Here is an 84003-nt window from a genome sequence, read left to right as displayed (position 1 = left end):
GCCTGATGAACTTAAGGTTCAGCGAAACCGAATCGGCCTTTGATTACATGCTAACAACGAGAGAATATCTTAATGAACACGGCAAACCTGTAGCGTTCTGCAGCGATAAGCATTCGATTTTTCGAGTGAATCAGGAAAAGCAAAAACAAGTCGGTCAAACTCAATATGCCCGAGCCTTAAAAGAGTTATGCATCGAACTGATATGTGCGAATAGCTCTCAAGCTAAAGGTCGTGTGGAGCGAGTAAACTTGACGCTTCAAGACCGACTCGTCAAAGAGATGCGCTTGCAGGGAATCAACTCCATCGAAGAAGCGAATGCTTGGCTTCCCTACTTCATTGCTGATTTCAATCGACGCTTTGCTAAGCCGGCAATGTATCCGAAAAACATGCATCGAAAAGTGCGCGAAACCCAGCAGGAACTCGATGATATTTTCAGTTGGCAGGAAATACGTAAGCTCTCTAAATCGTTGACATTTCAATATGACAAAGTGGCTTATCTCATTGAACCAACTGAAGAAAACAATCGCTTAGTACACGAGCATGTCAAAGTCTTAGACTATCCCAAAGTTGCCGTTTAAAGGCGGCCTTCGAATGAAAGCCGCGGAGTGAATTCCTTCTAAAGAAAGTAATTTAATTGTTTTTCTGTGTTGTCTTTGTTTTTGACAAGCCTTCCCAAATAGCCTTGAACTGAGTTTGAGTTACTGCCTGAGAGGTTTTCATGTTAGAAAGCTCACTCTCAAGTTTTTTTAGCCGATTGTCATGCTTATCGATGTCATCAATTGTGACTTTTATCGTTGATATATCTTGAGTAAACCCCTTGGTGTCAGCATGGTGTAGATTCAATGTATTATTGTGTTTAGTATCTAAATCTGAATAAAGCGTCCACCCGCCAGCTGCTATGGCTAAACCACCCGCAACAACACTTGTAACAAGCCATTTAATATGATGTTGTTTCGCTAACTCGATGTCATTTTTCATTGTAGTAACATCGGAAACTAACTGGTTTTTTACAACTGTAACTTCATCCTCAAGTTGCTTGTGTTTTTCATCATATTCTTGTTTTAAAGTAGAAGCATATTCAATGACACTAGCAACTACATCTTCTTCTTTTACCGCTTGTCCTTCCGTTGCAGTTGAGTCGTTTTGTTCTATTACTGATCCGATACTTGAATCGGAAGATGCTCCCCCAATACCAAATGCCCTTTGAAGGAAAGAATCATTCGTTCGCATCAGCAAGCTTCCTGAAGTTACACTCCGATAGCTGTTCTTGACCTTCCTCTAGGAATGCGTTTAAAACTTGTGCACTTAATGTTTCATGAGGAACATTATTAATGTCTCGACTCAAAAGTACGCCATCTATCCTCTGACCATCATTCAAAAGCATCTGAAGAGCTTCGAAAATTAGGATGTCGTTACATGCAAGGTTCGCATATCGTTTTCTTTTGTTAGTTCTTAGTGCAAACTCTACGACATCATGTTCCCGGGGAATGTTCTTCATTTCATGAATTAAAGTAATTGGGTCTTCTGCAGGGATAAGATAATCCCCAACCATCCCCAACCTTTTTATTGACAGTGATGGCTGTGAATTTATGTAGTCTGTAATTGTTTTCGAAATTTGCTTGTATATTGAAAATATTTGGTCATATCGATGCAAGTTGAAATGACTTTCCAAACGGACAAAAAAATCTAAACGATCGAGCTTTATTTCACACAAAAAAATCCCTGACTGCGACTTAAATGTCATCAAAGGAATACCATTTGTTTTAATTCCTTCAGGTAACGGCTGAATTGTCGGCATTACATCAAATTCAGGAATAATATTAGAAAGCTCCCAAAAATACTTATCTGGTCGCTCAATGTCTTGGTTAAAGAAAAATGCCGTTCTAAAGCCGATAGTGTTTGGTGTACTTGCCATAAAGTTTTCCTTAGCAAATAGTGATATCACTCATATTTTATCAATTGCATAGGAGTTAAGTCTATGAATTTTTTGGGTATTACTACAGAGAAGGCCGAACCCATCGCAAGGGTTCGACTATTTTGTCGACTTCTTGATTTTGGTGGACGTCGATGAAAACGAATTGGAAGCCTGTCGAGGTCAAACGACTTACCAAATGTATTGGCTCCCTGCCCGCTGTGTAAATCGTGATTAGTGTGGGGTCGAGTTTAATCCTTTATGCGCCAACATTACGCGAAGCTTTTAGAACCAATACGCTTTCTCGAACGTCTTGCAGTCCTTTGATGAGTAACAATCTGGTATTTCAGATTCATCCCCATCAGCGCAAACATCACAAGTGAATAAGACTATAACTTGGGTTAGTTGTACCCAAGCACCCTATACTTCTATATGGTTTTGGCGATTTACTACGGATAGTGAATTACCAATATAAGCTATTCATCCTAGAGTGACTTGCCTTAAAAACAAAAAGGTTTAACTGTTTTCAGTTTCAAACAATGTTTTTGCCAATCCTGTGGCGACATGACTATCACGATGCGTAGTTTTGTTTTTCCAGTTCGAATTGTCATTCAAGAAATAGTTGTTATGGAACGCGAATAGAGCACGTTCTACCATTGAAGGAGTATTCTCTCCGAACTCTTCCATTGCCTTCTTTCTAAATGCGGTCACTAACTGCTCATTGGTGTATGCTTTTTCGAGTTGCTGCGTTGTTGTAAATCCAAGGGCACCGGAAATCTTGGAATCTACGATCATTAAAGGGAACGCACTGTCGTGGCTCCAAAAATAAGCATGCTTAGTTGCGAACGATTTGCCAATTCCGTCGAGCTTACAGAACTCATCTATGCACTTGATATTGCCATCGACTGCGAGTTGGACCCCAAGCATGTACTGTTCAAATGCTCTTACATCATCTTCTAGCACTTGTCGCGGGGCATCTTTCCCTTTCATTGGTACATAAAACAACCTTCCAGATGGACCACCCCAGCAATAAATGAGATCAACGATTCTAAGTATCGTTGATTTGTCGAATTGCTTTTTACTGATCATGGAAAAAATTTCGTCCATACAGGCATTTAAGTCACCATTGAAATGCATGTATTTTCTAGAGTTAACGTTGGAATAAGTTGTCTTTTTTCCTACGGTCTCATACCAGGTCGTGTACCAGAATTGATAATCGATTTCGGGAAACTTCACTGTCACTTTCCTTTTTTGGGTTACTGGTTTTGTCTGCGCCCGTAGTAACTAGTTTTACTCGGTTCTCGATACCATAGAGTTAAAAAAGCCGAACCCCATCGCCAAGGGTTCGGCTTTTTAGTTGGCTTCTCACTGATCATGGAAACGTGTGTAGTAACATTTTCGAAGCCGTCTAGGTCAATAGACGTGCCTAAGGTATCGGTTCAGCGCACGTTGTGTAAATCATCATTAGTGCAGGTCTGAACTAGATCGAAAGGTTTAAGCGCTTATTAGATTCTACTTACATATTGTTTAGACACACTATACATAACTCGTCTCTCCTGCCGCTTTTATCTGGCCCTCAACACTAACGAACTAAGTATCTACCATGCAGCAAAAGGCTTAAGAATTAACTGCAAACTTTACTCATCAATAGTTCACCCCATTCAGCATCTCACTTTCAATCCTACAACGTTACAGTGTAATACGTAAGTAAAATTGCGTTTATATCTCCAATGTAGGCCAGTGATCATTTTTTGAAAAAAGTTGCGCTCATTCCATCTAAATCTCACGTTGAAAAACACCGTTTACTCATTCTCTTTTTCTGTTTTAAGTACGGTTTCAGATTTGGTTCGGTTTTAGTCCGCAAGTACTCACTGTTTTCATAAGTACCATTTTATAAGTCTAAATTTTCTGCCAATCAAAGTGACGCCGTCTCTTTTATGTTTTTGCAGAATATTTCACTATTGGATATGGCCATTGAATTCGCCACTGTAATTAAATTACAGAACGAGGTGGGGGTGTTTTATTGCTTGAATGATTATCCTGAGTTAAGCACTTGTATTTAAAGGGTTATGTTTAATTTGCTGTGCTTGCGCAGTGTTTTTGCCTGCATTTTAAAAGTGACAGTTAATGGTAGTTAGTAAAATTTTACTAACTTATTATGGCAGGTGTTTCTACTCCACTTTTGTACTGCTTGGTTACGTGGTAACGTTGAATTTGTTTAAGGTAGTGTGGTGAAAAGATGGGGAGCTGTTTGATTTAGCGATATATGTGAGGGGCGTAAAAAAAGCAGGGTCTGTGCCCTGCTCTTTGTAATTTCTTAGTCTTGTTTCTTCGCGGCGTATTCTGATCGAATTTGCTGGGCTACGATCTTAATCGCTTCTGCGGTACTGGTACCCTTCTGCATTAATTCTTGAATACGTTCTACAGCTTGTTGCTGTTCTTGATGAGACAGAGGTGGTAAATCGTCAAACATAAAAAAGCTCCTCAATATGAGGAGCTGACTATAACGGCTCGCTTAGTAGGTCGCAAGGAAATTAATCGAAGCACCCATTGCGTTTTCATTGGTATATTGCGCTGCAATATCAAGTTCGATTAAGTTCAAAGGTGACAAACCAATACCCGCCGTGATCGTTCCCTCGTCATCTGAACGTGCAAGGTTTTTCATGTATCCCCCACGCAGTGCTAGCTGACGAAGTACGTCAATTTCAAAGCCGGCTCGAACCATTTGCGTGTTGTCATCAAAGGTAGAGAACTTCTTCTCTTCATTCAAATCGTAGTCAACGCTGAAGCTGAAGTAATCTGCGACATATCCGGCACCTACTGTGTAGACTGGTCGCATGCTGTATTCGTAGGATTGAATGGTATCGCCGTTGTAGGTGAAAGATTTTGTTTTCACGTCGCGACCGATTAAGTTTTTCGCTGAAATACCTAAACGGTAAGGACCAAAGAACCACAATGCACCCGCATCAAGGTTAAACATGGTTTCTGCGGTTTCATTTTCACGCAAATCTTTGGTATCGAACGCAGCAAAGCTTGTTGCGTAAGAGTAAGTGTAGATGCGCTGTAGTTTTGGTGTAATACCAAACGACAAATGCTGATTCATGAAGTTGGTGTATTTAGCGAGGGAGATCCCCGCTTCTGCCACACCAATAGAGACGCCGCGCACGTAGCTATCATTTAACGGGTCACCACTTGCCGTGTCGATAGTCGGTTCAACGAAAGATTCGGTATATAGTTTTCCGTAAGCTGTTGCAGATAAGAATTTATTCGGAATACCAACGGCGACGACACCACCAAGGTCAAAATCCATCTTTTGTCCGTTAATCGCGTCTAAGGAGTTTACGATTTCTGTTGGATCGGTCAGCTTACCTATGCGTTCGATTTCGTCGATTAAACCGTCTTGATCGTTATAGTTAACGCCAAAACTTGGCACGATCATACCTGCATCATCATTACGACGGTAGATTGCCGTCAATGCCGGGTTAAAGAATGGTGCAGTTAGGTAAGAGGCTGATACGGTTCCTACTCCACCCATTGCGTCACTACGAGCTTCGATTGCGTAAGTGCCAGCAAAAGCAGCGCTAGAGCATAACGCTGCTGTGATGGTCGTGGTTAAAATTTTGAATTGTGTCTTCATACTACACTTGTGATTTCGTTCGTCCTGAACTTATATCGGCACAAGTGTAATTTCTTTAGCTATTCTTCGAGAGAAACATCATAAGTTCGGCTAATAGTTTGAGCCTGCTCAACAATAATGTCACCTTGCCAACGCCGACTGTTAATGCTTACAGCTAACACATATCGGTCATTAGGGATTCCATCTAATTCGAGAGAATTTGGGTAATTAGATTCATATGTCTTTTTCCATACTTGGTCATATTGACCTTCGACATAATCATAAAGGCCGACTTCTAGCTGTGGTAGCGGACAATGTGGGTTCCGTAGCGCGCTCTTCTCTACCTTCCAGTTCTCTTTTGAAGTCCAACGAACATATTGTGTCGAGTTTGAATCGCCTAAAATCACCCATGTACGGTAAGTACGTTTGTCTTTTGTCGTCACTGATAAGTGATATAAGCCCGCATCCAACTTGCCGGTTAGATTGTAGCGTTTTAAAAAGCTGCGTTCATTTGCCAGTTCTGCGCCTTCCGGTTGCTCTTCAAAATTGAATGAGCTGTCTGCAGAGATCGTACTGTCGACCCAACGGCGGAAAGAGATGTCTTCAATATCCGTTGTTGCACGCAGTTTAACGACGAGTCGATAAGTATCTCTGCCTGGGCTTTGGATGGTTTGTCGAATAACGTTAATACCGCTTATCCAATCAGGAAGCGTGACACCTGTTAATGATTTGCCGCAGTCTCTAGAAAGTGATTGTGCTAATAAATCATTGAGGTGCGGTGTGAGTTCTTTGTTTGGTTCACTTTGCCATAGTTCGACAAGGGAATTGAACATGCCGCCAAGGTCATCTTCGAGCAGATGCTGGTGAGCTTGTGTCAGTGGTGTATTAGTTTGAAACCAGTCCGTAGCTTGGACTGGTTTCACTAATAGCAATGAGAGAACTACAGGAAGTAGTGTTTTCATTCTTTGCCGTTACGCTTTCATCTTGTAACCAACGCCACGTAGCGTTTCGATTTCTAGACCCGGTAGCTTTTGACGTAACTGAAGTACGTGAGTATCTACAGTACGCGTTGTTGGGAAATGGTTGTAACCCCAAACGTGATCTAATAATTCATCACGTGTAAATACGCGACCTAAGTTAGATGCCAAGAACAGCAGTAGATCGAACTCGGTACGAGTCAGTGTGATCATTTCACCTTGGAATACGACTTCGCGAGTTGCGCGGTCGATCTCAAGGTCTTTGGTCATCACTTTGTCTGCATTACCCTGTTCCGCTGAATCTGGTGCGCGAAGTTGTGCTCGGATACGCGCAAACAGTTCCGCTTCTGCAAATGGTTTTGTTAAGTAATCGTTCGCACCAGAATCTAAACCCGCAACTTTATCTTTTACAGTAACCAGTGCAGTAAGAAGGATTACAGGGATATCTTTAATTTTTTTCCATTCAGGAAGAGATTGTACTGAGTCGCCGTCTGGTAGTTGGCGGTCCAGAATGACTAAGTCAGCCTTTTTCCATTGTGGCTCAACGTCTGAAATACGCTCCACATGTAAACACTCATATCCTGCTTGTTCCAGGCTTACTAACAGGCCGTCAGCCAAGTTTTTATCGTCCTCAACGAGAAGCAGTGTCTGTTTCACAAGGTATCTCCAATATAAAGGTTGTAGGTGGTCCCATTAGGGACATTTTTCCGCCCATGCGGCCTACCATTGATTCAACTATTGTTAATCCAAGCCCTAGTCCGCTCTTACTTACGAACGGCTTTCTTAGGTTTGCCCAATCTTTTGCAGTTAAACTGCCGGCATCTATGACTTGGATAATGATTTTATCCGCACTGGTTTCTACACATAGTTCGACCGGTGCTTTACCGTACTTCAATGCGTTTCGTAGCAAGTTATCGATACAGGTTCCGAGCCAATACACGTTAACTTTAGCAGCTACATCTTCGTTTATTTTGAAAAGTACAGCGTTATCAAATTCTTCTTCAATCTTATATTCTAGCCATTCTGCAACAGAAGGAACCCAGTCTGTTGCAAGCATTTGGTTATCAGATTGCAAATAATCTTTACTTGCCTCTGCTAACTGGCGTAATCGGCGCGTATCTTCGCATAATCGACGAAATTCGTCGTAAACGGTTTCTGGAAGATGTTCGAACTCACGACGGAAACCTTCAACGGTTAAAGACAAAGACGCAATCGGCGTTCTTAGTTCGTGAGTAAGAATTTGCAGTACCAACATGCGACTGCGCATTTCTTCTCGTTTGCTGTTCCAGCGGTACACTGCCCAGCCGATCACCAATAAGATGTTGGCAATCACAAGAATGATCATGCTGATCCGCAACACTTGCGAGTGATCTTCTACATCCCAACAAATGTTACCGCGTTTCACAAAGCAGCTTCGGCTTTCTGATGCGAGCCCGTAAGACAGACCAGCATTCGCAACGTTTTCTTGCCAAACATTTTTAGAGAAAACGAAGTAGTGATCACCGCGGCGTAGCCAAAGCTCCTTTCCTTCAATGAACATGCTCGCACCAGCGATGAGTGCGTTTATTGCATCATCATCCATGCTTTGCAAGCTTTCTAGCAGTTCATCGCCATCATCGTTAGTGCGCTCTTTAATGTGCATGTACTGTGCAAGCTTAGGGCGCAGTTCTGGATATTTCTCAGCGTAACGAGCTGCGTAAGTGCCGCCTCCTGGGTGAATCAACCCACTACGAGAAAACCAACGTGGTGTGAGTTGCGTTCCTTTACATAAGGCTCGAGTAAACACCAAAGGTTCCGTAATTAAAGGACTTAACGGCAGTTTTCCGCGACATGTGTTCGCCAAGCGATACAGCTGTTGAATGTCTTTTAGCGGATAATCGGCCGTTTGTGGCAACATTGAGTCCGGTGAAAGCAATTTGGTTGGGTAGTTCGATTGCAGTATGCGTATATCATACGATTTAAGAGCCACTTCATAATTAAATAGCTCTGTAAACGTATCTATTCGTTCTGGTAATGAATCTGCAAATGCGCTTGCCGAGAAAAGTGGCAGCATTAAGGCAGAACGGAGCAAAAACTGTTTAATCAAACTGTTACCGGTACTTGTTACATTAGCCAGAACTATACATCAATCTAAAAACAAATGACATTAGGCAGCTTAAGGATTTGCAGTACTATAACATTGAAAGCCCACAAAAAAAGGCCAGCGAATGCTGGCCTTGATGAGTTTTAAAGCAAATACTTCCTTTCGAAGCAGATGCTGATGTCCCCTACGCTTACAGTGCTTTAGAGATTGCTTCTACGCTCTCTTTCGCATCACCGAACAACATCGATGTATTCTCTTTAAAGAACAGTGGGTTTTGAACGCCTGCGTAACCTGTATTCATTGAACGCTTGAATACGATGACATTTTGCGCATTCCAAACTTCTAATACTGGCATACCAGCAATCGGGCTGTTTGGATCTTCTAGTGCCGCTGGGTTTACTGTGTCGTTTGCGCCGATGACCAGAACCGTATCTGTTGCTGGGAAGTCGTCGTTGATTTCGTCCATTTCTAGTACGATGTCATACGGTACTTTCGCTTCAGCCAATAGAACGTTCATGTGACCAGGTAGACGGCCAGCTACTGGGTGAATACCAAAGCGAACTTCAATGCCTTGAGCTCGTAGCTTGTCTGTGATCTCATGTACTGGGTATTGAGCTTGTGCCACTGCCATCCCGTATCCTGGGGTGATGATTACGGACTTCGAGTTTTTCAGCATTTCAGCAACTTCTTCAGCTGATGTTTCGCGATGTTCCCCCTGTTCTTCGTCACTTGAAATCACTACTTCTTGACCGAAGCCGCCTGCAATTACGCTTACAAACGAGCGGTTCATTGCTTTACACATGATGTAAGAAAGGATGGCACCTGAAGAACCAACCAGCGCACCAGTCACGATCAATAGATCGTTTGCTAGCATGAAGCCTGCTGCCGCAGCCGCCCAACCGGAGTATGAGTTCAGCATTGAAACAACAACCGGCATATCTGCACCACCTATTGATGCCACTAAGTGGTAACCGAATGCAAAAGCAATCAGTGTCATCAAGATCAGTGCGAACATGCTGCCGTCTGCTTTTACGAAGTAAATCATAAGCAGTGTTGAAACAACGATCGCAGCGAGGTTCATCTTGTGTTTGTGAGGTAGGTTAAGTGGTGAAGAAGAAATGATCCCACGAAGCTTACCAAACGCTACGATAGAACCAGTAAAGGTTACCGCACCGATGAACACACCAAGGAATACTTCTACAAGGTGGATAACGTGCTCTGCGTGAATACCAGCAAGATCTGTTGATACTGGTGCTGGTGGCTCTAGGTAGCTGTTGTAACCAACAAGTACCGCGGCCATACCCACGAAGCTATGTAGAATCGCAACCAATTCTGGCATTTCTGTCATTTCTACTTTCTTCGCGTAGTGGATACCAATACCACCACCGATCACCATCGCGATGATGACCCATGCAAAGCCTTCGGCACTTGGGCTGAAAATTGTCGCAATAAGCGCAATTGCCATACCAGCAATACCGTAGTAGTTACCATTTCGTGCTGATTCTTGTTTAGAAAGTCCCGCGAGACTTAAGATGAAAAATAGCGCAGCAATAATGTATGCCGCTTGTACTAATCCTGCAGACATTGGTAACTCCTATTATTTGTCTTTGCGGAACATTTCAAGCATACGTTTGGTCACGGTAAAGCCACCAAAGATGTTTATGCTTGCAATGAGAACAGCAATGAATGATAGGAAGGTAACTACACCATTACCTTGACCAATTTGCAGTAGCGCACCCACTACGATGATGCCGGAAATCGCGTTTGTTACCGACATAAGTGGTGTATGCAGTGCGTGAGTCACGTTCCAAACTACGTAGTAACCTACCACACACGCCAATACGAAAACGGTGAAGTGTGATAGGAATGCAGCCGGAGCGACTGATGCAACCCAGCCAAACGCACCCAAACCAATAACCAGTGGTGCGAATTTCTTAACTGGTGAAGTTGGCTCTTCAACTTTCGGCTCTTTTTTGACCGGTTCTTGGGTTTTTGCTTGTGGTTGAGCAGAAACTTGAATCGGTGGTGCTGGCCAAGTGATTTCGCCTTCTTTCACGACGGTCACACCACGTAACACAACGTCTTCAAAGTCGATATCGATGTTGCCATCTTTCTCTTTGCACAACAGTTTTAGAAGGTTTACAAGGTTGGTTGCGTAGAGCTGAGAAGATTGCGTTGGCAGACGGCCTACCATGTCAGTGTAACCAACGATTTTTACGCCATTGGCTGTCGTGATGACTTTGTCTTTTTCTGTATATTCACAGTTACCGCCATTGGCAGCCGCCAGATCAACGATCACGCTGCCCGCTTTCATGCTGTCGACCATTTCTTTGGTGATCAACGTCGGTGCTGGGCGGCCAGGAATTAGCGCCGTAGTGATGATGATATCAACATCTTTGGCTTGCTCAGCGTATAGCTCAGCCGCTTTCTTGTTGAACTCATCAGACATTTCTTTAGCGTAACCGTCACCTGAGCCTGAGTCTTCTTTGAAATCTACCGTCAGGAACTCAGCGCCCATCGATTCGACTTGTTCTTTCACTTCAGGACGAACGTCGAAAGAACGAACGATTGCACCAAGGCTACCAGCCGCACCGATTGCTGCTAGTCCTGCGACACCTGCACCTGCAACTAACACTTTAGCCGGTGGTACTTTACCAGCGGCAGTAATTTGGCCAGTGAAGAAACGACCGAATTCATGAGCAGCTTCAACCACTGCTCGGTAACCGGCGATGTTAGCCATAGAAGAGAGTGCGTCTAATGCTTGCGCACGTGAGATACGAGGAACGGAGTCCATTGCGAGAACGTTGATGTTCTTGCTTGAGAGCTGTTCCATTAACTCCGCGTTTTGCGCTGGCCAGATAAAGCTAACCAATGTTGCGCCATCTTGTAACAACGCGATCTCATCGATGCCATTTTCTTCATCAACATGAGGCGCATTCACTTTAAGAATTAAGCCTGATTGCCATACTTCGTCGCTAGATACAATTGTCGCCCCTGCTGCTTCATAAGCCGCATTGTCGAAACTGGCTAGCACCCCCGCTTGTGATTCGATTGCGACATCGAACCCCAACTTAATTAACTGCTCAACCGATTTAGGTGATGCAGCTACTCGCGATTCACCCGCGAGTATTTCTCTAGGTACACCGATTTGCAAAACGCATACTCCTTGTATACATATCAATAATTAGTCCCAAAACAGAGCGTTGCTCTACTCTAATTCTTTTTTATTTCTATCTGTTTACTACGCAAGAAAACGCAAACGAATGATGGTGTTTTGGGTCACCCATTTGCACAGTCAAATCTTGACTAACAGCCCTGTTATTCTTCTGTTTTTAACGAACGTCCATCATGACTTCAAGTATTTTGTAATAAAAATACTAAATTTCATTACATATAACGCTAAGTAATGAATAATTCTCTACTTCGCACTGAAAAATAACAACGATTAGCGCCACTAGACAGAGGTCTAACCAGATGAATGTTAAGTGGTTAATTTAACAGGTAATTAAGCCATAAAAAGAAAGAGAGCCATCAGCATATACACTAATGGCTCTCTTGGAGATGATTCGAATCAAGTTGCAGTGAGTTCTTAATTGAAGATTTTTTCACCCATTTGGTCGATGAACATCTGCGCTTTTTTCAGCATCAGCTCGTTGGCGTCTTGTTCTGACCCTATCAAGTCGGAACGAATAAAGCGGTGGGTTTTCACTTCTCCATCGAACTCTTTCTCAATCCGTCCTGCAATGCGGTACTGACCACCTTCTGAAATACTCTCTTGGTAAATCAAAAAGCCTTTATATTCGACGGGGTCTACGGTTTTAACTGCGGCAGTTTTATCACCACCACCAAACAAGCGCGAAAAGAATCCCACAATTCCTCCTTGGGCATGCCTTATCTATTTAAGACTGATTAAGACACTCATTACTTAATGTTGACGTTGAGAATTGGCTTCTCAAACCAATCCAGTTCTTTGTCTTCATCATAACTGGTATGCGAGAAAATTACAGGTACATCATTGTTACGATTCGTGCGTCGATCTTCTTGCACCATTGCTGCTGCATTTTCTACCGCGATATAGACACTATCTTTAAACTGCGTCAGTTTACGCTCAGGTAGAGCAGACAGAAAATCGATATCATGGCGGATATAAACTGGTTTTAATTGGATCAGCGCCAAGCAAGCGATGTCAGCTAACTGTTCATGATCAAACTGATCGACGTATCGCTCTGAAGAGAGTTCTTGCCCTACGAGGGTCTCCATATAATTGTGTACATCTGAACTGATTTGCATCGATTTTTCTCCTTTGCTCAACACTACGAAATTATAGCAGTCACAACTATCGTGCAACTTGTTGATTGGTCTTAATTTAATCAACCTCTCTCTTTTTGTAATCATCGACTGTAAAACACTTGGAAAATTCGCAAATACACGTATTCTTGTTAGTTTTGAAAGCGTCAGAATATATACTGCCCACACACGGTATTAATTGAATGCTTAATGTAACTCTTTAGATATACTCAACTATTTGCAGGTGATTTGTAGTAGATGGCTTCATCTTTAATGACCTCTCCAGGCTTTCGGTTTCTATTTCCAATAATACTGTTGGGTATGATCAGCTTGGGTATGGATAGCATCATTCAGATGACTCAGTCTAACTGGGGCATTGCTTCGAATTTGCCATATATTTTGTTGGGCTGTGCGCTGTTAATGTGTTACTCATTCAAGCAAGGTCGCGAGTCTATGGTTTGCATTGCCATGCTACTTGCCTACTTCGTAATCCAACATCGCCTACAAGTTCCGCTTCAAACGGGAACTGCGCTTTTAGAGCTCACCATTTTAGCGAGTCTTTTACCCGTCTCTTTCCTAGCGGTGTTTCTGTTCAATAAAGAAGGTTTCGATTCCAAAGCCACGTTAGCCTACATTTTTGTGCTGGTTATGTTTGTCTTTTGGTCCTATGTGACGCTGACCTATTACGTAGAAGGTGGATTCGATGAGTGGACCAATGGCATCTTGTTTATTGTTCCCAAGGTTTCCAAACTTCCTCTAGTACTTGTGCTCTATTGCGTTGGTATTGTGTGCTTCCTTGGCATTTTGGTGCTGAAGAAGAATAAGATCATTCATGCGATGACTTACTCTGCGATGGTGTTAGCCTCGGCGACGTTTATCTTCTTCGACGTCCAATATATCTCTAGCACCATGTTTACACTAACGGGCCTATTGATCATCATTTACTCCACATCGGCGAGCCATCAACTGGCTTTTACTGATAGCTTAACGCTCATTCCTAGCCGTCGTGCGTTGGATCTGGACCTTAAGCATATGGGACGTAAGTTCACCATTGCGATGCTGGATGTTGATCATTTTAAGAAGTTTAATGACACCTACGGCCACGACACCGGTGATGATGTGTTAAAGATGGTGGCTTCGCGCCTAATGAAGACACAAGGTGGAGCAAAGGTGTATCGTTTTGGTGGTGAAGAGTTCACCATTGTCTTTAAAGGTAAGTACACCGAAGACTGCGAAGCTCATGTGGAAGAAGTTCGCGAATTGATTGCTGAATATGAAATGATTCTACGCGATCAAGACAGTCGACCAGATGACAACAAACAAGGCCGCAAAAAGCGCGGAAGTGCTGATTCAAAGAAAAAGACCGTATCTGTCACTGCGAGTTTTGGGGTTGCAGACAGCCGTAGTGCACGAAACCCAACTGACGTGATTAAACTTGCTGATGACGCCCTGTATAAAGCCAAAAAAGCGGGCCGAAACTGTGTGAAGTTCTGCCACGCTTAATTGTCCTATTTTCTGCTTACAAGAGTCGTTGAAATCTGAAAAGCGTTAAACTTGGTTGAAGAACATGACCAAACTACCCCCTTTAAACGCACTGCCATAGTTGAGACTCATCCCTACACCTATGTTCACCACAAATGGGATTTTAATCGGTGGTGTCATAAGCCAACCCATACTCGCTTCGTAGTAGTGATCCGTGTTTAACGGTTTCTTGGTATCGCCACCTATATCAACTCGGTTGAAGCTGGTATAAAACGACTGAACCATGTTTTGCCATATCGCTAGACGGTGAAAGACCTTTACGCCATTAACCCAATACCAGCCTTCAGGGTTAATTACGTTGTCACCTTTTCCGAGGTTGACACCAACGCCGTTAAAGTAATGTGGTGAAGACCAAAAGTACCATTGACCAAAATGACCATAAGGGCTGTATTTTAGTGTCGCATTAACCTCGCCGACCATTGCTAACGCGTTGGTATTGACATAAATACCATCAATTTGGTCACGATAATCCTCCAACGTATCACTACGATAAGCGTAATCATTTTGGTAGTACATGATGTGCGTTCCCGCCGCTGCGCCCAACGTAATATTGCGATTTAAATAAGCCTCTTGCTCAACTTCTAAGTAGCCACCCAAAACAAGCTCATCAAGGTCGTCAGGAGTGTCGGCATTTAACGCGGACACTTTTTGTTGAGAAGAAAGCAGGTAGCCTCGCCCGTTCACTTTTGTCTGGTATGGGGAATAACAGTAATTGCTCGCCGGAATACTGAATGGCAACGACAATACGGAGATTTTCTTCCGAAGGTCGACGGATTCGTTATCACCTAAAGAATCATCATCGAAATTGAGGTATTCGTTAGGGTCAAAGTTTGAGAAGCCAAAGGTGAACACATCACTGTCTGAAAGGACAATGCTGGAGGCGAAGTTATAATCGAACTCTTTTTGCAGCTGCTTTTCAACGGTGCTGGAATAAGATGAAGTAGAAGCGAAACACATCGCCAAACAAGCCAACTTACGCATAACTTTTATAGGTTTGTTATTGTCGTTCCATGACTTGGTTTATGTGCTTATGTTCCTATTAAGCAAAATGGGGCGCGATTTTGGCTCGCCGAGTGAGGAAATGCAATGGTTTTCTTTGCCATTGCGGAATTACTCCTGATTAAAGAACAAAACAAGGCTTCCGCCTTTTAGTGCACTGCCGTAATTGACGGACAGGCCGAGACCTATGTTATCAATCCATTCGCTTTTAAATGGTGGTGTCATTAACCAACCAAAGCTTGCTTCATAGTAGTGTGAGGTATTCATCGGTTTACTCGTATCACCGCCAACATCAACTCGATTGAAACTGGTGTATACAGACTGGACGGTTCTGCCCACTTTGGTGATGTCGTAAAACAATTTGACGCCGTTCACCCAATACCAGCCTTCTGGGTTTCCTATATCGCCATTATTTCCTTCGCCCCAACCCATTCCATAAAAGTAATGTGGCGACGACCAAACGTACCATTTCCCCCAATTTTCATTTTCGAGGTACTTGAGTTCTGCGTTTACCTCTCCGACCAACGCCCAAGCATCGGTATTGAGGTAAACTCCCTCTATATAAGGCTTAAGGTTATCGAGCGCGTCACTACGGTAAGAATACTCGTTGCGGTAATACATCAGGTGAGCTCCGGCGGCGCCACTCAATGATAGATATTCTGTGAGTTGGTTTTGTTGTTCAATTTCGGTGTAAGACCCTAAGATAAGCTCTTTGTTTCGATCGGGCACTTTGTCTTCATTGACGGTCACATCTTGGTCGATACCTAACGCATATAATCGACCTTTGAGATTATATTTAACTGGGGCAGTTTTATCTTCAGAAAGAGATAAGTGATAAGGGAGTGTGGACAGCGCAACCTGTTTTCTCAGGTCGACAGAGTCTTGGGTACCAATATCTTCATTATCAATATTAAGATATTTATTGGGGTCGAAATCATGAAAGCCTAAGGTAAAGACATCACTGTCAGAGAGCACAATGCCAATCGCGAAGTTGCGCTCAAACTCTTTTTGTAGCGTTTGCTGTACGGGATTTGCGTGACAAAAATTAGAAATAAGTGACATTGTCACAGCGATGATTTTGCAATTAAACTTCTGAATCAACTAGCATTTACCACAGTGTATGTATTTCTTCCTAGAGACTTTGACGAATAAAGCGCTCTATCTGCCGTTGCGTACAATTCTGCTATATTATCTTTACCTGTGGGTTGAAAGGCAAAGACCCCTTGTGACACTGTCACTCTATTTGCAATGCTAGAATATGCATGTGGATAGTCGAGGAAGTACATAGCCTCTTGCACGCGTTCGGCTTCCCTTTCTGCAGTTTTCGCATCCGTGCTATTGAGAAGAATGACAAATTCTTCCCCACCATAACGCCCGACATACTCTCCAGAACGACAGAACGTTGCTTTGAGTTGATTTGCAATCGCTTGCAGACAGCGATCCCCTTCTATGTGCCCATAGTTGTCATTGAACGGCTTAAAGAAATCAACGTCGAGTAAGATGAGGGCCATTGGCATATGATGACGGCCATGCCAAGCAATCATGGTTTCAAACTTTTGATCGATATAGCGGCGGTTATACAACTTCGTCAGACCATCTTCATTGGCTTGCTGTTGTAATCTTGAGTTCATCTCTTCTAGTTGTGCGGTTGCCTGTTTCAGCTCTCGTCTCATGTGAGCAATACGTTGCATTGCCATCAACTTAGAATTAAGAACAAGCTTGTCGACAGGTTTGATGAGGTAATCATCCCCGCCGGCCTCAATAGCTTTGGCGATCATTTCTGGTTCCTCATGGCTACTGAGGAAGATGATTGGGATCCAGTCCGGGAACGTTTCTCTGATATGAAGTGATACTTCAAAGCCATTCATGTCTGGCATAGCGATATCTAGCAGAACCAGTTCTGGGTCGAAGCTTTCATAAGTATTTAATGCTTCTAGACCACTTCCAACGGCTTTAACAATATGACCTTGTTGTTTCAAACGGATAGCCAACTGCATTCGATCCAGCTGAACGTCATCAACCAGTAGAATGCGCATCGATGTCCCTGTCGGTTGCATAGCGCGTCCCATTCTTTTGTAAGTCTTTATTAAACATATATCATACTCACGAGATTGTTGCATTACGCCACTCATTTAGTGCTATATTTTTTTGTTAAGTGGTCACGGAATCAAATGCTTCTTATGGTAGCTATTTGATGCATTTGGTATTAATATTCCCGCCTTTTGTAACGAGAGACACACCATGTCAGAAGCAACTAACAACGAAAGCAAAAAAATCGATCTAGAAACTATTTCTCCTGAACTACGTAAAGTTATCGAATTTGACGAAGTTCCAGAGCAAATGTTCGAGATGGTTACCTCTATCCATGAAGTGTCTGAAGAAGCTGTTCGTGCGTCTTGGGACGAAATGCCTGCAAGTGCACAAAACATTCTGGACAACTTTGAGCAATTCCACGCTCTAGTAACGGTTGGCCAAGCATTCGCTGGTCTAAACGTAATGGAAGAATTCCCAACGCTTAATCTGCCTGAAAACATGACAGATGAAGACAAAGAAGACTACCGTTCTCAACTTCTTGACAATGTTCTTCACAACTGCGTGAAAGACATGGTTAAGCAACTTAAGAAAGCGCGTCGCGATCCTCTTCTTAAGCGTGAATTTAAAGAAGTATTTGTGAAGTAATTCTTCCCATTTACTTCAGTTAAGTTAAAGGCCGCAATTGCGGCCTTTTTTATTTCGTATAATCTGGTTACGTGCTAGTGATGCGCCAACGAGATATCTCTCTGCGTTACACTGACCCCTTTTACTTGTGCGTACACCATGTCACCGACTTTTAAATTCAAATCATCCAACGCCCAAGGCGTAATGGTCGCCCATAAGTGGCAGTCAGTATCTAACTTCAGCGATACCGTAATACTTTGTTTGTCTTCGCCAGCATTGAATTCTTCAATGGATGCAACGGTCGCTGACAGTACATTACGAATAGACGTCGCAACTGGTTTTTCCAAAGCTATAGAGACATCATTGGCACGCACTTGCAGGCGAATTGACGTATCTGGCTCACCATCGACCTTTTGAACCCACAAACAAGCCTTTGGTGCGAGCTTTACGCACGTTAACGCGTATTTGTCATGATGGGTCGCAATTTTGCCCTCAAACAAGCTACTGTGATCGGAAAATGACTGCCATGGACGCATCGCATGAGATGCCCACACTTCTTCAAGCTTACCTGACGTCATGATTCGTCCCTTGTCGAGAATCGAAAGGTGTTGGGCCAAGCGTAGGATTTCTTGCAAGCTATGCGTAACGTACACGATCGGAATGTTGACCTGCTCAGACAACTCTTCTAAAAATGGCATGACTTCTCGCTTACGTGGCATATCTAAGGAAGCCAAAGGTTCATCCATCAAAAGCAGATTAGGCTTAGAAAGTAGTGCTCGCGCAATGGCCACACGTTGCTTTTCACCGCCCGACAAAGAAACTGGGAAGCGTTTTAACAGTGGTTTAATAGCAAGTAATTCTGTGACCTTATCGAAATACTCTTCATCTTTTTCTACAACACCATAGAGCAAGTTTCCTTTTACTGAATAATGCGGAAACAAGCGAGAATCTTGAAATACATAACCAATTTTGCGCTTATGCGTCGGTAGATTAATACCCGCATCACTATCGAAAAGGATGTGCTCGCCAATCGCCACTTTGCCTTGCTGTGGTGTAACTAATCCACTAATAACGTTAATTAGAGTCGTTTTTCCGGCGCCGGAACGACCAAATAGCGCACTTATTCCGTTACGCGGTAACGAAAGATTAATGTCAAAGTTGGTTTCACCAAGTGATTGTTTAAATTGAATTTCTATACTCATCGCTTGGCCCCCAGACGCGCTGCGGCTTTACGATTTAACCATTCTGAGATCATTAACGTCGACAGAGCTAAGGCAATAGAAATGATGCACAAGCGCGCGGCCTCCATTTCAGCTCCAGGCGTTTCTATAAAGTTGTACATAGCTAGTGGGATGGTTTGCGTTTCCCCTGGTATGTTCGAAACGAAGCTGATAGTGGCACCGAACTCTCCTAAACTGCGTGCAAACGAGAGCATGGTACCAGTGATGATTCCAGGAATAGTTAACGGAAGCGTAATTGTGACAAAGACTTTTAACGGCGACGCTCCGAGGGTTGACGCTGCGTGTTCTAATTTGGGGTCGACCGTATCTAAACTCAATCGGACCGAACGGACCATTAATGGTAAGGCCACGACGATACAGGCGATGACGGCCCCCTTCCAGTTGAAACTGAATATTAAACCAAAGTGTTCATATAGCCACCCACCCAAGTATCCTTGACGACCGAGAGAGATCAGTAGCAAGTAACCAATAACCACAGGAGGTAATACGAGTGGAAGATGAATCAAGCTATCTAATATGGACTTACCGATAAACTCTTTTCTAGACAGTAACCAAGCGAGAGCAACGCCTATTGGAATCAGCCAAACGACAGCATACGCGCCAACTTTTAGGCTTAACATTAAGGCTTGGTATTCAAGTTCTGACACTCTGATCCCTTTTATTGAAAACCGTAATGGGCAAAGACTTGTTTTGCTTCATCCGACTTCAAGTACTGGAAGAATTGTTTTGATTGTATTGAGTCTTTCACAATCGCGGCTGGGTAAACGATGTCTGCGTGGGTATCGCTTGCAAATTCTCCAACTATTTTCACCTTTGTTGTCAATTGTGCATCCGTTTTGTAGACCACTCCCAAAGGGGCTTCCGCTCGCTCTACTAACGCAAGTGCAAGACGAACGTTCTTTGCTGGAGCAATTTGACGTTCTAGTACTTTCCACACACCGAGGTTAGTTAAAGACTCTCTTGCATACATTCCGGCAGGAACGGACACTGGATTGCCTAGAGCAAGTCGGTTGCCGTCCAGTGCCTTATTCCAAGCATCAGCATCAGAGAAATCAAATGTTGCAATACTGCTATTTTGCGGCGCAATGACAACGAGGGAATTTTGCACTAAATTAGTGACATTGTCACTCTTTACGACTTTTGATTTTACTAGGTAATTCATCCATTTAGTGTTTGCAGAGATAAACACATCGGCCGGTGCGCCATTTAGAATTTGGCGAGCAATGGATGATGAACCACCGTATACAGGTGTGACTGATACATCGTATTTTTGCTCGAATTTTTGAGCAATATCATCAATCGCATTAGTCATTGACGACGCTGCATAAATTTTTAAGTTAGTTGCCGCGTTTGCTGCTGATGAAACGCTCAATATTGCCACTAGGCAAGCATGAATTTTCCATGCTTTCATAAAAACACTCCGGTGCTAGACAGGCAGAAGATGAATGAGTGGAAAGCAATCTCCACTTTTATTTATGCTTCAGACAGTTAAAAACTGGTTTTATTTGAACAGAAAGTCAAGATTCATATGTTGTTCTATCGCATCTGCAATTCGATTAATGCCCTGTTCTTTGAGCTGTTCAAAGTCTTGTTGTTTGATTTGAGTGCCGTTTACCCATTCTGAAACAAGGCTCAAGACATCTGCCTCATCGAAGAACCCGTGTAGGTAGGTTCCCATGATTTGGCCACATTCACTAAGCGCGCCTTCTGCTTCGCCAGAATTTAACTTGATAGGTTGAGCGCCCTGCACTTCACTTCTTCCCACATGGATTTCATAACCTTTCACATTAGCTTTTTTACCGTTAAGAGAAAGCTCTGCTCGTGTGTTTGTAAGCTGTTTGCTATCGGTTAGAGTTGTGGTGATGTCTAACAAACCAAGGCCTTCACTACGACCAGGCCGGCCCTCTACGCCATTTGGGTCATCAATTACGTTGCCAAGCATCTGGTAGCCGCCACAGATGCCAATGACTTTGCCGCCCAAGCGAATGTGGCGTTGAATGTCTTTGTCCCACCCTTGGCTACGTAGATAATCCAAATCGTCTCGGACTGATTTAGTACCCGGCAAGATAACGAGATCGGCTTTATCGATCTTCTCACCTTTGCCAACGTAGCGAAGGTTAATGTCTGGATTTAGACGCAACACATCAAAATCAGTATGGTTACTAATGCGCGTTAAAACTGGTACCACAACATTGAGTTTCACTTGTGAAGACAGCTCTTGCTGCGCCGTAATGGCATCTTCTGCTTCGAGGTTTAATCCGTGAAGATACGGCAATACACCGAGCACAGGCTTGCCCGTTTTCTCTTCTAGCCAATCAAGACCAGATTCAAGCAAGCTGATGTCGCCACGGAAGCGATTAATTACGAAACCTTTAACGCGCGCTTGTTCAGATTCGGATAGCAACGCTAGTGTCCCGTAAAGATGGGCAAACACGCCACCGCGATCGATATCTGCAATAATAATGACGGGAACGTCTGCTTCCTCGGCAAATCCCATGTTGGCGATATCATTTTCTCTTAAGTTGATTTCTGCTGGACTGCCAGCGCCTTCAATCATTACGGATTCGAATTCTTCGATCAGTTTAGAGAAAGAGTCTAATACCGTGCCCATTGCGACTTTTTTGTAATCGTGAAAGCCGACAGCGTCCATATTGGACAATGCTTTACCTTGTAAGATAATTTGAGCGCCCGTATCACTGTTTGGCTTAATCAACACAGGGTTCATATGAACGGTAGGCTCGACGTTGCAGGCTTGCGCTTGAACGGCTTGAGCACGTCCAATCTCACCGCCATCTTTCGTTACTGCGCTGTTTAAAGCCATGTTCTGCGGCTTAAACGGGGCAACTTTTATCCCTCTACGAGCTAATACACGGCATAAACCTGCCACAAGGACGCTTTTTCCGGCATCTGAAGTTGTACCTTGAACCATTAATGAAGGGATTGGTGATTTCATGAACGTTTATTAAGAGAAAAAAGAAGGTGAACAATCATAACGTTATCTCAGCATAGGACTCAAGAAAATGAATCGAATATGAATGTTCGAATCAGTAATGGTTCAAATAAGGTTTGTTTTAATAGCACCATCAAAACGAACACTTTAATAGAGAAACCAAATTATGAAAAACACTGTTATCGCTACTATCGCTGCACTTGCTATCGCTCCTACTGTTGCAATGGCTAAAGACCACAACCACGGTCAATCAAGCATTCAATTTAATGGTCCTGTAACGATTGAAAAAGTCGATGCATTGATTAAAGACTCAAGCATGTTCACTGAGAAAGACGTGGTCGTAGAAGGCAACCTACTTCGTCAAACACGCTCAGACCAGTTTATCTTTAGCGATGGCTCTGGCGAGATCATGGTTGAGTTGGACGACGACATCCGTCTAGCGACACCAATTGACCAGACTACAAAAGTTCGTCTATTTGGTGAATTTGAAGGCGGTAGTAAGCCAGAGATCGAAGTTGAACACTTAGTGGTGATGTAAGCACTGCTCTCTTGCCGCTTAATTGGGCGTCATCACTATGATCATAAGCACTCTGTCCTAGTGTTTAAGGTGACGGGAAACACCTGAAATGATATTTTGTAAATATTGGTCTGCATTTTGCAGACCTTTTTTTCGTTCGTATTATTTTTCTTGCCCGGAGACACCCATGCTAGGTAAAGCTCTAAAGGTTGCTGCCTTTGGTTTGTGCGCTGTTTTGCCACTTTCTGCTCACGCAAACAATTTCAACTACAACACAATGGAATTCCGCATGGGTACCAGCCCAGGTACGTTTGGTGGGGAAGTCACAACCTACTTTACTGAAAATACGCATTTTATTGGACGTGCTGATAGTGAATTCAGTGGTGATTGGGATGTTGCAGGCGGTATTGGCTTCAATGGTCCTGCAGGCCAATTTGCTGATATTTATGGTCAAATGTTGGTTCACAACATCAAACAAGACAATGGCGACGGTGATGAGTGGAAAACAGAAGTAAACATCGGCACTCGAGTCTGGTTTATGCAGAACATTGAACTACATGGTCGTATTGGCCAACTGATTGACAACGATGACTCTAAGACTATCTATAACCTAGGTGCACGCTTTCACTCTACGCAACAACTGTCGTTGGGTGCGGATTTAAAAAATAACGGTACTTACGGCCAACAGCTTGTTTTATCAGCACGCTTTGCCTACTAAGTTGTTCGATATTAAAGTTCAGTAACATATTGATATTATGTAAAAAAACCTCTCGAATGAGAGGCTTTTTTTTGCTTACTACGTGAAGCAGAGATTTACTTGCCGCTTGGCTTGTTTTGAACATACTTCTTAGATACGTCTACAACAGCAACGTCGCGGAAGAAGCTTCGACCAAGTAGGATTGGGAAATTCATGTGGCCTCGCTCAGCCAGTGTGAATTCCGTTTTCTCTTTTAGGTCACCAACTTGAATGTAAGCTACAACAACAGCGCGCTTATCTACTTCTTCTGAAGAGGATTGACGAACTTTTGCCCAACGTTCAACAGGTAACTTGAACTCTTTGCTCGCTTTACCATTAATATCGATTTTGAACTTAACCCAGTCTTTACCATCTCGTTCAAACGGCACTATTTCTGTCGCGCTGATTGATGATGTGGTTGCACCGGTATCGACGCGACCTTTAAATGTTTGGTCAATGTCTGGTACATAAACCCACTCTTCCGAACCAAGGATCAACATGCCATCAGGTGTTTTCTTTGCCTGCGGTGGTTTTGCCGGTTTAGGATCGGGTTTCTTCTCGAGCTTAGTTTCCGGTTTTTGTTCCGGCTTCACCTCGGGTTTTGGGTCTACTTCTGGTTTTACATCCGGTTTTTCTACCGGCTGCTCCACGACTGGTTTTTCTGGCTCAACAGGCTCAGTGGTCGTCGGTGTCGACGTACAAGCAATAAGACCGCCGCTCATCATTAGCGGCAGAATCAGTTTCCAGTTCTTCATTAACTCTCCCAATTAACGTTGAGATATTTTTTGGATCGCGTCAGCAACGTAAGGAATATGAGTTTCGGTTAAACCCGCGATGTTGATACGACCATCACCGACACCATAAATGCCATAATCTTCACGCAGTTGCGCCATTTGGTTTTCACTAAAGCCTAGCACAGTAAACATGCCTTTGTGACTCTCAATGAAATCAAATTGATCTGTATTATGGTTGTTTCTCAATTCGTTACACAAAGTTTGACGAAGATTCAACAAGCGCTGCTGCATTTCGTTCAATTCTTGTTTCCAAACGGAAGTGAGGCTTGCATCTTGAAGAATAGTTTTTACTAATGCTGCGCCGTGATCTGGCGGCATAGTGTATGTTGAACGTGCTAGCGTAAGCAGTTTACCTTTCGCATTCGCCACATCTTTTGCATTCTTGCCGATCACAATCGCTGCACCGGTACGTTCACGGTACAAACCAAAGTTTTTAGAACAAGAAGTCGTGATCAGCATTTCTTCAACGTTGTCAGCCATAAAGCGAAGACCTTTTGCGTCTTCTTCTAAGCCGTCACCAAAACCTTGGTAAGCAATATCTACGAATGGCGTAAAACCATTTTTTTGAGAAAGCTCAGTGATTGTCTGCCACGCTGAAAAATCAATATCTGCACCCGTTGGGTTGTGGCAACAACCATGCAGAAGTACTACATCAGAAGGACCAGCTTTAGAAAGGTCTTCGAGCATTTTTGCTGTATCGACTTGCTTGGTTTCTGGAGAGAAGTAATGGTAGAACTTAACTTTCAGCCCAGCCGCTTCCATCACTGGTTTGTGATTTACGTAGCTAGGGTTTGAAATCCAAACCGTCGTATCTGGTTGTGCGACCTTCATTAGGTCACCCAGCATACGCAATGCACCACTTGCTCCAGGCGTTTGAATAGCAGCAACGCGATCTGTGGCTGATGTTCCCGTTAGAAGGAGGTCGATCATGCTTTGGTTGAATTCTTCACAGCCTGCAAGACCAACATAAGACTTAGTCTTTTGGTTCTCAACGACCACTTCTTGTGCCATTTGAATGGCTTTCATGATTGGTGTTTCGCCAGCGCTGTTTTTGTATACGCCAATACCAAGGTCAACCTTGTTAGGGCGTTCATCGCCGCGGTATGCGACGGAAAGAGATAAAATAGGATCTAATACAGGAGTTGGTAGATTAGAAAGCATGAAAGTCATAACCCTTTGAAATTCAAGTATCGAACCTCACGGTAACACTTTCGTTAAAAATGGCGAAAGGATTTTTAACGGATTTCATCAATTAGAGGACAAAATACTGGGAACGAACGCGTTTTATGATCTCAATCGGTTATAAAAAGAACGATTCACTCATCCGAGTTTGAGTCAAGTTTACCATTCTTTCTAAATTCACGTGGGGTCATGCTCGACCAGGCTTTAAAACGGGTACTGAAGTTCGCACTAGTAGGATACCCCACGATTTCGCCAATGTGTTGAATTGACCATTCTGTCGAACGCAACAATCGAGCTGCATATTCCATCCGCATGCGTGTGAGATGTGCTATCGGACTTCTTCCAAATTGTTGCTGAGTTAAACGATGAAGGTGCGGCTCAGAACAAGGATATAACGCTGCGAGTTGTTCAACTGTCCAATCTTTATGAAGTTGCCGTTGCACTAGATCGAACACACGTCGTAGTTTTAATTGATTACGCGAAAGGGAATCTGAGTGTGGCATATTTAGCATAAGCTCTAATTGAGCAACACTGTGAGCTCCTACCTCACCTCCGTAGTCAATAGGCAAGTTGATACTGCGCAGTAGCGTTTGAATGCAGGAATACAGCACTTCTGGTGCAGGGGTCAGTTGGTATTCGATCTCTTCATTAACCATTGGCCATTCTTTATCTTGTGAAAGGAAAACCCAAGCGATTTGCCATGTTTCATCTTCCATCCCAAATCCATTTTCCGTTCCAGCTGGAACAATTACTAATGACCCCGGTTCTAACTCATATCGACATGCCCCGCTCTCTAGCCAACCTCTTCCACGGACGGTGTATAACAACATGTGCTTTTTTTGGTTTTTGCGATAAACGGAAAAAAAATCTCGGCAAGTAGCGATTCCACATTGGACAATACCGCGTTCTTCAAGCGCAAGTACACGGGTATGATCGATGAATTCTTGATAGGTTTTATCTGAAATGGTGTAGCGTTCTTGTTTTTCTTCCATGATTCATCGACTCACTAAGGTACTTTCGTCTCGAAGTTAGAGTAACTCCCACAGAGACTGGATAGTTTCGCAAAACTATTGGATGTCTTTGAAAAATACACCGCTAAATCATGTGGATAAACTACTCGCATTATTCTTAGAGGAGAAATGCGATGCTCTTAACACGTCAATACATAGACAAAGCATTTTGGAAAAAACTGGTTGCGATTGGCGTTCCTGTCTCGCTCCAATCTATGCTGTTTTCGTTGCTCGGAGCCGTGGATATCTTCATGGTTAGTCAACTTGGTGAGTCCGCTACCGCTGCGGTGGGTGTCGGTAACCGAATCTTTTTCTTTAACCTTGCTGTGGTGTTTGGTTTGTGTGGGGCTGTAACGGTTTTAGCCTCTCAATATTATGGTTCGGGGAACCTTGCCGGAATAAGACGAACACTCGCTCAATCTTGGTTTATTTCGTTGGTCGTGACCTTGCCGTTTATCTTGTTGTATGTGGTTTACGACAAAGAGATTGTCTCTTTTATGGCGGACGACCCCGAGTATGTTGGGTACGCGAGGGAATACTTGGTGGTAACTGGATTGAGTTTGATTGGCACGGCTGTCGTTGTTCCCATTGAATCGGTGTTGAGATCAGTCGGTGAAGCTAAGATGCCGACTTACGTCAGTATTGCTGCTATTGTTGTAAACATCTTCCTCAATGCAGTTTTGATCTTTGGTTTACTTGGTTTTCCACAATGGGGCGTGTTTGGCGCGGCTGTGGGGACTTTGATTTCTCGATTCTTTCAAACGGCGATTCTGGTTTATTTCTTCTGTCGTCGATACGCGTATCTGCTCCCTACCCGTGCAGATTGGCGTGAAGGTACAATAAAGAAGTATCGGAACAAATATTTCAAAGTCTCTATGCCAATGCTGATCCACGATGCGTTGTGGACCGGCGGCCTGATTATCTACAGCATCATTTACGGTCAATTAGGCGTAACCGAACTGGCAATTATCTCTTTCCTATCGCCGATTGAAGGCGTATTGATTTCAACCTTTATGGGATTCGCTGTTGCCGCGTCTGTGTTGCTTGGGAATGACATTGGCGCTCAGCAATATGACCGTGTTGAGAAGACCGCTTGGTGGTATGTCTTAACCAGCGCCGTGCTCGCAACTGTGTTGTTTTTTGCTGTGTGGGTTAGCTCGCCTTTAATATTGAATTTACTGGAAATGAGCCCGCTCACAGACACACAAATGGCGCTGAATGTATGTTTAGTACTTGCGCTAGGCATGATACTGCGTGTGTTTAACATGGTTGGTATTGGGGGCGTATTAAAGAGTGGTGCTGATATTCGCTATAGCATTTTCATCGACACGTTTGGTCAATGGGCGATTGGTATTCCGCTTACCTACTACACTGGAATGGTGTTAGGTTTACCACTGCATTGGGTGCTGATGTCTCTACTGGTCGAAGAATTGGTAAAAGGCATTCTAACAACTCACCGAATTCAGTCTAAGCGATGGATTAACAACATGGTTGATGATGATTCAACTGTGACAGCGTAACTGAAGTATTGTGCTATAGTAAGATCACAACAGCGCGACTCATCTATCGAGCAAAGCTTTAAAAGAACTCACACCAAAAGGGCACATCCGAATTATACGAATGTGCCCTTTTCATATTTAGCTTTCTTGTGTTTCAACGCTTAAAAAAGCTCAGTGAATCGGTGGATAATTTGATTCGAGCTGCCTCGCCATTCTAGATTGAGGTCTCGTTTATCTTGCTCGTATTTGCCATCGATTAATGTGTCGATGTACTGAGTCACTTCGCGCTGTGCATCGTCTAGTTCTTCAAGCGTGTAACCTGTCCAAATCCAAATATCTTTGCCTGGGCACTCTTCTCTTACGCGTTTTACAAGCTTAAGAATGTGCGGCACGTTCGCTGGATGCAAAGGATCACCACCAGACAGAGATAAACCACGGCGTTTGATGCGTGTGTCGTTTAGGTCTGCAATGATTTTGTCTTCCGCTTCTTGCGTGAAAAACACACCAGAGTCCAAGCGTTGCGTCGACTGGTTATAACAGCCGCGGCACTGGTGTACACAGCCAGACACAAATAGCGTGCAGCGTGTACCTGGTCCGTTAACAACGTCAATTGGATAATATTGGTGGTAGTTCATAATCGTGCCTTGTTTTGCTGGCTAGAAAAGAAAATCAACCCACGACAGGTTGATTTTCATTATTGGGTTTGAGCTTAAGTGAACCTTACAGGTGCTTAACTCGACGCTTCACTTCTTCTTGCTTACCGAAGTTAAACGGACGTGCATCTGGGCTGCCTAAGTAGCCACAAACACGACGTGTTACTGACACTTTGGTTGAGTCATGGTTGCCACAGCTTGGGCAAGTGAAGCCTTTACTTGTACAGTCAAACTCACCGTTGTAACCACACTCGTAACACTCATCAATTGGTGTGTTCGTACCGTAGTAAGGTACGCGGGTGTAACTGTAATCCCATACGTTTTCTAGCGCTTCAACGTTACGTTGCATGTTCGGGAACTCGCCGTAACAGATAAAGCCGCCGCTTGAGATTTCTGGGTAAGGCATCTCAAAGTCGATCTTGTCGTATGGGTTTACTGTTTTTTCAACATCTAGGTGGAAGCTGTTAGTGTAGTAACCCTTGTCCGTTACACCTTTGATTACGCCAAACTCTTTCGCATCGATACGGCAGAAACGGCTACATAGGTTTTCACTTGGCGTTGCGTATAGGCTGAAACCGTAACCGGTATCTTCTGCCCAGCCGTTTACTGTGTCTTTCAAGTGCTTAATGATAGCTACTGCTTTTTCGCGTAGAACAGCGTCGTCGTAAACGTGCGCTTCTGTACCGAATAGCGCGTTGATTGTCTCGTGTACACCGATGTAACCAAGAGAAATCGACGCACGACCGTTCTTGAAGATATCTGCGATTGAGTCGTCCGCTTTCAGACGGACACCACATGCGCCTTCCATGTAAAGGATCGGAGCAACACGTGCTTTCACGTTTTCTAGACGAGAAATACGTGTTTCTAGTGCTTTACGAGCAAGACGTAGGCGATCGTTTAGAAGCTCGTAAAACTTCGCTTCACTGCCGTTTGCACGGATAGCGATACGAGGAAGGTTCAAACTTACTACGCCAAGGTTGTTACGACCTTCGTGAATCAGCTCGCCGTTTTCTTCGTAAGTACCAAGGAAGCTACGACAACCCATTGGCGTTTTGAATGAACCCGTTACTTCTACTACTTTGTCGTAGTTAAGGATGTCTGGGTACATACGCTTGGACGCACACTCAAGCGCAAGTTGCTTGATGTCGTAGTTTGGATCTTCTGATTTGTGGTTCAAGCCATCTTTGATGCCGAATACCAGTTTAGGGAATACCGCTGTTTTACGGTTCTTACCTAGACCTGCAATACGGTTCTTCAGAATAGACTTCTGGATCAGGCGTGATGCCCAACTTGTACCAAGACCAAAACCGAACGTAACGAATGGGGTTTGCCCGTTCGCCGTGTGTAGCGTGTTTACTTCGTATTCTAGAGATTGGAACGCGTCGTAACACTCTTTCTCAGTGCGTGATTTTGCGAACTCTTCTGGCTCAGCAATGTTCCACTCTTTTGCGATCTCTAGGTGTTTCTCGTAGCTTGTCATTACGTACGGTTCTAGTACTTCATCAATACGGTTGATGGTTGTACCACCGTATATGTGGCTCGCTACTTGAGCAATGATCTGTGCCGTTACTGCTGTTGCAGTCGAAATTGATTTAGGAGTATCAATCTCAGCGTTACCCATTTTAAAGCCGTGCGTTAGCATGCCTTTAAGATCGATAAGCATACAGTTAAACATTGGGAAGAACGGAGCGTAATCCAAATCGTGGTAGTGAATATCACCTACTTCGTGCGCTTGAACCACATCGCGTGGAAGGATGTGTGTCTTCGCGTAGTGTTTCGCTACGATACCAGCCAACAAGTCACGTTGAGTCGGAATCACTTTACCGTCTTTGTTCGCGTTCTCGTTGATTAGATCTAGGTTGCTTTCTTCAATTAGACCTTCGATTTCGCGAGTTAGTGCACTTTGCTTCTCACGAGCGATGTCGCGATCGTGGCGGTATTCAATGTAAGAACGAGCTAGGGCTTTGTAAGGACCTTGCATGAGTTCATTTTCGACTAAGTCTTGAATCTCATGAATGTGAACTTCATCGTGATCCTGAAGCTGTAACTCAACTGCCAGAGCAACATTTAGTGCATAAATGGCGACATCTTTGTCTTTGTTTTCCGCTGCAGCTTCTACTGCTGCTTGAATACGATCCCTGTTGAACGGAGCTCTTGAGCCGTCACGCTTGATTACGATTGGTTTCACTTTTTCTCCTTACCCCAAAATACTCACAGACTTATCCACAAATACACTATATGGGGTTATTTCTTATTCTGATGACACAATATATTGTGGCGTATTTAACGAGAAGCACCAATTGAAAACATTGATTTTGATCAATAAAAAATGGGTAGCGAACAAGAACAAATCGATCTTATTGGCGTTGATCTCAGTTGCGAAGAAAACTGTGAAAATTGCAAAATTGGAGCGAAATCCACTTGCTTTTTTTAGAGGTCTTATAGGATAAAGGATGGAAAGGAATGCGCTAAAAGATAGGAGTGCGATAGACCAAAATGCGATCACTTTTTGTTACGACGATATTACTTTTTAGTTCTTTTTCATTTGCTCAAAATTCCGTCAACTTAACCAGCTGGAATATAGAATGGTTATCTATAAGTGGTGGTAAAGTTTCGAGAACACCACAAGATTTTGAAAAACTGGCCCACTATGTGGATAACACACAAGTTGATATTCTCGCTTTTCAAGAAGTCGAAAGTGCAGCTGCAATCCAAAAAACGGTTGGTAATGACTTCACTATTTATTTGTCTGATCGTGCGAGCACTTCTAATCGACATCTTCAGTTCAACGATACCAACCAGTACACAGGTTTCGCGGTACGCAATGGCGTAAACGTATTGGACAAGCCTGACTTTTCTATCACACGAGGCAACAGCAAGCTCCGCTTCGCCAGCTACCTTGTTTTGAATCCTAACCAAGACAACGAAACTCACCTACTCTCTGTACATCTAAAAGCGGGTTGTAGTGGCGCGTATCGCAATAACCGCGATTGTAAGATAGTGAAACAGCAAGGACAGGCACTAGCAAAGTGGATAAAAGCGCGCGAGGACAACAAACAACACTATGTGGTGCTTGGCGACTTTAACCACAATTTGGGTTATCGAGGAGATTGGTTATGGGACGTGCTATCGGACAATACCGATGCTAAGTTAGTGACCAAAAATACCAAAGCGGAATGTAAGGTGCGTTCTAATCGTAATCCGAATAAAACCCACCAATTCCGCTCGGTGATAGACCACATTATTGTGAGTGGTGATTTAAAGGCGTCGTCTGGTGTTCAAACCGTTTTCAAAACACAAGATGTACTCGACTACAAACTGAGTGACCATTGCCCGGTGTCTACGACGCTCTCTTTTTAATGACGAACCACTCTTTTAGCGGTGAATGACCCAACCAACATTGCCGCTATAAAGAGCAGAACTTGTATGTTGCCAGTGAAAAGGCTGGCAACCGCAGGACCAGGACACACACCCAGTAAGCCCCAACCAATACCAAACAGTGCTGCACCACCAACTAGCTTTTTGTCTATCGTTTTAGAAGTTGGACATAAAATCTCATCACCAAACACAGATTCGCTTCTTGGCTTTATTAATAAAAGATAAGCAGGAACGAACACCGCAAGTGCTCCGCCCATAACGAAGACTAAGCTTGGGTCCCATGCGCCGGTAATATCTAGGAAACCGGTCACTTTTGCCGGATCAGCCATACCGGAAATCACCATACCCATACCGAAAAGCGCACCAGAAAATGCGACAATGGAAATTTGTTTAACATTTTTCATTACGTCAGTTTTCATAACGACACTATTCCTCACGATACTAGCAAGACGGTTAGCATGGCTGTCGCCATAAAAGTACAAGTCGCGACAACAGAACGGACAGAGAAACGCCCCATTCCGCAAATACCATGACCACTCGTACAACCATTACCGATACGGGTACCGACCCCAACAAGTAAACCTGCAACGACAACTAAGATAAGAGAACTGCTGTACTCAGTTGGTACATGCCCGCCAAGGGCATAAACAGCAATCACACCGCCCAATGCCATCGCAATTAAGAAGACAATTCGCCAAACGCGGTCTGCATTCTCAATCGCGCCATTTAAGATCCCGCTGATTCCCGCTGTCTTACCTGTGAATAGCATCAATATTACCGCTGATGCGCCAACCGTGACGCCGCCTAAAAGCGACATCCAAGGAACTTCAAACATAACAACCACCAATATAAAGTCTGAATTATTGCTTACAGAAAACTTGGTTAAACGCTTCGATCAGCGGAGCGACTCTCCCATCAGAAATCGAATAAAATACCTGCTGAGATACCTTACGAGCTTTGATGATGTCGTGTTTTCTCAATACGGTGAGGTGTTGTGAAAAGGCTGATTGGCTTAATGTTGAGCCTTCAAACAGTTCACCGACTCCTTTTTCGCCTTCAATCAGCTTGCACATCACGATTAAGCGCTCTGGATGAGCCATAATTTTAAGTAGCTCACTCGCTTCAGTCGCGCTTTGTAGCATACTGTCGCCCATTCTTATGTCCCTTCATCAATACGTTAAGTTTTATTAGATATTACTAATTAATATTATTAAGTCAATGCTAATGTAGCCAAATTAACATTAGACACAGCTAATTCATTTAAGTAAGGTGTAGGCGTTTTCGATCATTCAGTAGGAGAAATCCATGAGCAAAATCGTGATTATTGGTGGTGTTGCTGGCGGTGCATCTGCAGCAGCTCGCGCTCGTCGTCTTAGTGAAGACGCAGAAATCATTATGTTTGAACGCGGTCCATTTGTGTCATTTGCAAACTGTGGCTTGCCGTACCACATTGGTGGCGATATTCAAGAACGCAGCAAATTGCTTCTTCAAACACCTGAGAGCTTCTTAGCGCGTTTCAATGTTGATGTTCGTGTGATGAACGAAGTGGTTTCTATTAACCGCCAAGACAAAACGGTTACGGTTAACAACCTGCTTGATGGCTCTGAATACCAAGAGAGCTACGACTTTCTTCTACTCAGCCCTGGTGCAGGTCCAGTAGTGCCGCCTATTCCGGGTATTGATAACCCGTTAACGCACTCGCTGCGCAATATTCCAGATATGGATCGCATCATTAAGACGATCGAAACCAACAAAGTGGAACATGCTACAGTCGTTGGTGGTGGTTTTATCGGTTTGGAAATGATGGAAGCCTTCCACCAGCTTGGCGTAAAAACCACATTGGTTGAAATGGCGGATCAAGTGATGACGCCCGTTGACCGAGAAATGGCTGGTTTTGCTCATGCAGAAATTCGTGAGAAAGGCATCGACCTGCGCTTAGGCGTTGCTCTATCTTCTGTTGAATATATTGCGAACCAATCTGTCGCTAACAACGAAGCGGGTGAAGATGACACACACCAACACCTTCAAGGAAAGCTGACACTGTCTCTAAACAATGGTGACCAACTTGATACCGATATCCTAATCATGGCGATCGGTGTTCGCCCTGAGACAAAACTTGCACAAGAAGCCGGTCTTCAAATTGGTGCGCTAGGCGGTATTTACACCAACGAGTATATGCAGAGCAGCGATCCTTCTATTTATGCCGTTGGTGATGCGGTTGAAGAGAAAGACTTTGTCACTGGCGAACAAACACTTGTTCCGTTGGCAGGTCCGGCAAACCGTCAAGGTCGTATGGCAGCAGACAACATGCTTGGCCGCCAAGAAACTTATCAAGGTACACAAGGCACGGCGATCTGTAAGATCTTTGATTTAGCCGTTGCTTCTACTGGTAAAAACGAGAAGCAGCTTAAACGTGAAAACATCGCTTATGAAAAAGTGTATGTCCACACAGCTAGCCACGCGAGTTACTACCCTGGCGCAGAAACTGTGTCGTTCAAAATGCTGTTTGATCCATTAACCGGAAAGATTTTAGGTGCGCAAGCAGTAGGTAAAGACGGCGTTGATAAACGTATCGACGTAATGGCAGTTGCGCAGCGTGCTGGTATGACGGTAGAACAGCTGCAACACCTTGAGCTAACTTACGCGCCACCTTATGGCTCAGCGAAAGATGTGATTAACCAAGCGGCGTTCGTTGCGAACAACATCATTAAAGGTGACGCAACAGCGATTCATTTTGATGAGATTGACAACTTGTCAGAAAACCAGGTGCTGCTTGATGTTCGTAATCCGGGAGAATTGGAATCTGTAGGCTTCATTAAAGGCGCGATTAATATTCCTGTCGACCAGCTTCGCCAACGTATGAATGAACTGCCGAAAGACAAAGAGATCGTGATTTATTGTCAGGTCGGTTTGCGCGGTAACGTCGCTTATCGTCAACTGGTCAACTCAGGGTTTAAAGCACGTAACCTACTTGGCGGTTACCGTACTTATAAGTTCGCACAAGCTTAATCGCTGATTCTAAAAATCTAAGGTTTAGGGCTGAAAATGAAAAAGGGGCACGTAATGTGCCCCTTTCTACATCTCGGATTCGACTAATTGAATAATCTTGGTCGCTTTTTCGAAGTGATCGAGTTGATGAGTTTGAATCCACCAAGTCGCCGCTTCCATCAATAACTCAGGATTGTCATTCTTATTGGCGAAAAAGGCATAAAAGGACACACCAACATTGTCGCCTTTCTGCTCTATTTTCTTCTTACACACCTGAATGATTTTGTCTCTTAACGCGATGTTCATTGCCTTTCCCTTTCTCTTCGCAATAGCAAAATTAACCCAAAACAAGAATAACTGTATTTATATACAGTTATTCTTGGTAAGGCAAATAAACATAATCATCTAGATGAATATTCTCGCGCGAAGACCTAATACCCAAGTGCTGCTTTTGTTCGAAAATGCTGGGTCTTTGATGTATTGAATATCAGGGGTAATTTGAATGTAGTCGTTTAACTGCATGTTGTAGTAAAGCTCGGCAGTGAACTGTTCAGAGTCATCGACACCATAGGCTTGCTCTAGGTTATCGTTAACATGACTCCAGTTAACCGCGAAGCCGAGGTTGTTGGTTGGTTTACCTAAACCAAAGTAACCAATCCCCACCGTTAGGGAGCGATCATAAAGCGCCACATCACCTTCCGAAAAGCCACCACGAACAAATGGCATTAATTGCTCTGTAGCAAAGTAGCTTGCTGAAAAGTTAATACCCTGTCCGCTGTCTTTATTCGTTAGGTTATGTTGCGTGTCGCCATCTAAATGCCAAGCCGTTAGGTGAACATTATCGGTATAGATTTGGTCTTGTGACGCCGTCCAACCTAGCTCGAACGTGGTAAACAATTTATGATCGTTGAATAAGGTATCGAAGCCATCAAATGGCTCATCTGAACGCCCTTTACCATCTGCGACACCTGCAACCATATAGAAGTTATCAGTCAGCATGTGTCCCACGGCTAAGCCGAGAATCCCATCATCCGGTAGACCAATCGAGCCTCCACCAGTGCTGAATGCAAGGTTAGTAAATCCGGTCCAAGGGCTTGCCAATGCATAGGCATCAACGTAGTCAGTCGTATCTAGGAAACCCACCATGAAGGAAGTTTTGCCATCATTCAGTTTTTGTTTCCAGTATAGGTTGGTTAGACGAGCTCCTTGATCGCTGTATGCTGGACCAATCATGCCTGCATAACCAAGCCCATTTCCGATAAAGCTGAACTCTTTTGGTGACAAATCGTTGTAAGCATGGCGATGTTCGACTTTCCAAACCAGACCGCCTGTATTGCCAGAATCAAGACCGATCAGATCCCAGCTACCATAAAAGCGAGCAACACCAGCACTTGCCGTATCTTCACCACCACTTTGAGGGGTTGAGGCCGTTAGTCCAAGGAATTGATAATCCAGACCGAAAGTAACATTGTGTTCTTCAGCTAATGACTCACGCCATGAGCGTTTTTCTCGAGCATTTTCTGCAATAGTATTGTCTACCGTATCAGGGCTACCAAAGTTCGCCGCGTTTACCGATGACGCCATTACAAGTGAAAGAGCGATAAAACTAAGCTTGGGAACAGTTACTTTCATGTCTGGGTTCTCATTAAATTGATTTCTAGAAAGAGATTTTAATGATTCAGAGTTTTGAAAATTGCCATTAAGCGACAGCTCACTGCTTTATGTCATTTCGATAATAGACTCTTATTGGTAAGGTCGGATAGAAACCTCGTCCATTTGGTAGATAGTTTCTACGTTCGCAGCACCATCAGAGTATGAAACGTCTGCTTTGGTCTTTTTCACGTGCAGATCCCCTTTCACCCAAATTGGTTCGTAAAGAGAAGTCAGTTTCAAACCTTTCGGGTAATCAACCAACACAATCTGGTTTGCTGGAGGTGGTGGTGTATGGATACATGCGCCCATGGTTGGAACAAGGAAGAATTTTGTGACAACGTCATTGTTAAATTCTACTGGCGTTACAAAGCCTGGAATTTCATAAGTATCTTCGGTAAGTGTTGCGTTTGGCATTGATGCCAACATACGACGATGTTCAGTAATTTCGTTTCGCTTTTTGAACAACCATTCAATGTCTAAGTCGTCAGCTTTTAAACTGTCCTCTAACTCTTTCATGGTTTGCTTCTGTTGCTCATTAAGATTTTGAGAATCGCGGTATCTTGCAAGAGAACCAAGTTCGAAAAGCTGTTGATCGGTAAGTTTTACAAATGGGTCTTCAATTTGAGGAACATTGACTGGCAATAATTGCTGCCAACTAAGTTGGTCGGCGGATACATTTGATGAAGCCAGCAAAACTAAGCCAGCTAATAGGTACTTCTTCATACGTTCCCTTGAATCGTTCTTTGTCTTTTAGAGAAAATTTGGGGACAGCCTTCGTCCCCAAATAGTCGAAAGAGTTTACTACAAGGTGTTCTTGTGGATCTTGCCGTCTTTCATAATTATTTTGAATTTATCTTGGTAATCGTTAAGAACTGTGATGTCTTGCAAAGGATTTCCATCCACCAGCACCACATCGGCATAAGCCCCCGGCTCTACAACTCCGAGCTTTCCGTATTTATATGGATTCATACCACCCGACCAACTAAGCACTTCTGCTGCGTTCGATGTGCCCATCTTCATGATTTGATAAGGGGTAAATCCGACTTTCTCCATCCAAACCATGTTGTCTGCTTGGCGCGTATTGTAAGACGGGCCAAACATATCGCCGCCCGTTACAATCAACAAGTCGTATTTACGCGCCCACTCAAACATCTGTTTCGCGCCTTCGTTTACTTTGGTCGCTTTGGCTTTTTGATCGGGACTGAAGAAGGTGATCTTTTCTGGTTCTGCAAAGGCTTCAAGAGACATCACTGCTTGAGCAGATAGCGCTACGCCCTTCTCTTTCATTCGTTTGATAGTTTCCTCAGAGATAAGGAAATTATGTTCGATAACTTTCACGCCAGCATCAATGGCGCGATTAACCGAACGGTCATGATAAGCGTGGGCCATGACATAAGTGCCATAGTCTTCCGCTACGCCCACAATCGCTTCCATTTCTTCTTTGGAGAATTGCGTCATATGGATTGGGTCAAACTCACTTGCGACGCCGCCGCCAGCCATGATCTTGATTTGAGTTGCCCCCGAGCGAAGGTTCTGACGCGCAGCACGACGAGCCTCTGTTTCACCATCAACGATATAGCCAAAGCCGTGGCGTTCGAGATCGTCAACGCGTCCTGGTACATCATTGAAGCTGCCGGTATCTGCGTGGCCGCCTGTTTGACTCAAGAAACCGCCTGCTGGGAAGAGTCTTGGGCCTTCTAGCAAACCATTGTTGATGGCTTTTGCCATACCAAGAATATTACAGCCTGCGTCACGAGCCGTCGTAAAGCCTTGGTCGAGGTACTGCATCATGGAAACGTGAGCACGTGCACCCATCGCCATTTGGTCGTAACCATCTCGACCTACCAACATGCCTTCCTGAATACACATGTGTGAGTGCATGTCGATCAAGCCAGGAATCATGGTTAAGCCTTCGCCATTAATCGTTGTGGTTTGCTTGTCGGTTTTTATCGGTTTAGCCGAAATCTCTTTGATTAAGTTATCGACAACCAATACGTTCTGGTTTTGCAGTAGCTTTTCATCCGTGCCATTGAAAACATCGACGTTGGTAAACAGCGTTGAGGCTGCATTGGCATTGAGGGCAAACGCACAAGATAGCGCAACTAAAGAAAGGTTCTTCTTAGAAATTGTCATTATTACACCTATGTTTTTGGATAGTTGGGGTCCATTTCCTATAACCTCCCTGTTTAAACAGCGGCGTTATGAGGGCATCTATTTCAGTGATCACCAAAAACAACTGATCAGATAAAAATACATATGAAACAGACGACTTACGTTAAAAACATAGAAGTCATGATGATGATTTTCAAGGTGGTTTAATTGCCTTTACACGACAACATGCGGATATTGTTATAGAAATGTGAGTTGAGACGAAAACCTCCGATTATTCAGAGGTTTTATGTGTAACTCATTATGACAAGGATTGGCGGTACGCTTTAGGTGTGACTTTCATCATTCGCTTAAACGCACGGGTGAAATGAGCAGAATCGGAGTAGCCTGTTTTGAGCGCAATATGGGTGATACTCAGGTCTCGGTCCGCTAAAAGCTCTAGCGTTTGTTTCAGCACCAAACCTTCGATCACTTCTCTATACGTCGTATCCTCATTTGCTAGCCGCCTTTGTATGGTGCGAGCATTCATGTCAATCAACTCGCCAGCAAACTGGATAGAGATCTTACCCATCGAGAGATAAGGCGTGAGCGCCCTTGCTAAGGCATCGCTGAACTTATCATCCTCACCACGAAAACTTGTATTTGGCGCCGTTTGAGATGGTGTGAAAGCAATCGGATGGTTAATCCATTCATTAGGAATTGAGATTGCAGTAACCGGTCTACCTGTAAAGAACTGCGCACTCTTCATACCCGGCAACAGATTGAAAGGTTCGGCTTCTACATCTTGAATTCCGACTTCTGCCAATCGCCATTGGGCGCCAACTAGCTTTTTGAGCAACTCATTCATGAACATCGCGGAGAACATTTCTGCGTAACGGAACCAGTCCCTTTCTGCGTTCTGTTTTTCTCTCACTAGCCACCATTTCCCGCCGCGCGATTGAACAGAAATACTGACGTTATCAGAGATTTGTTTAAGCAGTTGGGATACCTCTTCTAGCGCTGCTTTTAGCGAGTGAATTTGAGTAATTTGATTCGCAAATCTAGGCACATAGATGTCGTGACAAAGCGTCCAAGTAAGCAAGGCAAACTTCTCTGGTGATGCACGTTCCCCCAACGTTTGGAAGACGGCTTTTAGCGCGCTCTCGGGAACAAACGCGTCAAGGGGTTGGTTAGACAAGATATCCTGTGGCATTCGGGCGGATTCAAGTAATGAGTGAATATCTCCATCAAGCTCATTTAACATCGTGGCAAAAAGCTTTACTTCTTCCGAGTGAACCAAAGGAATATCTGTATTGGGCATGCAAGCTATCATCTTAAAATACCAAGGATTATTCTAGTTTATGCACAAACTTCCGAGCTGTCATTAATAGCAATCTAAGAGCCATTCCATATTGAGAGAGAACTCACCTGCAGGCATTTGATACTCGTTCATATCAACTCTGGCGCTGATTCGGACTTCTTTACTAGAATCTAATTGCTCAAGGTTTAGCTCAATGCCTTGCCGCCAGTAGTCAAGAGTACCGACAAAACGTTCCGGTGTTTCCACTTTAAAGTGAATACGTTCCGGACTGATGGTCTCTGCGCCCATATCTATATTGAAATAGGACAAACGAAAATAGAGACGCTTATCTCGGTTATTCGCAAGTAGTTTGAGCGTTAATGAATCACTGCCAAATCTTCGACCGAAATGAATTTCGCCACGCTCTTTAATCACTTCAATGCCACAAGACTCATCGATATGTTTATGAAAATGAACTTGCGCTGCACGAGAAAGCGAGCTCACGCTTAATAGCGCGATTGCTAATAATGAAATTAGAAATTGTTTCATAAGAAAACAAGCCCTATTAAAGGGCTTTCATTAATTTATTATTAATCACACTCAATGACCCAATTAGTGACTAATGTATATTGGTCAGCATCCAAATTGCTTTCATCGACATTAATTCGAGCGGACAAGTCAACTAGGTTATTATTTCGAATGTCATCACGGGAATATTCTATGCCTGACTCCCAATCTTTAGCATTCATATTTGTTTGATGGACGCCACCGGATTTAAACCACACATCTTCTTTATCAATATGGTTACCGAGTTCATGCTCTTTTAATGGCTCAAGGCTGAGTTCAATCTTTCCGTCGTCTTCGTTATTAATCAACTTAACTTGAGCTTTTGAATCGTTGTATTGCTCACCAAAAGCAAGATCAGCGTTCGCTACGGTAACATCTATGCCGCATTGCTCTTGAACAGTCGCACTAAACGTGACGTCGTCACTTGTTGCTTCATCCTTATCTCCTGGTGGTTTCGCGTGAGCGCTCGTTGCCGCAATAAGTGCTGCTAGCAACGCAATGCGGACTGGTCGTTTCTTGAGTTTCATGTTTACTCCGAAAAAGTGGTTTGAGTTTGCTTCATTCTCTTGAGCCTTTGTGTTTCTGCTTGAATTTGCAGAAGCTTCAGCTCGTGCTCTGCCTGAGCGAGTTCTTCCTGCCGTTTTCTCTCTCGCAACTCGAATTCATAAAGACGAGTACAATCGACTCGTTCCTCACCACCGAATTGAAAAGTCAGTGACGCGTATACGCCCGCCTCATCTTGGTTTTGCTGGTAATAGTTGTTGTAGTAGTTATCACTGTCTTCTTGACCCGTTGCGCCATACGTACCGACCTGAAAGGTTTTACCGGTTGAGACGGCTTGCTCACAGGTTGCGCCTTCAGACGTTCTGATTCTGTCTGTACCCGATGGGTTAGAAACACTGGGAATAGGATTTGCGATAACACCAAAACTCAGCAGTAACAAAGGCAAGCCACAAAACAGGACATGCTTGCTAGCAATCGTGTTCATGCTTTAATACCTTTTTAACCGGATGTTAGAACACACTTCGTAGCTATTTGGTGTGTTATTCACCATTCGAGTACAAATTTTCTTTTTGCTTATTTGGCCCGCAGGTGTTTTGACTCGTACGTTTAATGACACTTCTTGTTGAGGATCGAGTGTTATTTTACTGTTGAACGTCTTATCATCGATTCTGAGATAATAATCCGCTTTTTTGTTGTACTTATTCTTTAAAAGAAATTGAACTTCCGTCATATCGGTATATGCGGTGTACTCTCTCTCTTTCCAAATGTGTAAATTTGCCGATGCACTGCCAGAGATTAGCATCGTTAATATAATCACCTTTCGTATCATGGCTTATTACCTTGAGAAGAAATCAGACGGTGATTTTATTTTGTGCAGTTTTTAATCCTTACCATTTTACGCCAAGGAAGAAACTAACTAAGTAACTGGATGCTTATTGCCAGAATTAAGGCTATCCCGCACAGAATGTGATGATTTTCACGCTTTCTTAATCAGCAATCGTTTTCTAGGAATTTTTCCTAGTCGATCTAAGCCCTCCTCTCATGTGGTTCAAAAGAGGACTCTCTACAATCGCCGACAGCTAAAAGAAAGCGAGCACGCAAGTGCATCACACTAATACAAGAGAGTTCACGATGTTAAGATTCCTTGAACAAGTCCGAAAGCCTACCCTCGACCTTCCTGTCGAAGCACGTAGAAAAATGTGGTTTAAGCCATTTATCCAATCTTACCTTGTGGTATTCATTGGCTACTTGACCATGTACCTGATCCGTAAAAACTTCAACGTCGCGCAAAATGACATGATCTCAACTTACGGTTTGTCGATGACAGATCTAGGTTTGATTGGTCTGGGTTTCTCGATTACTTACGGCATCGGTAAGACCGTAGTCTCCTACTACGCCGATGGTAAGAACACCAAGCAATTCCTCCCTTTTATGCTTATCCTTTCTGGTCTGGCGATGCTTGGTTTCAGCTTCAGCATGGGTGGCGGTAGCGCGAGCTTGTTCATGATGGTCGCATTCTATGCACTGAGTGGTTTCTTCCAAAGTACTGGTGGTCCTTCTAGTTACTCGACCATCACTAAGTGGACGCCGCGTAACAAGCGTGGTTCTTATCTAGGTCTTTGGAACATGTCTCACAACGTAGGTGGTGCGGGTGCCGCAGGTGTAGCTCTGTTTGGTGCAAACTACTTGTTCGACGGTCACGTAATCGGCATGTTCGTGTTCCCTTCTATCATTGCGATCATCGTTGGTTTCATTGGCATGCGCTTTGGTAACGACTCTCCAGAAGCATATGGTCTAGGTAAAGTTGAAGAGCTATTTGATGAAGCAGTCAGCGAAGAAGACGAAGCGGCTGAAGAAAATCAAATGACCAAGAAAGAAATCTTTGTTGAGTACGTACTGAAAAACAAAGTTATCTGGCTACTTTGCTTTGCAAACATCTTCCTTTACATCGTGCGTATCGGCATCGACCAATGGTCAACGGTCTACGCTTACCAAGAACTCGGTCTATCAAAAGAAACAGCAATCTCTGGCTTTACCCTATTCGAAGTGGGTGCGCTTGTGGGGACTCTGATGTGGGGTTACCTGTCTGACCTTGCGAACGGTCGCCGTGCGCTAGTGGCTTGTGTTTCTTTGGGTTTGATCATCGTATCACTTGAGTTCTACCAACACGCAACGAGCGAGTTCATGTACCTAGCGTCGCTATTTGTTCTAGGCTTCCTAGTGTTTGGTCCTCAACTGCTTATCGGTGTTGCTGCGGTTGGCTTTGTTCCTAAAAAAGCAATCAGTGTTGCAGATGGCGTAAAAGGCACATTCGCTTACCTAATTGGTGACAGTTTCGCGAAACTGGGTCTGGGTATGATTGCAGACGGCACGCCAATCTTTGGTCTAACGGGTTGGAAAGGCACGTTTGCTGCCCTAGATACCTCCGCAATGATTTGTATTGTTTTGCTGGCTTTCGTTGCTATCGCGGAAGAGAAAAAGATCCGTCAAAACAAGAAGAAGCTTGAACTCGCAGAAAACCAAGCTTAATCAAACAGCGCGCTTTGCAAGTCAAAGCGCGCTAGATCATTAAATAAACTTGGTCAATTTAGTATCATAGTAGGTTTTTGTTGGGCTCTTTGAGAGCTCATTTTCGTTTGTGTATTGCTGAAGTTTGGTATTTAAGATGATTAACGTAGCGCTTGTTGATGACCATGTCATTGTTCGTTCTGGATTTGCTCAGTTGTTGAGCCTTGAGCCAGACATGAATGTTGTAGGTGAATTTAGCTCGGTAGCAGAAGCTCGAGTGGGATTACCTGCGTGCAAGCCAAATGTGGTTATTCTAGATATCTCGATGGCAGACGAAAGTGGGCTTACCCTACTCTCCGAAATCCCTTCAGGCATTGCTTGTGTCATGCTAAGCGTGCATGACTCTCCGGCAATGGTTGAAAAGTCACTTAAACTCGGCGCAAAAGGTTACCTAAGTAAACGTTGTAGCCCTGACGAGTTAATTCAAGCAGTCAGAACCAGTGCTTCAGGCGGTTGTTACCTAACGCCGGATATTGCGCTGAAGCTCGCCACACCAAGTGACAAAGCGGCGACGCTGACTCAACTGACACGCCGAGAAAACGAAGTGTGCCAATTGCTGGCTCGTGGTTTGGATGTGAAGTCTATCGCCACTGAGCTTGGCTTAAGCCATAAAACCGTTCACGTTCACCGTGCAAACGCCATGGATAAGCTTGGCGTAAAGAACAACGTTGAGCTCGCCAAACTGTTCTCTCAAGAGTCGTTTTAATGCGTAGCTACACCATCACCTCCATTTGCGGTTTATTCATGACAGGATGCTCGTGGTTCTGTCTGTGGGTGATCGCCTATTACTTTGTGAACGATGCCGAGCTTGCGATCTTGTTGTTCCCCTTCGCGTTGCGTTTGGGGTTAACACTGCACACGCGCACAAAGTATTGGGCAACGATTTACCTTGCCGAATGGGGGCTGACCGTTGCACTCGCTCTACTTCTTGAACAGCCACAATGGTTGATGGTGTTGGTGGCCAGCGTGTTGAGTATTCCAGTGGTTTACCTTGCTAAGCGTTATTACAAAGGCGATCAGAACCAACATTTAGCGGTGATGGCGGTCGTGTTGCTCGTGACGTCTTGCATTAACGTACTTGCGGTTGGCTATCATGTTCAATCTGCCTATATGGCATGGTTAGCGAGCATTGCGGGCGGTTTGTTGGTGCTGCCGATGTGTTACTTGCTCTGGAATTATCTCTTCCAAAGCCCTTGGTCACCGCTGACCTCGAACTTGTTAGCCAACGAAGTTCAATTCAAAGTTCGTCATATTCTGCTTTATAGCGTGCTGTTGATTGCCAGCATTTTGGTTCAAACCAGCTTGCCTGATGAACTGGCTCGATTTGCACCTTTCTGTATGGCGATCCCAATCATCGTCTTGGCACTGCGTTACGGTTGGCAAGGTGCACTGCTTGCGACCATGTTAAACAGTATTGCCTTGATCGCTGCGCGAAGTGGTGTATCGAACCTAGAAATCACTGACCTGCTGTTGTCCCTTTCGGCACAAACCTTAACGGGCATCATGCTCGGTTTAGCGGTGCAGAAACAAAAAGATCTTAACCAAAAGCTGCGTGGCGAATTGTCGAGAAACCAAACCTTGTCTCGACAACTCATTCAAGCGGAAGAGTCGGTGCGTCGTGATGTAGCAAGGGAGCTGCACGATGAAATTGGTCAGAACATCACAGCGATCCGTACCCAAGCGAGCATCATTAAGCGGGTTGATAATGCCGAAATGAACACACGCTGTGCCGACATGATCGAAAACCTATCACTTAATGTTTATGACACCACCAAACATTTGCTGAGCAAACTGCGTCCGAAAATGCTCGACGATCTGGATTTGAAAGACTCTGTTCACCAGTTAACCCGTGAAATGGAGTTCGACAATCATGGCACTCGCGTTGTGCTTGATTGGCAAGGTGACTATGAGTCTTTGGGCGACACGCTGAAAGTCACCCTATTCCGTTTGTGCCAAGAAGCGTTAAACAACGCTGCCAAATATGCGAGTGCGACGTCTATTGTTATCGAGCTGTCTATTGACGAGAACATTTCGTTGAACATCGCTGACAACGGCATTGGTTTCAAAACCGAAGACTGCATGAAAGGCATGGGCGTTCGCGGCATGCAAGAACGTGTGCAAGCGCTTGGTGGAAAAATGTATATCTACTCTTTGAACGATCATGTGGATGGTACGCAAATCGCCATCACATTACCTAAGGTGTAACGAGCATGTTTGGATTATTTCAGTCTCCGAGCTACAACCAAGCTCCCCTTAGCAAAGACCAAGTGGATGAACGTTATCGTTATTGGCGTCTGCACATCATGCTGGGCATGTATCTTGGTTATGCGGGCTTTTACTTCACTCGTAAAACCTTCAACTACGCCGCACCCGCGATGATCGCTGATTTAGGTTTAGATAAAGCCGATATCGGTATGATTGGTACGCTTTTCTACATTACCTATGGTTTATCAAAGTTTATCTCTGGCACCATTTCCGACCGCTCTAACCCTCGTTTTTTCATGGGTGTCGGTCTAATCGCGACGGGCCTTATCAATATCGCATTTGGCTTCTCTAGCTCTTTGGTTGCACTCGCAGCCCTGTGGGTGATGAACGCTTGGTTCCAAGGTTGGGGCTGGCCTTCGTGCTCTAAGTTACTTACGACTTGGTATTCGCGCTCAGAACGTGGCTTTTTGTGGGCAATTTGGAACACGGCTCATAACGTAGGTGGCGCGTTAATTCCCCTACTCGTTGGATTTCTTACATTCCATTACAGCTGGCGAGAAGGCTTTATCGTACCGGGCGTAATCGGCGTGATTCTTGGTGTAGTTGTGTGTTGGCGCTTGCGTGATAAACCGACCACTCAAGGATTGCCAACGGTTGGTCAATGGCGTGATGACAAGTTAGAACTGGCGCAAGAAAATCACGGGCAAGGTCTGAGTTATAAAGAAATCCTCAAACAGTATGTGTTCAACAACAAGTACATTTGGTTGCTCGCATTCAGCTATGTTCTGGTTTACATCGTGCGCACCGCAATCAATGACTGGGGTAACTTGTACCTAACAGAACAACATCACTACAGCCTAATCAATGCTAACGCTGCGCTGTCGATGTTTGAAATCGGTGGCTTTGTTGGTTCTCTAGTCGCTGGTTGGGGCTCGGATAAATTGTTCGGTGGTAACCGAGGCCCAATGAACCTATTGTTTGCCGCGGGTATATTCTTATCTGTCGCCGCACTGTGGTTGATGCCGTTAACTAACTTTGCGTTCCAAGCGGCGGGGTTATTCTCAATTGGCTTCTTCGTATTTGGTCCACAAATGTTGATTGGCATGGCAGCGGCGGAATGTTCACACAAAGATTCTGCTGGTGCAGCAACGGGCTTTGTTGGTTTGTTTGCTTACATGGGTGCCGCACTTTCTGGCTACCCATTGGCATTGATTCTTGAAGAATACAGCTGGACTGGATTCTTTATCACCATCTCGGTATGCGCAGCCGTTATTGGCTTGCTGTTGTTACCGTTCTTGCAGGCTCAACCTTCGAGAAAGCCGCTCGCTCCCAAGCTTAGGTTGTAGACATCTGATTGTAGAAGCGACTTCTACACCTCTTAGGGTGAGTTAACCGCTCACCCGTCCAATCTCCACTATTTTTTGCTTCCGATTCAGTTCGGAGGGTTTTCTACGGGTAAAATTCATGAATTCGAATACTATTTCATCAAAATGCTTCTTCAAAATGGACAATAAAATCCAAAACTACGACTGGGGAAGTCGCACTGCTATCCACGATTTGTTTGGTTTTGCTAACGAAGCTCAACAACCTCAAGCTGAAGTTTGGATGGGTACGCATCCGAATGGTTGCTCTATCGTTACACAAGCAAACACTGACGCTTCAAGTACAACTGTCTCGCTTTCAGAATTGATCAAACAAGATCCGTCAGAGTTTCTATCCCCAAGCACGGCAGAAGTCTTTGGTGACTTACCTTTCCTATTCAAGATTCTTGCGGCGGATAAAGCCTTATCTATTCAAGTGCACCCAAACAAGCAAGATGCGGAGCTAGGTTATGCAAAAGAACAACAGTTAGGTGTCCCGCTGAGTGCATTCAATCGTAATTACAAAGATGCGAACCATAAGCCAGAGCTGGTTTACGCACTTACTGAATACCAAGCGATGAACGGCTTTCGTCCCTTTGATGAAATCATCGCTGAGTTCCGCCTGTGTGACATTCCTGAAATCAACGGCTACCTAGAACAATTTGAGCGTAACCCCAACCAAGATGGGTTGTCTCAGTTCTTCGTAGAGATTCTTTCCATGGAAGAAGCACGCAAGGTTAACGCCGTGGATCACTTATTAAGTTACGCAGCAGCCAACCAAGTACGCCCTGTGTGCGAATTGATTTTAGACCTTGCTGCTCAGTACCCGAATGACGTGGGTTTGTTTGCCCCATTACTGTTGAATGTTATTACGCTTAAACCAGGTGAAGCTATGTTCCTGAGCGCAAGAACACCTCATGCTTACATTAAAGGCACTGGTCTGGAAATCATGGCGAACTCAGACAACGTACTTCGCGCTGGATTAACACCAAAACACATGGATGTGGAAGAACTGGTTAAGTGTACCGACTTCATTCCAAAACCAATGAACACGCTGCTAACCAAAGCAGCAATCAACGGCTGTGAGCACAACTTCCCTGTCCCTGTGCAAGACTTCAAGTTCTCTGTCTTTCGAGAGCCAAAAGATCAACAAGTTGAGATGAGCAGTGCAGAAATCTTGATGCCAATCGATGCGGACGTAACGCTACTTGCAGAAAGCGGCGAAACATTGGTGCTTGGCAAAGGGCAATCGGCTTTCATTCCTGCTTATGTAGGTAACTACACAATCCGTTGCGAAGGTCGCGTCGCTCGTGCATTTAATAGCTAAGCTAAGTTCATTTCCTCTTAAAACAAAAATGGCGGAGACTTTTCAGCTCCGCCATTCAAACCATTCATTTGTTTACTCACTCTGTGCTTGAGCCAAACGAATACTCACCAAACTTGCCACCATGATGGCCAAGTAAAAGCTCCCAACTATCGCCTCGAAGAAAACGAAGAACTGAGCCACAGGAACCGTCGGTGAAATGTCACCATAGCCCACCGTTGTCAACGTGATAAAGCTAAAGTACAAGGTATTAAACAAGTTCGACAGCCAAGGTTTTGCTTCTAATCCAGTGAAAGAGCTTGGGAAAAACTCCAACACCAACAAGTAGATCACCGCCCACGCCAGTCCTAAGAGCAGATAGATACAAATCGAACCTATGATGTGGTTTGTCGTTACTGACTTGGTTAATACTACCTGCTTTAGCGCCGAGTATATGTGCGAAAACAAGAACACCAATAGTGCACTTAGCGTCAAAATGGACAGATCTAAATGCTCTAAAAACGACATCCCATAGGAGATGACGGCCACAATCAGTAACACGCCATACCATGTTCGGTTTGTTTTATTTTTCTTGTTGATGCCTGCAATCGAAACGCCTAGTGTCACCACCAAAAGAGCAAGAACAAATTCCTGCCCATCTGGATAAAACTGATGCATCACAGCACAGCCGAAAAACAACGCAATGAGTGCGAAAAACAAAAAGTAGAAGTTATCTTCCCTGGTCATCGGTTTCATGATGCCACCTCTACTTTGTCTTCCTCCTTCGCTTTTTGCTCAATGCTCAGTGCTTTGTTTGTTTCCGCGTCATCTTCATCTAACCAATTCACCATCAATTGGTAAGTTAGGCTCAGTACCACGGCACCAACAAATAGACCAACGATACCAGACATTGCCATACCACCCAGTGCACCCAATAGTGTCACAAGCATCGGTGTGTCAGAACCACGGCTTAGAAGAACAGGTTTCAGTACCGCATCACTCGCGCTCACCAAGATACACCAGATGAGGAAGATGCCAGCAACCAGTGTCGATTCGACGCTAAACACGTAAATAATCGCAGGAATCAACGCCAGAATTGGTGGTAGCTGAACAATCGCAACCAGAATCACGGCAACCATCCAAAGCGCCGCAGCAGGAACGCCAACCGCGACCATAACAACACCCGCCATGACAGATTGAATCAGTGCAACACCAATCACACCTTGAACGACACTGCGAACGGTCGACTTAGAAAGATCAATCAACGCTTCACCTTTCTTGTTGGTGAGGCGGTCAGCTAGCTTGGTAAAACCTTTCTGGCAAACTTCAGCATTGCTCATGAACGCACCGGCAATCATGGTCGAAATGATGAACTGAATGAAACCACCACTTACCGAGCCCACGATAGATGCTGCTTGAGAAAGGAAACCTTTTACTTGTTCGCCATACTTAACTAGGAAGCCTTCCATGTTGGTCGATGCGTAGTTAACCGCAACGAACAGCTTGTCACCCACGACAGGGATCTCTTTTAAGCTTTCTTGTGGCTTAGGCACAACTAAAGTGCCATCTTGCAACCCAGTGACGACCTCGGTACCACTGGTATAAAGACCAGATGAGAGCGCGATAAGTGGGATTAAAAGTAACAGCACACCAATAGTGCTGATGAGCGCACTCGCCTTACCTTTTGAGATACCTAAGCGATTATGAAGGGACATCATGACTGGGTAGAGCGCGATGGCAATAATGCCGCCCCACACGACCAACATAATGAACGGACTGAGGATAGAGAAACACCACCAGATCAGTAACGCTACGGCTCCGATCTTGATAGCGGCGTCTATCGCCTGTTTAGAGAAATCATTTGAAGCTTTCATAGCGTTACCTTTTAACTGTCTGTTAAGTGTTATGTTTGCAAAAACTTCCATTGTCTGGTTTCCAAAAAGAGTGATGCGAGGATCATGTATGTCCCGACCAACACCAATTGGAAGATTCGGATAAATGTATTGCTGTCGATATCGCCAGAGCTCATTAGCGTGCTGCCGATTAAGACAAGCAAGGTACTGAACGCCGTGGCGAATATCGGTGCCTTATCTGGCACGGTGTAAATCTTCTTCCCTATCAATACCGCCAATAACGCAATAAAGGCGGTATAAAAGAATATGCTTGGCACAATGGCGAGAATCGAGAAAGCCAAGATGGCAAGTATCCCGCCGATACCGTTACTGATGATTAAGAACGCGCTTAATTTGACTGACTTCTCTGACGTAATCATCAAAGACAGCAACGCGACAAACATCATAGTGAGCAGCGCTTCTGAAATCTGAAAGATAAAGAAGAAGCACACCACAGGAAACGAAATCAACATGGCTCGAAATGACGCATGCCAACGTTGTTCTCTGCCAATTGGTGGAGTCGCATAGCCAGCGAACTCACTGTCTGGCTCTGGAAGATAAATATGAACCAGAGCAAAAATCGCCACCGATACCGCTCCAGAAATCGCCAAGCCACTCGCGAGAACCAAGGAAACCGCTGGATTGTTTATTGCCATGAACGGCAGCATCAACACCGCAATCAACAAAATGGTCGCGAACAGATTCCATTTGGGGTCAGTAAACAAGTAGTAACCCCATGCCATCATCAAACCGACGGCAATCAGTAGAACAATTGGGTACTGAGTAATGCCTCCTGAAAGAAGCAGTCCCAATCCCATCGTGGCAATCAATGCCAGCAGCAACTCGTAAATCGTTTCTCTATGAAGGTTTGGCTTATCGACCAAGAACTTCGCGGTAAATACCGGCGCGACAAACGCCAGTTGCCAATTAATCCAAGCAGCGAGAAACACCGCCAGACCTACACCAATGGTGAAGCGCAGAATCCGACGTTGAGTTGCGTTATCAATGCTCAGATTATCGGACATAAGACAGTACGCTCAGTAGACGAATCCAAAGTTTGCCAAGCGTGTTGAACACGAAGTTGTCACCGCTATAAACAATCACGTCTGCTTGACCGCCAACGCGTAGCATTCCCGTTACTTCTTCGCGATCAAACTCGATAGCGATTGGTAACATTTGCGTTTGGCGTAACCAGCCTGTTTGTTGGTTGGCTTGCGCGAGCTTACCCGCTTGTTGGTTTTGTCCCCAATCGACACCCCAGTCAATGCTGCTGACTTTGCCTTTGATGACTTTGCCAGGAACAAAATCGAGGGCGATTTCTACTTCGTCACCAATGCTGACGTTGCCTAAACTGTTTTCACGAAAGTATGCTTCTATCCAGATGTCTTCTGTCGACACAAACGTCATAATTGGCTGGCCTGCTGAAGCGTAGAAGCCTTCGGTCAAGCTGAAGTTCGAAACACCACCTTGAGTTGGCGCACGAATCACTGTACGTTCTAAGTTCAGTTGAGCTTGCTCAAGTGCCAGCAATGCCGCTTTGACTTGGCTGTTTTCTTCACCTTCTGCGCCAAGTTGTTGTTTCGCTTTTTCAAGATCCGCTTCTGCATTTACTACGTTTGCTCTCGCGGTTGCCAATGATGCTCTCGCTTTGTCCGCGTCTGATTTCGACACTACGCCTTTCTCTGCCATGGCAAGAACACGGTTGGCTTGCGCTTCAGTGTTTTGGCGCTCAACAATCGCAGAAGTTAATCTCGCTTGAGCCGAAGCGATGGACGCGGTTTGCGCACCAACGTTCTGCCCAGCAACTTCCAGATTCTCTTCAGCTTGCTTTACCGCGATCTGGTAATCAGATTTATCAAGAACAGCAAGCTCATCACCTTCTTCTACAAGTTGGTTCGGACGAACCTTAATATCTAAAACGTTGCCAGAAACCTGAGGTTTTATCGGCACGATATAGCCTTTGACGCGTGCATTGTCAGTCACTGGAATGATGCGGTCTGACACAATGCTGAACCCGAGCATGACGACAATAAACAAAAGCAAATAGTTGGTGACCGTCTTTACTTTGTCTTTTTTATTCGTCTCTTTGTTTTCTGCCACTTCCGTTGGCTGTTTTTGTTTTTCGTTCTCGGACATGTTATCCCCTTGCCATTGAATAGATTGAACATTTTAAGAATATACCGTCCTGCTCAACCTTCAATTAATTGAATAATAAATAGCGAGCTATATCTAAAACCGTGCGTTATGCGCTAAGATAAAACAGTGATAAAGGAGTATCCGCTAAAATGCCAAATCAAACGTTTCATCTACCTGTCATTCAGACTAACTATGCTCGAATCCTAGTCGAAGTCTTTGCTGACTATGGCTTGGACAAGCATAAGCTACTTAGTGACGCTGGCTTACCTGCGGACTTATTCCAAACCGAGAGCGACTACATTCCGTCTGAATCGATAAAACGTTTAATTCATCTCACTTCTTCTCAACTTGGCGTAACGAAATTCACCGACTTATTGGTGTTAGTCTTTCGTCGCCGCGTTATACCCAATGTCTTGCATCAGTTTGTGCCATTTCAAACCATCGGCGATTCAATGCAGCACATAGATGAAATCTTCAGTTTAGACTCGCCTGGCAGTAACGTTTCTTTCGAAACCCACCATGGCCACGCCTGGTTCTGTCGATATTCGGAACAGAAAGACACTCAAATCGCTAACTGGTCTGAAGCATTTGCTGTGATTTACATCATTGAGCTCATTAGCATTTTGACCAAGACCGCTTGGTATCCAAGTAAGGTACGCCTGCAAGGCAGTAACAGCGATATCGTAAAAAGTGTTGTTCCTAGCCAGTGCCAGATATTTGTGGGTCAAGAGAAGACCGGTGTTTACATTCCCGCGGACATTCTTAACGTACCAATCCAAATATCGGACTCACAGTTAGGCGCTGAACCGAGTCAGATCCAGTGGCATACAAGTTTTACCGATAGCGTGTTTGAACTCCTGCGCCCTTATGTGCGAGAGCGTAATTTGTCGATAGAAGAAGCGGCTCAGTTGCTGAGCTATTCTGTCCGAACCTTTCAAAGAAAGTTAAAGAATGAAGGCACTTCTTTTCGGCATATTAAAGAGTCATTGATGTTCTCTGTTTCTTGCGAATTGATGGAAGAAGGACACTCTCTCACTTATATATCCAATCAACTTGGCTACACCAGTATTTCGCACTTTTCGCGCGCCTTTAAAAGAGTGTCCGGGTTATCTCCTAAAGTGTATAAACAGTCTATTGCGCTGAACGCATCCAGCACTTCGTGACGTTATACTGCTCAGTCCATTTGAGGCTTGGTAGTTGGTAATTGTTTGAGCTTGGCTTGCATCAGTGTTGCGAGGTCTATTTCATCACACAGCACTTCTACGTCCTGAACTCGAAAGTAAACAATCATACGTTACCCTCAATTGAAAACGTGGGGCTATTATGCCGTGGCGCAAACCAAGTTATTTACCATTTTACGCCACCCGACCACATTCCAATCTCATTATTTGAAGTCTCAAATTAGAGTAGTTCGCCCACTTTGCACAATTTTTACAGAAAGAAGGAATTTCTATTTAAGCTCTTCACTGCTCGATTTTAACCTTTCAAATCAGTCCGATTTTTATCTTATTTTCAATAATATAGAGAAAAATGCGCAAAAACCAGACGCTTTATACCAAGCATTTAAAGGGCTATTTATTCGCCAAATAAGATTTCAGTGAGTTTGAAGTTAAGCAGCCTTTTGTTGCAAAACGTATACGCGGGATTGTAATCACGTTTTGTATCACTACAATTCCAAACCAAATGAATAAAGAAACGTTTGTATGCCGAAATTAAATTTAGACAGCGCAAGGAATAGCTCTGCACTCTCTGATAATGAAACCTGCGAAAAAGTACAATCGGCATTAGAACCGAAATACCACAAGCCAGAAAAGAAACTTTGCCTCAGTGCGGGTCTGACGGAAAAGCACATTGAACGCCGTTGGAAAGTACTCGAATCGATGACGGACAAAGATCTTCTGCTGGATCCTTTCACACAATCGCATTACGACCAATACGCCAACAACATTGAACACTTTATTGGTACCGTTAACGTCCCTGTCGGTGTTGCTGGGCCTCTTCGCATTAACGGCTTGTTCGCGAATGACGACTACTTAGTACCACTCGCAACAACAGAAGCCGCTCTCGTTGCCTCCTATAACCGAGGCGCGAACTTGATTACCGCAGCTGGTGGCGCAAGTACGCTTTTGATCTGCGAAGGCGTGAGTCGTACTCCCGTGTTTGGTTTCCAATCACTTACAGAAGCAGCGCAGTTCGTCAGTTGGGTGGTCACTCAATACGATATCTTCCGCAAAGAAGCAGAATCCACCACCACGCACGGCAAGCTTAAAGACATCAACGTCAACATCGAAGGCAATCATGTTTACTTGGTGTTTGAATACGTGACGGGCGACGCATCTGGTCAGAACATGGTGACCATCGCGACACACAAAGTCTTCCATTACATTCTTGAACACAGTCCAATCGCGCCGGTTGATGCTTACCTTGACGGCAACTTATCTGGTGATAAGAAAGCCAACGCCCACACTTTACGCTCTGTTCGCGGTAAAAAAGTCTCAGCTGAAGTGACGATTCCTGCAGCTTTGGTCGAGAAATACCTGCACACCACACCAGATGCGATGGTCAAGTTTGGCAAAATGAATACTGTAGGTGGATTACTAAGCGGCACTATCGGTATTAACGCGCACTACGCCAATGCCCTCACCGCTCTGTACATCGCCTGCGGACAAGATGCAGCGTGCGTTGCAGAATCTGCGGTTGGTATTACTAGAATGGATGTGGATTCTCACGGCAATCTGTATACCTCTGTCACTTTGCCAAACATCATGGTTGGCACCGTTGGTGGCGGTACTGGCCTACCAACTCAGAAAGCGTGTTTGGATATCCTTGGTTTGCACGGCAATGGCAAAGCAAAAGCGTTAGCAGAAGTCGCTGCCGGTTTATGCTTGGCAGGTGAGCTTTCGATTGTTGGTGCATTCTGTGCCGATCATTTCTCCCGTGCGCATCACAAGCTAGCGAGAAAATAAACCGTTCAGCCTAAACCGTTAAAACAAAAAGCCGCGCACTCGTGTTAATACAATGAGTGAGCGGCTTTTTAGTTTAAGCTCTTGTGCTTATTTCGTTATTGATGCTGCAAGCACCTTCGCTTTTTTACTCTGGTTGCGGTGGTATGTATAAATCCACAGTATCGACAAAATACGTACTCCACATTTCGTTCATACTTGTATCTGAGTACTCGTCAAAGATAATAACGGCAGCGCCATATTCACCTTTGAAGTAAGGCGCAATCAAACGGACAAAATCGTCTCCTTTGCTTAACCTTAAGTAACCTTCTGAGGTGATACTCCAATCCCAACCGAGGTTTTCAGTATTGCCATCGGCTTTCCAAGTCTCGCGATCGGCCATACCACCTTCATAGATATCCCAGAAACGAACTTCAACGCCGTTTCCTTTGCGTCTCGTCAGCCTTGAATCGACAACGTCATCCGTCGTTAATGGTTGTAGGCCACCACAGTTTGTTAGCTCCGACGCCAACAACGCGGCATTGACTGATGCACCAGTCTCATTGACCTCGCAGTAATCGTAACCTTCACTGCGGCTCACGCCACGGATAGACTCACCAATGACTCGCAACCAGATCGCTTGTTCAGACAACTCTTCTTCGATCCAACCATCGACCAGTTCGTCTAAATCTTCAATATAAGGACCAACGTAATCAGGATAACCAGTGTAATTGTCGTTGATTAAAGTACTGTATTTTTGTCCACCATCGTTAAAGGTGTAGTCATACCCTTCAATTGCAAAGTGTTGCCATTCAACATGAGTACGAATATCTGTCTCTGACCAATAGGTTTTCACTTCGTCCCAACGGTTGAACCTCATACCATCGCCATTTTCATCGACTTTCTTGATCGCGTTAGCTTCATCGAGAATATATTTGCCACCCACACACGTTTCGATTTTCTGACTGTCGTCGTTGACACCCTTGGTATAGGTATATTCTTCCCAATAATTGACTTGGTATTCGAAGCTAACTGAACCATCCCAGTTCCAAATTGGGCCTGCTTTCGTGTATGACTCGGAGCCATCGGCATTGTTCATACTTGTTGTCGTTTCATTAACTGAACCGTCTGCATCCCAATCATGCATGATGACTTCTTTGTTACCACCATCCACATAGTCCCATCGTTCACGAACTTGCGCATAGGTAGCCGCTTCTAGAGGAACTGCAGCGTCTAGGTCGTACTCTTTAAATTCACGAGATTCGTAATCGTATTCAGTCGTTGCTTCTTCCACCTCAACCATGGTTTGAAGTAAGTCCACACCAGACATATCGCCAGCCATGATGGCTTCTGCGAACAAATCAACCGTGCTGTAGCTTAACTCTCGCTCTGGGTCATCGGTAGTGACGCTGTCACCACCAGAGTCTGCGGGGTTAGACTCATCAATGTAACGAGTAAACTCCCACTGACCGCGAGTCTCGCCCTCATCTGCAACACCGACATCATATACATGGCTGGTGAAATCAAACTCGCCATCGAAGTTCAAGTCTGCTTTAAACGTTATCTTGGCCGTGAAAGTACCGTCATCAAGGTTCTGCACCGCTTCCTCTGTGAATGTACTGAACACCGTTTTTACACCGGCTCGTTGATAATACTCTGTAGCAGTCGCTTGATAGGTCAATGTGTTCGCGGTTTCATCGACAATTTCCGTTTCACTGCCTTCCACGGTAAAGTCTAAAGCGATATCCATGTTATCTGGCACACCGTAGTAGCTGTCGGTATACGAGTAATGGGTCACCTTACCATCGGGGTTTTCATCTTCCAGTTCCTCGGCGACTCGTTCATCCGATACGCGCTCGTCGACTTTACTTTCAGCTAGTTCGAGGATTTCGCCTGTGTCGCCTTCAGCGATAAAATCCCCCATCAAACGGGCTTTAAGCTCTTCATCGGTCAAGGTGCTATCTTCAAGCTCTTCTTTTAACTCGTCGACTGCATCGTCAATTGCTTGGTTCACTAGGCTCCCAAGCGAAACAAGCAGCGCTGCTATTTTCTCATCACTCAACTCATCGAGGTTTTGATCTTCCAGAACGGCGCTTATTCGAGACGTCAGCTCTTCATGAACTGGGTAGTAAAAGGGTTAATAACCTGACCATCAAGTTCGCCATCTTCAAGATCATCAAAGTCGGCTTGTGTTAAAGGGGGCATGCCAAGAACAATGGCGTGCCCTTCTTCAGTATCTTCAAAGACCTTCTCTGCTTCATTGGCAGCGATTTTCTGCTCTAACTCTTCCATCGTGGTTGGGGGTTCAGTTCCCACATCGACAGAGTCGTTCGTTAACTGAGCCAAAATTGGTACACCCACTAAGGCGTCCTTTTGTGCTTCTGAAATTTGAAATGAGTAGGTACCATCAAGGCCAGTGTTTGCCTGAGGTTCATCGGCGTCTAGCTCACCATCTCTATCGACGTCCATCCAGACTAAAGCGTTATAGATGTACCCATCCACGACGGTACCATTAAGTGTGTACGTTTGACTGGCGCTCTCATCATTGTCATCACTGCCACACGCAGCGACCGTAGATGCAATAACAACAGCAAGCATAGTTTTGCGAGCTTCCATGTGTGCTCTCCTATCCAACATTTATGGTGCAGCTATTACCTCTCCTCTTTACTAGCTGCGGATTGAACTGTGTCGAAGTTATCGACCCGGTAAATGTTAGCTATTGGTCGCATTTATTTGTGCGATTTATGTACAATCGTGAGCTTATTAACGCTTTATGCAACTTAATTAATAAATCGATCAGTAAGGTAATCACTCTGGCATGTTTTTTATAGAGCCAATTGTCTTAAAAGCTCACAACCATCAAACTAACTGTTATATCAGTATGAAGTCAGACGTAATTTCTGACATGTGACCCCGTCCAATATTTCTACGTATTCAAAAAAGTTTCACATTTTATTTGAGTTCGATCACAACGGATTGGTAGCAATACTATTCAGTCACTTATCCGTTTTTTCTTATCTCAAATTAAGACCTAGCCAGACTATTTTCTGTAATTGATAGCTTTGATAGTGATTTTTACCGTCTATAATCCGTCTTGCAGCTGCTTGATTTCACTAAATTTATTAATTAGCTCATTTCGAGCTTCATGACTCCCGTTAAATGGATTTAAGTCGTTCCTTTGGGTAAGCGAGTTAACTATGAGACGTCAGAAACAAAACGAAATTTCTTGTTGGGTGCTTGGCTTTGTCGCAATGCTGCTGTTCTTTGTTGGTCCGGTTTCAGCTGATGAAGATGACCCAGATTTAGCCGATGCCCGCTTTATCTATCAAACCACATTTGGTCCAACACCTCAGTTAATCGAACAGGTTAAGCGAAGCAGTTACCAAGATTGGATTACAGAACAAATTCTTTTGCCTCCCACTTTTCACAGTGATCTTTACTCCACGTCGTTTAGCAAAGGTGCGCAAGCTAATCGAGAAAATGCGTGGTATCAAACCGTTCTCACCGCGGATGATCAGTTGAGACAGCGAATGGCATACGCACTTAGTCAAATTTTGGTCGTGTCCCGCTATGGAGGAATTCTTTCTAGCAAACCCGATGGTTTAATCAATTATTACGATTTGTTGGTTGAGCATGCATTTGGCAACTATCGAGATTTGCTTTTTCATACAGCGAAACATCCAGTGATGGGCAACTATCTCTCAATGATGGGCAGTGCAAAAGAAAATATCGTCACAGGTGCCCTACCTGATGAAAACTTTGCTCGCGAATTGATGCAGCTTTTTACTATTGGGTTATACCAACTCAACCTTGATGGTAGTGTTAGATTTGACCAAGAAACCGGACAACCGCTTGCAACATATTCGCAAGCAGACATACAAGAATTGGCTCGTGTCCTTACAGGTTGGAACAAGTCAGATACTTTGTTTGTGAAGCCAATGCGCGTCATTAACAGCCGTCACGATACGGGCGAAAAAACGGTATTGGGCACCATCATCCCAGCCGGATTGACAGCAGAGGAAGAACTAAATCGAGTTGTTGATCTCTTGATGGCACACGACAACATTGCGCCATTTGTGTCTAAGTTGTTGATTCAACGATTTGTGACTTCCAACCCAACGCCAGAATACATCGCAAGAGTCGCCTCGGTGTTTAACAACAATGGTAAAGGAGTGAAAGGCGACTTGAATGCCGTGATCAAAGCCGTTTTGCTCGATGACGAAGCCAGAGGTTTAACCGCTCATCGCCCCATGAAAGTCAAAGAACCAATCCTCGTACTTACTAATTTTCATCGCGCTGCGGGGTTCACCCTAACCGCCACGCGATACGATGGCGCAGTGACATTAATGAACATTGCAAACCAAGGACCTTTGCGTTCTCCTTCTGTATTCAACTTTTATTCTCCCAATTACCAACCTTCATCGGATTTCGTCTTTACAGGTATGGTCTCACCCGAATATGAACTGTTTGACTGGTCTGTCTACAGTGAACTGGTCAATTTTATGCTCTATAGCGTACGCAAAGAATCCGGCGCCACTTATACGCTTGATATGGACGAGCTCTACAGCTTGTTAGACAACCACCCCGCGCTAGTAGACGCGATTGATGCGCGTTTCTTTGCTAACACAGCGTCAACTGGATTGAAGCAAGTAATGCTCGATGTCCTCGACAACTATCAAACCAACTATGTACCCAAAACCAAACTTGCCTTGGTGATATTCACTGCGGTATCTGGCAATGAATTTTATATTCAAGATTAGGAGCGAATTATGGACACTTCACGTCGAAACTTTATCAAAGGAACCGCTTCTCTTGGTGCATTGGCAACGGTTGGGCTACCAGGTTACACACTCGCCTCACCAAACAACGATTTTCGAGCGTTAATCTGTGTGTATTTAGCGGGTGGGAATGATGCGATTAACACGATATTACCATTGTCTGATTTTCATTATGACCAATATGCGAGTGTCAGAGGCAAACTGTCTGTCGCTAAAAATACGATCATTCCGATTGGCCTCAATGCAAAAGACAACCAAGGTAATACCGTCCCTTTAGGAATGCACCCTAAACTTGCACGACTATCTGAGATGTTTGATAACGGTGACGCCACCGTCGTGCTCAATAGCGGAATTCTAGAACAACCAATGACGAAACAGGCGATCGAATCTGGTGATGTACCGTTACCAGACCAACTGTTCTCACATAATTCTCAGACAAACTCTTGGTTACGCGGTGGCATGGACGAATTTACCAACCTTGGCTGGGCAGGCAGAATGTTGGATGTAATGAGCCCTTCTTCTGAAATAACGCCTCTTTATAGCGTGCATGGTGATTCACTTTGGCTGCGAGGATTAGAACAACGTCAAACGGTATTGAAAAAAGACCGAGCAGTACAGCTAAGTGCCTTGGGCAATCCTTTGTACAAAGAGATTTACGACCAACTTCAATCGACACCAACAAACAATCCATTCAGTGGCCATTTCAATCTCATGGTGGATGAGTCGATGACCATGAGCGGTGTTTTATCTCAACAGTTGAATGATGTCGATAACGCCCCTCTGTTTACCTCCAGTACATTGGGGAAACAAATGCAGACGGTCTATAAATTGATTGCTAGCCAAGGAGTGTTGAATCAACAACGCCAAGTCTTCTTTGTTAAGCACACCGGTTATGACGTCCATGATTCACAGTTGTCTAAGCACCCTGCATTACTTGGCGATCTCGCCACAAACCTCTTTGCTATGTATCGAGCTATCGAACGCTTGGGATTGAGTGACAATGTCACGACATTTACGATGTCTGACTTTGGGCGAAGAATGACAAATAATGGTAACGGTACCGACCATGGCTGGGGCGGGCATCAGTTATTAATTGGCGGAGCCGTAAAAGGTTCCCAACCTATTGGAACTTGGCCTGAGCTGGTCTTAGATGGCGAAGATGACTATTCCAAAGGTCGTTTGATTCCGAAAATAGCAGCGGACCAAGTTGGCGCTACACTCGCACAATGGATGGGGATTGGTGACAATGCAGCGTTAGATTATGTGTTCCCAAACATTCGAAGCTTCTCTTCATCAAATCTTGGTTTTATGTCTTAACGCCTGCGAAGAAATAGGTACAAAAAAGGGAGCCTTGTGCTCCCTTTCGCTTATTGCTTGTTTTGACCAGTTAACCGCGAGCGCTAGTTATGCGTCTTCACCACGTGGGCGTTCGTTACAAAGCTTAATAGCACGCTCTAGTAACTCAAGTGCAGACTTGTCACTCTCAGGTAACACAGCGTCGCTTTCTGCAATTGGCGTTACGCGGTCACCCCACTTCAGCACCGCAGCACCCCATGTTAGGCCAGCACCGAACGCTGCTAATAGCATGTTGTCGCCTGGCTTAACACGGCCTTGTTCTAGCGCTTCACATAATGCGATTGGCACCGTCGCTGCCGAAGTGTTGCCGTAGTTTTGGATGTTCACAAACGCTTTTTCTTGCGGGATACCAGAAAGATCACACAGTGTTTGGATGATACGGATGTTTGCTTGGTGCGGGATTACCACGTCAATTTGATCTGTGGTTAGTTCTGAAGCTTTCAAAACCGTTTTCGCCGCTAGACCCATGCCTTTTACGGCGCGTTTGAAGATCTCTTGACCTACAAAGTTGAAGTCCCAGTAACCGTTGTCTTCCGCAAAGCGATCCATGCATGTACCAAACTTAGGTACAGAAAGGATGTCGCGCCCTTTTGCATCACAACCAATTTGCGATTGCAATAGACCGGTTTCTTGTTCTGTACGAGTCAGAACAACGGCCCCTGCACCATCGCCGAACAGTACGGCAGTATCGCGCATTGCCCAGTCGATGTAGAAAGAAAGACGCTCAGCACCAATAATGATTGCGTTTCGATAGTTGCCCGATTGAATCAAACGTGTACCTGTTTCTAGGCCGTACACGAAGCCAGTACATGCCGCGTTTAAATCGAATGCAGCAGCAGAGCGAATACCAAGGTTTTGCTGAACCTTAGAAGCAATGTTTGGAATAAGAGAGTCAGGAGAGCATGTCGCAACAATGATCAGGTCGATGTCACTCGCTTCTACACCTGCACGAGCCATCGCGTGTTGCGCGGCTACCGTTGCCATGTCAGACGTGTTTACGTGGCTGATGCGACGGTTTTCAATACCAGTACGAGTGCGAATCCATTCATCTGAAGTTTCAAGGAAAGTGCTAAGGTCATCGTTAGAGAGCGTGGCTGGTGGAAGACATTTTCCCCAACCTGTAATTTCAGCGTAGTAATTTGTCATCGCAGACCTATTTATTGTTGTATTTTAATGAAATTTCTTAGAACCTGTTCAGGTCCAAATACAGACTTGCCGTCTTATAATTCGGCAGGCTAAAAAATAAGTATACAAATTATGAGGCTGACTGGTAAGTCATGTTTTCATCAAGTTGTCATAAAGGAAGAAGTCATGTCATCGTTTAAAACTCGTTGCCCGTCTTGTGGCGGTTTAAATCGTGTCCCTAATGAGCGAGTTGCAGAAGCTGCAAGTTGTGGCAAATGCAAAAACGCTCTATTTGATGGTGCACCGATAGAAGGCACTGTCGATAACTTCTCGGCGCTGCTAGAAAGTAACACGCCAGTTGTGGTTGATTTTTGGGCACCATGGTGCAATCCATGTGTTGGTTTTGCGCCTGTTTTCTCGGATGTGGCACAAGAACTGACCGGAAACGCTCGTTTTGTCAAGATTGATACCGAAGCGCAACAGCAGCTTGCCGCTCAATTTGGTATTCGTAGCATCCCAACCATTATGGTTTTCAAGAATGGCCAGCGCGTGGATATGATCAACGGCGCCCTACCGAAGACTCAATTCGATCAGTGGTTAAATCAGGCACTTAGCAAATAAATCCTTCCGCCAGCCTCACTTACAGGCTGGCGTTTTTATGCAGCATTTCCCCATAGAATTTCGATAAATTTCTTTTGTCGAAACGACTGAAATATATCGTTTTACTTGCCTATTAATTAGCCTCATATTCGCGCCGAATAACCCCTTAAATTTACTTAACTAATAGGCGCAAAACATTGGAAAACACAGTCGTTCCCGCAGCATCACCACGAGTCACAGTTCCGGTCGTAGCACTGTCTCTTTATGCAGTGGCATCAGGCTATTTGATGAGCTTGATTCCCCTCATGCTTGGTGAGTACAACATCTCTGCTGATTACGCGAGTTGGTTGGCGAGTGTGTTCTATGGCGGCCTATTGGTTGGTGCAATTTTCTTTGAGCGTGTCGTGCGAACCGTTGGGCACCGCAAAGCGTTTGTTGGATGTTTGGCGACCTTTTCTTTAACGATTATGGCAATGCCTATTCTTCCAAACGGTATGGTATGGCTTGTTGCCCGCTTTATCGCAGGTATGGCGGTCGCTGGCGTGTTTGTGATTGTTGAATCATGGCTAATGTCTGGTGATGAATCGTCTCGTGCGAAACGTTTAAGCCTGTACATGCTTTCTCTGTACGGTGGTTCTGCACTTGGTCAGTTCGGTATTGGTATCCTTGGTGTAAGCGGCGGTGTACCTTTTATCGCGATCACAACGTTGATCCTAATGGCAATGCTAGTATTGCTGTTCATCGATTGTGAACAACCAAACAGCCACGAATCAACCGCACTATCGTTTAAACAAATTTCTAAGCTAAGCCATGCTGCAATCATTGGTTGTATTGTTTCTGGCTTAACCTTGGGTGCAATCTACGGTTTGATGCCTGTAGAGCTAGCAAACCGTAAAATTAGTCACCAAGATATTGGTACCCTAATGGCACTTGTCATCCTTGGCGGCATGTTGGTTCAACCTATGGTGACCACATTAAACAAATACATGGCTCGTACAGTCTTGATGGCATTCTTCTGTATTTTGGGTATTTTCTCTATTGGTCTGACGTTTGTTTCTACCTCAGCGGTGGTTCTAGCAGTAGCGCTGTTCCTATTGGGAATGGCAACATTTGCACTGTATCCAATTGCAATCAACTTGGGTTGTGAAGGTTTAGAAGAGCGTTTCATTGTATCCGCAACACAAGTGATGTTGTTTAGCTACAGCATCGGCTCAGTTGCTGGTCCTGTGGTTGCTGATAAGTTCATGGGCCAAATGCACGGCTTGTTGGGCTATCTATTTGCGGCTTTGCTTGCGACTTGCATCTACATGCTCATCGCTGCAACAAAATCAAAGCATCAAATGGCTGCAGGTTTGTAATTCAAACCTCTGCAAAAAGACAAACAAAAACGAGGGTCATTGCCCTCGTTTTTTTGTTTCTGAATTCTCTACTTTATCGATTATTAGGTGATCATTAGAAATCAAAACGACTCATTGGTTTTGATTCTCCAGTAACCTCTTGCGATAACGTGTTGGCGAAGTGCCGTAGAACTTTTTAAATCGATGGGTGAAATTGTAAGGGTCACGATACCCCAAACGGTTGGCAATCATAGCTACTGACCAAGCTGGATACTGCAATAAGTCCGCGGCCTTGTGCATACGAAGCTCAATTAACTTGCTTCGCGGACTCATATTGAAAAGCTGTTTAGATAAACGGTTGAACTGTTCTTCACTGATAAAACACTGCTTGGCCATTTCAGCAATGGTCCAAGGCAAGTGTAACTGACCTTCAACTTCGTTAAAGAGTGTTTGAACACGCGATAGCGATGTACTGATCGGGGTTTCAACACTTTTTACCAATCGTTGCACTTCACTGATCAACAACTGACGAAACCCCGTTCGTCCCCCTATTTCGTTGTAGAGTAAGGTCATCAGTGACCATACCTGCTCAGAGCCCCTAAACGGCACCACGGTTTGACCCAAGTCAGAGAGATGCTGCCAAGCCTCTGTATTTTGGGGCAGAAGCCAAACCATCTTCCAGAGTCCTTTGCTTGGATTCATTTCAAATCGAAAACACGTATCTACGGGCAAAATAGTCAGCGTATAAGGCTCAATTTCTTTAACGAAACCCGGTGTAATCAAAACACCGCCACCTTCAATGGTAAACAGCAAGGTATGAACGCCCACTTTGTCTCGCTCGACATGGTAACCATCGCGCAGTTCAGCAAGCCCCGCCATAAAGATATCAGCTCGTTTCCATTCGGGGATTTCAGTTAGAGTCAGGAATCGTTCTTTACATGCGGGTGCTAAATGCACATCGTCGTGCCACTCTGTTTTGATGGCAAATTGTTCGATGACGGATTTGCACAGGTTTTGTGGTTTTTCGCACATGTATTTCTGTCCCTATTGACTTTATATTCCTCACAAATTTCGAGGAGTAACTATGACGAACAATATTGGCATCAAAAACAGCGACAACTCTTTATCTAGCGGGCTACTTAAGCAGATCGTCCGCTTGGGTTTCCCTGTCGCGATCCAGAGTGCGTTGGTGGCTATTCTCGCCTTGGCTGATGTTCTCATGGTTAGTGACTTTGGTAAAGAAGCAACCGCAGCTGTGGGAATTGCCTCAAAGTGGCACTTTGTTGCAATCATGATTATGGCTGGCTTAGCATCGGCAAACGGCACACTCGTTGCTCAATATTGGGGACGTGAAGACGCGGTAAGCGCCAAAACCGTTACTGGTATAGCGATTCGATTTGGTTTAAAAGTCTTGATTCCTGTTACCCTGATAATCACAGTCGGTAGCGAACTTATCATGCGTCTACAAACCAACGATACGCAAGTCATCGAACTCGGCTCCACTTACCTTTGGTATGCATTTCCTGTTCTGTTACTCACTCATATCATCATTGTTTTAGAAGCGAGCATGCGCTCTTCTGGTGACACCGTCACTCCTTTACTTTTGGGGGCGGTGACGATTGTTCTGAATATCGCACTTAACTTCTGGCTCATCAAAGGTGGTTTCGGTGTACCAGCAATGGGCGTTGCAGGTGCGGCTTTGGCGACAACGATTTCTCGCCTGTTCCAAGTTCTTGCAATGGTTGGTTACATGCGTTGGCGTAAGCATTGGTTATTGGAAATGAAAGAAGGTTCTGAGCGCCCTTCTTTGTGGCTCTCTTATCGCCGTTTGGCGCTTCCAATGACGTTAGGTGCATTGCTTTGGGCAATTGGCACTATGGTGTATCAAATGATCTTTGGGCATATGGGCACAACAGAACTTGCGGTATTCAGCATGTTAGGCCCGTTTGAGTCGCTATGTTATTCCATCTTCTTTGGTATTTCGGTGGCGTGCTCTGTGATGATTGGCCAGTCGTTAGGGCGTGATGCTTTTGAACAAGCTCAGTACATGGCAAGCTTCTTCATTAAAGCGGTTTTTGTGTTTGGTATTTCGATTGGTGCGTTACTGCTACTAAACCGAGAATTAATCATTGCTGCTTTGAACTTAGACAACCCTGAGCTCTACCCACTTGCAGCACCTGCGGTGGTGATTTTATGCAGCGCGATTTGGCTACGCATGCTTAACATGATTATCATCAACGGTATTATCCGAGCTGGCGGAGACAATGTATTTTGTTTGCGTATGGACTTTATCGCGATGTGGATGACAGGCTTACCTTTGTGTGCGGTTGCTGCGTTTGCACTAGGTTGGGAATTCAAATACGTTTACGCGCTGATGATCACCGAAGAAGTGGTGAAATTAGCATTGTGTTATCGCAGATACACGCAAAAGTACTGGATCAAAAATCTAACCATGGTGACGACTTCTTAACTAAGCACAATGGCTACGACTTCTTGGTTTCGCGTTCTGAGTTCATTCGCTTGTGACGATTGGATGCATTGGGAGCAGGCTTTTCTGGAACCTCACGTTTCTCATGAACCAAGTGGCGAATCGCTAAGATTGGATGTTTGAGTAACATTCGAGGCCCGGAATAGCGCATGATTAACCGCATTTGTTCTTTAGGGGCTGGTTTGTAGCAGTGAATTGGACATTTGTTGCAAGTCGGCTTGTCTTCTCCGTAAGGACAACGATCAAGGCGCACTTCTGCATATTCTAATAATTCACGACATTCTGTACACAACTCACCTTTCGTACTATGGTGATCTTTGCAATAGGCCTCAACCATAGCTTTAACGGTTTTAAATTCAGTGGCGAGTTTGCCCAGTAAAATGTCGCTCATTGTTCACCCTTTGATTACAGCGTCATGGTGTAGAGTTGTAAAGTTCGGCCATTATCGTAAGTCTGCTCAATACGTTCAAACTGAAAGCCCAATTTTTCTAGCAAACTTATACTACGATTATTGTCATTATTGGTGATGGCGACCAAGTTTTCTATTTTCATCTCGTCCCGAGCAAAATCAACCACGACACTCGCCGCTTCTTTTGCGTAACCTTTGCCATAAGCGCTAGGTAGATAACCGTAACCAATATCAAACGCCGTTAATGTGTCGCGTTTGACCAAACCACAAATGCCTATAGGTTGTTTATCATGATTGGTTTCTACCACCAGCAAACTGACGCCCTTGAGTTCTTGCATCCTTAGCATGTTGTCTTGAATGTAACGTTTTGCTTCTTCCAAGGTGCGAATTTGCTTGTCACCGACGAAGCGATAAAAGTCAGGCTGATTGTAGAGTTCTAAAACAAACGGCGCATCTTCTACACTAACAAGACGAAGTGTCAGGCGTTCTGTAATAAGTGTTTTCATAAGGGTTCCATTAGGCTTGTAACTTGGTGGAAAAATCACTATCCTGCCCCGCTAAATTAAAGGACCAACACCATGAACCGCAAGAAGAAAATCAACTCGATCTTAAAAGCGAAGTTGAAAAAACAAAATGCAAAGCTTCATAAGAGCAACAAGCCTCGCTACATCTCAAAAGCAGAGCGTGCGAAGATGGAAGCTGAAGAGCAAAACCAGACGGCAGAACAAACGTCTGAAAATGTGGCTGAAACGCAAACCACTGATGAAGCTTAAATAAGAAAAGCCGCATAACGCGGCTTTTTTATCCAAATTTAACGTGCTTATTTGTATTTCGAATACTGACGTTTAGTACTCAAGGCTGTAGTTAAACGTGAACGTACGACCTCTCCCCTTGTAGTCATAAGCAGAAGACTCATAGTGAGTCGCATACAGGATTTGCGCACGTTGTCCCCACACCGTGGTGTAATCCTCGTTAAATAAGTTTTGGATTCCGAATCCTAACTGACCCATAGGTAGCGTCACGTTACCCAATAGATCAAACGTTGTGTAGCCGTCTAACTTGTTATTGGCATTATCTTCATAATCAAACATGGTTTGGCTCTGTAGGCGTAACGCGTAGTCGTTTTGATACCAGGCCACCCAAGCATTCGCCTTTGATGAACTTGCTTTGCCTGCATTTAAATCTTCCCATTTGCCGTCAGTTTTTAGCTCAGACACCACATAGTGACCAGATGCACCGACGAGAACATCGCCAGTCACCCAGTAGTTGATGTTCGCTTCAGCACCGTAGACGCGTTGTTCATCATCGACATTCGTAATCAAAAGTGTGTTACGGTCGTATTTGATTGAGTTGTCGGATAATGAATAGTAACCCGCGGCTTGTAATGAAAGCACATCTTTATCCAGTCTGTAACCAATCTCATAACTGTCCGTTTTAATACCAGACATTTTTGAATCAGAGACGTTAATACTGTCTTGCAATACATAATGACCATTTGCATCGACCGCTTCATACGTCCCTTGACCATAATACTTCGCGGGGTCTGCTAATTGGAAACCTTGCGAGAAGTTCGCCCAAACTTGCGATTCATTATTGATCTGATAAATCGTGCCTAGGTTAAACAGACTTACCGAATAATCAGTACTGCCACCCGGTACGGAATCAGCAGATGTTCCTGCGCCCGCCGAAATTTTCTTTTGCACGCTGTATGCGACAAAATCATCTATCTTGTTATCCATATATTGGTAGCGATAACCGGCTTGCACAGACCAACCCTGGTTAATTTGGTAATCACCTTGAACAAACAACGCATAAGAAGACACATCGACACCAGGGTAACGACCGACTTGAGCGTATGTTTTATTTACTTGGTTGCCAGAGTCATTTGCAATGGTGGGATTAAACAGTGCTTGGTTGCTGTCAAATCGGTCTAGGTAGGCATCTACCCCATAAACTAAATTGAATGACTGCCAAGCCTTCGCTAACGCTAAGCGACCAGAAAAGACTTCGGTTTCTTGTTGAGATGCACTTTGGAAATAGGGAGTAAACGTCTGGTCTTCACTACGGTAAGAAACCTCACCAATTAATTGATGACCAAATACCGCGTCATGGCTGTAGCTGGCGCTTAAGAGCAAACGCTCTGTACCGTGTTCACGATCTGAATCAAACCCTTTACGTACATCCACAAAGTCGCGCCCGACAATGTACAAACCATAAGGCGAATCTTGCTGGCTATCGTAATACTGGGCAACAAGGTTAAGTTGGCTGGTTTCAGACGTTTGAATTTCTGTTGACCCCATGACGTCGAGCGTCGAATTATACTGAAGTGATCCTTGAGAGATATCTGGTGTGACAATGTGACCGTTCCCATCGTAAAAACCTTGCGTTTCACTGTACACGACGGCGCCACGTGCTGTGACTTTTTCGGTGCCACCAGAAATTGACTGTGCGACTTTGTAATCGAAGTCTTCACTGCTGTTAAAACCCGATGTACCACTAACAAAAGACTCAAATGCAAGATCTTCAGAAGCCGCTTTCTTAGTTACGATATTAATCACACCACCTGTCGCGCCAGCACCATAAATCGATGTGGCTCCTGAAAGCACTTCAATTCGTTCAATATTAAATGGGTCTATGGCTTCAAGTTGACGGCTGATGGGGCGAGAAGATTGCAGCGATACCCCATCTATCATCACAAGCATGGCTCGGCCGCGTAAGTTTTGACCGTAGTTGGTTCTTCCGCCGGTACCAACGTCCAATGACGGAATTGTCGCAGAGAGAATATCACCCAGCGTTTTACCCGCTCGATATTGTTGAGAAATTTGTTCTTGATCGACAAACCAAACGGTGCCGGGTATGTCCGAAATGGATTTAGGAACAACGCTACCTACGACCACCATTTGCTCGTCGGCATTTTCCTGTTGAAGAATAGATTGGTCAGCGAGGGCCTGTGCTGCATAGCCACTGCTCATCGCGAGCACGATGAGATTAAGAGAGAACTTCCTTTTTATCATTGTCTTTATCTTTTTATAAACTTAAAGAGATGGCAATAATACTCATTCGCACTAACATATCGAGCATTGTTACATATGTTATCAACATGTTAGCCCTGCATGTTTCTCGATCTGATTAACTGTTTATTTTTATCCGTTCTTGGGCAGTCTTCGCAGAGTTGTCTTCCTTCACATTTGTAAACCAGACAACAGCTCTTGCGTATTAATTTTAGTGGCTGCTCTTCGCCTACATTATACAAAGACGAGACGTTGGCCGTATTCAATCCAAGCGCCTCTAACCACAAATTGGCTTGGGCTTGAATCATCTCATTAGTAAATTGCGGAAAGTTTTGTTGTAGTCGTAGTAAGCAAGACATAACGCCATCAGACATCAATTGTTGAGTAAATCCGGGGCGAATTCTTGTCCATTCGCTCATTTGAATTTGGTAAAAGTCGTAAACCTCACGTATTTGCCCACCCGCTTCTTTTATTAAGTCCTCAATTTCCCCGTGAACATGTTGCTTATCAGGGAAACGGTAACCCGTGACAAAACCAGAGTGAACGTACTGTCCCATGCCTCTTAGGTTAGGTAGCGTGTGAAAGCCATAAATAGAAATGAATGCCACAAACATCGGTTGCCAACACAGTAAGTCCCATGTTCGAGTAAGCCAATAGGCTTTACCGGCCTCTGGGTGCACCTTTGAGAGCGTTTGATAGAGTTCTTGAACAATTGGATTGATGTCATTATCGAGATGGATAGCACCCGGTTCAATTACACCAATACTGCCATGTAAATAAGGCGTGACCTCTTTAGAGTAATGAAATAGTTGTTGGAAAAATTGCTCAGACATGGCTGTACTTACTGACGCTATCATTTGCAAGCAGTTATACTCAAGCACCAAAGCGAATGCAAATGGTTATCAGTATGATTTATTCCTTTACACTAATAATCAAATAACGATCAACAGGAAAAACTCGCTGCTTTTATTAAGTCCAAACTCAAGCCAACAAACATATAGAGCAAAATTCAAACAGAAATAACTCCAATCAGTGTACCAAAATGGTCAGGTTTAACCTTAGACACGGACGATTCAAACATTCCAACAACACCCTTTCAATGCACCATTAACACTGACACGGCTCAGCGTGAGTTATTCCCAATTATTGGACATTGCTGTTTCCTATAAAACAGAATGTGAACAAAGCTAAGTATTTTTTCCTTGAATACCGAAACAATAGAAGTCCCTGTTTCTAATAAGGAAATTAAACATGTTGTATCTTGAGTTTCTATTTTTGCTCGTGATGCTGTATATCGGCTCACGGTATGGCGGCATTGGTCTTGGTGTCGTTTCTGGTATTGGTTTGGTCATTGAGGTTTTCATCTTCAAGATGCCTCCAACCTCTCCGCCTGTGACCGTAATGCTGATCATCCTAGCGGTGGTCACTTGTGCCTCCATTCTTGAAGCCGCAGGTGGCTTAAAATACATGTTGCAAGTGGCCGAGCGCGTATTACGTAAGAACCCTAAACGCGTCACTCTTATTGCGCCGTTCGTGACTTACTTTATGACTTTCCTACTTGGTACTGGTCACGCGGTTTACTCTATCATGCCAATCATTGGCGACGTTGCGCTTAAAAACGGCATTCGTCCTGAGCGCCCTATGGCAGCAGCATCGGTTGCTTCTCAAATCGCCATTACTGCATCACCAATTTCAGCAGCAGTGGTTTACTACCTTGCACAATTGTCTGATATCCAACACGAGATCACCCTACTTTCTATTTTACTCGTTACTGTGCCTGCCACATTGTTCGGTACTTTGCTGATGTCCCTTTACAGCTTAAAACGCGGTAAAGAACTTGAAGACGATGAAGAATACCAAGAACGTCTAAAAGATCCGGTTTGGAGAGACAAGATCCTGAATACAACCGCAACTTCGCTCGATGAAATATTGCCCGTAAGCGCACGTAATTCAGTATTGCTATTCATTCTATCGATTCTCGTGATTGTAGTGATTGCTATGTGGCCGGAAGTTCGAACTATTGTCGACGGCGGCAAACCAATCAGTATGGCGGTGGTTATCCAAATGATGATGCTCTGCTTCGGCGGTATCATTCTGCTTGCGACAAAAACCGATCCACGTGATGTTCCGAACGGCGTGGTCTTCAAATCTGGTATGGTGGCGGCGATTGCTATCTTCGGTATCGCATGGATGTCAGACACCTACTTCCAATACGCAATGCCTCAATTTAAATCCGGCATCGTAGAGATGGTAACTAGCTACCCTTGGACCTTCGCTCTTGCACTATTCATCGTATCGGTTGTGGTGAACTCTCAAGCAGCGACAGCGCGTATGATGTTGCCAGTCGGTTTAGGTCTAGGTTTGGAGCCAGCACTGCTTATCGGCTTGATGCCAGCGGTTTACGGCTACTTCTTTATTCCAAACTACCCTTCGGATATCGCAACTGTGAACTTCGATACCTCAGGTACAACTAAGATTGGTAAGTGGTACTTCAACCACTCATTCATGTCTGTGGGTTTAATCGGCGTGATTGGTGCGTGTTGTTTGGGTTACTTACTAGGACAAATGATCATTCCTTCGTAAATCATCTGAATCAGAAATAAGGGGCGAGTCATTGTACGTTTGCGTACAGCCTGAAGTGACTCGCCCTTTCTTTGATTCTCGAAGCTATACAGCTAGGCGAGATCAGAGAAGAAAGTCTTCATCGATAGCGACGAAGTTATCGGCACAATCGATCAAGGTTTGAGACGTAAGCCTAGGTACACCATACACTGTGACTCTCTTATTGAAGCGCTGCTGAATTCGCTCAACCAGCAAGCAAAAGTCACCATCACCAGAGACCAATACGACTTCATCTACGTCTTGTGCTACTTCGATGGCATCAAGTGTAATACCCACATCCCAATCGCCTTTTGCACTACCGTCACGTCGCTGAATAAACGGTTTAAGCATGACTTCGAAGCCTACACCACGCAGGATATGATGAAATTGACGCTGCTTCGGGTCATTACTCGCAATCGCATAAGCTTTTGCACTCGCCACTTCTTTCCCTTGTGTCGCAACATACCAAAACTGGTTGTAATCAAAATTGCTGCGGTACGCTTCGCGGCAGGTGTAATACACATTCTGCACATCAACCAAGATGGCGATCTTTTGTTTGCTTTCCGAATTCATCAAGTTCTATGCCTTATTTGTTTGTGCCATACCCTAAGCGAACTTGCGCCAAAGCACAATGAACTAATTCCACTAAACTTATCGTATAACCTGATAATCGGAGTTTCGCGTTTCAAGGAGGGAAACCATGAACAAGCCTACTATAGCCCTGTTGCTTTCATGCCTCATATCAAGTGCCGCGTTTGGTTACCCTGCCCACTCTCAATATTGGCCACACCGCAGCGTCTTATATTTTGCGCCAGAAAACGACAATCATGTGAAACAGTTTTTGCTAGAGGCTTTAATGAATGAGTGTGAACTTGAAGACAGAGACGTGATAACGCTCGTCATTGCAGAAGATGGGTATACAGAGCCGTATTGGTTGAAAGAAGAGTTTGACCTTAAGATGCTAGCCAAACTTTACGAAGTGAAACAAGGCCAACACACGGCGATTCTATTAGGTAAAGATGGTGAAGAGAAACACCGCTGGGGAGCGAAAACCGATTGGCAATTCATCAACAATCTGATCGATGAAATGCCAATGCGTAAAAGGGAGATGCAGCAGAAACGCAGTCCTTGCGCGATCTAACGCTTAAGATTAAGTCTTCGGCTACTTGCCGAACCAATCCAATTTGTTGTGCAGTTGAGTAACGCTACCAACCACAATCAATGCTGGGCTCACGGCATGCTCTGCCATGCTCGATAGCTCGTTCAACTTTCCTTGGAACACGCGCTGCTCTGGGCGCGTGCCGTTTTCAATAATGGCGCATGACATCTCAGGATCTAACCCGTGAGTGACCAGCTTATCCATAATGTGGCCGCTTTGCTTCAAACCCATGTAGAACACAAGTGTGTTATTGGATTGTGCTAGAGAACGCCATTCAATTTCGCGCCCATCTTTTTGTACATGACCCGTGATGAACTGTACGCTTTGTGCATGGTCACGGTGCGTTAATGGAATACCGGCATAAGCCGTTGCACCCGCTGCTGCTGTGATACCCGGAACCACTTCGTATTTGATACCAAATTCCGCTAGTTCTTCTAGCTCTTCACCACCACGGCCAAAGATAAATGAATCACCGCCCTTTAGACGCACAACGCGTTTACCTTCTTGCGCTTTCTGCACCAAGATTTGGTTGATTTGATCTTGAGGTACGCAGTGAAAGTCCAACTTCTTGCCAACATAGATCATCTCTGCTGATGCGTGAGCCAATTCCAGAATGTCTTTCGACACCAATCGGTCGTAAACCACAACTTCGGCAGCTTGAATGGCTTTTAAGCCTTTTACGGTAAGCAGATCTGGGTCACCAGGACCGGCACCAACAAGAGAAACAAAGCCGCTGTTTAAAGATGAGTTAACAGTAGTCATATCAACGCCTATCGAAAAATTTAGATATAAAGAGTAACACTCGCGTTATGCACTTAGGGTTAAAACCACTCTAAGGAGTTATTACTTTTTATAGCTAAACCAATAAATATGTCGCGAAAGCGAAAGTTAAAAATTGAAATCCAGGTTGGAGAATGGTCCCGCCCATCCAGAAGCGGGACCATATTAAGTGTGTTACCAGTGAATGGTTATTTAGCCATTGCTGGCTGTGCTTTTACTTCTTCTTCAGCATTGATAGAAGGCGCAGTTTTTGCGTGAGTTAGGTACAGTGGAATACAAGTCATCACTAGACCACCAACAATGTTACCTAGGATGGTTGGGATAAGGTTGAAGTTCAACCAAGTCGCGATGCCAAAATCAGCACCTAGGATCATACCTAGTGGGAATAGGAACATGTTTACTACTGTGTGCTCAAATACTAATGCGAAGAAGATGAAGATTGGGAACCACATCATTGCCACACGACCAGATACTGAACGGGCAGTCATGTTGCCGATAACGCCCAGACACACCATTAGGTTACAGAAGATGCCGCGTACGAAACACGTGATCCATCCGTCCATCCCCATGTTTTCAAAACCAAGGCTACGCGCGGTAGAAACAGCGACAAATTTCTTCGCTACTGCGTTCAGTTCTAGAGAGAAGTTACCTGTTAGAGAGATAGCAACTAGGTAAGCAACGATTAGAGAACCGATAAGGTTACCCAAACCGACAAGACCCCAACAACGGAAGATGCGGCCCCAAGTGATGCCTGGACGGTTTGCAAACTTAGCTAAAGGAGCAAGACCGAATACGCCAGTAACGAGGTCGTAACCCATCACACTTAGAATCACGAAACCAACAGGGAAGACAAGTGCACCTACAATACCAACGCCAGTTTGAACGATAGTCGTAATCGCAACAACGACCGCAAGTGACAGGATAATACCTGCCATTGTGCCGCGAAGTAGCAAATCGCGAGTGCTGGTGTTTGTTTTCGCTTCACCCACGTTAATCATGGTTTGTACGAATTCAGCAGGTTTAAAGTCTGTAGACATGAATGTGTCCTTATTCAAAAGTTGAAAGTTAAAAATTAAAGATTGAATAGAGAAAGGCTTCCCGTTAACTCAGTAACACCTTGCTTCCTTGTCCCCCCGCAGGTGAACATCGAAAAGCCTTTACCTATTAAATCTAGATTTCGGTTCATTCCCTCCCCCGAAGAGAAGGGAATTTAACCAAGCTCTTATGCTGAGATTTCGACTTTGCCTTTTGTTACACGCGTTTTGTACGCTTTCACGTTAAAGTGTTCGTCTTCCATGCACGCACCTGTTTTCAGGTTAAAGCGTTGTTTCTTAAGTGGGCTTGCCACCCAAAGCTCGCCTTGGTGCTCACAGATCAAACCGCGAGAGAGCACGTTTGATTGGAAAAAAGGGTCTGTGTTGCTAATCGCTAGCACTTCTTCCGCTTCAGTTGGACGGAATACCGCTACTTGTTGACCATCAACCAGTGCACAAACACCTGTGCCCGGTACGATGTCGCTGATTTGGCAAATCTTTTCAAATGACATAATCAACCTTCCCTTATGCTTCTGTAATCGCTACGTGTAGGATGTCGCCTTTCGCTTCAGGGTGCTTCTCCGTGAAGGTTGCTGGGCGGTGCTGTTCGCGTTCTTGCACAAACACAACATTGTCATCGCGTTTGTCTGAGTTAACGAAGTGTGCAAAACGAGTCAGCTGTGATTCATCATTAATGGTTGCAGTCCACTCACACTCGTACTCATCGACCAGTTTCGCAACATCAGTTTCTAGCTGAGCATTAATGCCAAGTTTGTCGTTAACAATCACTTCGCGTAGGTAGTCAACGCCACCTTCCATGTTTTCCATCCAAACTGATGTACGTTGTAGTGGCGCAGCAGTACGGATGTAGAACATCATGAAACGGTCGATGTACTTGATCAGAGTCTCTTTGTCTAAGTCGCTCGCTAGTAGGTCTGCATGACGAGGTTTCATACCGCCGTTACCACATACGTACATGTTCCAGCCGGCGTCAGTCGCGATAATGCCAAGGTCTTTACCTTGTGCTTCCGCACACTCACGAGTACAGCCAGAAACACCGAACTTCATCTTATGAGGGGTACGAATGCCTTTGTAACGGTTCTCGATGTAAGAACCTAGACCAACAGAATCTTGAACACCGTAACGACACCAAGTAGAGCCAACACATGTCTTCGCCATACGAAGTGCTTTTGCGTACGCTTGACCTGTTTCGAAACCAGCGTCGATAAGCTTGCGCCAGATCTCTGGAAGATCATCTTTTTGAGCACCAAACAGACCAATACGTTGAGCACCAGTTACTTTGGTGTATAGGTTGTATTCTTCAGCAACGTTCGCTAGCGCACCCAGTGCTTGAGGCGTTACTTCACCACCCGCCATACGTGGGATTACTGAATAAGTACCGTCTTTTTGGATGTTACCTAGGAAGTTATCGTTCGTGTCGTGCAGCTTAACCAGTTGTGGCTTAAGAATGTGCTCACCCCAGCAAGAAGCCAAGATAGAACCAGCCAGTGGTTTACAAACTTCACAGCCGTAACCTTTACCGTATTTCTCTAGAAGCTCATCAAACGTTTTGATCTCTTCAATGCGGATTAGGTGGAACAACTCTTGGCGTGAGTATGCAAAGTGCTCACACACGTCGTTCTTCACTTCGATACCAGATTTAGCAAGCTCAGCATTTAGAACAGAGGTCACTAGAGGAATACAACCACCACAGCCTGTACCTGCGCCTGTTACTGCTTTGATGTCGCCCAATGCGTGGTGACCATCAGCAACTGCTTGTGCGATCTTGCCTTTTGTCACGTCGAAACATGAACAAATAACCGCGCTCTCCGGCAATGCGTCTGCACCCAAAGAAGGTTTTTCAGCCCCTGCGTGTGCTGGTAGGATCAACGCATCTGGGTGTTCTGGTAGGTCGATTTCGTTCAGCATAAGCTGTAGAAGATCACCATAGTCAGACGTATCGCCAACCATTACTGCACCTAGCAGTTTCTTGTTGTCTTCCGATACGATAAGACGTTTGTAAACTTCTTGTTCTTCGTTTTGGTAAACGTAACTCTTACAGCCTTCAGTGCGACCGTTCGCATCACCGATAGAACCAACTTTCACACCAAGCAGTTTTAGCTTCGCAGACATGTCAGCGCCTTCGAACTTGCTTTCCGTGTTTCCAAGTAGGTGATCCACTGCAACCGTCGCCATCTTGTAGCCAGGAGCCACAAGACCGTAGAACATTTCGTTCCAAGATGCGCACTCACCGATAGCGTAGATGTTTTCATCAGACGTTTGGCAGTAGTCGTTAATGGCAATACCACCACGTGGCGCAACGTCTAGGTCCATCTGACGAGCCAGTTTGTCTTGAGGTCGGATACCTGCCGAAAATACAATGAAGTCTGTTTCTAGTTCAGTGCCGTCAGCGAAACGCATAACGTTGCGTGCGCTTTCCCCTTCTGCGGCAATCTCAAGCGTGTTTTTGCTGGTGTGAACGTTCACGCCCATACGCTCGATTTTTTGACGAAGCTGATTGCCACCAGCAAGGTCAAGCTGCTCAGCCATCAGTTTTGGTGCGAACTCAACCACGTGAGTTTCCACACCCAGAGCTTTTAACGCGCCTGCAGCTTCAAGGCCTAGAAGACCACCACCGATAACCACACCAGATTTGCTTTTCTTCGCACACGCTTCGATCGCTTTTAGATCTTCGATAGTGCGGTAAACAAAACAGTCTTTGCTTTCATGACCTTTGATAGGCGGTACAAATGGGAATGAGCCAGTAGCAAGAATCAGCTTGTCATATTTAATTTCACGACCTGTGCTTGAATAAACAATACGGTTTTCACGGTTGATGTTAATCGCGCGCTCACCGATCAACATATTGATGCCGTGTTTCTCGTAGAAGCCTTCTTTTACTAAAGAAAGTTCATCTGCAGTATGGTGAGAAAAGTAAGAGGAAAGGTGCACACGGTCGTATGCGACTCGAGGTTCTTCACAAAAAACCGTGATATCCATATTAGAGACATCGGTTTTCTCGACTAAGTCTTCGATGTAACGGTGGCCTACCATACCGTTACCGACGACTACTAGCTTCAACTTGCTCATTGTACTTCCTAAGGGTTAGGTTCTTAACTGTCTGCATTGTTAATTGTGAAAGAAAATTAATACATGATGTAAATCAATTACGGAATTAAACTACCCTAAAGGGGTAGGAGCACTTTTTAACCCGTATTTAAACCTTTGCTTTCGTAACTTAAACAAAATTAATGTAACCCGAATAAAATAAGATCACCCTTTTTGTCATATTTCTTAATAACAAACAAAAAGCAAGCACCAAAACACTTGCCTTTTCTGTTCAAAAAATTATTTAAATTCAGTCAATTAGACAATACCTCGAGACGTACCTACCCTCCGTCCTTCTTCCATTTCCCATTGAATGCCGTATTTGTCTATCCAGTAGAAAAAGGAAATCGGGAATCCGTCGAGCTTTTCAGGATGATATTCATCCGACGTATTGATCATGGTTACCCCTTCTTGTTGTTTTAAGTAACGGAAGACTTCACCACAGTTTGAAACTTCTAGCGCGACATGACGAGGGCCGCCCAAGTCATAAGTTTTTGGTTGAGGGGGTATGTCTTTTGTCCCGATTGGTGTGTGATATTTCATCAATTCAAGATAGACCGACGCATAAGGATGCTTCACAAACAGCACGTCAACGACAACATCTTGTCCAGCTAAACCTGCATCTTGGTTAAACTCGGCCATACTCACACTGCGGTAATCCATTTTTTGCCGCTGATCATCAAGTGCGCGTTCAAAACCGAGCACTCGCTGGTAGTAATCAGCCGCAGTATCAACATCATCGACAATGACATTGATATGAGATAACCCAAGTACAAATGCACCAATGTCGCGCTCCGCTAAACGCTTGAGCATTTCCGGTTCAGCATCTGGCGATACTTCAACTACATAGTCGACCTCTCGTCCCTGCTCTATCGATTCATTGCAAACCAGATAGGCTTTCTCTTTGTGTTTGTCCGTATCACTTGCCGCGATCTCCACCTTGGCCTCCCAAGAATGAGACACAAACCATTCTGGATTTACCACATAAGCTGCAGCAACCATGTCGAAAGGAATGAACCCTTCTTTTGCACCAAAGATCAGCTTCCACTCTGTCCACCAAATCATTGAGTGTTGTTCCAGAAAGTGACTTAAACTGCTGGCGTGGCTCATGGCTCTTAGTTCAGAAAAGTTCACCCAGACATCCGCACACACCTCAAAAGGAACCAATGTTAAAGGTACATCGCTACTTAAAAGTACTTCGAAAGCCGCTTCGTCGACCTCAAAGTTGAGATCGCGAAATGGACGCGTTTGATGTTTGCTCGCGACAAAATGCTGGTCGGTACTGCGGCGGCCTGCAACACAAACGATCTTTTCGATGTTGTGAAGCACATCAGGGTAATGTTTAATCAGCAGTGCAATATTGGTTAACGCACCAATTGCCAAAATAGTCAGAGGCTCTTGTTTTAGTTGATCAGCAAGATCGGTAACGGCTTTTGGAACCCCCACAGCAGAGTCAAAGAAGCTTGCACTTCCCTTTGAAACACTCAGATATGTCGGACCAAACTTTTGGATAAAAGACTGTGCGATTTCAGTCGTCACTTCAATATCGTCGCAGTTACCCAATGTAGAGCTTACTCCAACAATATCCACTTCTTGGCTTCGAAGTAACAAGCCCAGTGCATACCCGTCATCGACATCACATGGCTTTAAACCACTCTTGTGACCAATGGTGATATCAGTATCCACCCATAAACGTGTTTGTGAGCCGCAAAACTGTTTATCTTCCCCAATATGATGCATGGAGACTCCTTTCTCTTTGCTATTTTTTGAATTTAGTTTGGCCAGCGTGGGCCGGTGAAAAACTGGACAAATACCAGTTAAATTTGGATAGGCTTCGCCATGATCACCGTATTTCGGCCAGTGTCTTTGGCGGTGTATAGGTTTTTATCTGCAATTTCAAAAGCACGCTCTAGCGCTGCCTGACAGGATTCAAAGGTTGGTTCTTGTGCTGAGAGTGTTATTGGAACAGCGCCAACAGAGATAGTAACTACACCAGATGGTTGATTCTTCATATGTGGTATCGAGAGTGTTTCTACGGCCTGCCTTATACGTTCGACTTTAGAATTAAGAACGTCAGGATTGTTACCATAAACGAGCAGAGCAAACTCCTCCCCACCCAAACGATAAGACGGCTGGTCTGCCCCAAGCTGTGAACGGAATACTTCCGCCACGTCACAAAGTGCGTTATCCCCTTCGGTATGGCCATAGGTGTCGTTAAACTTTTTAAAGTTATCGATATCACACAGAACAAAGCAGACATACTCCATAGTCTTGAGTGAATCTCGAACAAAGAACGGCGCGCTACGTTTATACAAAAACCGAGAACCAACCCCTGTCAGCGTATCAGTATCTGTTTGTTGACGAAGCACACGAAGTTGATTTTTGATCTTGGTGATCAAGCTAGAATATGAGCGTGCCAACTCGCCAATTTCATCAGAACGTCGGATTTCCGGAATATGGGATTGATCTATTTTCTCAATGTCTTTCTTCATCGAAGTAGACAAACGCTTTAATGGGCTAACGATCCACATCGTAACGACATAGATAAGTATCATTGAAATCAAGATGGCAATGAGCGCTTCACGACTTAGCTCTTTGATGAGGTTTAACTTGATATGGTCGAGCTGGCTTGCATCCAACACTGCCCAGATGTAGCCACCGTTATTGTTACGAAGTGGTAGGCAAACATGCAGCACTGACAAGGTAGAATCGTAATAGAAGTCAGTTTGACGTAGCACATCCTTATTCCAAGGTAATTCTGTCTCCCTGTTTAAACGCTGGCTATCTTGCAACGCATCGAGGTCGATGCTCGTTTTGTTTACCAGATATTGGAGCTTATTCCGTTTTATCTCATCTTCATCAGGCGTCATTGAAAGCATACGAAGTAGATTATCTTTTTGCCCCTTTAAGCTGCCTACTTCGTAATCACTGACATCAATCCGCCATACTTGGTTGGTTTGAGCGAGGTAACGCACAGCTACCTCTTGAGTTTTGTAATCCGATACGCCAGACACTTCGACAAAAAGCAAATCATCGATAGCACTCAAATTTGCCTTAGTAGATGGCATCATTAAGTTTGCGTAATTCCGCCCTGCGATCGATCCAGACAAGAAGGTCATTTGAGAAGAAAGGTGAGTTTTTGCCATGGTCGCAGCATGTTCAATGCGCATATCCCATTCGCTCTGGAACCGAGTCAATGACAAACCAAAGATAATCGACATCACTAACACCAGATGCGAAACAAACAACATCTGGTTAATCGTAAGCCAACCAAAAACTCGCGTGCTCATTTTTACTACTACTTGTCTTTGTACACACCTAAGACAGGCTCTGCACACGTTCCGTTGATACAGATATCTTGATAGGTCGTGTGACAGCTTTGACAAAAAGAAGGTTCGAGAGATGGATGAGTATGACTGATGTCTTTTCCTTGACGATCATAACTTCCGTATATCGCCATACCGCCAATGTGCTCTGTTACCCAAACGATGCCATCGACTTCAGAAATGGCAACGGCTGTTGGACCATCGGTATATGGTCCGTGGGTTTTATATTGTTCTAGTTTTGCTGGATTAACTCGGATCGTCAGTGGCGAACCCTGACCATTATTGATCCAGCTATAAGCTCGAACAGATTCTTGTATAAAAAGAGAAGTATCTGGAGGTAGAACCGTGTCTGCTGGTAGGTTTTGTGACTCTTTTACAACAGGCCAATCGAGCCACCCGTCTGGGTAACTGGCCATTGAAGCAGCGAAAGTTGAACAAGACGCAGCACTTAACACCAAGGCTAGCATTCGCCTGCTTTTACGACTAAACACGTGTTTTTCTCCCTAAAACAACAATGGGCTCGTCCTGAGCCAAAATCTAACAATGTCATATATTAACAATACGTTATACATGATGTTATCAATTAGCCTTTAGTAATGCACCAAGTTTATAATTAACAACGTTCTGTTAATAGAGTTGAATGTGCAAAACTGGAACATAAAATTGTGGTGTTAAGTCGAAAATGAGGATTACGTCGAATTTGACGCAATAAATATCGGTTACTGATGAGTAAATTTATGAACAAACGTCTTAAATTTTCACTTATTGAGTGAATGGTCAGAGGTCTTAAGTGAAGTGATTATGTATTAAAGAGAAAATGGAGGCGCCTCCCGGAGTCGAACCGAGGTCCACGGATTTGCAATCCGCTGCATAGCCACTCTGCCAAGGCGCCATTTTGTCGTTTCTAAGAAGAAACATTGAGGTTTTCGTTAGGGTTAACCCTTTCGATGGTCAATGCGACAGATTCTATTCAAATTTTCTAGAAGCTAAATCAGCCTCAAATAATTTAAATAAACACACTAACCTAATCGTACGTTCGATAATGAGATGCGATGGTACTCAATCGAATGGAGGCGCCTCCCGGAGTCGAACCGAGGTCCACGGATTTGCAATCCGCTGCATAGCCACTCTGCCAAGGCGCCTTAACGATTTTTGTTCTCTGAGACTTTAAAAATCTCAACCTACGAGAGATGGTGCCCCGAGCCGGAATTGATGGTCCGACACTCGGCCGGTCAACTCGACGGCGGGATGTTAAATCCACGCACTCAATTTGCGGATGGTGCCCCGGGCCGGACTTGAACCGGCACAACGCGAACGTCGAGGGATTTTAAATCCCTTGTGTCTACCAAT

77 protein-coding genes, 2 tRNA genes and 1 pseudogene are annotated in these 84003 nt (G+C 44.5%); 23 read left to right on the top strand and 57 right to left on the bottom strand.

Annotated elements, in window-relative coordinates; genetic code table 11:
• Window positions 1-563 (top strand): annotated as a pseudogene (locus VJL_RS09300) (ISNCY family transposase); the annotation flags it as partial.
• Window positions 564-630: 67 nt separating this feature from the next.
• Here VJL_RS09300 and VJL_RS09295 read toward each other — a convergent pair.
• The 12 genes from VJL_RS09295 to VJL_RS09245 all read right to left on the bottom strand — a co-directional run bounded on the left by VJL_RS09295 (window position 631) and on the right by VJL_RS09245 (window position 12878).
• The gene (locus VJL_RS09295; RefSeq protein ID WP_038877389.1) at window positions 631-1230 is read right to left on the bottom strand and encodes a hypothetical protein; all 600 of its coding nucleotides are present in this window, start codon (window positions 1228-1230) and stop codon (window positions 631-633) included.
• On the bottom strand, window positions 1217-1915 hold the full coding sequence (locus VJL_RS09290) for a hypothetical protein (protein ID WP_038877388.1): 699 nt from the start codon (window positions 1913-1915) through the stop codon (window positions 1217-1219). The genes VJL_RS09295 and VJL_RS09290 overlap by 14 nt, the downstream gene beginning before the upstream one ends.
• Window positions 1916-2428: 513 nt before the next feature.
• On the bottom strand, window positions 2429-3148 hold the full coding sequence (locus tag VJL_RS09285; RefSeq protein WP_038870719.1) for a hypothetical protein: 720 nt from the start codon (window positions 3146-3148) through the stop codon (window positions 2429-2431).
• Window positions 3149-4229: 1081 nt separating this feature from the next.
• Entirely contained in the window at window positions 4230-4385 is a 156-nt protein-coding gene (locus tag VJL_RS27805) for a YoaH family protein (RefSeq protein WP_081634944.1), read from the bottom strand.
• Window positions 4386-4427: 42 nt separating this feature from the next.
• Window positions 4428-5549 (bottom strand): conjugal transfer protein TraF, encoded by a 1122-nt coding sequence (locus VJL_RS09280; RefSeq protein WP_038877386.1) that lies wholly within the window; start codon window positions 5547-5549, stop codon window positions 4428-4430.
• 59 nt (window positions 5550-5608) lie between these two features.
• Complete coding sequence (locus VJL_RS09275; RefSeq protein WP_038870714.1) at window positions 5609-6490, bottom strand: DUF2861 family protein; 882 nt, start codon at window positions 6488-6490, stop codon at window positions 5609-5611.
• A 9-nt stretch (window positions 6491-6499) separates the two neighbouring features.
• Window positions 6500-7162 carry a response regulator transcription factor VxrB gene (gene vxrB / locus VJL_RS09270; protein WP_038870712.1) on the bottom strand — a complete coding sequence of 221 codons (663 nt, stop codon included), beginning with the start codon at window positions 7160-7162 and terminating at the stop codon, window positions 6500-6502.
• Window positions 7137-8558 (bottom strand): sensor histidine kinase VxrA, encoded by a 1422-nt coding sequence (gene vxrA, locus VJL_RS09265; RefSeq protein ID WP_161625078.1) that lies wholly within the window; start codon window positions 8556-8558, stop codon window positions 7137-7139. Before vxrA ends, vxrB begins: the two co-directional genes overlap by 26 nt.
• 220 nt (window positions 8559-8778) lie before the next feature.
• Window positions 8779-10173, bottom strand: a complete 1395-nt coding sequence (gene pntB / locus VJL_RS09260) for a Re/Si-specific NAD(P)(+) transhydrogenase subunit beta (RefSeq protein ID WP_038877385.1) — start codon at window positions 10171-10173, stop codon at window positions 8779-8781.
• A 12-nt stretch (window positions 10174-10185) separates the two neighbouring features.
• Complete coding sequence (locus VJL_RS09255) at window positions 10186-11742, bottom strand: Re/Si-specific NAD(P)(+) transhydrogenase subunit alpha (protein ID WP_038877384.1); 1557 nt, start codon at window positions 11740-11742, stop codon at window positions 10186-10188.
• A gap of 435 nt (window positions 11743-12177) precedes the next feature.
• Window positions 12178-12459, bottom strand: coding sequence for an HlyU family transcriptional regulator (locus VJL_RS09250; protein ID WP_038877383.1), 282 nt, complete (start codon window positions 12457-12459; stop codon window positions 12178-12180).
• A gap of 50 nt (window positions 12460-12509) precedes the next feature.
• A complete protein-coding gene (locus VJL_RS09245; protein ID WP_038870703.1) occupies window positions 12510-12878 on the bottom strand; it encodes a late competence development ComFB family protein in 369 nt (122 codons plus the stop codon).
• A 255-nt stretch (window positions 12879-13133) separates the two neighbouring features.
• Here VJL_RS09245 and VJL_RS09240 point away from each other — a divergent pair, with 255 nt between their 5' ends.
• Entirely contained in the window at window positions 13134-14378 is a 1245-nt protein-coding gene (locus VJL_RS09240) for a GGDEF domain-containing protein (protein WP_038870701.1), read from the top strand.
• 45 nt (window positions 14379-14423) lie between these two features.
• Here the strand turns inward: VJL_RS09240 and VJL_RS09235 are convergent, their stop codons facing one another.
• The 3 genes from VJL_RS09235 to VJL_RS09225 all read right to left on the bottom strand — a co-directional run bounded on the left by VJL_RS09235 (window position 14424) and on the right by VJL_RS09225 (window position 17473).
• Complete coding sequence (locus VJL_RS09235; protein ID WP_038877382.1) at window positions 14424-15398, bottom strand: Solitary outer membrane autotransporter beta-barrel domain; 975 nt, start codon at window positions 15396-15398, stop codon at window positions 14424-14426.
• 129 nt (window positions 15399-15527) lie between these two features.
• Window positions 15528-16478 carry a Solitary outer membrane autotransporter beta-barrel domain gene (locus tag VJL_RS09230; RefSeq protein ID WP_038877402.1) on the bottom strand — a complete coding sequence of 317 codons (951 nt, stop codon included), beginning with the start codon at window positions 16476-16478 and terminating at the stop codon, window positions 15528-15530.
• Between the two features lie 35 nt (window positions 16479-16513).
• The gene (locus tag VJL_RS09225; RefSeq protein ID WP_038877400.1) at window positions 16514-17473 is read right to left on the bottom strand and encodes a diguanylate cyclase; all 960 of its coding nucleotides are present in this window, start codon (window positions 17471-17473) and stop codon (window positions 16514-16516) included.
• Window positions 17474-17657: 184 nt separating this feature from the next.
• Here VJL_RS09225 and VJL_RS09220 point away from each other — a divergent pair, with 184 nt between their 5' ends.
• Window positions 17658-18095: a DUF3069 domain-containing protein gene (locus VJL_RS09220; RefSeq protein ID WP_038870697.1), complete on the top strand. Its 438-nt coding sequence runs from the start codon at window positions 17658-17660 to the stop codon at window positions 18093-18095.
• Window positions 18096-18169: 74 nt separating this feature from the next.
• Here VJL_RS09220 and modC read toward each other — a convergent pair whose 3' ends face one another.
• The 4 genes from modC to VJL_RS09200 all read right to left on the bottom strand — a co-directional run bounded on the left by modC (window position 18170) and on the right by VJL_RS09200 (window position 22268).
• Window positions 18170-19276, bottom strand: coding sequence for a molybdenum ABC transporter ATP-binding protein ModC (gene modC / locus VJL_RS09215; protein WP_038877381.1), 1107 nt, complete (start codon window positions 19274-19276; stop codon window positions 18170-18172).
• Window positions 19273-19962: a molybdate ABC transporter permease subunit gene (gene modB / locus VJL_RS09210; protein WP_038877379.1), complete on the bottom strand. Its 690-nt coding sequence runs from the start codon at window positions 19960-19962 to the stop codon at window positions 19273-19275. Before modB ends, modC begins: the two co-directional genes overlap by 4 nt.
• Before the next feature lie 11 nt (window positions 19963-19973).
• Window positions 19974-20726: a molybdate ABC transporter substrate-binding protein gene (modA, locus tag VJL_RS09205; RefSeq protein ID WP_038877378.1), complete on the bottom strand. Its 753-nt coding sequence runs from the start codon at window positions 20724-20726 to the stop codon at window positions 19974-19976.
• 90 nt (window positions 20727-20816) lie between these two features.
• Window positions 20817-22268, bottom strand: coding sequence for a cobyric acid synthase (locus tag VJL_RS09200; protein WP_038877376.1), 1452 nt, complete (start codon window positions 22266-22268; stop codon window positions 20817-20819).
• A 163-nt stretch (window positions 22269-22431) separates the two neighbouring features.
• On the opposite strand from VJL_RS09200, the gene VJL_RS09195 reads away from it, so the two are divergent.
• Together VJL_RS09195 and VJL_RS09190 are read left to right on the top strand one after the other, a co-directional pair.
• A complete protein-coding gene (locus VJL_RS09195; protein ID WP_038877375.1) occupies window positions 22432-22803 on the top strand; it encodes a YgiW/YdeI family stress tolerance OB fold protein in 372 nt (123 codons plus the stop codon).
• 166 nt (window positions 22804-22969) lie between these two features.
• Window positions 22970-23500 (top strand): hypothetical protein, encoded by a 531-nt coding sequence (locus VJL_RS09190; protein WP_038870690.1) that lies wholly within the window; start codon window positions 22970-22972, stop codon window positions 23498-23500.
• Between the two features lie 95 nt (window positions 23501-23595).
• Here the strand turns inward: VJL_RS09190 and VJL_RS09185 are convergent, their stop codons facing one another.
• The 3 genes from VJL_RS09185 to VJL_RS09175 form a co-directional block, all read right to left on the bottom strand.
• Window positions 23596-24273, bottom strand: a complete 678-nt coding sequence (locus VJL_RS09185) for an ATP-dependent zinc protease family protein (RefSeq protein ID WP_038877374.1) — start codon at window positions 24271-24273, stop codon at window positions 23596-23598.
• 12 nt (window positions 24274-24285) lie between these two features.
• A complete protein-coding gene (locus VJL_RS09180) occupies window positions 24286-25473 on the bottom strand; it encodes an amino acid aminotransferase (protein WP_038877373.1) in 1188 nt (395 codons plus the stop codon).
• A 155-nt stretch (window positions 25474-25628) separates the two neighbouring features.
• Window positions 25629-26486 carry an AraC family transcriptional regulator gene (locus VJL_RS09175; RefSeq protein ID WP_038877372.1) on the bottom strand — a complete coding sequence of 286 codons (858 nt, stop codon included), beginning with the start codon at window positions 26484-26486 and terminating at the stop codon, window positions 25629-25631.
• A gap of 152 nt (window positions 26487-26638) precedes the next feature.
• Here VJL_RS09175 and VJL_RS09170 point away from each other — a divergent pair, with 152 nt between their 5' ends.
• Complete coding sequence (locus VJL_RS09170; RefSeq protein WP_038877371.1) at window positions 26639-28024, top strand: MATE family efflux transporter; 1386 nt, start codon at window positions 26639-26641, stop codon at window positions 28022-28024.
• Window positions 28025-28164: 140 nt separating this feature from the next.
• Here the strand turns inward: VJL_RS09170 and nrdG are convergent, their stop codons facing one another.
• Window positions 28165-28638: an anaerobic ribonucleoside-triphosphate reductase-activating protein gene (gene nrdG / locus VJL_RS09165; protein WP_038877370.1), complete on the bottom strand. Its 474-nt coding sequence runs from the start codon at window positions 28636-28638 to the stop codon at window positions 28165-28167.
• Between the two features lie 85 nt (window positions 28639-28723).
• A complete protein-coding gene (nrdD, locus tag VJL_RS09160) occupies window positions 28724-30844 on the bottom strand; it encodes an anaerobic ribonucleoside-triphosphate reductase (RefSeq protein ID WP_038870680.1) in 2121 nt (706 codons plus the stop codon).
• Window positions 30845-31152: 308 nt separating this feature from the next.
• On the opposite strand from nrdD, the gene VJL_RS09155 reads away from it, so the two are divergent.
• Window positions 31153-32016, top strand: coding sequence for an endonuclease/exonuclease/phosphatase family protein (locus tag VJL_RS09155; RefSeq protein WP_038877369.1), 864 nt, complete (start codon window positions 31153-31155; stop codon window positions 32014-32016).
• Here VJL_RS09155 and VJL_RS09150 read toward each other — a convergent pair.
• From VJL_RS09150 to VJL_RS09140, 3 genes are read right to left on the bottom strand one after another with little or no spacing between them, the layout of a single operon-like run.
• Complete coding sequence (locus tag VJL_RS09150) at window positions 32013-32453, bottom strand: YeeE/YedE family protein (protein WP_038877367.1); 441 nt, start codon at window positions 32451-32453, stop codon at window positions 32013-32015. The genes VJL_RS09155 and VJL_RS09150 overlap by 4 nt on opposite strands.
• A gap of 14 nt (window positions 32454-32467) precedes the next feature.
• Window positions 32468-32878, bottom strand: coding sequence for a YeeE/YedE family protein (locus VJL_RS09145; protein WP_500812358.1), 411 nt, complete (start codon window positions 32876-32878; stop codon window positions 32468-32470).
• 16 nt (window positions 32879-32894) lie between these two features.
• Window positions 32895-33188, bottom strand: coding sequence for an ArsR/SmtB family transcription factor (locus VJL_RS09140; protein WP_005435229.1), 294 nt, complete (start codon window positions 33186-33188; stop codon window positions 32895-32897).
• Between the two features lie 151 nt (window positions 33189-33339).
• On the opposite strand from VJL_RS09140, the gene VJL_RS09135 reads away from it, so the two are divergent.
• Window positions 33340-35043 carry an FAD-dependent oxidoreductase gene (locus tag VJL_RS09135; RefSeq protein ID WP_038877364.1) on the top strand — a complete coding sequence of 568 codons (1704 nt, stop codon included), beginning with the start codon at window positions 33340-33342 and terminating at the stop codon, window positions 35041-35043.
• A 66-nt stretch (window positions 35044-35109) separates the two neighbouring features.
• Here the strand turns inward: VJL_RS09135 and VJL_RS09130 are convergent, their stop codons facing one another.
• The 8 genes from VJL_RS09130 to VJL_RS09095 all read right to left on the bottom strand — a co-directional run bounded on the left by VJL_RS09130 (window position 35110) and on the right by VJL_RS09095 (window position 41618).
• A complete protein-coding gene (locus VJL_RS09130; RefSeq protein WP_005446898.1) occupies window positions 35110-35328 on the bottom strand; it encodes a DUF6500 family protein in 219 nt (72 codons plus the stop codon).
• Between the two features lie 99 nt (window positions 35329-35427).
• Window positions 35428-36654, bottom strand: a complete 1227-nt coding sequence (locus VJL_RS09125) for a carbohydrate porin (protein ID WP_038870670.1) — start codon at window positions 36652-36654, stop codon at window positions 35428-35430.
• A 111-nt stretch (window positions 36655-36765) separates the two neighbouring features.
• On the bottom strand, window positions 36766-37398 hold the full coding sequence (locus tag VJL_RS09120; protein WP_038877363.1) for a DUF3299 domain-containing protein: 633 nt from the start codon (window positions 37396-37398) through the stop codon (window positions 36766-36768).
• Window positions 37399-37476: 78 nt separating this feature from the next.
• Entirely contained in the window at window positions 37477-38808 is a 1332-nt protein-coding gene (locus VJL_RS09115) for a metal-dependent hydrolase family protein (protein WP_038877362.1), read from the bottom strand.
• 277 nt (window positions 38809-39085) lie between these two features.
• Entirely contained in the window at window positions 39086-40084 is a 999-nt protein-coding gene (locus tag VJL_RS09110) for a helix-turn-helix transcriptional regulator (protein ID WP_038877398.1), read from the bottom strand.
• 63 nt (window positions 40085-40147) lie between these two features.
• Window positions 40148-40612 (bottom strand): hypothetical protein, encoded by a 465-nt coding sequence (locus VJL_RS09105; protein WP_038877361.1) that lies wholly within the window; start codon window positions 40610-40612, stop codon window positions 40148-40150.
• A 41-nt stretch (window positions 40613-40653) separates the two neighbouring features.
• Window positions 40654-41157, bottom strand: coding sequence for a hypothetical protein (locus VJL_RS09100; protein ID WP_038877360.1), 504 nt, complete (start codon window positions 41155-41157; stop codon window positions 40654-40656).
• A gap of 2 nt (window positions 41158-41159) precedes the next feature.
• Window positions 41160-41618: a hypothetical protein gene (locus VJL_RS09095; RefSeq protein WP_038877359.1), complete on the bottom strand. Its 459-nt coding sequence runs from the start codon at window positions 41616-41618 to the stop codon at window positions 41160-41162.
• Window positions 41619-42265: 647 nt separating this feature from the next.
• On the opposite strand from VJL_RS09095, the gene uhpT reads away from it, so the two are divergent.
• The 5 genes from uhpT to manA all read left to right on the top strand — a co-directional run bounded on the left by uhpT (window position 42266) and on the right by manA (window position 48595).
• On the top strand, window positions 42266-43663 hold the full coding sequence (gene uhpT, locus VJL_RS09085) for a hexose-6-phosphate:phosphate antiporter UhpT (protein WP_038870657.1): 1398 nt from the start codon (window positions 42266-42268) through the stop codon (window positions 43661-43663).
• Between the two features lie 136 nt (window positions 43664-43799).
• Window positions 43800-44408 (top strand): response regulator transcription factor UhpA, encoded by a 609-nt coding sequence (gene uhpA, locus VJL_RS09080; protein ID WP_009696638.1) that lies wholly within the window; start codon window positions 43800-43802, stop codon window positions 44406-44408.
• Window positions 44408-45907, top strand: coding sequence for a signal transduction histidine-protein kinase/phosphatase UhpB (gene uhpB, locus VJL_RS09075; protein WP_038877357.1), 1500 nt, complete (start codon window positions 44408-44410; stop codon window positions 45905-45907). The genes uhpA and uhpB overlap by 1 nt, the downstream gene beginning before the upstream one ends.
• Before the next feature lie 5 nt (window positions 45908-45912).
• A complete protein-coding gene (locus tag VJL_RS09070) occupies window positions 45913-47253 on the top strand; it encodes an MFS transporter (RefSeq protein ID WP_038877356.1) in 1341 nt (446 codons plus the stop codon).
• Window positions 47254-47371: 118 nt separating this feature from the next.
• Window positions 47372-48595, top strand: coding sequence for a mannose-6-phosphate isomerase, class I (manA, locus tag VJL_RS09065; protein WP_038877349.1), 1224 nt, complete (start codon window positions 47372-47374; stop codon window positions 48593-48595).
• 72 nt (window positions 48596-48667) lie between these two features.
• Here manA and VJL_RS09060 read toward each other — a convergent pair whose 3' ends face one another.
• The 4 genes from VJL_RS09060 to VJL_RS09045 are packed head-to-tail and all read right to left on the bottom strand — an operon-like array spanning window position 48668 to window position 52599.
• Complete coding sequence (locus VJL_RS09060; RefSeq protein WP_038877347.1) at window positions 48668-49327, bottom strand: potassium channel family protein; 660 nt, start codon at window positions 49325-49327, stop codon at window positions 48668-48670.
• Window positions 49324-50445 (bottom strand): AI-2E family transporter, encoded by a 1122-nt coding sequence (locus VJL_RS09055; RefSeq protein WP_038877395.1) that lies wholly within the window; start codon window positions 50443-50445, stop codon window positions 49324-49326. The genes VJL_RS09060 and VJL_RS09055 overlap by 4 nt, the downstream gene beginning before the upstream one ends.
• Before the next feature lie 29 nt (window positions 50446-50474).
• Window positions 50475-51488, bottom strand: a complete 1014-nt coding sequence (locus tag VJL_RS09050; RefSeq protein WP_038877344.1) for a DUF2955 domain-containing protein — start codon at window positions 51486-51488, stop codon at window positions 50475-50477.
• Window positions 51478-52599: an HlyD family secretion protein gene (locus VJL_RS09045; protein ID WP_038877341.1), complete on the bottom strand. Its 1122-nt coding sequence runs from the start codon at window positions 52597-52599 to the stop codon at window positions 51478-51480. The genes VJL_RS09050 and VJL_RS09045 overlap by 11 nt, the downstream gene beginning before the upstream one ends.
• A 149-nt stretch (window positions 52600-52748) precedes the next feature.
• Here VJL_RS09045 and VJL_RS09040 point away from each other — a divergent pair, with 149 nt between their 5' ends.
• Entirely contained in the window at window positions 52749-53762 is a 1014-nt protein-coding gene (locus VJL_RS09040; protein WP_038877339.1) for a helix-turn-helix domain-containing protein, read from the top strand.
• A 540-nt stretch (window positions 53763-54302) separates the two neighbouring features.
• A complete protein-coding gene (locus VJL_RS09035) occupies window positions 54303-55565 on the top strand; it encodes a hydroxymethylglutaryl-CoA reductase (protein ID WP_038877338.1) in 1263 nt (420 codons plus the stop codon).
• Window positions 55566-55689: 124 nt separating this feature from the next.
• Here VJL_RS09035 and VJL_RS09030 read toward each other — a convergent pair whose 3' ends face one another.
• Both VJL_RS09030 and VJL_RS29980 read right to left on the bottom strand, forming a co-directional pair.
• Window positions 55690-57555: a hypothetical protein gene (locus tag VJL_RS09030; protein WP_227741128.1), complete on the bottom strand. Its 1866-nt coding sequence runs from the start codon at window positions 57553-57555 to the stop codon at window positions 55690-55692.
• A 92-nt stretch (window positions 57556-57647) separates the two neighbouring features.
• Window positions 57648-58157 (bottom strand): hypothetical protein, encoded by a 510-nt coding sequence (locus VJL_RS29980; RefSeq protein WP_227741127.1) that lies wholly within the window; start codon window positions 58155-58157, stop codon window positions 57648-57650.
• 581 nt (window positions 58158-58738) lie between these two features.
• Here VJL_RS29980 and VJL_RS09025 point away from each other — a divergent pair.
• Together VJL_RS09025 and VJL_RS09020 are read left to right on the top strand one after the other, a co-directional pair.
• On the top strand, window positions 58739-60301 hold the full coding sequence (locus VJL_RS09025; protein WP_038877336.1) for a DUF1800 domain-containing protein: 1563 nt from the start codon (window positions 58739-58741) through the stop codon (window positions 60299-60301).
• 9 nt (window positions 60302-60310) lie between these two features.
• The gene (locus VJL_RS09020) at window positions 60311-61636 is read left to right on the top strand and encodes a DUF1501 domain-containing protein (RefSeq protein ID WP_038877332.1); all 1326 of its coding nucleotides are present in this window, start codon (window positions 60311-60313) and stop codon (window positions 61634-61636) included.
• An 87-nt stretch (window positions 61637-61723) separates the two neighbouring features.
• Here VJL_RS09020 and VJL_RS09015 read toward each other — a convergent pair whose 3' ends face one another.
• On the bottom strand, window positions 61724-62821 hold the full coding sequence (locus VJL_RS09015) for a ketoacyl-ACP synthase III (protein ID WP_038877328.1): 1098 nt from the start codon (window positions 62819-62821) through the stop codon (window positions 61724-61726).
• Between the two features lie 165 nt (window positions 62822-62986).
• Here VJL_RS09015 and trxC point away from each other — a divergent pair, with 165 nt between their 5' ends.
• Together trxC and VJL_RS09005 are read left to right on the top strand one after the other, a co-directional pair.
• Window positions 62987-63421 carry a thioredoxin TrxC gene (gene trxC, locus VJL_RS09010; RefSeq protein ID WP_038877325.1) on the top strand — a complete coding sequence of 145 codons (435 nt, stop codon included), beginning with the start codon at window positions 62987-62989 and terminating at the stop codon, window positions 63419-63421.
• 176 nt (window positions 63422-63597) lie between these two features.
• A complete protein-coding gene (locus VJL_RS09005) occupies window positions 63598-64758 on the top strand; it encodes an MFS transporter (protein WP_038877322.1) in 1161 nt (386 codons plus the stop codon).
• A gap of 111 nt (window positions 64759-64869) precedes the next feature.
• Here VJL_RS09005 and VJL_RS09000 read toward each other — a convergent pair whose 3' ends face one another.
• Window positions 64870-65769: a helix-turn-helix transcriptional regulator gene (locus VJL_RS09000; RefSeq protein WP_038877320.1), complete on the bottom strand. Its 900-nt coding sequence runs from the start codon at window positions 65767-65769 to the stop codon at window positions 64870-64872.
• 52 nt (window positions 65770-65821) lie between these two features.
• On the opposite strand from VJL_RS09000, the gene VJL_RS08995 reads away from it, so the two are divergent.
• Window positions 65822-67207 (top strand): MATE family efflux transporter, encoded by a 1386-nt coding sequence (locus tag VJL_RS08995; protein WP_038877318.1) that lies wholly within the window; start codon window positions 65822-65824, stop codon window positions 67205-67207.
• A gap of 13 nt (window positions 67208-67220) precedes the next feature.
• Here the strand turns inward: VJL_RS08995 and VJL_RS08990 are convergent, their stop codons facing one another.
• Window positions 67221-67616: a nitrous oxide-stimulated promoter family protein gene (locus tag VJL_RS08990; RefSeq protein ID WP_038877315.1), complete on the bottom strand. Its 396-nt coding sequence runs from the start codon at window positions 67614-67616 to the stop codon at window positions 67221-67223.
• A 14-nt stretch (window positions 67617-67630) separates the two neighbouring features.
• Window positions 67631-68140, bottom strand: a complete 510-nt coding sequence (locus VJL_RS08985; RefSeq protein ID WP_038877313.1) for a GNAT family N-acetyltransferase — start codon at window positions 68138-68140, stop codon at window positions 67631-67633.
• A 72-nt stretch (window positions 68141-68212) separates the two neighbouring features.
• Here VJL_RS08985 and VJL_RS08980 point away from each other — a divergent pair, with 72 nt between their 5' ends.
• Complete coding sequence (locus VJL_RS08980; RefSeq protein WP_038865783.1) at window positions 68213-68407, top strand: DUF2986 domain-containing protein; 195 nt, start codon at window positions 68213-68215, stop codon at window positions 68405-68407.
• 72 nt (window positions 68408-68479) lie between these two features.
• Here VJL_RS08980 and VJL_RS08975 read toward each other — a convergent pair whose 3' ends face one another.
• On the bottom strand, window positions 68480-70648 hold the full coding sequence (locus VJL_RS08975) for a TonB-dependent receptor (RefSeq protein ID WP_038877311.1): 2169 nt from the start codon (window positions 70646-70648) through the stop codon (window positions 68480-68482).
• A gap of 89 nt (window positions 70649-70737) precedes the next feature.
• Window positions 70738-71478: a siderophore ferric iron reductase gene (locus VJL_RS08970; protein ID WP_038877393.1), complete on the bottom strand. Its 741-nt coding sequence runs from the start codon at window positions 71476-71478 to the stop codon at window positions 70738-70740.
• Between the two features lie 418 nt (window positions 71479-71896).
• Here VJL_RS08970 and VJL_RS08965 point away from each other — a divergent pair, with 418 nt between their 5' ends.
• Window positions 71897-73228: an anaerobic C4-dicarboxylate transporter gene (locus tag VJL_RS08965; protein ID WP_038877310.1), complete on the top strand. Its 1332-nt coding sequence runs from the start codon at window positions 71897-71899 to the stop codon at window positions 73226-73228.
• A gap of 102 nt (window positions 73229-73330) precedes the next feature.
• On the opposite strand, the gene VJL_RS08960 is transcribed toward VJL_RS08965, so the two are convergent.
• Complete coding sequence (locus VJL_RS08960; protein ID WP_038865790.1) at window positions 73331-73819, bottom strand: LabA-like NYN domain-containing protein; 489 nt, start codon at window positions 73817-73819, stop codon at window positions 73331-73333.
• A gap of 127 nt (window positions 73820-73946) precedes the next feature.
• Between VJL_RS08960 and VJL_RS08955 the strand changes: the two genes are divergently transcribed.
• The gene (locus VJL_RS08955) at window positions 73947-74387 is read left to right on the top strand and encodes a DUF4174 domain-containing protein (RefSeq protein WP_038877307.1); all 441 of its coding nucleotides are present in this window, start codon (window positions 73947-73949) and stop codon (window positions 74385-74387) included.
• A gap of 21 nt (window positions 74388-74408) precedes the next feature.
• Here the strand turns inward: VJL_RS08955 and cobA are convergent, their stop codons facing one another.
• The 9 genes from cobA to VJL_RS08910 form a co-directional block, all read right to left on the bottom strand.
• Window positions 74409-75167, bottom strand: a complete 759-nt coding sequence (gene cobA, locus VJL_RS08950) for a uroporphyrinogen-III C-methyltransferase (RefSeq protein WP_038877305.1) — start codon at window positions 75165-75167, stop codon at window positions 74409-74411.
• Window positions 75168-75373: 206 nt separating this feature from the next.
• A complete protein-coding gene (locus VJL_RS08945; RefSeq protein WP_038865796.1) occupies window positions 75374-76222 on the bottom strand; it encodes a formate/nitrite transporter family protein in 849 nt (282 codons plus the stop codon).
• A gap of 185 nt (window positions 76223-76407) precedes the next feature.
• Window positions 76408-76731, bottom strand: coding sequence for a nitrite reductase small subunit NirD (gene nirD, locus VJL_RS08940; protein WP_038877303.1), 324 nt, complete (start codon window positions 76729-76731; stop codon window positions 76408-76410).
• 13 nt (window positions 76732-76744) lie between these two features.
• Window positions 76745-79309 (bottom strand): nitrite reductase large subunit NirB, encoded by a 2565-nt coding sequence (gene nirB / locus VJL_RS08935; protein ID WP_038877301.1) that lies wholly within the window; start codon window positions 79307-79309, stop codon window positions 76745-76747.
• A gap of 276 nt (window positions 79310-79585) precedes the next feature.
• On the bottom strand, window positions 79586-81067 hold the full coding sequence (locus VJL_RS08930; RefSeq protein ID WP_038877298.1) for a nucleoside hydrolase: 1482 nt from the start codon (window positions 81065-81067) through the stop codon (window positions 79586-79588).
• Window positions 81068-81144: 77 nt separating this feature from the next.
• Window positions 81145-82497, bottom strand: coding sequence for a sensor domain-containing diguanylate cyclase (locus tag VJL_RS08925; protein ID WP_307718618.1), 1353 nt, complete (start codon window positions 82495-82497; stop codon window positions 81145-81147).
• Between the two features lie 128 nt (window positions 82498-82625).
• Window positions 82626-83120, bottom strand: a complete 495-nt coding sequence (locus tag VJL_RS08920) for a hypothetical protein (protein WP_038877295.1) — start codon at window positions 83118-83120, stop codon at window positions 82626-82628.
• A 351-nt stretch (window positions 83121-83471) separates the two neighbouring features.
• A tRNA-Cys gene (locus tag VJL_RS08915) sits at window positions 83472-83545 on the bottom strand.
• Window positions 83546-83721: 176 nt separating this feature from the next.
• Window positions 83722-83795: transfer RNA gene (locus VJL_RS08910), tRNA-Cys, on the bottom strand.
• Window positions 83796-84003: the final 208 nt, after the last annotated feature.

This window comes from Vibrio jasicida CAIM 1864 = LMG 25398, assembly GCF_000400365.1.
GTDB lineage: Bacteria > Pseudomonadota > Gammaproteobacteria > Enterobacterales > Vibrionaceae > Vibrio > Vibrio jasicida.
This window is presented reverse-complemented; position numbering and strand designations above follow the sequence as displayed.

What these genes read in the sequence shown, in the direction of transcription:
- VJL_RS09295 (WP_038877389.1), bottom strand. Translation starts at nt 1,230, where the DNA reads ATGCGAACGAATGATTCTTTCCTTCAAAGGGCATTTGGTATTGGGGGA.
- VJL_RS09290 (WP_038877388.1), bottom strand. Translation starts at nt 1,915, where the DNA reads ATGGCAAGTACACCAAACACTATCGGCTTTAGAACGGCATTTTTCTTT.
- VJL_RS27805 (WP_081634944.1), bottom strand. Translation starts at nt 4,385, where the DNA reads ATGTTTGACGATTTACCACCTCTGTCTCATCAAGAACAGCAACAAGCT.
- VJL_RS09280 (WP_038877386.1), bottom strand. Translation starts at nt 5,549, where the DNA reads ATGAAGACACAATTCAAAATTTTAACCACGACCATCACAGCAGCGTTA.
- VJL_RS09275 (WP_038870714.1), bottom strand. Translation starts at nt 6,490, where the DNA reads ATGAAAACACTACTTCCTGTAGTTCTCTCATTGCTATTAGTGAAACCA.
- vxrA (WP_161625078.1), bottom strand. Translation starts at nt 8,558, where the DNA reads ATGCTGCCACTTTTCTCGGCAAGCGCATTTGCAGATTCATTACCAGAA.
- pntB (WP_038877385.1), bottom strand. Translation starts at nt 10,173, where the DNA reads ATGTCTGCAGGATTAGTACAAGCGGCATACATTATTGCTGCGCTATTT.
- VJL_RS09245 (WP_038870703.1), bottom strand. Translation starts at nt 12,878, where the DNA reads ATGCAAATCAGTTCAGATGTACACAATTATATGGAGACCCTCGTAGGG.
- VJL_RS09240 (WP_038870701.1), top strand. Translation starts at nt 13,134, where the DNA reads ATGGCTTCATCTTTAATGACCTCTCCAGGCTTTCGGTTTCTATTTCCA.
- VJL_RS09235 (WP_038877382.1), bottom strand. Translation starts at nt 15,398, where the DNA reads ATGCGTAAGTTGGCTTGTTTGGCGATGTGTTTCGCTTCTACTTCATCT.
- VJL_RS09230 (WP_038877402.1), bottom strand. Translation starts at nt 16,478, where the DNA reads ATGTCACTTATTTCTAATTTTTGTCACGCAAATCCCGTACAGCAAACG.
- VJL_RS09225 (WP_038877400.1), bottom strand. Translation starts at nt 17,473, where the DNA reads ATGCAACCGACAGGGACATCGATGCGCATTCTACTGGTTGATGACGTT.
- VJL_RS09220 (WP_038870697.1), top strand. Translation starts at nt 17,658, where the DNA reads ATGTCAGAAGCAACTAACAACGAAAGCAAAAAAATCGATCTAGAAACT.
- modC (WP_038877381.1), bottom strand. Translation starts at nt 19,276, where the DNA reads ATGAGTATAGAAATTCAATTTAAACAATCACTTGGTGAAACCAACTTT.
- modA (WP_038877378.1), bottom strand. Translation starts at nt 20,726, where the DNA reads ATGAAAGCATGGAAAATTCATGCTTGCCTAGTGGCAATATTGAGCGTT.
- VJL_RS09200 (WP_038877376.1), bottom strand. Translation starts at nt 22,268, where the DNA reads ATGAAATCACCAATCCCTTCATTAATGGTTCAAGGTACAACTTCAGAT.
- VJL_RS09195 (WP_038877375.1), top strand. Translation starts at nt 22,432, where the DNA reads ATGAAAAACACTGTTATCGCTACTATCGCTGCACTTGCTATCGCTCCT.
- VJL_RS09190 (WP_038870690.1), top strand. Translation starts at nt 22,970, where the DNA reads ATGCTAGGTAAAGCTCTAAAGGTTGCTGCCTTTGGTTTGTGCGCTGTT.
- VJL_RS09185 (WP_038877374.1), bottom strand. Translation starts at nt 24,273, where the DNA reads ATGAAGAACTGGAAACTGATTCTGCCGCTAATGATGAGCGGCGGTCTT.
- VJL_RS09180 (WP_038877373.1), bottom strand. Translation starts at nt 25,473, where the DNA reads ATGCTTTCTAATCTACCAACTCCTGTATTAGATCCTATTTTATCTCTT.
- VJL_RS09175 (WP_038877372.1), bottom strand. Translation starts at nt 26,486, where the DNA reads ATGGAAGAAAAACAAGAACGCTACACCATTTCAGATAAAACCTATCAA.
- VJL_RS09170 (WP_038877371.1), top strand. Translation starts at nt 26,639, where the DNA reads ATGCTCTTAACACGTCAATACATAGACAAAGCATTTTGGAAAAAACTG.
- nrdG (WP_038877370.1), bottom strand. Translation starts at nt 28,638, where the DNA reads ATGAACTACCACCAATATTATCCAATTGACGTTGTTAACGGACCAGGT.
- VJL_RS09155 (WP_038877369.1), top strand. Translation starts at nt 31,153, where the DNA reads ATGCGATCACTTTTTGTTACGACGATATTACTTTTTAGTTCTTTTTCA.
- VJL_RS09150 (WP_038877367.1), bottom strand. Translation starts at nt 32,453, where the DNA reads ATGAAAACTGACGTAATGAAAAATGTTAAACAAATTTCCATTGTCGCA.
- VJL_RS09140 (WP_005435229.1), bottom strand. Translation starts at nt 33,188, where the DNA reads ATGGGCGACAGTATGCTACAAAGCGCGACTGAAGCGAGTGAGCTACTT.
- VJL_RS09135 (WP_038877364.1), top strand. Translation starts at nt 33,340, where the DNA reads ATGAGCAAAATCGTGATTATTGGTGGTGTTGCTGGCGGTGCATCTGCA.
- VJL_RS09130 (WP_005446898.1), bottom strand. Translation starts at nt 35,328, where the DNA reads ATGAACATCGCGTTAAGAGACAAAATCATTCAGGTGTGTAAGAAGAAA.
- VJL_RS09125 (WP_038870670.1), bottom strand. Translation starts at nt 36,654, where the DNA reads ATGAAAGTAACTGTTCCCAAGCTTAGTTTTATCGCTCTTTCACTTGTA.
- VJL_RS09120 (WP_038877363.1), bottom strand. Translation starts at nt 37,398, where the DNA reads ATGAAGAAGTACCTATTAGCTGGCTTAGTTTTGCTGGCTTCATCAAAT.
- VJL_RS09115 (WP_038877362.1), bottom strand. Translation starts at nt 38,808, where the DNA reads ATGACAATTTCTAAGAAGAACCTTTCTTTAGTTGCGCTATCTTGTGCG.
- VJL_RS09110 (WP_038877398.1), bottom strand. Translation starts at nt 40,084, where the DNA reads ATGCCCAATACAGATATTCCTTTGGTTCACTCGGAAGAAGTAAAGCTT.
- VJL_RS09105 (WP_038877361.1), bottom strand. Translation starts at nt 40,612, where the DNA reads ATGAAACAATTTCTAATTTCATTATTAGCAATCGCGCTATTAAGCGTG.
- VJL_RS09100 (WP_038877360.1), bottom strand. Translation starts at nt 41,157, where the DNA reads ATGAAACTCAAGAAACGACCAGTCCGCATTGCGTTGCTAGCAGCACTT.
- VJL_RS09095 (WP_038877359.1), bottom strand. Translation starts at nt 41,618, where the DNA reads ATGAACACGATTGCTAGCAAGCATGTCCTGTTTTGTGGCTTGCCTTTG.
- uhpT (WP_038870657.1), top strand. Translation starts at nt 42,266, where the DNA reads ATGTTAAGATTCCTTGAACAAGTCCGAAAGCCTACCCTCGACCTTCCT.
- uhpA (WP_009696638.1), top strand. Translation starts at nt 43,800, where the DNA reads ATGATTAACGTAGCGCTTGTTGATGACCATGTCATTGTTCGTTCTGGA.
- uhpB (WP_038877357.1), top strand. Translation starts at nt 44,408, where the DNA reads ATGCGTAGCTACACCATCACCTCCATTTGCGGTTTATTCATGACAGGA.
- VJL_RS09070 (WP_038877356.1), top strand. Translation starts at nt 45,913, where the DNA reads ATGTTTGGATTATTTCAGTCTCCGAGCTACAACCAAGCTCCCCTTAGC.
- manA (WP_038877349.1), top strand. Translation starts at nt 47,372, where the DNA reads ATGAATTCGAATACTATTTCATCAAAATGCTTCTTCAAAATGGACAAT.
- VJL_RS09060 (WP_038877347.1), bottom strand. Translation starts at nt 49,327, where the DNA reads ATGAAACCGATGACCAGGGAAGATAACTTCTACTTTTTGTTTTTCGCA.
- VJL_RS09055 (WP_038877395.1), bottom strand. Translation starts at nt 50,445, where the DNA reads ATGAAAGCTTCAAATGATTTCTCTAAACAGGCGATAGACGCCGCTATC.
- VJL_RS09050 (WP_038877344.1), bottom strand. Translation starts at nt 51,488, where the DNA reads ATGTCCGATAATCTGAGCATTGATAACGCAACTCAACGTCGGATTCTG.
- VJL_RS09045 (WP_038877341.1), bottom strand. Translation starts at nt 52,599, where the DNA reads ATGTCCGAGAACGAAAAACAAAAACAGCCAACGGAAGTGGCAGAAAAC.
- VJL_RS09040 (WP_038877339.1), top strand. Translation starts at nt 52,749, where the DNA reads ATGCCAAATCAAACGTTTCATCTACCTGTCATTCAGACTAACTATGCT.
- VJL_RS09035 (WP_038877338.1), top strand. Translation starts at nt 54,303, where the DNA reads ATGCCGAAATTAAATTTAGACAGCGCAAGGAATAGCTCTGCACTCTCT.
- VJL_RS29980 (WP_227741127.1), bottom strand. Translation starts at nt 58,157, where the DNA reads ATGGAAGCTCGCAAAACTATGCTTGCTGTTGTTATTGCATCTACGGTC.
- VJL_RS09025 (WP_038877336.1), top strand. Translation starts at nt 58,739, where the DNA reads ATGAGACGTCAGAAACAAAACGAAATTTCTTGTTGGGTGCTTGGCTTT.
- VJL_RS09020 (WP_038877332.1), top strand. Translation starts at nt 60,311, where the DNA reads ATGGACACTTCACGTCGAAACTTTATCAAAGGAACCGCTTCTCTTGGT.
- VJL_RS09015 (WP_038877328.1), bottom strand. Translation starts at nt 62,821, where the DNA reads ATGACAAATTACTACGCTGAAATTACAGGTTGGGGAAAATGTCTTCCA.
- trxC (WP_038877325.1), top strand. Translation starts at nt 62,987, where the DNA reads ATGTCATCGTTTAAAACTCGTTGCCCGTCTTGTGGCGGTTTAAATCGT.
- VJL_RS09000 (WP_038877320.1), bottom strand. Translation starts at nt 65,769, where the DNA reads ATGTGCGAAAAACCACAAAACCTGTGCAAATCCGTCATCGAACAATTT.
- VJL_RS08995 (WP_038877318.1), top strand. Translation starts at nt 65,822, where the DNA reads ATGACGAACAATATTGGCATCAAAAACAGCGACAACTCTTTATCTAGC.
- VJL_RS08990 (WP_038877315.1), bottom strand. Translation starts at nt 67,616, where the DNA reads ATGAGCGACATTTTACTGGGCAAACTCGCCACTGAATTTAAAACCGTT.
- VJL_RS08985 (WP_038877313.1), bottom strand. Translation starts at nt 68,140, where the DNA reads ATGAAAACACTTATTACAGAACGCCTGACACTTCGTCTTGTTAGTGTA.
- VJL_RS08980 (WP_038865783.1), top strand. Translation starts at nt 68,213, where the DNA reads ATGAACCGCAAGAAGAAAATCAACTCGATCTTAAAAGCGAAGTTGAAA.
- VJL_RS08975 (WP_038877311.1), bottom strand. Translation starts at nt 70,648, where the DNA reads ATGATAAAAAGGAAGTTCTCTCTTAATCTCATCGTGCTCGCGATGAGC.
- VJL_RS08970 (WP_038877393.1), bottom strand. Translation starts at nt 71,478, where the DNA reads ATGTCTGAGCAATTTTTCCAACAACTATTTCATTACTCTAAAGAGGTC.
- VJL_RS08965 (WP_038877310.1), top strand. Translation starts at nt 71,897, where the DNA reads ATGTTGTATCTTGAGTTTCTATTTTTGCTCGTGATGCTGTATATCGGC.
- VJL_RS08960 (WP_038865790.1), bottom strand. Translation starts at nt 73,819, where the DNA reads ATGAATTCGGAAAGCAAACAAAAGATCGCCATCTTGGTTGATGTGCAG.
- VJL_RS08955 (WP_038877307.1), top strand. Translation starts at nt 73,947, where the DNA reads ATGAACAAGCCTACTATAGCCCTGTTGCTTTCATGCCTCATATCAAGT.
- cobA (WP_038877305.1), bottom strand. Translation starts at nt 75,167, where the DNA reads ATGACTACTGTTAACTCATCTTTAAACAGCGGCTTTGTTTCTCTTGTT.
- VJL_RS08945 (WP_038865796.1), bottom strand. Translation starts at nt 76,222, where the DNA reads ATGTCTACAGACTTTAAACCTGCTGAATTCGTACAAACCATGATTAAC.
- nirD (WP_038877303.1), bottom strand. Translation starts at nt 76,731, where the DNA reads ATGTCATTTGAAAAGATTTGCCAAATCAGCGACATCGTACCGGGCACA.
- nirB (WP_038877301.1), bottom strand. Translation starts at nt 79,309, where the DNA reads ATGAGCAAGTTGAAGCTAGTAGTCGTCGGTAACGGTATGGTAGGCCAC.
- VJL_RS08930 (WP_038877298.1), bottom strand. Translation starts at nt 81,067, where the DNA reads ATGCATCATATTGGGGAAGATAAACAGTTTTGCGGCTCACAAACACGT.
- VJL_RS08925 (WP_307718618.1), bottom strand. Translation starts at nt 82,497, where the DNA reads ATGCGCATTGAACATGCTGCGACCATGGCAAAAACTCACCTTTCTTCT.
- VJL_RS08920 (WP_038877295.1), bottom strand. Translation starts at nt 83,120, where the DNA reads ATGCTAGCCTTGGTGTTAAGTGCTGCGTCTTGTTCAACTTTCGCTGCT.